Source organism: Pelagibius sp., assembly GCF_028281305.1.
Taxonomy (GTDB): Bacteria; Pseudomonadota; Alphaproteobacteria; order Kiloniellales; family Kiloniellaceae; genus Pelagibius.
Genome location: NZ_JANQKD010000012.1, coordinates 1 through 111,117 on the forward strand (window position 1 = coordinate 1; position 111,117 = coordinate 111,117).

Below are 111,117 nucleotides of genomic sequence, written 5' to 3' on the forward strand. Positions count from 1 at the left end.
CTGCGACATCGAGGGCATTGGCATGAACATGGCCGACGACATCGGCGCCTTCTTCCGCGATCCGCAGCACAAGGCAATGGTCGACGACCTGGCGGCGGAACTGGAGGTCGAGGCCGTGGCCGCGGCCACCACCGACTCACCCGTCGCCGGCAAGACCGTGGTCTTCACCGGCACCCTGGTCACCATGACCCGCAGCGAGGCAAAGGCGAAAGCCGAGGCCCTCGGCGCCAAGGTGGCCGGCTCGGTCTCCAAGAAGACCGACTACGTGGTGGTCGGTGCCGATGCCGGCTCCAAGGCCAAGAAGGCCGAACAGCTCGGCGTCGCCATGCTCAGCGAAGAGGAATGGCAGACCCTGATCGGGTGAAGTGGGCTGGCAGAGGTCGGGACTTCACCAGCCCGAAACGGCCTGTCTGTCGCCGCCCCAGGTCCGTCCCCCCGACCGGCCAGCCGGACCTCAGGGCGCAAGCACAAGCTTGATCGCATAGCCGAGGGTGCCGATGGTCAGGACACCCGCCGCCCAGAGCGCGACGAACCAGAGAAACCGGCGCAGGCGTCCCATCAGTGATAACCCTCCGAGGGATCGACCTTGCCGCGGAACACCCAGTAGGCGTAAGCCGTGTATCCGAGGATGATGGGGATCAGGAAAGCCGCGCCGGCCAACAGGAAACCCAGGCTCGCGTCGGGCGCGGCCGCCTGCCAGATGGTGACTCCGGGCGGCACCATGTAAGGGTAGAAACTGATGCCGATGCCCGTGTAGCAGAGAACGAAGAGCCCCAACGATGCGAGGAACGGCAGAGCATCGCGCTGCGTCGCCAGCCCGCGGTAGATGAGCCAGGCACAGGCCAGCACCAGAGCCGGAACAATGAGGCTGAACACCGCCGTCGGCCAGGCAAACCAGCGTTCGAGATAGACGGGATTGAGAAACGGCGTCACGAGGCTGACGACAGCAATCGCGATCAGGGTCGACACCGCCAGCACCGGGGAGAGACTCCGCGCGCGGTCTTGCAACGCGCCCTCGGTCTTCATCACCAGCCAGGTCGCGCCCAGCAGCCCGTAGCCGGCCACCAGCGCGAGGCCGGTCAGCAGCGTGAAGGGTGTCAGCCAGTCCCACCAGCCACCGGCATAGGCACGATCGACCACCTCGATGCCCTGCACCAGGGCGCCCAGTGCGATGCCTTGCGCGAAGGCGGCGAGAAGGGAGCCACCGGCAAAGCCCCAGTCCCAAAGGAACTTGCCACGCCGGGTGCGCCAGCGGAACTCGAAGGAAACGCCGCGAAAGATGAGGCCGATCAGCATGGCAATGAGCGGCGCGTAAAGCGCCGGAAGGATGGTCGCGTAGGCGAGCGGAAAGACGGCATAGAGCCCGCCGCCGCCGAGCACCAGCCAGGTCTCGTTGCCGTCCCACACGGGCGCGACGGAGTTCATGGCGAGATCGCGGTCCCCTTCGCTCTTCATCAGCGGAAAGAGAATGCCGACCCCGAGGTCGAAGCCGTCGAGGACGACATAGGCCAGCACGGCGAAGGCGATCAGTCCGGCCCAGATGAACGGAAGATCGAGTTCCATGACATGCTCCTCCTTATCGGGCCGGGCGGATGAGACGGTCCGGGTCGATGGCCGGCGCCGGGGTAATGCCGGCGGCGCGCACGGGACCGATGTCTTCGTCGATTCCGATATCCGGGCGCTTGGCCATGAGCCGCAGGATGTAAAAGGTCCCGGCTCCGAAGACCGCGAAGTAGACGAGGATGAAAGCGACGAGCGAAGCGCCGACCGCTGCGGCATCCAGCGGTGAGACGGACTCCGCCGTCCGTAACAGGCCCTGCACGGTCCAGGGCTGCCGGCCGACCTCCGTCGTCACCCATCCCGCAAGCACGGCCAGGAATCCCGAAGGCGCCAGGAGGACGGCAGCGCGCTGCAGCCAACGCGCTTGATAGAAAACACCGCGCAGCCGCGCCCAGGCGCTCCAGAGACCCAGCCCCACCATGGCAAGGCCCAGGCCGACCATCAGGCGGAAACTCCAGAAAACGATCTCGGCCGGCGGTCGTTCGTCCCGCGGCCAGGCCTTGAGGCCCTGCACCTCGCCTTCCCAGTCATGAGTCAGGATCAGCGATCCCAGGTTCGGGATTTCCACCGCATAGCGCGTTTCCGCGGCGTCGTCGTCCGGCAGGCCGAAGAGAATCAGGGGAGCGCCTTTTTGGGTCTCGTAGTGGCCTTCCATCGCCGCCACCTTCGCCGGCTGATGCTCCAGGGTGTTGAGGCCATGCAGGTCGCCGGCGACGACCTGCAGCGGAGCCACGATCAGAGCCATCCACATGGCCATCGAGAACATGATCCGCGCACCCTCGTCGCGTGGTGCACGCAACAGGTGCCAGGCGCCGACCCCGCCGACCACCAGGGCCGTCGTCAGATAGGCTGCCAGCACCATGTGCACCAGGCGATAGGGAAAGGAAGGATTGAAAACAATGGCCCACCAGTCGTCGGGAACGAACTGACCGGCAGCATTGACCGCAAAGCCGGCCGGCGTCTGCATCCAGGAGTTCACCGAGAGAATCCAGAACGCGGAGAACAGCGTGCCGGCGGCAACCATCAACGTCGAAAAGAAGTGCAGCCTGGGGCCGACACGGTTCAGTCCGAAGAGCATGACGCCGAGAAAGCCGGCTTCCAGAAAGAAAGCGCTCAGTACTTCGTAGCCCATGAGCGGCCCCAGGATGGGACCGGTCTTGTCGGCAAAGACGCTCCAGTTGGTGCCGAACTGATAGCTCATGACGATGCCCGAGACGACGCCCATGCCGAAGGCAACGGCGAAAATGGTTTTCCAGTAGTGGAAAACCTCTATGTAGCGCTTGTCCTTCGTCCAGAGCCACAACCCTTCCAGTACCGCCAGATAGCTGGCCAGGCCGATGGTGAAGGCGGGAAAGATGATGTGCGCGGAGACCGTGAAAGCGAACTGTATACGCGCCAGAAGAACGGCATCGAAATAGGCGAACATGGGACTGCGACTCTCGAAAGTTGTTAATCGAAGCGCCTAGGAGCCGAGAGCAGCCTTTTTCTACGGCGGCGGGATCGATATCCATGGTCGCTTCGACGGCGCGGCTGTCAAGCCAGGGCGGTTTCTAACCGGCGGCCGCAGCCCGCTCTGTAACTATGTCACAGGGGCGCGGCGCATCACAGTGACACAAAGAGTCGCAGGGCAAGCGCCACGCAGAGAAACCCCGGAAAGGCCCCGGGCAGACCACAGACAGCGAACGGCGGTGGGGCAGGATGTCGCAGCCGCCATGCAGCACGCAACAGCACCCGCCCCTTCGGCCGTTTCGTCGGAAGCCTCGGCGCCGACACCGGCTCTAAGGCCAAGAAGGCCGGACAGCACGGCATTGCCAAGCTCAGCGAAGAGGAATGGCAGACCCTGATCGGACGAAACGCCCTGCGAGAGGACCTGCCTCTCTTGTTGTTGAGGCCGGGCCAGCCTTTCCAGCCCGGAGTCCAAGGATGAGCTGCTTCCTGCCGTAAGAGGTCATTGCTGACAGTCAACCGCAGTGACAGGAACGAGCCCTTCAACGACCTCGGTCTTCTGCGGAAAGTACCGGGTTCAAAAGGCTTCTCTGCCTTTCGATGCGATCACTTGACGACAGTTTGAAAGAATCGATCAATCGACGCTGCGGTGTCTTGCGGCTGCTCTACCATCGGCCAGTGACCGGCGTTCTGATAGATCTCATTCGGAATACCGCTGCCAGATATCCATTCCTGCGTCTCAGGAGGAGTGCTTGCCCGGGACCAGTAGTAGAGGCTTGGATGAGAGAGAGCCTGGAAGGCTTTACCGAGTCGATTGCCTTCACTCACGAACTTAGCATCCCTTCCGAGAGTCCACATTGTCGCCGCGTCACCGACGCAAGACCCTGCATAGTAGTGCCGAAAGGCATGAGAGGATTGACCGAGCTCCCAGATCTCCATGAGAAAAGCCTCTTTGAACGACCGGGGGTCATCGAAGTCGCAGGCTCTCCCGGTGAACATCGCATCGGCGGGCGTCAGATTGCCCTCGATGGAAAAAACGCCGGAAACCCTGTCACCGAGCAAAGACGCAACCTCGACAGCCATGGAGCCGGCAATTGAGTGGCCGACCAAACCAATGGGCTGCCTTGTCCACAAGCCGCCCAGCAGATCGGCCAATGCCTTGGAGAACTGCGCGAAGGTCTGAACGTCAGGTCGGGCCGGCGAACCACCAAACCCCCAGAGATCGACGGCAATCAGCCTATAGGTCTCAGCAAGCTTGCTTGAGAGGAGATAATCATAGCAATGGCTGGAATCGCCGAAGGCATGGAGCAAAACAATTGGCGGTGACTCCTCATGCCCGACCGTCCTCAACAGGGCGCCGTGCCCAACACTGATTTCGATCATTCAGCGTCGGCCCACGGGGGATCGACGCGTTTTCCGTCAACCCGAACCTCGTCGGCCACGTTGTCCAATACGACAGGGTTGTCGAACAGGGTAAGGGTAGGCCGCGCGCCAAAGCGACTTTGCATCCAATCAGCCCAGCCGTCGTTGAACCAGGCTTCGGCGTCCTCTTTGGTGGCGAACTCATAGATGCCCCCACCTCCGGCTTCGCTGTTCAGGAAGTACTTCCGCTTGAGCCCTTTCACGTCATGGAAAATCTTGGTCGCCTCAACAGATTGCTTGACGACAAAGTCGTGATCACGTTTTGGCTCATCGAGGGGTATTTGAACGAATGCGATAATCAAAAGCTGTAGCCTTCAGGTGATTTCGGCGCAGCGTCAGCATAGCCGGCGGTGCGAATGTCCGCAATCAGACGCGCTTTGGACATCAGCGCACTGGCCGCTTTGTCCCGCACAGCGTTCGTGTTGCCCGGTAGCAGTGACCGCTTCGGCTCGCTTTCGGCTCTTCCACCTTACCGCCGGCGTTGTCACCGCACGGCACCTGACAGCGCGGGGCGACGGCGCCAGCCCCCTCACCGTGTCGCGTACTGGCGGACCATATGGCCGCCGTCGACATCGAGCACGACGCCGGTGGTGAAGCTGTTGGTCATCAGGAAGAGAACGGATTGAGCGACTTCATCCGTCTCGCCGACCCGGCCCAGCGGCAGCGACTCGCCGGTCGCTTCGTACATGCGCTCGCGCGCCTCGGCGGGCATGGCAGCATAGGCCTCGGAGCGTACCATGCCCGGCGATACGCAGTTGACGCGGATTGCGGGGCCGAGTTCCAGCGCCAGCGCCCGGGTCAGACCCTCGACGGCGCCGTTGACCGCCCCCAGGCCGGCGCAGTTGAGGCCGGGGCGCCGGCTGAGCACGCCGGAGAAGAAGGTGATGGAGCCGCCGTCGCCGATCTGCGGCAGGGCGGCCCGCGCAGTCTGGTAGGGCCCGAAGAACTTGGCCTCGAACATGCCGGTGAGCGCCGCCATCTCCATCTCGGCAAAGGAGCCGTGGGCAGCGCTGGAAGCCGAAATGACCAGGTGGTCGAGCGGCCCCAGGGCGCCGGCCCAGGCGGCAACGCCCCGCGGATCGGTCATGTCGAGCGGCACGGCGGCGGTCCCGCCGCCGATGGCCTGCGCGACCTCGGCCAGCCTGTCGCGGTTGCGGCTCGACAGTGTCACCCTTGCGCCCTGCGCTGCGGCGGCCTGCGCCGTGGCGCGGCCGATGCCGCTGCCGCCGCCGACCACCACCACGTGTTTTCCCGTGAGATCCGGCCCGCCCATGCCCGTCGTCTCTCCTTTGCTCAGCGCACCGGCTTCACTTCCGGCTGGATGAAGTTGAGGATCGTCTGCGGGTCGCGGCCGGCAAAGAGAAACTTGATGACGATCGCCGCGGCCGCCTCAAGCTGGTAGGCATGGGCGTTGCCGCCGAGCTTCAGGGGCTCGGCGCCGACGTCTCGGATCAGGTCCGCGATGGTCTCCGTCGCGCGTTCGGTCTCGGCGGTGAAGAGGGTCACCATGGGCCGCCCGTCGTAGGTCATCTCCGGGTTCGCCCAGACGGCGGCCTGGGCCATGTTGAAGGCCTTGCCGATCTCGGCGCCGGGCAGCACCGCTTCCAAAGCCTGCGTCAGCGAGCGGCCGTCCTCGCGCGTGGTCAGAAAGGTCTCGGTGCTGACCGGGTTGTTGATGTCGATCACCACCTTGCCGGCGAAGACATCGTCGCCCCCGGCCTGCGCGACGGCGTCGAGCGCATCTTCCCAGCGGGTGGCGAGCACCACCACGTCGCCGAACTCGGCTGCCTGGCGGGCGTTGCCCGCCTGGGCGCCGTAGTCGGCGGCGACCAGCGCCGCCTTCCCCAGGTCCCTGGCGCTGAACAGCAGGTCATGCTTGCCCTGCCACTTGCCGGCCAGGGCGCGGGCCATGCTGCCGCTGCCGATGAATCCGATTTTCATGTTCACGGTCCTTTTCGTATCTGCTCTTCTCGCAATTGCCTTCCGACCGCTGCGGATGAGCGGCCGTTCACCGCGGAGATGCGGTGCTGCGGGATCTTTTTGAGTCTCAGGAATTGCCATCTGGCCACTCCCATTCGATAATTCAAATCGATGACATTGATCTGATCTATCAATTCAATGGATTTAAAGACGCTCGATCTCAACCTGCTGCGGTCCCTGGATGCGCTGCTCGACGAAGGGAGCGTAACCGCCGCGGCGCGCCGCGTCGGGGTCAGCCAGCCGGCGATGTCGGCCCAGCTTGCGCGCCTGCGGGCGCTGTTCGGCGATCCGTTGCTGGTCGCCTCGGGCCGCAGGATGGTGCCGAGTCTGCGCGCCGAGGCGCTCCGCGATCCCCTGCGCCGGCTTCTGCAGGACCTGGAGGGGCTGCTGCGCACCCAGGCGGCCTTCGAGCCGGCCACGGCTGAGAACACCTTCCGGCTCGGCGGCACGGATCATGTGCATGCCATGCTGTCGGGCGGCCTGGTCAGCCACCTGCGCCGCCTCGCACCCGGGATCCGTCTGGCGATGATGCCGTTCCGGAGCGACAGGGCCTGGCTGGACCTGGAGTCCGGGCGCCTGGATGCAAGCATCGTCACCAGCTTCGTCACCCTCAACGATGCCAAGGCGCGCCCGCTGCTGCAGGAGCGCTTTGTCTTCGCGCAACGCAAGGGCCATCCGCGCGGTGCAACGCCGCCGGATCTGGGCGGCTTCTGCGCGCTGGACCACCTGCTCATTTCACCGGAGGGCGGCGGCTTCGTCGGCGCCGTCGACCGGGCGCTGGAGCAAATCGGACGGGCCCGCCGGGTGCAGGTATCCCTGCCCAGCTTCCTGCTGGCCGCGCCCGTCATCGAAACCTCGGATCTTGTCTGCGTGTTTCCCGAGCGGCTCGCCATGACCTGCGGCGCCAATCTCGACATTCTTCCCCTGCCGTTCGAGCTCGACGGCTTCGGCCTGCAGATGGTCTGGCATCCGCGCTGCCACAACGACCCGGCCCAGGTCTGGTTCAGAACCGCCGTCGTGGACTACGTGCGCCAGACGCCGGGTCTCGCGGCCTGACGTCAGACCTCCTGCGCCGCGCCCTGAGGCGCAATGTCGCGGGGCATTCCGGTGACTTTGTCACCGACCGCCCGCCAGCGGCGCTCTAGACAGGCGCGAGAGCGTCAGAGGCCGCCCGTCCCGCGGCGCGGAAACACTCTGCGCAGCATCACTCACTCACGAAGGAGCATTCCGAAGTGTCCAAGGACGACTCACAACCGCAATCCGCGATGCCACAGCTCAATGCGCCGGCGCCGGCCTTCGAGGTCAAGACCACGGCCGGCCGTCGATCGCTCGCAGACTACCGCGGGCGCTGGCTGGTGCTGTTCTCGCACCCGGCGGACTTCACCCCGGTCTGCACGACCGAGTTCATCGCCTTTGCCAGGGCATATGACGAGTTTCAGGCCCTGAACTGCGATCTGCTGGGGCTCTCCATTGACAGCCGGTTCGCGCATCTTGCCTGGATGCGAAACATCAAGGAGACCTTCGGCGTCGAGATCCCCTTCCCGATCATCGAAGACCTCTCGATGACGGTGGCGCAGGCCTACGGCATGATTCAGCCGGGCGCCAGCGACACCTCGGCGGTGCGGGCGACTTTTCTCATCGACCCCGAGGGCATGCTGCGCGCCATGGTCTATTACCCCATGAGCAACGGCCGTTCGGTACCGGAACTCCTGCGGCTGCTCGAAGCCATGCAGACCAGCGATGTCCACGGCGTCGCCACCCCGGAAGGCTGGCAGCCCGGTGACAAGGTGATCGTGCCGCCGCCGCAAACCGCCGAAGAGGCTGAGGCGCGCCGGCAAGAGGGCTACGAGTACACCGACTGGTACTTCTGCAAAAAGGAAATCGCGGCCTAAGGCCCGGAGCCTGGGACCTGGAGCCTGGGACCTGGAGCCTGGGACCTGGAGCCTGGGCGAACTCCAGTCCGCCTTTCCCGATCAACAAGGAGAAGACGTCATGAGACAGATCGCTGTTGCGGTTGTCATGATACTTGCGAACGCGTTGAGCCTCGGCCCGGCGCTGGCGAGCGAGGACAGGGAAACCCTCTTCGTCGTTGTCACCTCGCCGGAGCCCCAGACCCAGGGGATGGCCATGGTCCTGTCCACCCAGGCGGTTCGGCAGGGCGCTGCGGTGGAACTGCTGCTCTGCGGCCCCGGTGGCGACCTCGCCCTGAAGGACGCGCCGCAGACGGTGCTGAAGCCGCGCGGCGCGACGCCCCAGGGCATGCTGATGCAACTGATCGAGATGGGGGTGCAGCCCCAGGTCTGCGCGCTCTACCTGCCCAACAGCGGCAAGACCGCCGCCGATCTGATTGCCGGTGTGGGCGTCGCCAAGCCGCCGGCCATCGCCGCCGGGCTGCTGAAGGACGACACGCGGCTGTTCACCTTCTAAAGCCGTCTAGATCGACCTGGCTAGATCGAACCGGCTTCGACCATGTAGTTGTTGGCGCTGCACATGGCGGCATCGTCGGAGGCCAGGAAGACCACCATGCGGGCGACGTAGACCGGCTCGATCAGGTCTGGCAGGCATTGACGCTCCCGGTGTTTTTCGATGGCCTCCGGCGTCACCCAGAGCTGCTTCTGGCGTTCGGTCATGATCCAGCCGGGCACCACGGTGTTCACCCGGATCCGGTGGTCGCCCAGATCGCGGGCCATGGTGCGGGTCAGGCCGTGCACGGCGGCTTTGGCGGTGGCATAGACAGGGAAACCGCCCCCCGCCTCCCACCAGGAGTTGGAGCCCATGTTGATGATGGCGCCGCCGCCGGCCTCGATCATGTCCGGGGCCACCGCCTGGATGGCGAAGAACATGTGGCGCAGGTTGGTGGCGATGCGGTCGTCGAAATAATCCGCCGTGGTCTCGCGCCAGTCGTGGCGGTCGTCCCGGGCGGCGTTGTTCACCAGCACGCCGGCCGGACCCAGCGTCTCACGCAGGGCGGCAAAGGCCCTTTTCAGCGCGTCGATGTCGCGCAGGTCGCAGATCTCGAAGGCAACTGCGCCGCCGAGCTTCTCGGCCAGGGCCGCGCTCGCCGCCGCGTCCAGGTCGACGAAGCCGACCTTCGATCCCTGGGCGGCAAAGGCGGTCACGATCTCGGCGCCGATGCCCGACGCGCCGCCGGTGACGAAGACGGTCTTGCCGGCGAGGCTGGGGTAGGTCGCGAAGGTGGCGGACATGGTTTTCTCCTGTCGGTCCTCTGGCGTTGGGAAATCGGTGCGCGGCGCTGGGGAGGATCAGACGATACAATGCCCAGCGCTGGGCGCAAGCGAGCAGCCATGCCCCAGGACAGCGCGCGCTTTGCGCCCGCGGCCGTGGTCCCTACACTCGGTCGCGGAGGCTGAAACGCCATGGCATCGCAACAGCGCCCCGGGCAGGTCACGGTCTTCGGCGGCTCGGGGTTTCTCGGCCGCGAGATCGTTCGGCACCTGGTCGCAGAGTCCATTCCCGTGCGCGCCGCGGCCCGGCGTCCCGAGCGGGTCGGAGTACCGGGCGCAGAGGCGGTCCGGGCCGACCTGCGCGACGCGGACTCCGTTGCCGCGGCGCTGCAGGGGGCTGATGCGGCGGTGAACGCCGTCGGCCTCTATATCGAGCAGGGCGACGAGACCTTCGCGGCCATCCACGAGGAGGGCGCTCGCACCGTTGCACAACGCTGCGCTGCGCAAGGGGTCGCGCGTCTTGTCCAGATCTCCGGCATCGGTGCGGATCTGAACTCGCCGGCCGCCTATGTGCGCTCCCGGGCCAAAGGGGAAGCGCTGGTGCTGGATGTCTTTCCCAAGGCGACGATCCTGCGCCCTAGCGCGCTGTTCGGTCCCGGCGACAGCTTCGTCACCGCGCTGGCAGGAGTTATCAGGCGCAGCCCGGTGGTCCCGCTCTTCGGAAGCGGCGCCACCCGGCTGCAGCCGGTCTTCGTCGGCGATGTCGCCGCGGCGGTTGGCGCCGCGCTACGGCATCCGGCGGCGCCGGGGGCCGCCTACGACCTGGGCGGACCCAGGACCTACAGCTACCGCGCGCTGCTCGAACTGGTGGCGGCGCGGATCGGCAGGAGGCCCCGCCTGCTGCCCCTGCCCTTTCCTGTCTGGCAGGGCCTCGCAACGCTGGCCACCGTCCTTCCGCGCCCGCCGATCACCGCCGCGCAGGTCGCCCTGATGCGCCAGGACAACGTGGTCGCGGACGACGCGCTGACCCTGGCAGACCTGGGCGTCGAAGCGACGGCGCTGGAGGCGGTGCTGCCCTCCTATACGATCTGAATCCGCAAGGCCCCGGCCACCCGGGATGCAGCGGCGGCGCAGCGCAAACATGCGCTGGAACGGCGGGCAGACCTGTTGTCCGACTGAACCGGCAGCCCCCAAAAAGACTTGAGCCCTCCCCGGCAGCACCGGGGAGGGCTCGCGTACTTTCTATGCAGCGATCGTCAGGCGCCGGTGAGCCCGTGCAGGGACATCGGCAGCTGACGGATGCGCTGTCCGGTCGCCGAGTAGACCGCGTTGGCGACCGCCGGTCCGATCGGCGGGGTACCCGGCTCGCCGACACCGGTGGGCGCCTCGGCCGACGGCACGATGTGCACCTCTATTTCCGGCATATCATTGATGCGCAGCGGCGTGTAGTCGTGGAAGTTCGACTGCTCCACACGCCCGCCATCCAGGGTCACGGCCTCGCGGAGGATCGCGCTCAGGCCATAGCCGATGCCGCCCTCCATCTGCGCCTTGATCTGGTCCGGATTGACCGCCACGCCGCAATCGACCGCGCAGACCACCTTATCCACCTTGATCTCCCCGTCGTCGCCGACGGTGACTTCGGCGACCTCCGCGACGTAGGAGTTGAAGGATTCGTGTACCGCGATCCCGCGGGCGCGCCCCGCCGGCGCAGGTTCGCCCCAGCCGGCTTTCTCCGCCGCCAGCTTCAGCACCGCTGCGTGACGCGGGTGCTCGGCCAGCATCTCCAGACGATACTCGACCGGATCGCGCCCGACGGCCTCTGCGATTTCGTCGATGAAGGCCTCCGTCGAATAGGCGGTGTGGGTGCTGCCGACCGCTCGCCACCAGAGCACCGGCACCTTTACGTCGGTGGTGTGCAGGTCGACGGCCAGATTGGGAATGGCATAGGGCAGGGTGTTCGCGCCCTCGACCGAGGTCTTGTCGATGCCGTTTTGGATCAGCGCGGCGGCAAAGGGCGTGTCGCGGACGATGGACTGTCCGACGATGCGGTGATGCCAGGCGACGATGTTGCCGTTCTCATCCAGGCCGGCGCGCAGCCGGTGGAAGTACATGGGGCGGTAGCTGCCGCCCTGAATGTCGTCCTCGCGGGTCCACACGACCTTGACCGGTGCGCGCCCGCCGATGGCCTTGGCGACGCTGACGCCCTCGGAGACCATGTCGGCGTTTGCCGTCGCGCGACGCCCGAAGCTGCCGCCGGCCAGGAGGGTGTGCACGCGCACCTGCTCCGGCTTCAGACCCGAGATGGCCACGGCCGCGCCATGATCGACGGTCGGGATCTGGGATCCCGTCCAGACGTCGCAGGAGTCGGCCTTGAGATCGACGAGGCAGTCGAGCGGCTCCATCGGCGCATGGGAGAGGAAGGGAAACTCGTACTCCGCTTCCAACACGCGGGCGGCAGAGGCGAAGGCTTCTTCCACAGCACCGTCGTTGCGCGCGACCGTGCCGGGCTGGTCAGCCAAGCGCTTGTACTCGGCCATGATCTCGGCCGAGCCCCGGGTCTCGCCAGTGCTTTCGTCCCACTCGATGGTGAGGGCATCGCGGCCCTGGGAGGCGGCCCAGAACCCGTTTGCAACAACCGCCACGCCACGCGGCACGGCGACCACGTCGGTGACGCCCGGCACCGCGCGCGCCGCGGTGTCGTCGAAAGACTTCAGGGTCGCGCCGAAAATCGGCGGGCGGGCGATCACCGCCGTCAACATTCCCGGCAAGGTCTTGTCCATGGTGTAGATCGCCTCGCCGCGGGACTTGGCCCGGCTGTCCAGGCGCGGGGCATGCTTACCGATCAAGGTGAAGTCCGCCGGGTCCTTCAGCGTCACCTCGCCGGGCGGTTCCATCGCCGCCGCCCGCTCGGCCAGTTCGCCGAAGGTCGCGCTTTGGCCCGAGCCGGCGTGCGACACCACGCCCTTGGCCACCGTGATCTCCTCAGGCGACACGCCCCAGGCTTCGGCGGCGGCCATGACCAGCATCGCACGCGCACCCGCGCCGGCCTGGCGCATCTGCATGTAGGAATTGGCGATGCTCGAGCTGCCGCCGGTGCCCTGCACCGGTCCCCAATGAAGGTTGTTGTAGAGCGTTGCGTCGGCGGGGGCGTGTTCGGCCCGCATCTGCGACCAGTCGGCATCCAGCTCCTCGGCCACCAGGGTCGAGAGGCCGGTGTAGGTGCCCTGGCCGAATTCGATGTGCTTGATCGCCACCGTAACGGTGTTGTCCGGCGCAATGCGCACGAAGGCATTGGGGTCAACGGGCGCGGCTGCCGCCGGCGCCGCGGCCCGGGCGATCTTGCCGCCGCCCGGCAGCAGGGTCACGCCGATGACGAGGCCCGCCCCTGCGGCGGCACTGGCCTTGAGGAACTGGCGGCGGCTGGGCGCCGCAGTCGGGGCTGCGTCAGCGGTCAGGCTGACGGCACTGTCTTTCAATCCTGCGAGCATGGCATCAGGTCTCCATCATCTCAGCCGCCTCATGGATGGCGGCGCGGATCCGGACATAGGTGGCGCAGCGGCAGACGTTGCCGCTCATCGCCGCGTCGATGTCCTCGTCCGTCGGCTTCTGGTTTTCGCTCAGCAACGCGATGGCCGACATCACCTGGCCGGACTGGCAGTAACCGCACTGCACGACATCGAGCTTCTCCCATGCAGCCTGGACGGCTTGCGCCGCCTTGCCGTTCACGGCTTCGATCGTCGTGATCTCGCTGCCTTCGGCATCGGCCACGGCGGTCGAGCACGAGCGGATCGGAAAGCCGTCCATGTGCACAGTGCAGGCACCGCACATCGCAATCCCGCAGCCGAACTTGGTTCCAGTGAGGCCCAGCTCGTCACGGATTACCCAAAGCAAAGGGGTTTCGGGAGCGACATCGAGCTGACGCTCCTCGCCATTGATCAGCAGTCTTACCATTCCTGCGGCTCCAGATCTGAGTAGGTGGGTCGGCGCCGCCCAAAGCGCCTGACGTGCCGGCTCTCTTTGTTGGTGTTTTGCCGGCGCGAGAAAAACTGGGGATCGGTAGACTTAACAGTTTACTAAGTAAGGGCTTTGCCCTCTGCGGCAAGAGCAGGAGATGTGAAAGAATCCCTGGCTTGGCTGCGAAGCCTGCCGAAACACATCTCCCGGCGCAGGGCAGGGCCCCCCAGTCAACTTATGCGGTGGCGGGCGGCGGTCTTCTGGATTTCGTGCGGCAGCCGGGGAAAGCAGGAGGGAAAAAAGAATGCCCCGCCAAAAGGCGGGGCGTGAGTTACAGCAATCAAATGGGTGTATTCGCCTTTACGCGGGCGGATCCGGCTTGGATCACCCTCTGCTAAACTTTTTTCTCCGCCGCCTGAGCAGATGCGAGAAGCCCCAAGGAAATCGGCCTTTTTCCGCAATCTAAACAATCTATTTACCCGTGATCTGTAGGTTTCCTCCGGTCAATCTAGCGGGCAGGTGGGAACATGCTGACGGCCGACGACAGTCTGGAATTCATCCTCGATCGCGTCCAGGAACTGGGGCGCGGCGACAAGGCGCACGAGAAGGCCGCCTACAGGGCCCTGATCCATATGACCCAGCGCTGGGCCGAGCCCACCGACCTCTACATCAGCGAAGACCTGCAGATGGCCGAGCGGATCGGCCAGGACCTGGCGGACATCGCCCGCCACATCCAGGACATCCAGCACATCTACATGAAGGCGCTCTTCGAGACGCCCGACGAGTAGACCAGACCTGGGCTAAGCCCCCAACGGCGCCGTCGCCGCTTCGAGCCAGTCCTGCGCCGCCCCTTCAAGCTGGGATGCAAGCGTCTCCCGGACCCTCTTGTGATAGGCGTCGATCCAGGCGATCTCGTCCGCGTTCAGTAGCTCCGGCTGGATGAGACGGCGGTCGATGGGCGCCAGGGTCAAGGTCTCGAAGGCCAGCATGTCGCGCTCTTCGCCTGGGCCGCGCGGGCTTTCCACCACGGCCACAAGGTTCTCGATCCGGATTCCGTAGGCGTCGGTCTTGTAGTAGCCCGGCTCGTTGGAGACGATCATGCCCGGCTCCAGCGCCACCGAGTTCGGCACCTTGGAAATCCGCTGCGGGCCTTCGTGGACATTCAGGTAACTGCCCACCCCGTGGCCGGTGCCGTGATCGTAGTCGAGCCCGTGCTGCCAGAGCGCGTAGCGCGCCAGGCTGTCGAGCTGGCTGCCGGAGGTGCCCTTTGGGAAGCGCGCCATGGCCAGCGCGATGTGGCCCTTCAGCACCAGAGTGAAACGCTCGCACATCTCCGCGCTGGGGGTGCCGATAGCAACGGTGCGGGTGACATCGGTCGTACCGTCCGGGTACTGGGCGCCGGAATCGCAGAGGAAGAGCTCGCCCGCCTGCAGGGCCCGGTCGCTCTCCTCGCTGACCCGGTAGTGGACGATGGCGCCGTTGGGACCGGAGCCGGCGATGGTATCGAACGACAGGTCGCGCAGCTCGCCGTTCTCGCCGCGCAACGCGGCCAGGCGCCCCGCCACCGCCATCTCGGTCAGGGGACGACCGGCCTCAGCCTCCCCGTCCAGCCAGTGGAGGAAGCGGGCCAGGGCCACGCCGTCACGGCGGTGTGCGGTGCGGGTGCCTGCCAGCTCGGTCTCGTTCTTGCACGCCTTCGGCAGCAAGCAGGGGTCGGCCCCGGCAACCACCTCCGCGCCCGCGGCGCGCAGGCGCTCGAAGACCCAGCGGGCCGCCGTTGCAGGGTCGGCCAGGACCTTCGCACCTTGGGCGCCGAGACGGTCCAGCGCCTCGGCCAGGCGCTCCGGCGCCTCGATGGAGACCGCGTTGCCGAGATGGCGCACCAGGGCATCACCGACCTTCGCGCCATCGACGAACCACTCCACCCCGCCGTCGGCATGAAGCAGGGCAAAGGACAGCGGCAGCGGCGAGCGCTCGACGTCGCCGCCGCGCACGTTCAGCAGCCAGGCGATGGAATCCGGAAGGGTGATGACCGCGGCCGCCACCCCCTTGTCGGCCAGGCCCTTGCCCAGACTCTCACGCTTCTCGGCGCTCTCTACCCCCGCGTAGCGCAGGTCGTGGGGCAGGATGGCGGCCTGTGGCGGCGCTGGCTGATCGCGCCAGACGGCGTCCAGCGGATTGCCCGCCAACGCGACCAACTCCGCGCCCAGCGCGCCGACCGTCTTCTCCAGCCGGCGGATCTGGGCCTCGGTGTGCAGCCAGGGATCGAAGCCCAGGCGCTGCCCCGGCTTCAGGGTTTCGGTCAGCCAGCCCGACAGCGGCTCCTCGGTCACGTGCCGCGCCGTGAAGAGGCCGGTGTCCACCTCGGTGTGGACCTGCAGGGTGTAGCGCCCGTCGATAAAGATCGCTGCCGCCTCCGGCAGTACGGCCGCCATCCCCGCCGAGCCGTTGAAGCCGGTCAGCCAGGCAAGGCGCAGGGCGGAGGCCGGCACATACTCGCCCTGGTGCTCGTCGGCGCGGGGCACAAGAAAGCCCTCCACGCCGCGGCGGGCCAGTTCCGCGCGCAAGGCTGCAAGTCTCTCAGCCGCCGGGGACCCGGCGGCAGGCGCGGACCGCTTCGCGTCCTTTTCGGCAAGCGCTGCAGGTTCCGATGGCGTCATGTGCATTTTTTCCTATATCTATCCGGTTTTGCATTCTGTTCCATGCGGATAGCGCAATGCTGCAGTGCAAAAATCCCGGCTTCGATTTCGACCGTTTGCGCGTATCTCTCAAGTGAAAAGTCATGGCTCGCGGGCCGCTTGGCAAGACCCGTGACGCCCCGTTCGAATTCTGGAGTAAAAACAATGACCCGCCTGTACGACTTGCAAGAAGCCGCCGCAAAGGGGGCCGACGTTCGGTGGGCACCTCGATCCGTTGACGTTTTGGATGTCATTCAAACCGCCCGCCACATGAGGGCCCGCTTCGTCGCCGAAACCCTGACCCGGAGCACCGCCGCCCTTGCGCGCTGGTCCGGGGTGACCGCCCTGGTCTCCGCTCTGACCCGCGCCCAGCAGCGCCGCCACACCATCGCCGAGTTGCATGGGCTCAGCGATGCCATGTTGGCCGACATCGGTATTGAGCGCGCCGACATCGCCGCCGCCGCGACGACCGCGACGGGGCCGCAGGCCAGCCATCGCTCGATCTGGCATGTGCTGGCCCAGCGGGTTCAGCGCAGCTACCGGCTGCGCCGCACCCTGAGCGAGCTCTCGACGCTGTCGGACAAGATGCTGGACGACATCGGCCTGGACCGGGCCAACCTGCATGAGGTTGCCGAGGCCCTGGTCGACGGCAAGACGGTTGCAGCCGCCAGCCCGTCCTTCGCGTCGGCAGTGGCGAGCCGGCCCGACGTCCCGGCCAGCGTGACCCCCGCCAACGTGACGGGCACCCTGCCCGACCTGCTGGTTCCGGCGAACGCCAACCTCGGCCGCTCGACGGCCGCCTGAGCAGCGGACCTGATGCGCGGACCCTAACCGCTTTACCGCCAGGACGGCCGATCGCCAGGACGGCGAAGGATGGCGGCGTTTGTCCCAGAGGCCTTGGGGCGGACGCCGCCATTTCCTTGTCGGGCTCTGGAGGGCTACCGCCGCTCCAGAACCAGGGTCGACCACTCCGCCAGGCGGATGCGGCGCCTGAGCCGCAGGCCCGCGGCGCGGTAGCGCGCGATGACCTGGCGTTCCTGCGTGGTCAGCAAGCCGGACAGAACCGTGCTGCCGGCAGGCGCGAGGTGGCGCTTCAGATCCTCCGCCATGCGGCACAGCGGCTCGGCGAGGATGTTCGCCAGGATCAAGTCATAGGGCCCCTGGGCCGCCACCGCCGCGCTGCGGAAGCCGTCGCTGCGCAACAGACGGACACTGTCGGCCACGCCGTTGGCGCGCAGGTTCTCCTGCGCGACGACGAGAGACGGCGCATCGTTGTCCACCCCCAGCACGAAACAGGGCCAGAGCCGGGCGGCGGCCATGGCCAGCACCCCCGATCCGCAGCCCATGTCCAGCACCCTCTGGGCTGCCTGCCGCTTGGCAAGATCCTGCAGCGCCAGCAGGCAGCCGCGGGTCGTCTCGTGGCGGCCGGTGCCGAAGGCCGCATTGGCATCGATCAGCAGATCGATCGCACCCGGCGGCGCAGGCGTTGTGATGTGGGAGCCGCGGATGCGGATGCGCCCGGCCGTTACCTCCGGCAGGGCTTTCTGGGTCTCCGCCACCCAGTCCACATCCGGCACGGCTTCAATGCTGTGATCAGGGATTTCGATCCCCGCGATCTCCGCCGCGAGAGCCAGCAGGCGACCGAGCTCGCCGGCCTCCGGCGGCTCCGCAAGATAGACCTGCCAGGGCACCAGCCCCTGCCCGTCGCGCCCGCCCGTCACCACGGCCCCGCCCAGCGGCTCGAAGACCGCTTCGAAGGCGGCCAGGGCAGGTTCGGGCAGCGCCAAGCTCAGGCAGTAGGTTGCCGTCAAAGCTTCTTGCCAATACTAGCGATGCCGAACACACAGGTCGTTTTACTCATTGAATTCTATCCGCGGCTCTCGGAACTGCTCAATACGGTTGGGAAGGTCCGTAAGCTTGGGGACGATCCTGTCCGAGAGACTTATCGATCTCTTTATGAGCATGTTTGCGAAAGGCGAGTCACCTCGCCAGAGATCGCAGTGCGGGATATACGCTGCATGCAGTATATCAGCGAAATCAGACCTCCTTGACTTCATGCCAGAAGGGTCAAGGCGTTCCTTTACGTACGCAATGAAAACCTCATAAGTGTGGTGGCCTAAGATCTGCCAGAGGTCGGCATCCGGTTTGATAACTTGTTCGATTTCAAGCTTTTTCGATAGCTTAGACCTGATCTGTTTATGACCTCTTATGATGTCTAGAGGCATCTTCTCTCTGTACATGTCACGTTCGATTGCTTTCATATCCTCAATCGACTCTCTTGCTCTTTCCGCCTGGAGCCTCAAGGCAACAAACTTCTCCTCCATTGCAGCTGAAGCCGAGTGCATTTCCTTCGTAAAGGTGTTCGTCTTCCCCGCCATATCGAACCAGCTAACAATGTAAAGCACGGGATCTGTAACAATCTTAAGCAGCTCTCTGTTCGCTTCAGCTTCCGATATCTCACCAACCATAAACCTGAACAGGTACTGACCTTTCACAAACTTATCCGTAAGTGGCATTAGCCCTAGGTCAGCCTTGGTCAGATCCGCAAGCTGTGGAATTTGTCGAAGCGCCCGTCTCCTGTGTTTTACGTTCTTCAGAGCATTGCGCTGGGAGCGATTTGGGATCAGCTGTTTATTCGCTCCAATCTGCTTAATCCAAACAGCCTCCACCGTTCGGATATCGAAGGATCCTTGGATGTTTGGAAACCAGTATCCATCATAGGAGAAAACGGGCCCTTGATGAAACTCAGTCGGATGGCAAAACGCATTGGTTCCGCAAACCTCTTTCAGGACTTCAGCTCGCCTTACTCGGCTATGTCGATGCTCTTCATCAAAGTCCTGAATGAGTTCAGAAATGATAGGCCATGAGAACCCCACTTCTATTGTGCCTCGGGCACTTTGTTCTTTCAGATATTCTTTCACTCGACGGACTTCTTTGTTCAAAGGGTCACCGCAAAAAGCTGCGTAGTCCGAAGTGTCTAGATATATCCGTACCGGTTGCTGCATTGCCTCAGCTTTGTTCCAGGGTGCTTAAGCTCTCTTCCTCATAGAGATTCGAGGTTCTGATTGCTCAGCCGGCCTGATCGGCAGGGACGACGAAGCTGGCGATGACTTTCTTGTCGCCGGCCTTGTCGAAGCGGATGTTGAGGCGCTCGCCCTCCACCGAGGCGATGGAGCCGTAGCCGAACTTCTGATGGAACACCCGGTCGCCGCGCTGGAAGGCGCCGCTGCCGATGGTCTCGATGCGCGTCGGCGTCACGTCGATAAAGGGGGCGCTCTCCTGGCCCTGGCGCGCCCGCGCCCGGCTGAGCCCCGGGCTCACCCGCGCCTCGCGCCAGGCGCCCATGCCTTCTCCCATCCCGCCGCCCATACCGCCAAAAGCGGAACTCGCGGCGCCGTAAATGCCTTGGTCGCTTTCCTGGGCGACATGCTCGCCCGGCAGCTCGTCGACAAAGCGCGAGGGAATGGCCGCGGCCCAGGAGCCGTGCATGCGCCGATTGGCGGCAAAGGAGATGATCACCCGCTTGCGCGCCCGTGTGAGCCCGACATAGGCGAGGCGGCGCTCCTCCTCCAGCCCGCGCCGGCCGGTCTCGTCGAGGGCGCGCTGGTTGGGGAACAGCCCCTCCTCCCAGCCCGGCAGGAAGACGGTGTCGAACTCCAGGCCCTTGGCCGCGTGCAGGGTCATGATGGTGATGACGTCCTGGCCTTCCTGGGAGATCGCCTCCATGACCAGGGAGACGTGCTCCAGGAAGCCGGCCAGGGTCTCGAACTCGCCCATGGCGTTGACCAGTTCCTTCAGGTTCTCCAGCCGCCCGGGCGCCTCCAGGGATTTGTCGTTCAGCCACATCTCGGTATAGCCGGACTCCTCCAGCACCAGCTCCGCCAGTTCGGGGTGGGGCGTGGTCTCCGCCATCTCCCGCCAGCGGTCGAAGTCGGCCATCAGATTGCCCAGCGCGCGGCGGGCGGCGGGGCGCAGTTCGTCAGTGTCGAGCAGGCGCCGCACCGCCAGGGTGAGGGGCACGTTGCCGGCCCGCGCGGTCTGATAAAGCAGCTGCAGCGTGGCGTTGCCCAGGCCGCGCTTGGGCTTGTTCATGATGCGCTCGAAGGCGAGATCGTCGTCGAGCGACTGGATCACGCGCAGATAGGCCAAAGCGTCGCGGATCTCCATGCGCTCGTAGAAGCGCGGGCCGCCGACCACACGGTAGGGCAGGCCGAGGGTGATGAAGCGTTCCTCGAATTCCCGGGTCTGGGCGCCGGTGCGCACCAGGATGGCGATCTCCTTCAGGTCCAGGTCCTTGTCCCGGGCCTGCATGGCCTCGATCTCCTCGCCGACGAAGCGGGCCTCGGCCTCGCCGTCCCAGAGGCCGCGCAGGCGGATGAGCTCGCCCTCCTCGCCCTCGGTCCAGAGGGTCTTGCCCAGGCGGCCCTCGTTATGGGCGATGAGACCGGAGGCCGCGGCCAGGATGCGTCCGGTGGAGCGGTAGTTGCGCTCCAGGCGGACCACCTTGGCGCCGGGAAAGTCCTCCTCGAACCGCAGGATGTTGCCGACCTCGGCGCCGCGCCAGCCATAGATCGACTGGTCGTCGTCACCGACGCAGCAGATGTTCTTGTGGCCCTGGGCGAGCAGGCGCAGCCAGAGGTACTGCGCCACGTTGGTGTCCTGGTATTCGTCGACCAGGATGTAGCGGAAGCGCCGGTGGTAGTCGGCCAGCACCTCCGGCTCGTTCTGAAAGAGCGTGAGGTTGTGCAGCAGCAGGTCGCCGAAGTCGCAGGCGTTGAGGGTTCTGAGGCGCTCCTGGTAGGTGGCGTAGAGCTCCACTGCGCGGCCGCGGGCGAAGTCCCCCGCCTCCCCTGCCGAGACCTTCTCCGGCGTCAGGCCGCGGTCCTTCCAGCGCTCGAAGATCGACAGCAGGGCCCGGGCCGGCCACTTCTTCTCGTCCACCGACTCGGCCTGCAGGATCTGCTTCACCAGGCGGATCTGGTCGTCGGTGTCGAGGATGGTGAAGTTGCTGCGCAGGCCCACGGCCTCCGGATTGCGCCTGAGAATGCGCACCGCCATGGCATGGAAGGTGCCGAGCCACCAGCCCTCCACCGAGGGCCGTTCGAGCAGCGCGGCGACCCGATCCTTCATCTCCCGCGCCGCCTTGTTGGTGAAGGTGACCGCCAGGATCTCCCCCGGCGAGCGGGCGCGCCCGGTCATCAGCAGGTGCGCCAGGCGCGTGGTCAGAACGCGGGTCTTGCCGGTGCCGGCACCGGCCAGCACCAGAACCGGACCGTCCAGCGCCTCGACGGCGGCGCGCTGGCCCTCGTTAAGGGCGTCGAGATAGGGATAAGGCTGGGGGGCCATGGGGCCCGCCCCGGGTTCCGAGACTTGAGGATCTGACATGCCCTCCTTATAGCGTAAGGCGGGCGGCCGCTCACGCGCGGAAACGGCCCCCCGCCGGGCAACTGACGCGCCCCTGCCAAAGGCCGGCGGCAGGCCGGCCTTGACCGGAGCCGGCGCTGCGCCTTTCATGCCGCCGTCGCCCTCCCTCACAGGACTCCCCCGATGCCCCCCAGGACCGAGACCATCCCCCTGCTCCCCGCCAGCCCCGGTACCAGCCGCGTACTGACAGTCCATCGTTTCGGGCAGCCGGGCGCGCGGCCCAAGGCCTATCTGCAGGCTTCGCTCCACGCCGACGAGACGCCGGGGCTCCTGGTGCTGCATCACCTCCACGGCCTGCTGGCGGCGGCCGAGGCGCGTGGCGAGATCCGCGGCGAGATCGTCCTGGTGCCCTATGCCAATCCCATCGGCCTCGCCCAGTTCGCCAACGGCATGCACCTCGGGCGCTACGAGGCCGGCGGCGGCGGCAACTTCAACCGTAACTGGCCGGACCTCTATGCCCCGATCGTCGACGGCCTGGAGGACAGACTGGGGAGCGACGAAGCGGCCAACGTGGAGGCGATCCGCGCCGCGCAGCGCGCCCACCTGGAGGCCCAGGAGCCGGGCAGCGAACTGGAGTCGCTGCGGCTGGCCCTGGCCTCGCTCGCGGTCGATGCCGATCTGGTCTGGGATCTGCACTGCGACGACGAATCCCTGATGCACCTCTTCCTCATCCCGGCGCATTGGCCCCAGGCGGCAGACTTCGCCGCCGATCTCGGCTGCCGGGCAGTGCTGCTGGCCGAGGATTCCGGCGGCAACTCCTTCGACGAGACCTTCTCCACGCCCTGGACGCGGCTTGCCAAACACTATCCGCAGCACCCCATTCCCGCCGCCTGCCTCGCCGCGACCGTGGAGCTGCGCGGCTTCGCCGACGTCGACGATGCCACAGCCGCCGGTGACGCCCAGGCCCTGTTTCACAGCCTGCAGCGCTTCGGCGTTGTCGCCGGCGATCCGCCGCCGCCGCCGACCCTGCGCTGCCAGGCCACAGCCCTGGATGCGACCGATTCGGTGCGCGCGCCGGCAACCGGCGTGCTGGCCTACACCGTGCAGTTGGGCGACGAAGTGGAAGCAGGGGACGTGATCGCCTGGATCGTGGATCCGACAGCAGTGCCGGAGCATGCGCGCCTGCCCGTCACCACCCGCGCCTCGGGCCTCGTGCTGTCGCGCCGCAGCCAGCGCTACGCGCGCCCGGGCATGCCCATTGCCAAGGTGGTCGGAGAGGATGCGCTGCCGCACCGCCAGGGCGATTATCTGTTGGAGGACTGACGGCAGCCGTCCTTGCCGCGGGCATCGACGCAGGCCGCGACGACTTCCAACCACCCGGATCAGAACTCAGTAAGGAACGAAACGGCACGGCGCCACCGCACTGTGGAGGCCGCCGTCCGTTGGCGGTTCGCTTCAGGATGCCATGGCAAGGTCGTGAACCACTATGGCCGCTATCGGGGCGGCTGACAGCACGAGACCCGCAGCGCGGAGCGGGCGCAGCGACTTCCGGCTGCCGAACACGGCAATCAGCACGAAGCCAAGAGCGACGAAGGCCACGACCCAGAGATAGGCAACGGAAGCAGAGCCAGCGAAAGCCGCCAGCAGCAAAAGCAGGAGCAGATAGGCCATGAGCGAGCGAATGCCGAGATTGGGCGGTTCTGAACTGGCCGCATGAAGCAGAACCAACAGCCCTGGAACGAAACAGAGGGCAAAGGCAAAACCGGTATCGTGCGTCTTCAACTCCTCCAGGAACCGTGCTTGGGAATCGCCGACGACGATGAGCGGCACCGCCAGAAGAACAAGGCCCGCGAGCGCACTGGGAACCGACTTCTTCGCCCAGGCAAACTGCAGCACCGCCAATCCCGGCAGGAACGTTGCCACGAACCCGGCAAGCAGAAAGAGCCCCGACATGGCGGCGGCCATAACGATGCCAACGACGGCGACCAAGAAGCAGTTCCTCCCTCGGATGCGGTCTCAGACACGAGCAGAGGGGCTCAAGACGCGCCCCATAGATGCAATCCTAAGAAGAATTCGTATCAGTATATTCCTCCGATTCGGTAAACGGTGCGAAGGATTGCAGGGCTCCAGGAACCTGTTTGACCACTGACAAAAGCAACAATACCGCCACACTCCCGGTGATCCCGTGCTATGGTTAATCAAACGCAGGGGGAAACGCCGCAACCATAGGAGAGCGGCATGTGGACAGAAGCTCACGGCCTGCCGAAGGCATGCCCCCGGTCATTCGCGACCCTGCGAACTCTCGCGTTTTTCAGCCTCCTTCTGCTTCTCGGGCTGGCGACCCTGCCGGCCACCGCCAACCCGCTGAGCGCGGTCGTCACTGTGCGCGCCGAGGTCCCGCCCGATGCCCGCACCGCGAGAACGCTGGGCACCGAACGGGAAGGCGGCGGCGTCGTCATCAGCGACGACGGCCTGGTGCTGACGATCGGCTATCTGATCCTCGAGGCCGTGCAGGCAGAGATCCAGTTGCAGGACGGCGCAACGATCCCGGCAGAGATTGTCGCCTATGACTACGATACGGGCTTCGGCCTGCTGCGCCCGGCAACGCCCCTGAACGTCGCGCCGATCGAGCTCGGTGATTCCGACGACCTTCCGGCGCAGACCCAGGTCCTGGTCGCCGGCCCGGACGGGCCGAGCCCGGCGATGGTGGTCTCCCGGCGGGAGTTCGCAGGATACTGGGAGTACCTGCTGGACAGCGCCATCTTCACCGCCCCGCCCTACCGCAGCTTCGGCGGTGCAGCGCTGATCGGCGCCGACGGGCGTCTCCTGGGCATCGGCTCGCTGATTGTCGGCGATGCCCTGACCGAAGGCGGACAGTTCCCCGGCAACATGTTCGTACCGATCTCGCTTTTGGAGCCGATCATGGAAGACCTGATGCGCCAGGGACGCGCCGGTGGCCCGGCCAAACCCTGGCTCGGCCTCTTCACCGAAGAGGTCCGCGGCAGGGTCTTCATCAACCGGGTCTCCCCGGAGGGGCCCGCCGCCTCGGCCGGCATCACGGAGAACGACATCATCGTCGCCGTGCAGGGCGAGCCGGTCAGCACGCTCGCCGACTTCTATCGCAAGGTCTGGGCGCTGGGCAGTGCCGGGATCGACGTGCCCCTGACCGTCCTGAAGGGCGACAACGGCTTTCGCGAAGTCTCCATCAAGTCGGGCGACCGCTACGACTATCTGAAGCTCAACCCGACCTACTAAGCGCCCAACCCAGTAGGCGCCCAACCCAGTGGACGAAGGTTTTCGCACAACAGTCGGGACCCGCGCGACGCGGGTCCCTTCCGTTTGGGGCGAACCAAGAGTTCCGGCAGGCCTTGGCCTGACCGGACGCTCATGGGATCAGGCTTTGCGAATCACCACTTCGACGTATTCCGACGGCAGCACCAGGGTGCCGTCGGTCGCGGTGTTGAAGCGCGTCAACAGGGCGCGCAGATCGGCCTCCAGGCCGTCGCTGGCCTCGCCGAGCGCGAGATAGGCCTTATGAATGGGGCCGTAGTAGCTGCGAAAGACATCAATGAAGTGGTCAACGGAAAGATAGCGGAAGGTGAAATGGCGCGGCGTCACGTCGATGGAAACCGCGGCGTCGCCGAAGAGGTCCTGCAAGGCCTGCTCCGTGCCCCAGCGCGCGGGAGACTGCACGCCTTCGGGCGGCGGCAGGTACTTGCCGATGGTCTTGAAGACCTGGCCGATAAAGCCCTCCGGCGTCCAGTTGGCCAGTGCGATCAGCCCGCCGGAACGGCAGACCCTGGCCATCTCCGCCGCGGCCTTGGCCTGGTCCGGTGTGAACATCACGCCGTAGGTGGACAGCACCGCATCGAAGCTGGCGTCGGGATAGGGCAGCGCCTCGGCATCGGCCAGTTCGAAGGCCACCTCCAGGCGCTCCGCCGCCGCCCGGGCACGGGCCTTGTCGAGCAGCGTCTCGACGTAGTCGGTGGAGGTGACCCGGCAGAAGCGGCGCGCGGCGGCCAGGGTGGCATTGCCGTTGCCGGCGGCCACGTCCAGAACCTGGGCGCCAGGGCGCAGGTTCGCGGTCTCGCAGAGCTGCTCGCCGACGATCTGCAGGGTGGTGCCGATGATGGCGTAGTCGCCGGAGGCCCAGGCGGCCTGCTGCTTGGCCTTTACCGCATCCAATCCCGCGGCAGGTTGGGTTTGTTGCAGGGCAACAGTCATGGTGTCAGTTCCTTAAAGATGCGCCGATGACCGGGCTGGTTCCCCGGGGCGCGTAGAGCGGCGAGAGGGGAGATGTCACAGACCGTCCCGACCGCTCCAGTTCAGAAACTGAATCGACCCGGTATAGATTCTGAACCGGGGACTCGGCTAAAATCGGGGCGGGAGATGAACGCAGAACGGAAAGAGTCCGATGACCAGCGGCAGCTATCAGCAGTTCTGTCCGGTCTCCATGGCCGCGGAAATCCTTTGCACGCGCTGGACGATGGTGCTGGTGCGCGAACTCGTGGCCGGCACGACCCGCTTCAACGACCTGCGCCGCGGCATGCCGCGGATGTCGCCGGCGCTGCTGTCGAAACGCCTGAAAGAGCTGGAAGATAACGGCATTGTGAAGAAGATGCCCGTCGCGGGGGAGCCCGGCGTGATGGAGTATCACCTCACCCCCTCCGGCAAGGAACTGGGCCCGATCGTCGAAGCAATGGGGATCTGGGGACAGCGCTGGACGGAGACCCAGCCGCAACTGGAGAAGCTGGACGCCGGTCTGCTGATGTGGGACATGCGCCGCAACATCCAGGTGCCCGAACTGCCGCGCCAGCGCAGCGTGATTCAGTTCATCTACCCGGAGCGCCGTGTGACGGAGCGCAACTGGTGGCTGGTTGTGGACCCCAAGGAGGGCGTCGACCTCTGCATGGTCGAACCGGGCTTCGACGTCGACCTCTTCGTACACACCGACCTGCGCACCATGACGGCCATCTGGATGGGGCTTGAACCTATGGCCAAGGCGATCGAGGACGAACGCATGGTACTGACCGGCGACAAAGCGCTGCAGAAAAGCATGCTGAAGTGGCTCGGCCTCAACCGCCTCGCATCCGTGCCGAAACAGGTGGCTTGACCTTGCAGAGGGCTGCCCATGTTCCGCAAAGACGGACGCCGGAGGCGCCGAGCCCTCCGTTCCGGGCCGCTAACTGCGGAAAAAGGCCGTTACGGGAAGATCGAGTAGTTCCGCGAGACGGTACAGCAATCCCGCCGGCATCCGCTCGCGGTCCTCTTCGAACCGCCTGACCTGCTCCGCACTGATGCCCAGCATCCTGCCCACCTCGTCGCGGCTGAGATTGCGCTCCTCACGCGCCTGGCTGATCAGCTTTCCTAGCCGACAGTCTTCCGGTGTCACCGCCAAGCTCCCACATATCGCTAGGTGACGAAATCCAGTCGCCAGTTTGTTAAAACTCAAAGATGAATCAATTCTCTATAAATTCACCCATTACAGAGTATGTCTTTGCATGAGGTGCTGATTCATGATACTGACTGGAACAATAATGTTCCCAAGTATTTTCGGCGCGCTCGCCAAGCTGCGGCCCCGATTTGTGCGACGTTCAGCGATGTTCGAGGGTCCAGCAGCGTTTTGAATCACCCAATGATCCCCCCTGATGCCGACAGCCGTCAGCCTTCGACGTTGTTCGACATCCTCCGCTCCTTTACCACCCTAGCGCGCACTCTCAACCTTTCCGAGACGGTTGAGATCCTCGGGGTGACCCGCCAGACGGTCCGCCGGCATATCCGCAGCCTGGAGGAAATGAAAGGCATCAAGCTACTGGAACTGCGCAACCGGCGCTATTTCCTGACCGAGGCCGGAGAGCAGCACCGCCGCGAAGCCGAGCAGATCCTGGCCATGGCGGAGAACTGGTTGTCGAACCAGAGCATCCGCACACGCGGCCTGAGTTCGCTGGACCGGGTCGCCTATCGCGACAAAAAAGGCTACTCGTTTCATGCCCAGCAGCATCGCCTCAGCCGCATCTGGCGCGATGGGCCGCCGATGCTGCGGCGCGGCTTCGAGGCCTGGTCGCAGGCAGAATTGCAGCTCGAACACCCGGCCATGTCTGAAATGAAGCCCTACCGGCTGGTTTATCGCCGCCGCGAGGACGCCTGGCTGTGCGTCGAAATCGGCGAAAAGTCGTCCTATGCCACCTGGCTGGGCTGGGAGTGGGCCAAGAGCGCGATCGGCCGTTTCTCCCAGGAAGACCCGATCGGCATCGACTTCGACAACTTCATGTCGCAGGCCTATCCGAAGGTCTTCGAGGATGGCGGCGCGCGGCTCGACCACATCTGCGGCGAAATTCCCCGGACGCGTAACGGCCCCGCGATTCCGGTGCGTTTCCAGCGGCTCCTGCTGGGCTGCGTGTTTCCCGACGGCGAACCCGCCCTGACGCTGTTGGTGGCGCGGACCAACACCATCTCGATTTCCGGCCTCAACCTCAGCGAACTGCCGGAAATGGATGAGGAGCTCCTGATGGAGTACGAGATTTAGTAGGCCGGCGCCCGGATTCCACAGGCCCAAAGTGCAATCTTCACCTAGCTTCTAACCCAACGGGCATAAATACCGCTAACCTCTGTCTTCATAACCAAGCGAAGGCAAAGGAGCGTCAGAATGCCTGCAGATCGTCTTTTCTCCGAAATCCAGTTTGTCAGCGCGATCACCGAGATCGCAGCGCGTAACGCCATCGAGATCGAAATCAGCTCGGATTTCGATGAATTCCGCGATCTGCGCAAGCAGCAGAACGATCGGCCGCCGCTGTCGCCGATCTTCGATCCCGCCATCTCGGACCTGGGGTCCAGGAACGCCTTTTGGATCAAGGGCTCCAACAGCAAGGGCGAGGTCGTCCATACCCAGGCCATGCGCCTCAACGACCTGACGGGCTGCAGCCTGGAAGATCACCTCTATCAGCGCCGCTTTGCCTACGTGCCGCCGGGTGTTGCGGTCGATGCGGACCAGTCCCACTTCGGGGCCGCCCCTGCCTCTCAGGTCATCACCGGCGATGTCTGCTATCACGGCGAACTCTGGCTCAAGGGCGGCAACAACGGCCTGCGCGGCGGCGGGATGACGGCAGCGCTGCCGCGCCTGGCCCTGGCCCTGGCCCTCCTCGAGTGGTCGCCGGACTACGTTTTCGGCCTGGTCCACCCCCTGGCCGCCTGCAAGGGGCTGGCCGCCCGCGAGGGCTACATGCACCTGGCCCCGGGCGGAATCATCTGGCATCCGCAGGACGGCAAGGAGGCCTTCGAGGAGTGGCTGGTCTGGATGAGCCGCGAGGACATTCAGCACGTCATGCGGTTCTCGCCCCTCGGGCTCTACGAGAAGCTGGAGCGCAAGAGCAAGAAGCAGCAGGCCTTCGCCGAGCGCGTTGCAGTGGCCGCTTAGGAGGCGCCCAACGGGCCGGCGGCCGGGCGCTCAGGCCTTGTGACGGCGGCGGGTCGAGGTTGCCTCGCCGCGTTCCTCGGCACGTGCCATGTCCAGGGCCCGCTGGTAGGCCAGCATCACCTCGTGCTCGTGCGCCAGCCCGCGCATGACCATCGACTGCTTGTCAGCGACGATGGGCACATGCGGCTCGCCGGTGAGGTTGTAGACCTTCACCGCCGCGTCCAGGTGGTCGCCAAGCTGCAGCACCGCCGGCACGGCCCGGGCGACGTCGGCTGCGGTGAGTTCGGAATCGTGGCTGGTGTCGAAGGCTGCCTCGTGCAGGTCGGCATAGGTGATGACGCCGCAGAGCTTCTCCTCGGCGCCGATCACGAAAAGCTCGCCCCAAGGCGCCGACTGCAGCTTCAAACGCACTTCGGCGATCGGCGTGTCGAGGCCGACGGAGGAAAAGCGGCTGTCCATGACCGAGGAAACCTTGATGCGGCGCATCAGGCCGGTCTGATGCCCGCCGCGCACGGAAACGCCGCGCCGCTCGAGCTGCCAGACGAAGAAGGAGCGGCCATGGACCTGCTGGGTGACGACGGAGGCGATCACCGTCGCCAGCATGACGGCGATGGTCAACTCGTAGTCGTTGGTCAGTTCGAAGATCATCAGGATCGTGGAGATCGGCGCGCCGAGGACGGCGCCGGCAACCGCCCCCATGCCGATCATCGTATAGGCGCCGTGTCCGGACGACAGCTCCGGGAAGGCGTGGGTGGCGATGACACCGAAAGCGCCGCCCACCATGGCACCGATGAACAGCGAGGGCGAGAAGACGCCGCCGGCAAAGCCGCTGCCCAGGCAGATTGCCGTGGCCGCCGTCTTGGCGACGATCAGGGCGAAGAGCAGCCACAGCGGATAGAGGTCCGACAGCGCCGCATCGGTCGCCTCGTAACCGACCCCCACCACCTGGGGAAAGACCAGCGCAATGCAGCCCAGCAGCAGTCCTCCAAAGGCGGGGGCCGACCAACTGGGGATCGGCAGCCTGGTCACCACATCCTCGGTGAACATGATCGAGCGCATGAAGATGATCGCGGCAGCGGCGGAAACCAGGCCCAGGAGGGCAAAAGCCGGAAACTCCCAGAACGAGACGATCAGCCAGTCGTCGGGCAGGATGAAGGCCGGAAAGTCGCCGTAGTGGGCGCGGCTGATCAGGGTGCCGGTGACCGAAGCGATGACGATGGGCGCGAAGGCCGAAAGCGCGTAGTGACCGACCACCACCTCCAGGGCGAAGAAGGCGCCGGCGATCGGGGCGTTGAAGGACGCCGCAATCCCGGCGGCGACGCCGCAGCCCAGCAGGGTACGCGCGAGCACCCGGCCGAGATGCAGGCGCTTGGCCACCCAGGACCCCAGCGACGCGCCGAGATGCACCACCGGGCCCTCGCGGCCGACCGAAGCCCCGATGCCGATGGAGGCCGCGCTCGCAATTGCGGCGCGGATGCCGGTGGTCAGCGACATCCGGGCGTCCAACAACGCCGAGGCCTCGATGACATGGGCAACGCCCTGGGGCTTGCCGCCCGGCAGCGTGTAGCGGATGAAGAGGCCGATGACGAGGCCGCCCAGGGTGGGCACCACAAGCACCTGCCACCAGGGCAGTTTGCCGATCTCCGTCGCCACCGCCTCGGTACCGAAGCCGTAAGCCAGCCACTGGATACCGGCAATCGCATCGCGAAAGGCAATCGCCGCGCCTCCGGCGGCGGCGCCGATGACCACGGCGAGCACGGAAAGCACGACCTGGTCGTTGCGACCGAAGCGGCGCAGAGGAATGAGCACGCGTTTGCGCAGAACACGCGACGGCCTCATGGCGCACAAGCCCCCCTGCCCCGATGGGTACAGGCTTCCTCCTCACAGCTGCCCGGCAGGCCGGGCGCCCTCATCTTTGTGCCGCCCTCATCTCCGTCCCACGATAAGCTTCGTCAACGACATGCGCCGGCAAGCGCGCCGACTCCCGAACTATAGTCGGCAAAGCCGGACCATGTCGTTAACCTTCCCAAAAAGGCCCCCAAGCACCCACCGTCCCTATCTGCGCCTCGCAAAGACGTGACCGGTCGAGCGGGCCTCGGCACCGGCCCGGGCTTTCCTCGGGCCGCCCTCAGGACCAGATGAATGGGAGGCCTGCTCGATCCGCCGCGCCGGCGGCGCCAGGGCCGGGTGTCTTGAAGGAGCGCAACGATGAAGACTCTGCCAAGCGTGTCACGCAGGCGGGCGCTGAGAATCGGGCTGGGTACGGGGCTGGGTACGGGGCTGGCATCCACCAGGCTCGCAGCGGCCACGGTCCTGACCCCACGGCAGAGCGCCGGCCCCTTCTACCCGCTGCGTCTTCCCGCCGACTCCGACTTTGACCTCACCCGGGTGGAGGGCCGCGGCGCCCGCGCCGCGGGAACCGTGGTGGAGGTCGTCGGCCGGGTCAGCGACGAAGCCGGGCGCCCGCTGGCCGGCGGCCGGGTGGAGATCTGGCAGTGCGATGCTTTCGGCTTCTACCACCACCCGCGCGACCGCGGCGGGCGCGCCGACCCGAACTTCCAGGGCTTTGGGCGCGTGACCCTGGACGACGACGGGTCTTACCGCTTCACCACCATCCGGCCTGTCGCCTATCCCGGGCGCACGCCCCACATCCACTTTGCGGTGTCCGGACCGGGGGTCGAGCGGCTCACCACCCAGATGTATCTTGCCGGAGAGCCGCTGAATGGCCGCGACTTTCTCTACAACGCCATCCGCGACCCGGCCGCGAAGGCCAGCGTGACGGTCGCCTTCGATGCAGAAGCCGAGGGCGGGCGGCCGCGCGGCCGCTTCGACATGGTGCTGGGGGGCAGTCTCCTGCCGCGCTAGATTGGATCCGTTCTCTCTGATAGCCCCGGCGGGCGCCCTGCCGGCTAGTTGCAGCGGCCGATCGATCCCTCGGCGCAGATCCTTTCGCCATCGGTCCAGATAACGCCGCTCAGATCGGCCTGCGCCAGATCGGCGCCTTCCAGTCTGGCGTCGGTCAGGTCGGCCCCGCGCAGGTTGGCCCGGAACAGGCGGGCCCGCCGGAGATCGGCGGCCTGCAGGTTCGCATCGCTCAGATCGGCCTTGGTGAGGTCGGCCTCCTGCAGGTTTGCTTCGACGAAGCTGGCCTCGCTCAGCGTCGCATTGACGAACTTGGCGCGAAACGCGCTGACGTTGTTCAGCACGGTAGCGCTCAGGTCGGCGCGGAAGAAGCTGGCATCGCGCAGCTCTGCAGCCGTCAGATCTACGGCGTTGAGAGGCAGGCGGTCAAAGACGCAGCGGCGCCAGTTGACCTCCGGCCCCGGGGGGTCGGTGCAGGCCGCCATCGTTTCGGAAACGGGACCCAAGATGAAGAAGGCCAGGGCCAGGACAAGAGCGCGAACGGAAATCATGGGCCTAAGCTTCACCATCGCGGGGGCCAAAGGGCAACGGAAAATTTTCCGAAGACGATCACAGAGCCGGGAGGGCCGGTTTGTCGATCACCCGCCCGGCCTCCGGGGGCAGGGGAAGGTCCCGATGGGCGGCCAGGACGTCAGCCAGCCGCGCACGTTGCGTCTCCGGCAGGAGCGCCACGCGCCGGTGATTGAGATCGACGTAGAGGCTGAGGCTTTCCATGGTTGCCGCCAGAAAACCCTCCTCCGCGTGGTACATCCTGTTGAAGAAGCGCAGACGCTTGTCGTCGAAGCCCAGAAGCTGGCTGGTGATTCGCAGACCATCGCCCTCTGCCACCTCCCGCTGGTAGGTGAGGCGGATATCAGCAGCAAAGGTCGAGCCGCCGCAGGCCTCGCGGTGAGCGGCATCGAGCCCGAGGTAGTCGAGAAAAGCATCGGTCGCATGATCGAAGGCCAGCAGATAATAGGCAACGTTCATATGTCCGTTGTAATCGATCCATTCCGGCAGGACCTCGCCGCGATAGCGGTCGAAGGGCGACTCGATCATTCCCGGGTTTCTCCTCGATCATCTGGCTGATTGCCAATGGGACATCCTGCCGCAGCCTGGGAACCGGCAGGCGCCCGGGCCGTTGCCTGTTTCGGCAAAGGTCAGCGCCGCCAGCCACGGATGGCCGCGGGCCAGAACATAGATCATTGGCCCGGCGCCTCAAAGCCGCTAGCGTTCCAGCCCTCGTGGCCCCGCGGAAAGAGCAGATGGAAGAGCGCCCCCACAAGGCAGGCCCGACACAACGCCGCCAAGAGGTCAGCGGGCGAAGGTCGGAATGAGCAGAGTTCTGGCGTTTCTCGGCGGCCATGCGACCTGGGTTCTGTTTCTGGGCGTCTTTCTCGGTTTGGCGCTGCCGGGCCTCGCCGAGCTTGCCCGTCCGCTGTTGGCGCCGGCCGTAGCCGTGCTTCTGACCGCGACGCTGGTGCGGGTCGACTGGCAGGTCATGATGATGCACGCCCGCCGGCCCTGGGTAACGGGCCTGGTGACGGTCTGGCTGCTGTTGGGCTGTCCGCTCCTGATGACGGCGCTTCTGGAGTTCGCGCCCCTGCCGCCGAGCCTGTTCATGGCCCTTGTCCTCATGGCGGCAGCCCCGCCGATCCTCAGCGCCGCACCGATTGCCCTGATGCTGGGGCTGGACGGGGCCCTGGCGGTGGTCGTCGGGCTCACGGCCACCCTTCTCACGCCGCTGACCGTTCCCCCGCTGGCACTGGCCCTGCTGGGCCTGAGCCTCGACATCAGCGTGATGGATTTCATGCTGCGTCTCGCGGCGATCATCGCCGGGTCCTTTCTGGCCGCCTTCGCCATCCGCCGCGTCCTGGGCGGTGAGCGGCTGTCCCGGATTGCCGGTCACGTCGACGGCCTGGTCGTGGTCGTGATGCTGGTCTTTGCCGTGGCCATCATGGACGGCGTGACCGAGACGCTGCTGCGGGACCCGGCGACGGTCGGCCTGTGGCTCCTGGCCGCCTTCGTGGCGAACCCTGCCTTGCAGTTTCTCGGCACACTCGCCTTCTGCTGGCTGGGGCGCCGCGCCGCTCTGACCGTGGGACTGGTCTCCGGCAACTGCAACATGGGCTTGCTGCTGGCCGCCTTCCCGCCAGGGACCGACTTCGACATCGTGCTCTACTTCGCCGTGGCGCAGCTGCCGATGTACATGCTGCCGGCCTTGCTGGCGCCTTTCTACCGGCGCCTTCTGGGTCCGCCGGAGAGCGCGGAGAGCAGCTCGGTCAAGACAGGCTAAAAGTCCATCGCAGCGCCGTAAACTCCCCCCGCAGAGTGCAGAATTCCGGCGCTTCCGGCGGCCGGGCAAGGTCTGCGGCATTTCTGCAACAGTGATGCAAAGCGACGACAGTCAGCGCGGCGTAACCTCTAGTCATTGCTCGCGCTCTATGATAGGGGGATCAATGGTTTTACCGGTGTCGTTAACCGGTCAAAGTGGCGGTTTCCTAAGGGTTCGTTAACTGACATTTGTCACGTTCGACAAACCCTTCGACCGATAGGGTTCAGCGTCCTGAGGGTTCGGGCTCTGCAAAAGATTGGCATCAAGGAGCGTTTGTTTCGGTGCGCCGCCGAGCGAACTCCTGTATGACCAGACAGAGGCCTCAGGCGGCTGACAATCAGATTGTTGGGTTTGTTTTCGGGGGTACGGTGATCTCTTCGGTTCCGCAAGCTTTGCGTTCTCTTCTCGCCTGTTTCGTTTTGACCGTCGCTCTTGGAGCCTGCGCCACCGCGCCGGGCCCGGCGGCAACCGGTGCCGGCAGCGCCGCTGCGGGTGCCGAGATCGGCAGCCGCCAGGTCGTGGGCGAGACCGCCGGCGAGCAGCCGATCCCTGAGCAGGTTGCCCAGGCCGCTGCGGACGATTGGGCGCAGAGCGATGCCGACGACTTCGGCCCGGAGCCGGACGAGAACGACCCCCTGGAGATTCCCAATCGCATGTTCTTCGCCTTCAACGAGGCGCTGGACTTTGCGGTCATCCGTCCGATCGCCGTCACCTACCGCTTCATCGTGCCCAGCGGCGTGCGCAATTCGGTGCGCAACTTCCTGCGCAACCTGCGCAGCCCCGTGGTCCTGGCCAACGATCTGCTGCAGGGCGATCTGGAACGGGCCGAAACCACAGCGGCACGGTTCTTCATCAACTCGACCATCGGGCTGCTGGGGCTCTTCGACATCGCCGCTGACTCCGGCTACCCCTATCACAGCGAGGACTTCGGCCAGACCCTCGGCACCTACGGTGCCGGCGAAGGCTTCTATCTCGTGCTGCCGATCTTCGGCCCCTCGTCGCTGCGCGATGCCGGCGGCCTGGTGGTCGACACCCTGATCGATCCCTTGACCTATATCGCGCCGGAGGGCGTCGGCATAGCCCGCGGCGTGGCCACCGGCGTCGACCTGCGGTCGCGGACCATCGACGAACTGGATGAGTTGAAGCGCGACTCGCTCGACTTCTATGCACGCATCCGTTCGCTCTACCGCCAGAACCGGGAAAGCGAGATCAACAACGGCGCACCGCCCGCCGACGCACCGGAGTTCTCGGTGCTGCCCGAGGGCGAGGACTCCTCCGGTGCCGACCAGAGCAGCGCTGTGGTAGACTAGATCCATGACGGTCCGAACCTTCATACCTCTGGCGGCCGTGGTTGTGGCGATCTTCGCCCTGGCCGCGACGCCGGCCGCCGCCTTCAACAATCAGCAGGCGGCTGACTTCCTGGGCGGTCTGCAGGAACGCGCGGTCGCCGAGCTGAGCGACGCATCGATCTCCGACAGCGAAAAGGAAGATCGTTTCCGCAGGCTGTTCAATCAAAGCTTCGACGTGCCGGCCATCGGCCGTTTCGTGCTCGGCCGATACTGGCGCGGCGCCTCGCAACAGGACCGGGACGCCTTCCTCGCGGTCTTCGAGGACGTCATCGTGCAGCGCTTCCTGCCGCTGCTCACGGAAAACAGCGATGCACGTTTCGAGATCGGCACGGTCACGCCGATCAAGGACCGCAACGACGTGGCCTTCGTCAATTCACAGATCCCGCGGGCCGAAGGCGAGCCCTACAAGGTGAGCTGGCGCATCCGCGAGAGAGAAGGTCAGTACAAGATCCTGGATATCCGGGCCGAAGGGGTCAGCATGGCGCAGACTCTGCGGTCCGAGTACGGCACCGTCATTCGGCAGAACGGCGGCAAGCTGAACGCCCTGACTGCGGCCCTGCGCGAAAAGGTCTCCGGCGGCGCCTTCGCCCCCCAATAGTATCCCGGCATTAGCGGCCGGACCGCCCAGAGCGGGTCCTGCCCGAACGCTTTAGCGCGCCGCGGCCTTGATCGCCTCGATCACGCTGAGACTGCGGACAGCTTCGCGCCCCGAGACCAGCGGCTCCTCGATCCCCCGAACCACCCGGCAGAAGTGCCGCATTTGTTGGATGATCGGGTCGGCGGCGGTCACCCCAATGGCGTCCGCTGTAATGGGCTGCCACCAGCCGCGCTCCTCCCCCTGGTGCCAAAGGCGCAGGTTCGGCAGTTCCAGGGAACCGTGCGTGCCGCCGATGAGATAGCAGGCCTCATCGGTCTGCGGATAGGCCGGGTTCTCCTTGGCCGTCATCTCCCAGCTCCAGGGGCCGACGACGGTATCGGACACCAGCACGGTGCCCAGCGCACCGTTCTCGAAGGTCAGAACGACAGCCGCCGTATCCTCCACCGCGTTGCCCCTGACGGCGCGGGAGTCCCGCGCCAGGACCGAGACGATCTCGCCGCAAAGGTGGCGCAGCAGATCGATGTCGTGGATCAGGTTGATGAAGACCGGCCCGGCCCCGGCCTCGCGGCGCCACTGGGCGTCGAAGTAGTCGTCCGGCTTGTAAAGCCAGCACTGGCCGTGGACCGCGACGACGCGCCCGATCGCCCCGTCGTCGATCAGCGCCTTGGCCTTGCGGATCAGCGGATTATGACGGCGGTGATGACCGACCAGGATGGCGACGCCGGCCGCGTCCGCCGCGTCCACCAGCCGCTGCGCCGAGGCCACGGTGGTCGCGACAGGCTTTTCGATCAGCATCGGCAGGCCGGCGGCAACGCAGTCCAGGCCCTGGGCCTCGTGGAGCTGGTTGGGGGTGGCAAGGACGATCCCGTCCGGCCTCGCGTTTTCGAGAAGCCCGGCGAGGTCGGGATACCAGGGAACGCCGCGCTGGCCCGCGAAATCACGCGCCGCCGTGTCTGGATCGACCACGGCGGCCAGCCGCGCTTCGGTAACGGCTGCGATCGCGGCCGCGTGGCGCCGGCCCATCAGCCCGGCGCCGGCCAAAGCGATGCTTACGGTCTCGGTCATCCGCCCCCCGGCTGCCGCCCAACCATCGCTGCGGGGCCCGTAAGGCCCGCTAGCGGCTGAGCGGCTTGTACTTGATACGGTGCGGCTGGTCGGCGGCGGCCCCCAGGCGGCGGTGGCGGTCGGCCTCGTAGTCCTGGTAGTTGCCCTCGAACCAGACCACCTGGCTTTCGCCCTCGAAGGCCAGGATGTGGGTGGCGATGCGGTCCAGGAACCAGCGGTCGTGGGAGGTGACCAGCACGCAACCGGCAAACTCGGCGATGGCCTCTTCCAGGGAGCGCAGGGTGTCGACGTCCAGATCGTTGGTCGGTTCGTCCAGCAGCAGGACATTCGCCGCTTCCCTCAGCATCTTGGCCAGATGCACCCGGTTGCGCTCGCCGCCGGAAAGCTGGCCGACCTTCTTCTGCTGGTCGCTGCCCTTGAAGTTGAAGGCGCCGACATAGGCGCGCGACTGGGTCTCGTGCTTGCCGAGCTGAATGACGTCGAGGCCGTCCGAAATTTCCTCCCAGACCGTCTTCTCGCCGGCCAGGGAGTCGCGGCTCTGGTCGACGTAGCCGAGCTTCACCGTCTCGCCCACCTTCAAGGTTCCGCTGTCCGGCTGCTCCTGCCCGGTGATCATGCGGAACAGGGTGGTCTTGCCGGCGCCGTTGGGGCCGATGATGCCGACGATGGCGCCGGCCGGAATCTTGAAGCTGAGATCGTCGATCAGCAGCTTGTCGCCGAAGGCCTTGGAGATGTGTTCCGCCTCGATCACCAGATCGCCCAGGCGCGGGCCCGCCGGCACGGTGATGCGCCCGGGCTCCGGGGCCTTGTCGGCGGCGTCGGCCAGCAGCGTCTCGTAAGCCTGCACACGGGCCTTGGATTTGGCCTGGCGTGCGCGGGGGCTCTGGCGGATCCACTCCAGTTCCTGCTTCAGCACCCGTTGCCGCCCGGACTCCGTCTTTTCCTCCTGGGACAGCCGCTTTTCCTTCTGCTCCAACCAGGAGGTGTAGTTGCCCTCGAAGGGCAGGCCGCGGCCGCGGTCCAGTTCCAGGATCCAGCCGGCGACGTTGTCCAGGAAGTAGCGGTCGTGGGTGACCGCCACGACGGTGCCCGGATACTCTTCCAAGAAGCGCTCCAGCCAGCCCACGGACTCCGCATCCAGGTGGTTGGTCGGCTCGTCCAGCAGCAGCATGTCCGGCTTCTTCAGAAGGAGCTGACAGAGCGCCACGCGGCGGCGCTCGCCGCCGGACAGCTTGGTGACGTCGGATTCCCCCGGCGGGCAGCGGAGCGCATCCATGGCGATGTCGACCTTCCGGTCCAGGTCCCAGGCATCGGCGGCGTCGATCTTTTCCTGCAGCTCCGCCTGTTCGGAGATCAGCTTGTCCATCTCGTCAGGGTCGGCCTCGGCGAAGGCGTTGCTGACCTCCTCGAAGCGGTCCAGCAGCGCCTTGGTCTCGGCCACCCCCTCGAAAACATTGCCGGCAACGTCCTTGTCCGGGTCGAGTTGCGGTTCCTGTGGCAGATAGCCGACCTTGATACCGTCGGCGGCGCGCGCCTCGCCATTGATCTCCGTATCGATCCCGGCCATGACCTTCATCAGGGTCGACTTGCCCGCACCGTTCAGGCCGAGGACGCCGATCTTGGCGCCGGGCAGAAAGAACAGGCGGATGTCCTTCAGGACCTGCTTGCCGCCAGGATAGGTCTTGGACACGCCGTCCATCTGATAGACGTACTGATAGGAGGCCATGAATACTCCGGCGCTGAAAGGATGATGCTCGGGAGGACACGCAAACCACGGTCCGGGCGCGGGTTTTAGCCCATCGGGCGGCGGCGCGCAATCCGCCGTCGATGACAGTGCGGTCCCGGCGGCACCGGCAGCACTAGAAGTAGAAGGGCAGGAAGAGCGCCAGGTCCTGCCAGAACCACAGCAGCACCGCGGTGCAGAGCATCATCACGGCAAAGGGCCAGGCGCCCTTCACCACCTCCTCGATGCGCGCGCGGCCGACCGCCTGAATGACGAAGAGGTTGAGGCCGACCGGCGGCGTGATCAGCGCGGTTTCGATCAGCACGACGAAGAAAATGCCGAACCAGATCGGGCTGATGCCCATGGCCTCCAGCGAGGGAAAGAGCACCGGGACCATGATCAGCAGCATCGAGAGCGCTTCCAGGAAGAAGCCGATAAGCAGCAGCACCCCGCCCACGGCCAGCATGAAGAGGCCGGCATCGGCAAAGGTGTTGGTCAGGACCTGGCTGATGGTCTGCGGGATCAGGTAGAGCGTGATGGCGTAGGAGAAGACCTTGGCGCCGGCGATGATGAGGAAGATCATCACCGTGGTGCGCATCGCGCTGTAGGTCGCCTCGCGCAGCTTCTCCCAGGTCATGCGGCGCATCGCAAAGGTGATGAGAAGCGCCAGCACGAAGCCGACCCCGGCGCTTTCCGACGGGGTGGCGATACCGGCGTAGATGGAGCCGATGATGACGACGGCGAGAAGGATCGTGGGCAGAGCCAGCAGGCTGGCGGCCCGGCGCTCCGCCCAGCCCGCCTTCTCCAGCGGCGTGTAGCCGCCGCCCAACTTGGCATAGAGCACGCCGTAGACGAGGAAGATCCCGGCCAGGAAGAGGCCCGGGCCGACCCCCGCCAGAAAGAGGGTCGGGATCGACTCCTCGGTGATCACACCGTAGATGATCAGGGGAATGGACGGCGGGATCAGGATGCCCAGGGTGCCCCCGGCGGCCAGCATGCCGAGCACGAAGGGCCGGTCGTAGCCGCGCCGCGTCATCTCCGGAATGGCCACCGTGCCGATGGTCGCCGCCGTGGCGACCGACGACCCGGAGATCGCCGAGAACAGCGCGCAGGAGATCACCGTCGCCGCCCCCAGGCCGCCGGGCCAGTGGCCGACCCAGGACTGTACGGCGGCGAAGAGGTCTTTCCCCACGCCGCCGCGCAGCAGCACGTTGGACATCAGCAGGAACAGCGGCACGGCCAGCAGTTCGAAGCTGTCCATGGTGCCGTAGAGCCGCTGGGGCACGCCGATCATCGGCAGCCCCTTCAGAAAGAGCAGCACGATGCCCAGGCTGCCCACGGCAAAGGCCACCGGAACGCGCAGCACCAGCAGGACGACCAGCGCCAGCAGAATGAGGAAGGCTTCCACCTAGTGCACGCCCCCCGGCTGGTCGTCCGCCGCGCCGTGCCCGGCACTCGGCGGTATCCCCACTGTCCAGACCCGCAGGATCTCGACGAGACCTTGAATGAACAGCAGCCCCAGCCCGACCCAGATGGAGCCGTGGGTGATCCACTTCGGCGTCGCCAGGAAGGTGTCGGTGGTGTGGCCGGCGCGCGCGGCCTTCAGCCAGAGCTCGAAGCCGTACCAGCAGGCGACGCCGCAAAACAGCAGGATCGCCAGCAGGCCGAAGGTCTCCACGATCTTGCGGGCCAGGGTCGTCGGATCCTTGAAAGCGACCTCGATCAGGATCATGTCGCGGTGCTTCAGCACAAAGGCCGCCGCCAGGAAGGTCGCCCAGATCTGGAAGATGCGCGAGACCTCGTCGACCCAGATGGTCGGCAGAGTGAAGACGTAGCGCATCACCACTTCAAAGGTGACGAAGAGGCCGATGGCAAAGAACATCCAGGCTGCGAGCTTGCCCGCGACCTCGGACAGGGTATCGATCAGCTTGATCACGGCGGGCGGCCTGGTGTGAATCCGGTCGTGGGAAAGCCCAATTGCCGAGGGGCCTGCGATAGCGGTGCAGCCCCTCGGCCTGGGATCTTGCTCAGAACTTCTGCGCCTCTTCGACGACCTTGGCCGCCGTCTCACCGCCTTCGCTGACGAAGCGGTCGACGACGGCGGCGGTGGCCTCGCGCCACTGCGCGCGCTCTTCGTCGGTGAGCTCGATCACAGTGATCTTGTCGCGCAGATAGGCGAGCGCCTCCGCTTCGATCTCGAAGACGCTGTCGCGCAGCTCCTTTTCCACCTTGGCGCCGCAGTCGTCGACGACCTTGCGGTTGGCATCGGAAAGGCCCTGGTAGACCTCGTCGTTCATCACGGCAACGAACTCGATATCCGAGTCATAGGTCAGGGTCATGTAGTCCATGACTTCGTAGAGCTTGCGCGACTTGGCGCCGGTGAGGCCGGTGATGCCGGCATCCACCGCGCCCTGCTGGTAGGCCAGGAACTGCTTGGACCCGGACATCAGCGTCGGCGCCGCGCCCAGGGCCTCGGCGGTCCAGCCCAGGAGCTTGCCGAAGGTACGCACCTTCTTGCCCTTGATGTCGTCGGGTACGCGGATCGGGTCCTTGGAGAGATAGATGGTCCGCCCGAAGGCCTGCCACCAGAGAATGCGCGCGCCGGTTTCCCGCAGCACCGCGTCGTCGATGGCCGCCCGCGCCGGCGAACCGGGGGCGGTGAACTTCGCCACCTTCTCCGGCGTGTCCAGCAGGAAGGGCACGTAGACGGCGTCGACCGCGGGGACCGAGCCGGCAAAGCGGGTGAGCGAGGCCGTTCCCATCTCGATGGCGCCGGAGCCGACAGCCTCCGGCACCTGGTTGTCCTTGTAGAGCTGGGCCGAGGGGAAGATCTGGATATCCAGCTCGTCAGTCTGCGCTTCCACGCAGCCCTTCCACGCGTTCAGGTTCACGCCCAGAGGATGGGTCTCCGGAAGCTGCAGTGTCACTCGGATGGCGGTATCCGCCTGGGCGGCGGCGCCCGCCGCCAGAAAGGCCGCGACGGCCGCGGCGCCCAGAAGGGCGGTCTTCTTCCCCAAGGTCTTCATGGTGTCCTCCCGTTGGCGCGCGGGCTTTCGGCGCCCGCGCCTGTCGTGTCTTTTCGAGTTGGGGATTTTTCCCTGATCGGCGGTTAATGTCCAGCGGTGGTATGCCAGGATTGACGCCCCTCCGCGCGCCCCTATCATCGCCTGGCCGGCGGAACACGGCGCCAACACGAAAGAGCGCCTGCAATCATGAAGGGAGAGACGGAAGCCATGACATCCTCTGAGGTCTACAGCGGGGTCTGGCCCGTCGCCCCCACCCCCTTCGACGAGGCCGGCGGCCTGGATCTAGACGGGCAGAAGCGGGTGCTGGACTGCATGATCGATCAGGGGGTCGACGGCATCTGCATCCTCGCGAACTACTCCGAGCAGTTCCTGCTGTCGGACGCGGAGCGCGAAACCCTGACCCGGCTCTGCCTGGAGCATGTCGGCGGCCGGGTGCCCGTCATCGTCACCTGCTCTCACTTCTCAACCGGGATCGTCGAGGCGCGCTGCCGGCAGGCCGCCGCCCTGGGCGCGGCCATGGTGATGCTGATGCCGCCCTATCACGGGGCGGCCCTGCGCGCCGACGAGACGGGTATCTATGAGCACTTCGCCCGCGCGGCCGAAGCTGGCGGCCTGCCGGTGATGGTTCAGGACGCACCCTTGTCCGGGGTGACCCTCTCCATCGACCTGCTGGTGCGCATGGCCCGGGGCATTCCCCTGCTGCAGTACTTCAAGATCGAGACGCCGCAGACCGCCGCCAAGCTGCGCGCGCTCATCGCGGCCGGCGGCGAGGCCATCGTAGGACCCTTCGACGGCGAGGAGTCCATCACCCTGATGGCCGACCTCAACGCCGGCGCCACCGGCACGATGTCGTCCGCCACCCTGCCCGATCTCATCCGGCCGGTGGTGGTCGACCACCACGAGGGCCGCGGCGCCGAGGCCGCCGCCGGCTACGCCCGCATCCTGCCCCTCATCAACTTCGAGAACCGCCAGTGCGGCTGGCGCGCCGCCAAGACGGTGATGATGGAAGGCGGCGTCATCAGGTCGGACTTCGTGCGCCATCCGACCTTCCCCCTGCACCCGGCGACCCGCGCCGAGTTGCTGGAGATCGCCCGCAGCCTGAACCCCCTTGCACTGACCTGGGGCCGCTGACCTGGGGCCGCTGACCTGGGGCCGCTAGGGCGAAGTGCCGATCAGTCGTCGCGTTGTTCGTTGCGTTCCCAGAAGGGCTTGCGATTGGGATCGCGCGGCCGGCTCTGCACGCCGGAACAGGCGGCAAGGCCCAGGGTCATCAGCCCGATGCCCATACCCGCCATGACCCGCCCGAAGGCGCGGCGGTCGCTGGGCTGTTCTAGAACCGGAGTACGGCTGCGTTCCATGTCGTCCATCCTGTCTGATAGTCAGCCCGCCCCGACCCGGCGGTGCATTGGTGTCAGCGGGACGTGGGGACGGCGACATCGCCAATCAAGACGCAGAAAAAGCTAATATCTACAAAAGGTTGTGATATCCAGGGGACCGCTGCCGGGCAGGCAGCGGATCAGCCGTCCTGGCGGCTGTGGACCGGATCGCCGGCAATGTAGGTGGCGCGCACGGCGCGGTCGTCGCCGAGGGTCATGAGCAGGAAGAGTTCCTCTTCCAAGGTCTCCACCCGCGCATAGCGGTGCGCCATGGCCGCGGTCGCTTTCGCATCCAGCACCACGATGTCGGCTTCGCCGCCTTTGGCCAGGCGCCCGATCTTGTCCTCCAGTCCCAGGGCGCGGGCGTTGCCCAGGGTGATCCTGTAGAAGCCCTGCAGCGCCGGCAGGTTCTGGTGCTGCAGTTGCAGCACCTTGTAGGCCTCCGCCAGGGTGGACAGCATGGAGTAGCTGGTGCCGCCGCCGACATCGGTGGCCAGGCCGACACGCAGCGGCATGGCGGGGTCCTGCGCCCGTGCCAGATCGAAAAGACCGGAGCCGATGAAGAGATTGGAGGTCGGACAGAAGGCCGCCACCGAGCGGCTTTCGCTGAGCAGGGGCCGCTCGCTGTCCTCCAGGTGGATGCAGTGGCCGAAGACCGAGCGCGGCCCCAGCAGGCCGAAACGCTCGTAAACGCCGGTGTAGCTCTCCGCCCAGGGAAAGAGCGCGCGAACCGTCTCGATCTCGCGATGGTTTTCGCTCAGATGGGTCTGCAGGTAGCAGTCCGGAAACTCCTTCAGCAGCGTGCCGGCGGCTTCGAGCTGCGCCTCCGTCGAGGTGACGGCGAAGCGCGGCGTGACGGCATAGAGCTGACGGCCCTCTCCGTGCCAGCGTTCGATCAGGGCCTTCGAGTCCGCGTAGCCTTGTTCCGCCGTATCGCTGAGGTCGGGCGGCGCGTTGCGGTCCATCAGCACCTTGCCGGCCAGCATGCGCGCGTTGCGGCGATGGGCCTCTGCAAAGAAGGCCTCCGCCGACTGCGGATGCACGGTGCAATAGACCATGGCCGTCGTCGTGCCGTTGCGCGCCAGTTCGTCGAGGAAGAAGGCGGCGACCTGCGCGCAGTGCTCCGGCTCGGCGAAGCGCTGTTCCTCCACCAGGGCGTAGCGTTCCAGCCAGTCCAGAAGCTGCGCCCCGTAGGAGGCGATGACCTGGGTCTGGGGATAGTGGATGTGGATGTCGATGAAGCCCGGCAAGATCAGCGCATCGGGATAATGGTCGATGGGCGTGGCCGCATCGAGGCGCGGCATCACCTCCTCCGCCGCGCCGACGTCGGCAATCCGGCCCTCGACCATGAGCACCAGGCCGTCCTCTATGAAGTCGTAGCCTTCGGCCCCGACCACTGCGGGATCGTCGCGGAAACTGAGCAGACGGCCACGGACGGCGCGTGAGGAAGCAGTCATAGCCGCGGCACCGTAGGCGCATTGCGACCGAAAGATATTGGCGGCAAGGGTGTCACCCCCACCCCAACCCTCCCCCATCGAAGGGGGAGGGAGAGTGTTTCAGGGCTGCTGTGAACACCCCCTCCCCCCTTGCGGGGGAGGGTTGGGGTGGGGGGTGAAGCGGCGAGATCTTGCGTGGCAATCATGGAAGCTTGCCTACCAGGCCGGGGCGCCGGCGGCGATCCAGGCGGCGAGCAGTTGGCGTTCCTCCGCCTCGATCTCGGTGATGTTGCCCGGCGGCATGGCGCCGCTCAGCAGCACCTGGGTCTCGATCCCCCGTACGTGCTTGCGGATCTGCTCCGGCGTTTCCAGCAGAACGCCCTTGGGCGCCACGGCGATGCCCTCCCACAGGGGTTCGGCGGCGTGGCACATGGAACAGCGTGCGAGCACCACGTTTTCAACATCAGCAAGTTCGTAGCCCTGCGGCACCGTCGCCTCCCCCACCGGCGTCGCCGGCTGGGCGCTCAGCCAGACGATGGCGACCAGCCCCAGGGCGGCGACACCCCAGGTCCACCAGGGTTCCTTCCCGCCCTTGTGCTTGGTGTTGAAGAAATGTCGGATCACCGCCCCCATCACCAGAACGATAGCAAGGATCACCCAGTTCCAGCGGCTGGCGAAGGTCAGCGGGTAGTGGTTGGAGATCATCACGAAGATGACCGGCAGGGTGAGGTAGTTGTTGTGCAGCGAGCGCTGCTTGGCCTGCAGGCCCAGCTTCGGGTCCGGCTCTTTCCCGGCGATCAGGTCGGCCACCACCTTGCGCTGGTTCGGGATGATCACCAGGAAGACGTTGGCCACCATCATGGTGCCGATCAGGGCGCCCATCTGCATGTAGACGCCGCGCCCGCTGAAGACCAGCGTGAAGAGATAGCTGAGCGCCACCAGAAAGACGAAGCCGACGAGGGCGAGGCGGTTGTCGTCGCGCCCCAGGGGCGAGCGGCAGAGCAGATCGTAGACCACCCAGCCCAGCGCCAGGCCGATGACGGAAACGGCCACCGCCATCCAGGGCGTGAGGTCCAGCACCGAGCGGTCGATCATGTAGAGCTCGGCCTGCAGGTAATAGACCAGGATCAGCAGGGCGAAGCCGGAAAGCCAGGTGGTATAGGCCTCCCACTTGAACCAGGTGAGCTGGTCCGGCATGCGCGCCGGCGCCACCATGTACTTCACCATGTTGTAGAAGCCCCCGCCGTGGACCTGCCAGGCCTCGCCGCCGGCGCCCTCCGGCAGGCCCTCGCGCTTCTTCAGACTGAGGTCGAGGGCGATGAAGTAGAACGAGCTGCCGATCCAGGCGATGCCGGCGATGACGTGCAGCCAGCGCACCGCCAGATCCAGCCATTCCCAGGCCACCGTCACCATTCCAGAACCCCCTGCTCGGTTTTCAGCCGCTCAAAGCCGCCTCGCTATGCTAGCGAAGGCGCAGCCTTCAAGGAATTGAAAGGCTTGCCCTATCACTTTCAAAAAATCCCGAATAAAATAGCCGCATAAGTGTGAGGCGGCCATGTCCCTGCTGGAAAACATCCGGGTCTTCGTGAGCGTGGTGGAGCAGGACTCCATGTCAGCGGCCGGGCGGCAGCTCCGTCTTTCCCCGGCCGTCGTCAGCCATCGGATCCAATCCCTGGAATCGCATCTCGGGGTACGCCTGCTGAACCGCACGACACGGCGGGTGCAGCCCACCGAACAGGGCCTTGCCTTCTACCAGGCCTGCCAGGACGTGATGGCAGCGGTGGAGCGGGCGGAGAACGTCGCCGCCGGTGCCGGCGGCGCACCACAGGGAACGCTGCGCGTGACTGCGCCGCTCGGCTTTGCCCGCCGCATCCTCGCGCCCCTGGTCCCGGTCTTCCAGGCGGCCCACCCGCAGGTGACCCTGCAACTGAGGCTCTCGGAACACATCATCGATCTGCTGACGGAGTCGGTGGATGTCGCCGTGCGCATGGCGATCCTCTCCGACTCCTCGCTGATCGCCCGCAAGGTGGTGGACTGCGAGCGGCTGCTCTGTGCCGCGCCGGCCTACCTCTCCGATGCCGGCAGGCCGGCGACGCCGGAAGACCTCCTGGACCACAACTGCCTGCTGCTGCGGTTCGCCGGCTCCCAGCAATACCGCTGGACTCTGCAGTCGGACGGCGGCCCGCGCACGCTGTCGGTCCAGGGCCGCTTCGATGCCGATGACGGCGACGTGCTCACCGATTGGGCCTTGGAGGGCCGGGGCATCGTGCTGAAGCCGCTCTGGGAGGTGGCCCACCATCTGCGCAGCGAGCGGCTGGTGCCTGTGCTGCTCGACCATCCGCCGGACCCGGTTGCCCTCAGCATCCTCTATCCCCACCGCCGCCTGCTGCCCGCGCGGGTGAAAGCCTTCGCCGATTTCGCCGTGCCGCACTTCACCGCTGCCATCAAGACACAGCTCGACGGCCTGAGCCTGAAGGCGCTGGCCCAGCAGGCGGCAAAACCGGCGAAGAAGAGGAACCGCCGCAGCCGCACCTAACCTGCCGAGGCGATGCGCTGCTGAACGAAGGCTTTCGCGGCTTCGCAGGCCGCCGCCGGCGGCTGACCGGCGGCCAGGCCCGCGGCAAGGGCGCTGGCCAGTGTGCAGCCGGTGCCGCGCAGGCTGACCGGCGCGCGCGGCGCGGCGAAGCAGCGGAGGCTGCCATCGGCGGCGAACAAGCGGTCAACCGCCTCCGCCCCCTCGGCGTGGCCGCCCTTCATCAGCACCGCGCGCGGCCCGCAGGCGAGCAGCGCTTCGGCCTGGGCCGCAATCTCCGCCGCCGTGGAGGCCGCCGGAAGGCCGGCGAGCAGTGCCGCCTCCGGCAGATTGGGGGTGAGGATCTCGACGATCGGCAACAGCTCCTGCTTCATGGCGTCACGGCCCGCAGTGTCCAGGAGTTCGACGCCGGAGGACGACGCCAGCACCGGGTCCAGCACCACGGGCAGCCGGGGCCAGGCGGACAACACGGCGGCGACCGCCTCCACCGCCTGCGCAGCGCCCAGCATGCCGATCTTGACGGCGCCGGTCGGTCCGGTCTCGAGCGCGGCCTCAAGCTGGGCGGCGACCAGGGACGCCGGCATCTGCTCAACCGCCGTCACGCGGCCGTCGGTCTGCGCGGTCACCGCCGTGACCACCGGGCGGGCCGACCCGCCCAGCGCCGTGATGGTAGCAACGTCGCGCGCGAGGCCGGCGCCGCCGCTGGAATCGCTGCCGGCAATGACGATGACGGGCAGCGCCATGACCTAGGCGGGCACGCGGGTCGCCGCCAGCCATTCGGCGGTCCGCGCTTCCGGGTCCGGATTGAGGGTGATGTCGGTGACGACCGCAGCAGAGTCCGCGCCGGCGTCGAAGACCCCCGGCAGGCGCTCCGGGTTCAGCCCGCCGATGGCGACCAGCGGCCTTGCGCCGATCATCTCCTTCCACTCCCCGATCCGCTCCAGGCCCTGGGGCGCCCAGGGCATCTTCTTCAGGACGGTCGGATAGACCGGGCCCAGCGCCACGTAGTCCGGATCGTGCAGCAGGGCACGGTAGAGCTCGGCATGATCGTGGGTGGAGACACCCAGGCGCAGACCGGCGCGGCGGATCGCCGCCACGTCCGCGTTCGCAAGATCGCCCTGGCCGAGGTGGACGAAGTCGCAGCCGGTATCGATAGCGACCTGCCAGTGATCGTTGACCACGAGCTGGCAACCGTGACGCCGGCAAAGTGCTTTGGCGGCAGCCACCTCGTGGCGCAGAACATTCTCCGGCGGGTCCTTGATGCGCAACTGCACCAGCTTCACGCCCAGGGGAACGAGGCGCCGGATCCAGGCCGCGCTGTCGACGATCAGGTAGAAGCGGTCGAGGGCAACGGTCATCCCAGCACCGCCTTTCCGAGAACAGGGGTGGAGGGCGCGGCCATGTCGCGCGGCTCCATCGGATCGGCTTCGTAGGCCTGCCGCCCTGCCGCAACCGCCTGTCCGAAGGCCCGCGCCATGGCGACCGGATCGCCGGCCTTGGCGACCGCGGTGTTCAGCAGAACGGCGTCGTAGCCCAGCTCCATCGCCCGCGCCGCCTGGGACGGCAGGCCGAGACCGGCGTCGACAATCAGGGGCACGTCGGGAAAGTGGGCGCGCAGGCTGCGCAGGCCGTAAGGATTGTTGAGGCCGCGCGCGGTGCCGATGGGCGCGCCCCAGGGCATCAGCACCCGGCAGCCTGCGGCGAGCAGACGCTCCGCGACCACCAGGTCCTCGGTGGTGTAGGGGAAGACGGCAAACCCTTCCTCCGTCAGAATGCGTGCCGCTTCCACCAGCCCGAAAACATCCGGGCAGAGCGTATCGTTCTCGCCGATGACCTCCAGCTTGATCCAGGGGGTTCCGAAGACCTCCCGCGCCATCTGGGCGGTGGTCACCGCCTCGGCCACGCTGTGGCAGCCGGCGGTGTTGGGCAGCACGCGGACGCCGAGGGAGCGGATCAGCGACCAGAAGGCCTCGCCCTGACGTTCGCCCGCGGCCTCCCTGCGCAGGCAGACGGTGACGACCTGCGTTTCCGAGACGCGCACCGCCTCCGCCAGAATAGCGGGCGACGGGTACTGCGCCGTCCCCAGCAGCAGACGCGCGGTAAGATCGACGCCATAGAGATTCATCGCCCTCACCCTCCCTGCATGGGGACGAGCACTTCCAGGCTGTCTCCCTCCCGCAGGACCACGGTGGCCCGCGCGGTGCGCGGCACAAAGGCACCGTTGACCGCCGTGGCAACGCTCTTGTTCTTGAAGCTGAGCTCGCCCAGCAAGGCCTCCAGCGAGGCGCTGGTCACCTCACGCGGGCGACCGTTCACGATGATCTTCATCCATGATCTCCGGTATGAAGCTTGGATCGGCGACAACCTCCGCCAGCATGCGTGCGCAGGCCGGGGCCAGCAGGAAGCCGTGCCGGAACAGCCCGTTCACGTAGAGCCGCCGGCCGCGCCGGCGAAGGCGCGGCAGGTTGTCGGGAAAGGCCGGACGCAGATCGGCGCCGGTCTCGACGATCTCCGCCTCGGCAAAGGCGGGATGCAGGGCATAGGCGGCATTCAGCAGATCGACGACGCCGCGCGCGGTGACGCCGCCGCGGTCCTCCGACTCGATCTGGGTGGCGCCCAGCATGTAGAGGCCTTCAAATTGGTTCGGGGGGTCGCGCGGGACGAGATAGAGCGGGTGGCGGGGATGCAGCAGGCGTAGCGGCCGGGTGATCCGAACGTCGCGGGCGCGGATCATCAGCATCTCGCCCCGCACGCCGCGCAGATCCGTCAGCGCATCGCGGGCCGCAAAACCACGGGCATCGACGACGAGGCCGCGCGGCAGATGGTCGGCTTCCGTGCGGTAGCGGATGATCCCGCCCAGGCCGCAGAAGCGGCGGCTGAGCGCAGCCATGGCCGCCCGCGGATCGAGATGCGCTTCCTGTGGGAAGTAGAGGGCGCGCGTGAAGCGCCCGGCCAGCGCCGGCTCCAGGGCGGCAATGCCGCCGTCGTTCAGCAGGTGGTGCACGCCGGGCTGCGCGGCCGTACGCCGGGCGAAGCGGTCCAGTTCGGGACCGTCGCGCGCCGCAGCCAGCACCAGGGAGCCACGCCGCTCCACCCCCGGCACCCGGTCGGCCCACCAGCCGATCGCCTCCTGCCCCAGGCGCACGACGGGCTCCTCCGCCGTCTCGCCTTCGCACCAGGGCGCCAGCATGCCCCCGGCATACCAGGAACAGGACTGGCGTCCCGGACCGAGCCCGCGTTCGACCACCGTCACCGGATGGCCGCGCTCGCGCAGCGCCACGGCGGCGCAGAGGCCGGCAACACCGCCCCCGACCACCGTGATCACTTGCCTTTCCGCCATGGCGGTCACTCCGCCGCGTCGCCTGCCCGCTCCGCCGGGACATAGAGATCGCCGCCGTCGCGGTAGCGCGCCGCCATCTCGGCCATGCCCTGCTTGCGGGCATCGGCACGGATGTCGTGAGAGATGCGCATGGAGCAGAACTTCGGCCCGCACATGGAACAGAAGTGGGCCACCTTGTGCGCCTCCTTGGGCAGGGTCTGGTCGTGGAAGGAGCGTGCGGTGTCAGGATCGAGGGAGAGGTTGAACTGATCCTCCCAGCGGAACTCGAAGCGCGCCCGCGACAGCGCGTCGTCGCGCACCTGCGCCGCCGGATGGCCCTTGGCGAGATCGGCCGAATGCGCGGCGATCTTGTAGGTGATGACGCCGGTCTTCACATCGTCGCGGTCGGGCAGGCCCAGATGCTCCTTGGGCGTCACGTAGCACAGCATCGCGGTGCCGAACCAGCCGATCATCGCCGCCCCGATGCCGGAGGTGATGTGGTCGTAGCCCGGCGCGATGTCGGTGGCCAGCGGCCCCAGGGTGTAGAAGGGCGCCTCGCCGCAGGCGTCGAGCTGCTTGTCGACGTTCTCCTTGACCTTGTGCATCGGCACATGGCCGGGCCCTTCGATCATCACCTGGCAGTCCCGGTCCCAGGCGATCTTCGTCAGTTCGCCCAGGGTCTCCAGCTCGGCGAACTGCGCCGCGTCGTTGGCATCGGCGATGGAGCCGGGGCGCAGGCCGTCCCCCAGGGAAAACGACACGTCGTAGGCGCGGCAGATGTCGCAGATCTCCTCGAAGTGCTCGTAGAGGAAGCTTTCCTGGTGATGGTGCAGGCACCACTTGGCCATGATGGAACCGCCGCGCGATACGATCCCGGTGGTGCGCTCCACCGTCAGCGGGATGTAATGCAGGCGCACGCCGGCGTGGATGGTGAAGTAGTCCACGCCCTGCTCGGCCTGTTCGATCAGGGTGTCGCGGAACACCTCCCAGGTCAGGTCTTCGGCAATGCCCTTCACCTTCTCCAGCGCCTGATAGATCGGCACCGTGCCGATGGGCACCGGGCTGTTGCGGATGATCCATTCGCGGATGTTGTGAATGTTGCGGCCGGTGGAAAGGTCCATCACCGTGTCGGCGCCCCAGCGGATCGCCCAGACCATCTTGTCCACCTCCTCGGCCATCGAGGAAGTGACCGCGGAGTTGCCGATGTTGGCGTTGATCTTCACCAGGAAGTTCCGGCCGATGATCATCGGTTCGATTTCCGGATGGTTCACATTGGCGGGGATGATGGCGCGCCCGCGGGCCACCTCGTCGCGCACGAATTCCGGCGTGACATGGTCGGGGATGCTGGCACCCCAGCTCTCGCCGTCGCGCGCCATCTTCTCCTTCAGTTCGGCGCGGCCCAGGTTCTCGCGGATGGCGATGAACTCCATCTCCGGCGTCACGATGCCGGCGCGGGCATAGGCAAGCTGCGTCACGGCGCCATTGCCCTGCGCCCGCAGAGGCTGGTGACGCACAGGAAAGGCCGGCGTCTCCTTGTCGGCGCCGACGAAGCCGTTGTCCTCCGGCTTCACATGACGGCCGTCGTAGCGCTCGACGTCGCCGCGCGCCTCGATCCAGGACTGGCGCAGACGGGGCAGGCCGCCGGCAATATCGGTCGTCACCGCGGGGTCGGTATAGGGACCGGAGCTGTCGTAGACCACCACCGGCGGCTCCTCGGCCGTCGGATGCAGGTCGATGGCGCGCAAGGGCACCCGGAGGTCCGGGTGCAGCGCCCCAGGCTCGTAGACCTTGCGGGACGACGGCAGCGGCCCGGTGGTGATGCTGGGCGCACGATCCGTCTTGATGTCGGATTTGTTCTGGGTATCAGGGGAAACGGCGTTCATTTGGCTCTCCCTCGTTGGTCGTCGAGAGACCCAATTCACGCATCGGCTGTGAGGATTTCTTGGGGCCGGACTCGCTTTCTGGAGTCTTCGGTCTTGAGACCTTCTGCGGGCCTGGAGACCTTTGGCGGGTGCCGGCTTCCAGCCATCCCTACGCCAGCGTTAACTGGATCAGGTTCGAAGGGTCGCCGCGCCGGTGCCTCTCAGCACCCTATCGGCCTCTCAACTCCTTGCCGGAGCTCCCCTGGCTACTGCGTTAATCATTGGTTGCCGGGCGCCGGCTGTCAACCCGCCGTCATGTGTTTAGTCGGAACGCTCAAGAACAAGGCTGCAAACGGCCCGGCGTGGCACGGCGAGCTTTGTCAGGCGCCGCCGCTATGGCTTCGGTTCCCTGATCATCGGGTAGAGGATGGGCGACGAGCCGGCCTGGATCTTGCCGATCACCCTGAAATCGAACCGCTGATAGAGGGCGACGTTGCGCAGGCTGGTGCCTTCAAGATAGGCGATACAGCCCTCAGCATCGCACCGTGCGAGACCCTGAGTCAGGATAGCGGACCCGAGGCCGGTGTTCCAATGGGTCGGGTCGGCCGCGATCAGCGGCAGGTACCAGCAGGGCCGGTCCCGGGGGTGATAGTCGTCCATCAAGGCGAAGACGGCAGCGACGTCGCCGGCGATTCTCTGCGCCACGGTCTCCGCAAAGATCTCCTCGATGGCCGCACCGTCCGGCATCGCATCGGGCGGCAGCCAGAGCGCCGCCGCCTTGCCACCCTCTGCGATGCAGGCCGAGCCGGCAGAGAAGGCCGCGCCGCCGAACGCCGCCGCGAAGCGCGGCATGGTCTTGAGATAAACCTCCGGGTCGGGCCAGGACCAGCGCGCCATCGGGTCGGCGGCAAACCCGAGTGTCAGCGTGTCGAGCGTCCTCTGTCGATCTCTGCCGGAGGCAACCTCAATTCTTGGTGCTGGCCCCGGTGCTGACCCTGGTGCCGCCATAAAAATCCCTCCTCGTGGTGCGGGTCGGCGGCGCTGAAGCATGCTCTAGCCGAACCCTGCCTTTCGACGAAGGTCAATCGCCCCTCCTTTCCGGCCAGAACAGGGCGTATCGGTGGTATGGCGGCAGCACGCCACCCATGGCAGACTGCTCAAGCCGCGCCACGCGCTCATCGCTATGACTTCCCGACACAAGCCTGTCTCCCAGAGAACCGTTCCCATCGTCGTCTTCGACGGCGTGAACCTGCTGGATGTCGCCGGTCCGATGCAGGTTTTTGCCGATGCCCTCCTGCCGGACGGCGGCCCTGCCTATGACTGCTTCCTGATCGCGGCGCGCGCCCGCGGTGTCTTGGCAGACACCGGCGTGGCGCTGCCGGCCCGTCCCTTCGCGAGCCTCAAACGGCAGCCCATCGACACGCTGCTGGTGATGGGCGGCGACGATGCGGAAAGCCCGGCGCAGGACCGCAAGCTGGTGAATGGCGTCACCCGCCTTGCCGGCCGCAGCCGGCGCGTCGGTGCTGTCTGCACCGGAACCTTCATTCTCGCCGCTACCGGCCTGCTGGCCGGTCGCCGTGCCGTCACCCACTGGAGTGCCTGCGCGCGGCTGCGCAGCCTTTATTCCGATATCGCTGTAGAGGTCGATCCGATCTTCATAAAGGACGGCCACCTTTGGACCTCTGGCGGTGTTACCGCCGGGATCGACCTGGCGCTGGCCATGGTCGCGGAGGATCTGGGCCGGCCGGCGGCGCTGCGGACCGCCAAGCGCCTGGTGATGCCGATGCTGCGGCCCGGCGGCCAGGCGCAGTTCAGCAGCCTGCTGACCATTCAGTGTGCCGACGCCACGGGCCGCTTCGAGGCGTTGCATGCCTGGATGGCCGATAACCTCGCGGCCGACCTGAGAGTCGAGCGCCTGGCCGAGCGCGTGCACATGAGCCCTCGCAGCTTCGCCCGCCATTACAGGGAGGTGACCCGCCGCACCCCGGCCAAGGCGGTGGAGGCCATGCGCATCGACGCGGCCAAGGCGCTGCTGGAAGGCACCGCCCAATCGGTCACCGCGGTGGCCCGGGCCTGCGGCTTCGGCAACGAAGAGCGGATGCGCCGCGCCTTCCTGCGCAGCGTGAAAGTCGCCCCCAGCGCCTACCGTGCCGCCTTCGGCGCCCCGGCCGCGAGTTCGGCCAGCAGGGTGTCTGTCGTCGCCAGCCGGCAGTAGCCCTGCAGCGTCCCCAGCGCGGTCCGGTGGACGTCTTCGCTGAAAGACGTGCTGGCGTCGCGCACCAGGGTCACCAGGTAGCCGAGGTCGCAGGCGTCGCGCACCGCGCTCTGCACGCAGTGATCGCTTCGAATGCCGCAGATGACGAGCTGGCGGACACCGAGGTTGCGCAGGACGTAGTCGATGTTGGTCGAGATGAAGACCGACGAGGAGGACTTCGGCAGCACGATCTCGTCCGCGCCGGGCGTCAGTTCGTCGACCACCCGCCCCTCCCAGGCGCCCTTGGGGATGTTGAAGCCGCTGATCTTGTAGTCGAGGCTGCGGTCGCGCCCGTCCAGGGTCAGGCTTTCGATGGTGGTGTAGAGCACCTCCGCCCCCGCGGCGCGGCAGGCCGCCTGCAGCCGCTGGATGTTCGGGACCGTGGTTTCCTCCAGGCGCCGGAAGTAGGCGCCGTAGTCGATCTCGTCCGTCTCAGGCGACAGCAGCGCCATTTCGCCGCCATCGGGACGCACGCAAAAGTTCTGCATGTCGACGACCAGCAAGCCCGTCTGCAGCGGGTCGAGAGGAAGATCGCGGGTCGGCGGTTGGGTCTCGGACATGGGCGCAGTGGACATGAGTGTGGCGTCAGCCCCGGTCGAACTTGTCGGCCCAGTCCTTGTGCCAGCGCGACAGCGGCGGGCGGTTTTCGATGATGTCGCCGGCGGCCCAGAGCATGCGCTTGTGGTCCATCTCCGCCGTCACCTCGTCGTCCGGGCAGATTATGTAGAAGTCGCCGCGGTCCAACGCCTCCAGCATGACATCGATCACCTGTTCCGGCAGCCAGGCGCCGGGCTTGTGCTCGCGCTTACCCGTGGTGGTCCAGCCGGGCACCAGCAGGTGGGCCGAGACCTGGCAGCCCTCGGTGTTGCGCAGGCGGTGCTGCAGTTGCTCGGTGTAGGTTTTCAAGGCCGACTTGGTGACGTTGTAGATCGTGTTGCCCGGCGGATTGGTGATGCCCTGCTTGGAGCCGGTGTTGACGATGGCCGCCGGCTCCCCCTGCGCCATCATGCGCGGCAGGAAGGCGCGCTCGGCCACCACCGCGGCCCAGAAGTTCACCGCCATGGTCTGGCGCCAGTCGCCCAGATCCTCGCGCGCCCCGCCGGAGACCCGAACGGCAGCGTTGTTCATCAGGATGTCGCAGCGCCCGAAGCGCTGGTCGGTGGCCTCCGCCAGCGCGGCGATGGCGTCTTCGGAGGCGACGTCGGTGGGAACCGCCAGAACGTCCTCCGCGCCGCCCGCGGCCAGCGCCGCCACCGCAGCCGCCGCGTCTTCCAGCGCCGCCGCCTCGACGTCGGCCAGCACGGTCTTCAGGCCCATCTCGGCGAAGCGCTTGCAGGCGGCCAGGCCGATGCCGGAGGCCGCGCCGGTCACCACCGCGACACGGCCGGGTTGAAGAAAAGATGCAGTCATCGCACGCGCTCCCCCTGCTGCGGCGGACGGAAAGAACCAGGTCCGATCCTAAGTCTGGCAAAAAACCGCGCCGCCTCAAAGCCAAAGCACCCCTCGATCGGCCATCCCCCGAAAGAACCGCCGGCCATGGCGGCTCGCCCGTTGACCCAGGTTTGCCACAGGCGCAAGCTGACGCTCGGACGTTTTGGCTAGGAGGGGCTGGCCAGGAAGGCACCACGGTTCAATTAGTCGAGCCGCAGAAGAGCCTGTCCGGAGGGGGGAAAGACATCATGGGCGAGCGGATTACCGCCGTCACCATCGTGGGTGGCGGCACGGCCGGCTGGTTGACGGCGCTGATTTTGACCACGGCCTTCAGGACCCAGGCAAAGGACGGTGGCGGAAACAGCGAGGCGCGGAAGGTCACGCTGATCGAGTCGCCCAACGTCTCCACCGTTGGCGTCGGCGAGGCGACGGTGCCGGCCATGCCCCGGCTGCTTCAGCAGATGGGCATCCCGGAGCAGGACTTCTTCAAGCACTGCAACGCCTCCTTCAAGCTGGGCGTGCTGTTCGACAACTGGAACGTCGACAAGAACGGCAAGCGCATCGCCTACATCAATTCCTTCAACGAGGCGCCGGTGATCGGCGGCGTCGATGCCGCCCACTACTTCCTGAAGTACGGCGCCGGCGGGCAGGACTTCTCCCGCGTCGTCTCCCCGGCGCTCGACCTGGGCCTGGCCCTCAAGGGGCCGCGCCCGTTGGACGCCAAGCCCTTCACCCAGGGCGCCGGCTTCGCCTATCACCTGGACGCCGGGCGTTTCGCCGAGCTGCTGAGCGAGGTCTGCGTCGCGCGCGGGGTGGAGCACATCCGCGACGACGTCGAGGACATCGAAACCGACGAGCGCGGCTTCATCACCGCCCTCACCCTGAAGCAGCGCGGCGCCCACCCGGTGGAGCTGGTGATCGACTGCACCGGCTTCCGCGGCTTCCTCATCAACAAGGCGCTGGGCGAACCCTTCGTCGACTATTCCCGGTACCTCGCCAACGACCGCGCGGCGGCGGTGCAGATCCCCCACCCGGACCCGGAGAGGATCGAGCCGTTGACCCGCTCGACGGCGCTGGGCGCCGGCTGGGTCTGGCGGGTGCCGCTCTACAGCCGGGTCGGCACCGGCTACGTCTTCTCCAGCGCCCACCGCAGCGACGACGAGGCGGGCGCCGAGCTGCTGGAGCATCTGGCCCCGCAGCTGGGCGCGGCGGCCAAGGACGCAACGCCGCGCTTCATCCCCATGCGGGTCGGGCGCACGCGCCGGCCCTGGGTGAAGAACTGCGTCGCCATCGGGTTGTCGTCGGGCTTCATCGAGCCGCTGGAATCGACCGCCATCTACATGATCGAGATGAGCGCGCGCTGGCTGCTCGCCTACTTCCCGGACAAGGACTTCGCCGAGCCCACCCGTGCGCGCTACAACACCATCGCCACCCAGCTCTACGACGAGGTGCGCGACTTCATCTGCCTGCACTATGCGCTGGGCAACCGCACGGACAGCCAATACTGGATCGACGCCCGCGAAGACCTCGAGGTGCCCGACTCCCTCGCCGCCAACCTGGACCTTTGGAAGCACGCCGTCCCGACGCGCTACGACCTCACGTTTTCGTCGCTGTTCTCCTACCGCGTCTATCACGCGGTGATGCTGGGCAAGCAGGTCTACGAGACCGGCTACGCCGCCCCGCCGCGCGACGGCGGCGTCGTGCTGCGCCCGGCCCCCTGGCGCGACTACGTGAAGCAGACCCGCCGCGCCATCGACGCCGCCGTGAAGGCCCTGCCCGACCACCGCACCCTGCTCGCCACCATCCGCGGCGAGGGCGCAGCGGTGTCAGGCAAGACCGCCAGCGGCCCCAAGCTCCCGGCGAAACCGCACCTGCCAAGCGCCCAATTCCAAATGCCCACCGTCCCCCTCCCCGGCCAGGCCGCCCCGCTGACGCCGGTGATCACCACGAAAACGAAGAAGACGGGGCGTGGGGGGTAAGCTATGCGGCTGGCGCGGCGGCTACAGCCCCGGCCCCCTTCGCCCCCATCGGCATCAACTGTCCCCTCTGCCCGAGCCAGGCCTGTTCCCAACGCGCCCACCAGCCGCTCTTCACCGACCTGACGCTGGACCCGACAGATCTCAACACTCCGCTGACTCTAGTTCGAGTCCGATCTAAAGCAGCGCTCAACAAGAGCGCTTTCCGAGCAGTGTTCTACATCTTGCGCTCAAGCTCATATGCCTCCGATACGCCAAGGACGACGAGTCGGTCTAATATCTGCTCGATCTTGCTCTTGAGAGGATGGCCATCGGACAATAAGGCCGTATCATCTGCAGCCGCTGCTTCCAGCCATTCTACGACGCGTCGCCCAATGCCAATGTCAATCCAAAGGGATTTGTCTGTCGGGAGACGCTCAAGCCAGGCGTCGACGGCTGTGAGAAGAAAGTCGGCATGACGCGCACATGGCGAAACCATCAGAGTATTCATGGTGCAAAGAGCGATGAACGTCGTAGGACCGCCAGTAAGTAAAGGTCGCAGTGTGTCCAACATGGTATCGACCCGCTCAAAGACTGCAGGCACAAGGTACGTTCTTGTAACGGCGAACGGATTGTGACTGTTAAAGAACAGTGTCCCGACCAGCGGGCCAAAATGGGATTCGATCGAATGATCTCCCCTACGCGGCCGATATGACCATTCCCGCATCGCCATGGTGCGGCCGACCACCGCGCTGCGCACGCGCTCCGCTCTGTTATCGGACCGGGGGGAGAAGTTAAAGAACAACAAATCGAGGCTACGGAGCAGTATCACTGCGACGTCACAAAAAGACTGATCCGGCAGCCTCTCAAGCTCACTAAGGAATTGGCTGAAACGATTCTCCGGGGCGTCGAGAATGACGCGGACGGCGATGTCGTAGAACTTGAGATTCCACTCTGTTGGTTCGTGGTCGATCTCGGCCTCCGCAGGCAATCCGTGGCCATTGGCCCGCACAGTCCAACCGGCATAAGTCTCGACGATGTCAGGCAACCAGCTTTCGATCTCCGCTTTATGCTCTCCTGTAATCGCGCCAAGCCACACCGCTGCCGCGTTCGCGTCGACATACATCTCTATTTCGGGTTCCGCCTCTATGTCACCGTGCGGTGCCTCATTGGTATCCTCGTCGAGAGCGTTGGCCCTGTCCGGGGGAATAGTGATGCCGCGTCGGACAAGCGGTTGGCGGTCCACGAACTCTGGCCACGCGGGCTCGACACCGCCATTCAGCCAAGCAACTTCGGCGTCGATCATTCGTTTCTGAAGATCAGCATACTCCTGCTCCAGCTCCTCAATGCGTGCTTTATCCACGTCCCAGCGATGCCAGTGCGCGCGCCTTGTACCGAGCGCTACGCGTAGCACTGCTTTGGGGAAGCGAGGGTCAGTTGCAATAAGTTCATCCAGAGCCTCAGCGAATGCCGGTGCCGCTGACGGGTTTTTCCGAGCAGCAATGGCTAGCAAGGTACCGCGATCAGGGTCGTTACGCTGCCTATGCCACAGGTGGATTAGCGCGCTGGTCGCAAGTCCAAGCCGATTGTGATCGAGGCGCTCATGCCGATAGTGACTGGGTTCGATCGCCTCATCTAGCGTGCGTTCGATTACTGCACGGATCCATCTGTGATGGGCGCCAAGGAGTGCCTCATCGCCGTCACGTGCCGCGATCATCGCAATCGCGGCAAGCTGCGTCGAGCGAGACTTAAGATAATCAGTGTCGGTGTCTTCGGGGAGGTTGCCGGCTGCAAACTCTACTAACTGCCGTGCAACATCGGCAGAACTCTGCGCGCGATCCAAGGTCGCGAGGTTCACTATTGAACTGATATTGGCTTCGCGGACCACCGCGGCGCGCGCTTTGTCCAACTTCGTAATGTGGTCAACCTCCGACTGTGGCGGATTGTAGCGTCGCTCGCTACCAACTGTGACCCAATTCGTGGGATCGGTCATGTTGGCGGCATGGAAACCCATAAAGGCGGCGTCGCCAAAATCGGCATGGTCGCTGAACGGGCCCAGTCGTTTGACAGCCTCAATCAAATACGCATGCACCGTCTGTGATTCTTCATCGTCGACAGCGAAGTATGGCAAAGCGTCCTCTAACGTCGTCGTTCGGGAAGGTCGCTTGCGAAGGTCTTCGAGGCGCACCCGGCCATAAGGCTCTTGGTTCAGGTCAATTGCGCTCATATTGAGTCTTTCACGTGCTTGGCGTCCGCGCTCCGCCGCGAGCAGAGCGGGGCACGAAACGAACGGGACCATGGCTTTGCGCGTCTTTGGCCAGTGCGACAGCAGCAAGTCGATTGCGGTTAGTAGGTAGGCCGCACAGCTGCCCTCTGGCCCCAATACATCGGCTAGGACGTTATCGACATCCTCGCCCGCGTCGAGTCGCGCATGGCCCCAGGCTTCTAGAGCCATAAGCCCAGAGGCGACGGAATAGTTCTGGGCTTCGCCGCGCGACCAGTAGTAGCTCTCCTCACAGGGAAAGAATCGCGAATTGGTCTCGAACTTGAGCGTGAAGCCATTGTCGCTTGGCTCGCAGTTACCTGTGTGGAAGCTCAATGCGTGGCTCGTCAACCGCCGGATCAACCTGAGCCCAACGTCGGGACTCTTTTCCAGCAAATCCAGAAACGGACCTTGGGCAGGTGAGGGCGGCAGGTAGGAGGTATCGGACAGGTTGAAGGCGCGTTCACGTCCGTTGCGGAGGTCTTCCTTGCGGTCGGTGCCCTGAAGCAGCGAATTCTCGACCAATACGGCCAACTCCTTGGGTGCGGCCGAGGCGAACGTCTGACTAAAGCGCCTTATCTCATTGACCTTACGGTATTCACGGTCGGGATCGATGGCCGCCAAGTAGGTTCGCAACTCGCCGGGCGCATGCGCAGCGATCGATAGGAAGAGTTGTCGCAAGTTCTCAGTGAGCCGGTTAACCTCGCGATGAGAGAGAGGCTCAGCGTTGGGATCGGAGCTGATCACGTCCTGGACATCACGACAGTCCAGCCGCATGAGCCAGTGATGCAGCATCTTTGCGACCGGACCAATAAGAGTAGGCATGGTCGCTGGGAAGTACAGGAAGACCTCGACGAGCTTGACTACCCCGACCAGGGCTTGCAATGGGATCTCATCGATGTGGGAGACACACCAGCTTAGGACGAGAGGAGCCGCCAGCGTAACTGCCCCGCGTAGTGACTCGGGAAGCCCAGGCGTGTCTTGGCCGCTTTCCAAGGGGACAGTGTCAATCAGATCTTTGAGCGGCAGGGTGTCGATCGCTACTATCGCGCCCGTGATCTCCACAAGGAGTGCGCCGCCGTTGATGAGAAGCGAAAACGAGAGCTTGTTGAGCAGGTTTAGCGATAGCTCTGAGCGGACGATTGCTAACAACGCATTACGCCGCCATGACCCATGTGAGCCTTCCGGCGAGAGCCGTTCGAGCAGAGACAGCCATTCGGCGCCGTCCTCGCTGCGCTCAAGTGCCAACCTGCCCGCCATCTCAATGCCGCGCGCAAGATTGGGCGGCGCAGGCCTTGATAGGTTGATGCTGTCGCAAAGATCGGGTGCTTCGTGGATACGCATGCCCACTGCCCAGTCGCGCAGCACGTCATGATAGAACGTGAATTGATCGCGCCTGGGCTCACTAAGGCTGAGCGAGGCCAGAAGCTGGGTTCTCGCATCCGAGTCCTCACTTAGTTCGATACGATCCTGGCCTGCCAGCGCCGTATCGGCGAGGGAGGCCAGAATACGTTGGCGGGCGCGAACGTCCCCGTCTATCTCGCCGTCGCCCGTGCGCCACCAGTGTTCGGCGAGCGCGGCTTCAGTGCGAACGCCTGCAGCATCCTTGACCATAAGGAGGCGCGACAGCCGATAAAGGTTGCGCGCTACGGCTGCTGCTGGATGACCCGTCCAGAGCAGAGTTCGCAGCTCGGGCGCTTGTTCCTTGAGATAGGCGATCTCGTCCTCGGAGAGATCGCCGACGTTGACGGGTTCGCCATAGCCAAGCACCGACCTTGCGTCATCGTCAAGCCAGTTGGCCTCGTCGCGATCAAACTCGGTCCGCGCCGTCACGATCACCGAAAAGCCATCGATCTTAGCGACTTCACGAAGAATGTCGTTCACCGTAATCCTCTGGCTCGGATCGATGAACATCTCGAGGCTATCAATGAAGAGGACGCCGCCACCGCTCGAGGCCAAATCGTTCAAAAATTCGCGGGCGGTGCTTGTAACTCCCAGGACCAGTGCCACCTGGGCCCAACCCCCCGCTGGTGTTCTGAGCGGATCGAGCACGATCGCGCGGGCCTCGCGGAGCACTTGGTCCGCAACATGACGGAGGACAGCGGACTTGCCGACACCTGGTCCGCCGCGGATCTCTAAATAACGATGTTTGTCGCGGGCTTCGGTGACGGCCGCGACCGCAGTAGTGCGCGGCACATGGATGTGCGCGACAGTCTCGCCGATCTCGGCGAGTGCGTGGCGGGCCATCTCGTCGACTTTTGTGCGCGCGACGGCGAATTCAAGATCGCCGGCAAAACGAAGACCTTTGTCGACGATCTTCTTGCGAAGCGTCTCGCGATCAAGCGAGCCACCTGCCTTGGCAGTTTCGAGTGCGATCTCGATCAGCGTGCTCCAGAGCACATCAGCTTTTGCGTTGTCTTGCTGCGCCAAAACGAGGCGCGCCCGGTCAAGTACGTAGGTACGTACCAGCGGCGCGCTCGACTCGAAATCGAACTCGAGAATTTGGAAACGACGAATGATGCGCCAGATCACGTCATCATCGTCGTCAATGCCTGCAGCGACCAGATTGGTCCGGAAGCTGTTCACGAACTCGCGCATGTCAGGGCTTGCGACGCCTTTGGCATTTAGCCGGTTGAAGAACGCCGCGCTTGTGTTGACCGCGCGTGACCAGGAGAGTACGTCCTGATAGGGGCCAGATATCTTGTAGCTGGTACGCTGGGTAGCAACTGCCAGCTGGTGACGATCATCGCTCAGTTCGGAGCTTACTGCGGCCGTGGCAATCTGCTGGCAGACCTCCTCAAATACGCTGTCCTTAGGCGAGAATCTGACCGTGCGCTTCGACTGGATTTCAAGGAGTGAGGGACCCGCTTCTGTGTTGCCATGAATGACGATGTCGTCGAGGGCGAAGCCTTCTTCGACGCCTTGGAAGCGAACGCACTCGAATTGGTTCCCGGGTAGGCCGCGAGGCTCTGCGCGCGCCAACATCGCCAGCAGATAGAAGGCACCTAGCTCGCCTTCAATATAGACGCCTGCACCGCCGCGACCGACCGGACTTGAACCACTATCATTCTTATCTTGGGTGTTCTCGGTCATTGCTCCAAGATGCGCAGGAATGAGAAGCATGTCTAGAGAGCGGTGGACTACCCGGAGCCGCCTGCTTTCCAAGGTCCTCGATCAAAATCAGCTATCTGAGCCTCGGCAAAACCCAGTCGCTCCGTGCCTGGTGCAGAATTGACGGTATTTGGCCCACCGAAGACAACAGATACCCAATCACACTATCAGGATTACTGCCAAGAGTGGACAAACCGTAAGACCATTGTCCAGATTCATCTGGACGCAAAAAACGGCGGGAAAACTCCCCGCCGCTTTCATTTCGTCCCTGCCGCTTGCGGCTCAGACCGTTACGCCCTCGACGGACCAGTCCATGGCGGGCAGGGTCTCGTCGGTCATGGTTACGCCGGCGGCGATGCGTTCCTTGCCGTCCTGGTCCTTGATCGGGCCGGTGAAAGATCGCTTTCGCGATTCCATCAAAACCCGATCTGCTCTGGGACCGGACCTGCTCTAAGCAACATCAGCCGTCCCTCCCAAACGCGTGCAGCAACCACGCCTGCACGGCCGATGTCGCCTTGGTCGGCGGGCTGCTGTCGGGACGCACAAACCAATAGGCATGGCTGGCTGCGAGCGACGTCTCGAAGGGCGTGACCAGACGGCCAGCGGCGATATCGTCGGCCACGAGGAGGGAGCGGCCCAGCGCCACGCCTTGATGGTCCAGCACGGCTTGCAGGATGGCGCCGTCATCGCCCAGTCGCGGTCCCGGCTGCGGGTCCTGCGCGCAGCCCGCCGCGGCAAACCAGGCGTCCCAGTTTTCCGGAATGTCGCCGTAGAGCAGGACCGCGCGGCCAAGGTCGTCCGGCGCGGACAGGCCGAGCTTGCGCGCATAGTCAGGGGTGCAGACGGGCCGCACCGTCTCATCCGCGAGCTTGGTCGCCGCCAAATCGGGGGAGGGCGCCGGGCTGTAGCGGATCGCGGCATCAATGCCCTCCGCGGCAAAGTCCACCAGGTGGCGCGAGGCCGTGATCCGCAGGTCGATCCCGGGGTGCGCCGCCATAAAGCGCCCGAGGCGCGGCGCGAACCAGCGGGTCGCAACGGAGGGCAGCATCGAGAGGATCACCACCTGATCCGAGCGCGTGGCCTCGGCAACCGCTGCCCATGTCCGGGCGAAGGCATCGGCAAGCTGGTCGGCCAGCCGCTGTCCGGCTGATGTCACCGTCAAGCGGGCGCCGTTCCGGGTGAAGAGCGCGACACCCAGGACCGCTTCGAGATCCGCAACCTGCCGGGACACCCCGCTTTGGGTGATCCCAAGCTCTGTCCCGGCGGCGGTGAAACTGCCGCAACGGGCCGCAGCCTCGAAGACCTGGAGCGATCGGAGCGGGATTTTAGCATGAGTCTGGCGCATGGTAATGCCGGGTTTTCTCATTTCTACGAGCAACTATCGCAGCTTATCATGAGCCATATTCATCTTACAGGCCTTCCGACATGGCAGAGACCACGACCTCCACCGCTCATCCCGCCGCCCGTTCGCAATGGCTTCCGGACCTTCCCCTGGTCGTCTGGATGGTGCTGCTGACGCTTCTGCTCGGCCTTGCCAGCGGTCTCGGTGCGGCGGAGATGATCTCCACCTTCAACACCGGGTTTGGCTGGGCCTTGGGCGAGTTCGCCCTGATCCTGCTGCCATCCTTCACGATGGCGGCGGCCCTGTCCTGCCGGAACGTGGCGTCGGAGGCGGCCGGGCGCAGCGCCGCCCTGGCATCGCCTGTTGCGGGTGCCGCCATGATCTGCCCCGACACGGCCTATGCCGCGCTCGCCCCGGCGGCCGGGCGCTACAAGCTCGATCTGGCGTTCGGGGCCTATGCCGGGTTCAAACTGCTCTATCCCGCAGGGCCATTGATTGTGGCAGTGGGCCTGGGCGCGGCCAGCACGGCTGGTGCACAGCCCGCCATGCTGCTCCTGTTCGGTGTCCTGCTGACGCTGCCGGTCTGGGCCGCCGGGGCGATCTGGGGACGCTTCGCCGTCGGCAGGACCGCGGATGGGACCGAAGAAGAGACGGATCACCACGAAGGACGGCTGTGGATCGCCGCCGCGCCCTTTGCTGTCCTGACCGCCCTGCTCGTTTTGGGCGGCCTGGTCGGACAGAGCGGTATCGGCGCTCTTGATTTCCTGTTCACACCGAAAGGGGCATTGATCGCCGCGGCGGTCCTTGCTCTGTTGCAAACGCCCGCTGCCGAGCGCCGCGCCTGCCTCGACAGCGCCGTGCGGCGCACCGGCTCGCTCTTGCTGGTGATCGGCGCGGCCAGCGCCTTCGGGGCCGTGGTGACGGGGCTGGTGCCGCTGAACCAACTGGCGCCGACAGGAAGCGGGCTGCTGACGCTGGTGGCGCTTTTCGGCCTGACGGTGATCTTCAAACTGGCGCAGGGGTCCTCGATGGCGACCTTCGCCGCCGTCGCCCCGGTGGCCGCCCCTGTCGTGGCGGCAAGCGGGGCCGATCCCATCGCCGCCGTCTTTGCGATCTGCCTCGGCTCCTTCATCGCGATTCTGCCGAATGACAGTTACTACTGGCTGGTGCGCCGCGATGCCTTCGAACACGAGGCAAGCGAGGCGCGGGTGATCCGCATTCTGGCCGGCGGTGCGGTCATGCAGGCGCTGGTCGGCATGGCCCTGTTGCTGACAGTGGTCGGTCTGTGGCCGTGACCCCCTTTCGCACGCCAATCGACAGGGACGCAAAGGCCATCACCGCAATCGACACAGCCGGCCTTGCAACCGGACATGCAGCGGAGCCGGGGTGCGTCGGCTAAAGGCGCAGAGCGTCCCGCAACATAACGACATCCTCGTCCAGCTCACGCACAAGATCCCAACAACTTCGCTGGCTGCCTTCCGGAAAGCGTAGATCGATGCAGATACGCTCGCGCTCCGGCACGTCGAGGAAGATGTGAAGCTCTTCAACAGTGCACTCGGCCCGACGGGGCGGATCACGATGTTGGTCATAGCGGAAGTCCGCCTCCAGCTGGACATCCCGACCCTCGACCCTATGGAGTACTTCGGCATCTTCAGGGAGCAGCGGCGCCGCTTTGCCGGGGCCGGCACAGAGCGCAAACCAGAAGGGCGGGCCGGTTCGTTTGACGATATTCAACAAGGTAAACTGGTGGGACGCACGCGCCTCCAGCACGACTGACCGGTCCCGATCAGACCTCTCAGCCGCCACTTCATAAGGTTCGATGTAATCAAACTCCGTCCGGAAGCCGACGATATCCGCCAAGGCGTAGCCAATGCCGATCTGGGCGATGCTTACGGCAATCCCGAAAAGGATGAGGACCATCCCTTGCCCGAGCTTGGCTGCAAAGCCGCCTGAACGCCCCTTGGCGGCGGCATGCCTTGAAGACAGTGAGTAGTAGAGCGCAACGAGTGAGATAAGAAAAACGCCAAGAACCGCGGTCGCCGTAGAGAGATCGAAGATCATCGGTTCTGGACCAAGGGCGCGCGCCATCCAAGCCGCACCCAGGGCAATGGCCACCGCGGCGGCCGTCCAGAAATACACCTTTCGCGAATACTGCGGAATGGCCACAGTTCGTTGACTCCGAAGCACCTTGAGCAGATCCGGGTTTGATGGAATCGCGAAGGCGATCCATCCAACACGGTGAATCTGCTCTAATTCTTAAGTGTAGAGCGGATTCACATGCTCAGACGCAAACACGAAAGTGTTTCCGTCTGAACATGATCCGCTCTAAGCAAACAGCGGGGAAAAATCCCCGCTGTTTTCGTACCCTTACCGCCGATAGGCGTTACGCCGTCACGCCCTCGACGTACCAGTCCATGGTGAGCAGGGCCTCGTCGGTCATGGTCACGCCGGCGGGGACGCGCTCCTTGCCGGTCTGGTCGTTGATGGGGCCGGTGAAGGCGTGGTGGCTGCCGTCGAGGATGCCCTTGCGCACGGTCTCCGCCGCTTCCACCACCTCGGCCGGCAGGCGCTCGTTGTAGGGGGACATCTCCACCATGCCCTCCTTCATGCCCTGCCAGACGTTGGTGGTCTGCCAGGTGCCGTCCAGCACCGCGGCGGTGCGCGCGATGTAGTAGGGCGCCCAGACGTCGAGGATGGCCGTCGCATGATGCTCCGGCGCGAAGGACGACATGTCGGAGGCCTGGCCGAAGCACCAGACGCCGCGGGCGCCGGCGGTCTGGATCGGCGCTGCGCTGTCGGTGTGCTGGGTGATGACGTCGCAGCCCTGGTCGATCAGCACCTTGGCGGCATCGGCCTCCTTGCCCGGATCGAACCAGGAGTTCACCCAGACCACGGAGATCTCCGCATCCGGCCTCACCTTGCGGGCGGCGAGGATGAAGGCGTTGGTGCCCATCACCACCTCCGGAATGGGGAAGGAGGCGATGTAGCCGAACTTGCCGGTCTCGGTCAGGTGCCCGGCGATGGTGCCGATGACCGCGCGCCCTTCGTAGAAGCGCGCGTTGTAGGCGGAGACATTCGGCGCGGTCTTGAAGCCCGTCGCATGCTCGAACTTCACGTCCGGGAACTGCTTGGCGACCTTGATGGTCGGGTTCATGTAGCCGAAGGACGTGGTGAAGATCAGCTTGTTGCCGGCGGCGGCGAGCTGGCGGATGACGCGCTCGCTGTCCGCCTCCGGCACGCTTTCGACATAGGTGGTCTCCACCTTGTCGCCGAACTCCTTCTCCACGGCCTTGCGGCCGACGTCGTGGCCGTGGGTCCAGCCGAAGTCGCCGATGGGCCCGACGTAGACGAAGCCAACCTTCAGCGGATCGGCGGCGAAGGCGGCACGGCTTCCCAGGCCGAGCGCACCCGCCGCAGCGGTACTGCCCGCCAGGAAATGGCGGCGTGACAGGGTCTTGAACATTCTTCTGAGCCTCCTAGTGATGGGGTTCTTTCCCGGTGTCCCCTAGTGCAAATCCTTGCTCTATGTTGATGGCCTAAAAGGCTTGCCGAGGCAAGCCGGAGCATCGAGACGGCCCTTCCAAGGGCCGGCGGCGATGATCGTCAGTACAAGAATGGTCGCGAGATAAGGCAGCATGGACATCACCTGGGCCGGAATGTCGAAGCCGCCCGCGCCCTGCATGTAGAGCTGCAGGATGGTGACGCCGCCGAAAAGGTAGGCACCGGCCAAGAGGCGCCAGGGCCGCCAGGAAGCGAAGACCACCAGGGCCAGCGCGATCCAGCCGCGCCCGGCCGTCATCCCTTCGTTCCACAGCGGCGTGTAGACGAGGGAGAGGAAGGCGCCGCCAAGGCCCGCCATGGCGCCGCCGAAGAGGACGGCGCGGTAACGCACGGCGATGACATCGTATCCGATGGAGTGTGCCGAGATGTCGGACTCGCCCACCGCGCGCAGGATCATGCCGGCCCGCGACTTCTTCAGGAACCAGGCGACCGCGGCGACGGCGAAGATCGAGAGGTAGATCAGGGCGTCGTGGCCGAAGAGCAGCGGTCCGATCAGCGGCAGGTCGCTGACGCCGGGCAGCATCAGCTTGGGCAGCGGCTCCACCGGGATGCCGATGAAGCCGACGCCGAGCAGCGCGGAAAGGCCGAGCCCGAAGATGGTGAGGGCCAAGCCCGTGGCCACCTGGTTGGCGGCCAGGGTGAGGGTCAGCACGCCGAAGATGAAGGCCATGGCCATGCCCGCCGCGGCGCCGGCCAGCACGCCCAGGGTGCCGGAGCCGGTGGTGACGGCGACGCCGAAGGCGGCGACGGCGCCCAGGATCATCATGCCCTCGACACCGAGGTTAAGGACGCCGGATTTTTCGACCACCAGTTCGCCCAGGGCCGCGAAGAGCAACGGCGTCGCCGAGCCGATGACGGTAAGGAGCACGAGGGCGACGGCATCGATGGGCATGGGCGTCTACTCCGCCGGTTGCGCCTGGGGCGCGTGCCGCAGGGCTGCGGGATTGCGGCGGACGCGGTAGCGCACCAGGAAGTCGGAGGCGAGAAGGAAGAACAGCAGCAGGCCCTGGAAGACGCCGGTCACCGCCTGGGGCAGGCCGACCTGCACCTGGGCGTTCTCGCCGCCGATGTAGGAGAGCGCCATCACCAGCCCGGAAAGGATGATCCCCAGGGGGTGCAGGCGCCCGAGAAAGGCGACGATGATGGCGGTGAAGCCGTAGCCGGGGGAGATCACCGGCACGAGCTGGCCGATGGGCCCGGCCACCTCGAAAGTGCCGGCGAGCCCGGCGAGGCCGCCGCTCAGCAGCAGGCAGAACCACACGATGCGCCTGCCGCTGAAGCCGGCATAGCGCGCCGCCGCCGGCGCCTGGCCCAGCACGCGCACCTGGAAGCCGACGATGGTGAAGGTCATCAGCACCCAGACCGCCACCGCAATCATCAAGGCCACTACGCCGCCCAGGTGCAGGCGCGTGCCCTCCAGCAGGATCGGCAGCAGGGCGGCATCGCCGAACATGCGCGACTGCGGGAAGTTGAAGCCCATGGGGTCCTTCAGCGGCCCGTAGACCAGGGTCGACAGAAACAGCGTCGCCACGTAGGTCAGCATCAGGCTGGTGAGGATCTCGTTGACGTTGAAGCGGGTGCGCAGGAAGGCCGGGATCGCCGCATAGGCCGCGCCGCCGCCGACCGCGCAGAGGCACATCAGCGGCAGGGTCCACCAGGTCTCCTCGTTCCAGAAGGCCAGCGCGATCACGCCGCCGGTGATGGCGCCCAGAGTGAGCTGCCCCTCGGCACCGATGTTCCAGACGTTGGCGCGGAAGCCGACGGCGAGGCCGACGCCGATCATGATCAGCGGCCCCGCCTTCACCAGCAGTTCGCTGAGACCGTAGAGCGTCAGCAGCGGCGAAACGAAGAAGTGATAGAGCGCCAGGAAGGGGTTGTAGCCCATGGAGAGGAAGATGAAGAAGCCGGCCACCACCGTCAGCACCACCGCCAGCAGCGGCGTGGCGTAGAGCAGGCCCTGCGGGATCTCCCGCCGCGGCTCGATCTTCCAGGACGCCGGGTTGAACACGCTGTAGACGACCAGCCGGTTGCCGGCTGCTCCCGGGTTATGCGACATGAGCGGCCTCCGGATGCACCACGGCGGCATCGGTGCTGACGCCGTGGACGCCGCCCATGAGGAGGCCGATCTCCTCCACCGAGGCCTCGCGGGTCAGCATGGCGCTGGAGAGGACGCCGACGTTGATGACGGCGAGACGGTCGGTGATGGCGAGCAGTTCGTCGAGATCCTGGGAGACCACGACCACCGCCACGCCTTCCGCCGCCAGGTCGGCCAGCGCCTGGTGGATGGCCGCGGCGGCGCCGGCGTCGACGCCCCAGGTCGGCTGGGAGACCACCAGCACCTTGGGCTTCTGCAGGATCTCCCGCCCGACGATGAACTTTTGCAGGTTGCCGCCGGACAGGCTGCCGGCGGAGGCGGTGACGCCGGGCGTGCGCACGTCGAAGGCGGTGACGATCTGCTGCGCGAAGCGGGCCGCCGCCGCGGCGCGGATGAAGAGCGAGGACAGCAGGCCCATGCGGTGGTGGCCGCTCAGCACCGCGTTCTCCACCAAGGTCATGCCGGGCACGGCGCCGTGGCCGTTGCGTTCCTCCGGCACCGCGCAGAGGCCCAGCTTGCGGCGCGCGCCGGCGTTGCTGCGGCCGGCCGGCGCACCGTCGATGCGCAGCACGGATTCATGATCCGCCAGACGCTCGCCGGAGAGGCCCAGCAGCAGTTCGTTCTGGCCGTTGCCGGCGACGCCGGCGATGCCGAAGATCTCCCCCGCGCGCACGGCAAAGGAGACGTTCTTGAGATCGACGCCGTGGATCTCTTCGGAGGCCAGGGTCAGCCCCTCGACCACCAGCCGCGCCTCGCCCGCCACCCCCTCGGCGCGCCGCTCCACGGTCTTCAGTTCCGTACCGATCATCATCTGGGCCATGGACTTGGCGGTCTCCTGGGCCGGATCGCATTCCGCCACCACCCGGCCGCCGCGCAGGATCGTCGCGCGGTCGCAGAGCTGTTTGATCTCCTCCAGCTTGTGGGAGATGTAGAGGATCGACACGCCCTCGGCGGCCAGCTTGCGCAGCGTCTCGAACAGCCGCTCCACCTCCTGCGGCGTCAGCACGGAGGTCGGTTCATCCATGATCAGCAGCTTGGGGTTCTGCAGCAGGCAGCGCACGATCTCGATGCGCTGGCGCTCGCCGACCGAAAGCGTGTAGACGTCGCGGTCCGGGTCCAGCGGCAGGCCGTAAGCCTCGGAGACGTCGCGCACCCGCTCCGACAGCAACGCCATGTCGCCGGGCTTGTCCATGCCGAGCGCGATGTTTTCCAGCACCGTCATCGCCTCGAAGAGGGAGAAGTGCTGGAACACCATGCCGATACCCAGCGCGCGGGCGGCGTGCGGGTCGGCGATCTGCATCACCGCACCGTTCCAGGCGAGCGTGCCCTCGTCGGGGTGGAGGACGCCGTAGATCATCTTCACCAGGGTCGACTTGCCGGCACCGTTCTCCCCCAGCAGCGCGTGCACCTCCCCGGGCGCGACGGCGAAGTCGACGTGGTCGTTGGCGAGCACGCCGGGGAAGCGCTTGGTGACGCCCTTCACTTCGAGGCGGGGCACCGGCCGCGCCGCGCTGCTGTCGCTTCCCGGTGCCGTCATGATGCCGCCTCCGCTGAGGCCATGACCTCTTTGCGCAGACGCTCGACGGTCATCAGCACCCGCTCGGGCGTTGCCGGAGCATCGAGCCGCGGACAGAGACGATAGTCGCCGACAGCGGCAATGGCGTCGGAGAGCGCATGGAGCACGGAGATCGCCAGCATCAGCGGCGGCTCGCCGACGGCCTTGGAGCGAAAGATGGTTTCCTCCCGATTGGGACTGTCCTTCAGCAGTTCAACATTGAAGACCGGGGGACGGTCGCCGCAGGCCGGAATCTTGTAGGTCGAGGGCGCATGGGTGCGCAAGCGGCCGGCCTCGTCCCACCACAGTTCCTCGGTGGTGAGCCAGCCCATGCCCTGCACGAAGCCGCCTTCGATCTGGCCGAGATCGATGGCCGGATTCAAGGACTCGCCAACGTCGTGCAGGATGTCGACGCGCTCGACGCGGTACTCGCCGGTGAGCGTATCGACAGCCACCTCGCTGACCGCAGCCCCGTAGGAGAAGTAGTAGAACGGGCGGCCCCTGCCCGCTTCCCGGTCCCAGTGGATCTTCGGTGTCTTATAGAAGCCGGTCGAGGACAGCGAGACCCGGGCCAGATAGGCCGCATTCACAACCTCGGCAAAAGCGATCTTCTGATTGCCGACCCGCAGACAGCCGGGCAGGAATTCGATCTGGTCTTCCGGCACGCCCCAGTTTTCCATGACGAAGTCGACCAGCCGCGCCTTGATGGTGTTGCAGGCGTTGAGCGCGGCCATGCCGTTGATGTCCGAACCGGAGGAGGCCGCCGTGGCCGAGGTGTTGGGCACCTTGCCGGTGGAGGTGGCGGTGATGCGCACCCGGTCGATGTCGACCTGAAAGGCCTCCGCGACGACCTGCGCCACCTTGGTGTAGAGCCCCTGGCCCATCTCGGTGCCGCCGTGGTTCAGATGAATGGAGCCGTCGCGGTAGATGTGCACCAGGGCGCCGGCCTGGTTGTAGGCCGTCAGGGTGAAGGAGATGCCGAACTTCACCGGCGTCAGCGCGATCCCGCGCTTGATCACCGGCGAGGTCTTGTTGAAGTCCCGGAGCGCAGCCCGCCTGCCGTGATAGCCGCTGTCCGCTTCCAGCCTTTCGATGATCTCAGGCGCGATGTTGTCTTCGACCTGCTGGTGATAGGGCGTGATGTCTCGACCGCCGGGGCCGTAGAGGTTCAGCTTGCGGACCTCCAGCGGATCCTTGCCGAGGGCGAAGGCGATCTCCTCGATCACCCGCTCGCCGCCGATCATGCCCTGGGGGCCGCCGAAACCGCGGAAGGCTGTATGGGAACAGGTGTTGGTCTTGAGGGGTTGAGAGGTCAGCCGCACGTCGGGAAAGTAGTAGCAGTTGTCGGCGTGAAAGAGAGTGCGGTCGGTCACCGGGCCGGAGAGGTCCGCCGACCAGCCGCAGCGCGCCGCGTAGGTCATGTCCAGCGCCAGGATGCGCCCCTCCCCGTCGAAGCCGACGTCATAGTCGATCTCGAAGTCGTGACGCTTGCCGGTGACGGCGAAGTCGTCGTCGCGGTCGGGCCGGATCTTGGCCGCGCGTCCGCTCTTCTTGGCGACCAGGGCCGCCACCACGGCGAAGAGGTTGCCTTGGGTTTCCTTGCCGCCGAAGGCGCCGCCCATGCGCCGCACCTCGACGGTGACGGCATTGGCGGGCGCCCCCAGCGCGCCGGCCACCATGGTCTGGATCTCGGTGGGATGCTGCGTGGACGACAGCACCCGGACCTCATCGTCCTCGCCGGGCAGGGCCATGGCGATCTGGCTTTCCAGATAGAAGTGCTCCTGCCCGCCGACGGCCATGCGGCCCTGCAGCCGACGCGGCGCCGTCTTCAGGGCGGCGGCGGCATCGCCCCGGGCGAGGGTCATCGGCTCGGTCACCATCTCCCCGCCGGCGCGGGCCTCCACAAAACTCAGCACCGCCGGCAGCGCATCGTAGTCGATTTCCGCCAGCCGCGCCGCCCGCCGCGCCTGATCGCGCGTGCGTGCCGCCACGGCGAAGATCGGCTGCCCGACATACGCCACCGTTTCTTCAGCCAGGATCGGCTCGTCATGGCGGTGGGTCGGGCTGATGTCGTTGACGCCCGGAACGTCGGAAGCTGTGAGCACCAGGACGACCCCCTCCGCCGCCCGCACCGGCGCCAGATCCAGCTTGCGGATGCGGCCGTGGGCGACCGTGGAGAGGCCGAGCGCGACATGCAGCAACCCCTGCGGTTCCGGCAGGTCGTCGATGTAGGCGGCTGCGCCGGAGACGTGCTTGTGTCCGCTGTCGTGGCGCAGCGGCTGCTGCACGCCGCCTTTGATCGCCGGCTCAGGCATGGGCATAACCCGGGGCCCTGATGGCGCCGGGCCCCACCAGCCGCGTCGCGCTGTCCGGCGCCGTCGTTTCGAGGAAGCAGCGCCGCAGCAGGTTCTTCGCAACGGTCATCCGATAGTCCGCCGAGGCGCGCCAGTCGCTGATCGGGGAGAAGTCGCGCTCCAGCGCGGTCATGGCGCGCTCCAGCGTCGATTCGTCCCAGGCCGCGCCGGTCAGTGCGGCCTCGGCTGCCGGCGCGCGCTTGGGCGTCGCCGCCAGGCCGCCGTAGGCAAGGCGCGCTTCGGCAATCCGCCCGTTCTCGATCGTGAGACGGAAGGCCCCCAGCAGGGCGGAGATGTCCTGGTCGAAGCGCTTGGAGATCTTGTAGGCGCGGAACACTTGGCCCGGCTGCGGCAGGGGCAGGGTCATGCCTGCGACGAACTCGCCCGCCGCGCGGTCCTGCCTGCCGTAGTCGATGAAGAAATCCTCCAAAGGCAACGAACGGCATTCCGTCCCTTTGCGCAGGTGCAGGGTCGCCCCTGCGGCGATCAGCAGCGGCGGTGAATCGCCGATGGGCGAGCCGTTGGCGATGTTGCCGCCGATGGTGCCGGCATTGCGGATCTGCACCGAGCCGAGGCGCCGCATCACCTCGCCCATGTCGGGATAGTGCGCGGCAATCTGGGCCATGGCGTCGCTGTAGGTCACGCCGGCACCGATCTCCAGCGTGTCGCCGGCTTCTTCGATCTCTGCGAGGCCGGCAACGCGGCCGAGGGCAATCACCGTCTGCGGACGGAATAGATCCTTGGTGACCCAGAGCCCCACGTCGGTGGAGCCGGCCACCAGGGTCGCCTCCGGATGCTCCTCGTAGAGTTCCGCCAGAACTTCGACTGTAGCCGGCGCGAAGAACTGCCGTGTGCCGCTTTCGTCCGCGACCGCGAGGGTCTTGTCGTCCTGCAGGGCGGCAAGGGCCTCCAGGGTCGCCGCCTCCTGCGCCGCGAAGCGGTCGTCGCGCGGCGCCCTCTCGTAAGCCTGCTTGGCAGCCTGGGCGATGGGGGCGTAGCCGGTGCAGCGGCAGAGATTGCCGGCGAGCACGTCGTTCACGGTCGCATCGTCGGGCGCCGCTGCGAGATGGCGCGTCATGGCGAAGAGCGACATGACGAACCCCGGCGTGCAGAAGCCGCACTGTGAGCCGTGGCAGTCCACCATGGCCTGCTGCACGGGATGCAGGGTGCCGTTCTCCGCCAGGTGTTCGACGGTGATGAGCTGGCAGCCGTCGAGGGTGCCGACGAACTGGATGCAGGCGTTCACCGCTTCATAGGCAAGACCGCCGTCGCGCGGGCGCGCCAGCACCACGGTGCAGGCGCCGCAATCGCCCTCGTTGCAACCTTCCTTGGTCCCCACCAGGCCCTCGACCTGCCGCAGGTAGTCGAGCACGGTCATGGTGGGATCGACCTGGGTCAGGCGCCGCGGGGCATCGTTCAGCAGGAAGCGGAGTTCGCGGCGCATGGGCTCAACTGCCCCGGTAGGTCGAGTAGCCGTAGGGCGAGATCAGCAGCGGGACGTGATAATGCTCCCCCGGCGCGGCGATCCCGAAGCGGATCGGCACGACGTCCAGGAAGGGCTGATCGGGCAAAGCCGTGCCCAGCCCGCGAAAGTAATCCGCGGCCTGGAAGACAAGCTCGTAGATGCCGGCGGCAAAGGCCGCGCCCTCCAGCAGCGGCCCGTTGCAGCGCCCGTCGGCATTGGTCTCGGTGGTCACCAGATGCTCGCGCGTTTCGCCCGAAAGCCGGTAAAGCGCGATGCGAATGCCCGCCGCCGGTCGGCCGTTGGCCGTATCCAGCACATGGGTGGTCAGCCTGCCGGGCTCACTGCCGGGCCCGCTATCAGACACACTGGCGTTGCTGCCAGCCATACTTTCCCCCTCCTGATCAGCCTGTCCCTGTTCCGGCCTTTGGCCGCTGCCCGCGCCCCTGATCGGTCATACCACGGGCGCGATCCACCGGCCTTGCAGCTTTTACCCTTTACGGGCGGACCCTGATTGTTTTAGAGGGGCCCTCGCCTTGTCGCTGGCCTTATGAGACGCTCTATCTTCCAAGGCAGCGACAGAAAACAGAAGATTACTCCCTCCATAAGCAGTTTCAAAAAAAACCTGCAAGTGAGGGCGCAATAATCTGCACTACAATAGTTCGTGCGCGTGCGGAACTGGGCCCTCAAGAGGACGCAGCAAAGGGACGCCGAAAGGGGACAGGGGATGGCGGGCGAATATCCGCGCGATCTGATCGGTTATGGCGCCTCGCCGCCCGACCCGGGCTGGCCCGGCGGTGCAGTGATCGCCGTTCAGTTCGTGATCAACTACGAGGAGGGCGGCGAAAACTCCATCCTCCACGGCGATGCGGCCTCAGAGGCCTTTCTGTCGGAGATCGTCGGTGCCCAGCCCTGGCCCGGCCAGCGCCACATGAACATGGAGTCGATCTACGAATACGGCAGCCGCGCAGGCTTCTGGCGGCTGCACAGGCTGTTCACCCAGGCCGGGATCCCGGTCACCGTCTACGGCGTCGCCACCGCTCTGGAACGCAATCCCGCCGCCGTCCGGGGCATGCAGGCGGCGGACTGGGAGATCGCCTCCCACGGCCTCAAGTGGATCGAGTACAAGGACTTCTCGCAGGACGAAGAACGCGCCCATATGGCCGAGGCGATCCGCATCCACGAGAGCGTCACCGGCGAACGCCCGCTCGGCTGGTACACCGGGCGCACCTCCGTCAACACCCTGGATCTGGTGATGGAGGACGGCGGCTTTCTCTATTCTTCGGATTCCTACGCCGACGACCTGCCCTACTGGGTCGAGGGCCCCAAGGGCCCGCACCTCATCATCCCCTACACCCTGGATGCCAACGACATGCGCTTCGCCACGCCCCAGGGCTTCAACGCGGGCGACCAGTTCTTCACCTACCTGAAAGACTCCTTCGACCTGCTCTATGCGGAGGGCAAGGCGGGGGCGCCCAAGATGCTCTCGGTAGGCCTGCACTGCCGCCTCGCCGGGCGGCCCGGACGGGCGGCGGCGCTGGCCCGTTTCCTCGACTACGTGACGTCGCACGAGGCCGTCTGGACGCCGCGGCGTATCGACATCGCCCGCCACTGGCACGAGAGACACAGGCCGTGACCGGGCCCGCCGACCTGGGCCGGGAGGCCTTCGTCGCCCGCTTCGGCGGCGTCTTCGAGCATTCGCCCTGGATCGCCGAGGCGGCCTACGACGCCGGTATCCCGGCAGACGCCGAAAGCGCCGAGGCGCTGCACGCACTCCTGGTTGCAGCCATGCAGGCGGGCAGCGAGGACCAGAAGCGCGCGCTCATCACCGCGCACCCCGACCTCGCCGGCCGCCTGGCCCGGGCCGGGCGGCTGACCGCCGACTCCGCGAGGGAGCAGGCTTCGGCGGGTCTCGACCTGCTGAGCGACGCCGAGCGGGAGACTTTCACGGCCCTCAACGAGGCCTACAAGGACCGCTTCCGGATGCCCTTCATCATGGCGGTCAAGGGGCGCTCCAAGGACGAGATCCTGGCCGCCTTCCGCGCGCGCCTGGACAACGACGCGGAGGCGGAATTCGCCACCGCCCTGGCGCAGATCGAGCGCATCGCGCTTCTCAGACTGAAGGACATGCTGCCATGACCCTGGCTGCGGAAAAGCCGCTCACGCTCAGCGGCCATGAAATCAAGGCCCTGGTGGATACCTGGGCCCGCTTCAGCGAGGCGCCGGACAAGCTGACCCGGGTGTTCCTCAGCCCGGAGCACAAGGCCTGCGCCACGGCGGTGATCGACGCCATGGAAGCCGCCGGCATGACCGCACGCATCGATGCCATCGGCAATGTCGTGGGCCGCTACGAGGCCGCGCAGCCGGGCGCGAAGACGCTCATCACCGGCTCCCACATCGACACCGTGCGCGATGCCGGCGCCTACGACGGCAACCTGGGCGTCGCTCTGCCCATCGCCTGCATCGCCGATCTGCATGCCCGCGGCAAGCGCCTGCCCTTTGCCGTCGAGGTCATCGCCTTCGGCGACGAGGAGGGCGTGCGCTTCCCCACCACCCTCTCCGGCTCGCGCACCGTGGCCGGCAGCGTCGACCCGGCGATCCTCGCGTTGCAGGACTCCGAGGGCACCACCCTGGAAGAGGCCTTGCGCCACTTCGGCTGCGAGCCGGCGGAGATCGCCGCCGAGGCGCGCGACCCCAAGGACATCTTGGCCTTCGTCGAACTGCACATCGAACAGGGCCCGGTCCTGGAGTCCGAAGGCCTGCCGGTGGGCGTGGTCACCGCGATCAACGGGGCCAGCCGCTTCGCCATCACGCTCGGGGGCATGGCCGGCCACGCCGGCACGGTGCCCATGGGCCTGCGCCAGGATGCCCTGGCCGGGGCGGCGGCGATGATCCTGGCAATCGAGGCCCGCGGGCAGGGCGAGGATGGCCTGGTCGCCACCGTCGGGCGCATCGAGGCGGCGCCCGGCGCCATCAACGTGATCCCCGGCGCCGTCACCTTCACCCTCGACATCCGTGCCCCGGCGGACGAGCAGCGCGACCGCGCCGTCGCTGCGCTGAAGGCCGAGATGACCACCATCGCCGAACGCCGCGGTCTCGATTTTGCCGTCGAGTGTCTCTACACCGAAGCCGCCGTCGCCTGCGACCCGGCGCTCATGGCCGAACTCGACCAGGCCATCCTGCGCCAGGGCATCAGCCCCCTGCGGCTGCCGAGCGGGGCCGGCCACGATGCCATGGCGCTGGCAAGCCTCTGCCCCATCGCCATGATCTTCCTGCGCTGCGGCGGGGGGATCAGCCACAACCCGCTGGAAAGCATCACCGGCGAGGACGCCGAGGTGGGCGCGCGGGTCTTCCTCGACTTCCTCGAACACCTCGACCCCGGGTCCCTCACCCGTTAAATCCGGCGCGCCCATTCAAGACCTCAAACAAGAAGACTCCGCATGAGCAATCCAGAAGACGTCATCCGCGCCACCCTGCAAGCCGAGCGCGACGCGCAGGTCCGTTTCCTGGCCGAGCTGGTGAAGGTGCCCTCCGACAACCCGGCGGGCGACTGCGCTGCCCATGGGGAGCGCGCCGCCGCGCTGCTGGAAGAGCTCGGCTTCACGGTGGAGCGCCATCCGGTGCCCGAGGAAACGGTGAAGGCGGCGGGCATGATCACCGCCACCAACCTGATCGTGCGCAAGAAGTTCGGAGCCCAGGGAGAGGACGGACCTGTCATCGCCCTCAACGCCCACGGCGACGTGGTGCCGCCGGGCGAGGGCTGGACCAAGGACCCCTACGGCGCCGAGATCGAGGACGGCTGGATGTACGGGCGCGGCGTCGCCGTCTCCAAGTCCGACTTCGCCACCTACACCTATGCGCTGATCGCGCTGGAGCGCGCGGCGGCGGCGGGCGTCGCCCTGAACGGCACGGTGGAACTGCACTTCACCTACGACGAGGAGGCCGGCGGCGAGATCGGCCCGCGCTGGCTGATCGACCAGGGCCTCACCAAGCCGGACCTCTCCATCGGCGCCGGCTTCTCCTACAACGTGGTGACCGCCCACAACGGCTGCCTGCACCTGGAGGTGACGGTGGACGGCAAGTCGGCCCACGCCGCCATGCCCTACACCGGCCACGACGCCCTGGAGGCCGCCAACGCCATCCTCACCGCGCTCTACGCCTGGCGCAGGGGCCTCAGCGAAACCGTCTCGGAGATCGAGGGCATCGGCAGCCCGCAGATGACCGTCGGCCTGATCGATGGCGGCATCAACACCAACGTGGTGCCCGACCGCGTCACCTTCCGCCTCGACCGCCGCATGATCCCGGAGGAGAACCCGGAGCAGGCCGAGGCGGAATTGCGGGCGCTCATCGAGTCTGCAGCGGCACCTTTCGAAGGGATCACCGTCACCATCCGCCGTATCCTGCTGGCCGCGCCGCTGATGCCGCTCGAGGGCGGCGAGCGCCTGACCGAAAGCCTGGCTGCGCGGGCGACGGACGTGATGGGCGAGCCCGTGGCACCGAAGGGCGTGCCGCTCTACACCGACGCCCGGCACTACACCGCCGCCGGCGTTCCCACCGTGCTCTACGGCGCCGGCCCCCATACCATCGAGGAGGCCAATGCCCACCGCGCCGACGAACGCCTGCCGTTGGAGGACCTCCACAAGGCAACCGAGGTGGTGGCGCTGACGTTGTTGGATCTGCTAAAGGAGGCTTAGGCGCGCCGCCCCACCCGATCACGGGGTCCAAGTGACATGCCGAACAAACTCCGCGTTCTGGTCTGGAACGAGAACGTCGAAGAGACGCGCAAGCCGGAGGTGCTGGAGATCTATCCGCAGGGCATCCACGGCGCCCTGGCCGATGCTCTCAAAGAAGCGGACGACATCGCGGTTTCCGTCGCCACCATGGACCAGCCGGACTGCGGCCTGACGGAGGCGGTGCTGGACCGGACCGACGTCATCGTCTGGTGGAGCCACCACGCCTACGACGACGTGCCGCAGGCGATCGTCGACCGTGTCAAGGCGCGGGTGCTCGACGGCATGGGCCTGATCGTCCTGCACTCCGCCCACTTCGCCCGCGTCTTCAAGGACCTCATGGGCACGAGCTGCGATCTGAAGTGGCGCAATGCGGGGGAGAACGAGCGGCTCTGGGTGGTGGCGCCGGGCCATCCCATTGCCGAAGGCCTTGGCGACCATATCGACCTGCCGCAGGAGGAGATGTACGGCGAGCCCTTCGACGTGCCGCCCCCCGACGAACTGGTCTTCATAAGCTGGTTCAAAGGCGGGGAGGTGTTCCGTTCCGGCTGCTGCTACCGCCACGGCAAGGGCCGCATCTTCTACTTCCGCCCGGGCCACGAGACCTACCCCACCTTCCTGCAGCCCGAGATCCGGCAGGTGCTGCGCAATGCCGCGCGCTGGGCCGCGCCGACAGCAGGCGGACCGCAGCGCTTCGGGCACCACGACCCGCTGGAAAAGCTCTAGCTGACCAACAAAGAAGCGTCCGGACGGTCATGCCTCGCCCTTCGAGACAGCCCTTCGGGCTTCCTCAGGGTGAGGCAACACGTTGCATTGATTGACCTCATGCTGAGGAGCCCTCCAGCTGTTTAGGGGGCGTCTCGAAGCACGAGGTCAATCATCGGATCGACTGTATCGGCAGCTTGCGGGCGCCTAGCTTACTGTCTGAAATGGCTGTCGGCGATCAGGCTCAGCATTTCGAACATCACGGCCATGGTCACCATCGCGGTGATCTTGTTGGGGCTGTCCTTGGTCGGCATCAGGCAGGCGACGTCGCCGCCGATGATGTTGAAGCCGCGCACCGCGCGCAACAAGGCCATGGCCTCGTCGATCATGAAGCCGTTGCAGCCCGCCTCGATATTGGCGCAGCCGGGCGCCACGGTGGGATCGAGGCAGTCGAGATCGAAGGTGATGTAGACCGGATGGTCGCCGATGCGCTTGCGGATGATCTCGATGGAACGTGCCGCTCCGATCTCCTTGTAGCGGTCCATGGTGATGACCTCGTAGCCCAGGTCGTAGCTGGGCTTCAGCCAGTCCAGGGTGCGGGCGTTGCCGCGGATGCCGACCTGGACACTGCGCTCGGCGTCCACATGGCCGTCGGTCACCAGATAGGCGGCCCAGTGGGCGGCGGATTTCTCGGCCCCCAGAAAGTGCTTCATGTTCGAGAAAGCATCGGTATGGGCGTCGAAGTGCAGGATCGCCGCCTTCTTCCCGTCGGTCAGCCGTGACGTGGAACCGCCCAGCGCCTGCAGAATGCCGCCGGTGATGGAGTGGTCGCCACCGACGGAGACCGGCCGCGTGCCGGCGGCGTCGATGGCGCGGTAGAACTCGGTGATGCGCTCGATACAGCGTTCGTTGTTGTTGGCCTCCGGCAGCGGGACGTCGCCCAGATCGTGAATGCGGCAGGCATTCCAGGGGTCCAGTTCGAAGTGCATGTGGACGCGCCGGCCATTGGCCGAGATGTCGCGGACCGCCCGCGGCCCCAGGTGCTGGTCACGCTCCGTGGTGCCGTTGCCGGTGGAATGAGGCACGCCGACCAAGGCGATGTCGCAGGCCGCCGGGTTCGGGTCGTGCGGCGCACGGAATAGCGTCGGCACCCCCCACCAATAAAGCGCATCCATGAAGGCCTTGTGGTCGCGCGCCGCCCGCGGCGCATCGTCGTCTGGGGCCATCGCCCATCCTCCCTCTGCGTTCGGTTTCACTGGTGGCCGTGCCATCCGCGAAGACCGAGTCTAGGGCCTTCACCCCCTAGGTCGCCACCTGAAGATCGGCTGACCGGCTGCTCTCGTAGACCAGGCGGGCATTGGGCAGGTCGTTGTCGTCCAGCTTGGCGGCGATGCCGGCCGCGTCGAGGCCGTGATCGACCCAGCGCCGGCGCAGGCGTTCGGCCAGAACAGCCTCTTCGGCGCGGATCATGACAGTGAGATCGAAAACGGGCGCCAGCGCATCCCAGGGCGCTTCGTCCAGCAGCAGGTAGTTGCCTTCGACCAGCACCAGCCGCACCGTGCGGTCGATCAGGGCGGCCCCGGCGCGGGCGATCTCCAGCGTGCGGTCGAAGCGCGGCACAGCGACGGCGGCTTCGTCGTTGCGCTTCAGGCGCGCCAGCATGGCGGCAAGGCCGCCGACGTCGAAGGTATGCGGCGCCCCCTTGCGGGCCCGCCAGCCGCGCGGCACCAGCACCTGATCGTCGTAGTGGAAACCGTCCATGGGCAGCACGGCGGCGGAGCCCGGCATCGCAGCGTTCAGGCGGCGTTCCGCCTCGGCGGCCAGGGTCGTCTTGCCGGAGGCCGGGGCCCCGGCGATGGCAACCAGCCGGCGACCGCCCTCCGGGATGTCCGACAGCAGGTCTTCCAGAGCCGCCAGGAAGTCTTCCGGATCCAGCGGCCCCTCCCCCGCCGTCCGCCCGGCAGGAGTCATCAGACCAACCCGTACTGGCGGGCCATGTTGCGCAGGAAGGGCAGGCCTTCCTGCATCACCTGGTCGGCACTGTCGGCGACCGGCCGCCAGACCGAGAGGGCCGAGGCGATCTGCGGCGGCAGGTTGATGAAGCTCTCCAGCGCCAGGCCGCCGTCGAAGCCGATAGCCGCCAGGGTGCCGCAGATCTCGTTCCAGTCGCAGGTGCCGCTGCCGGGCACGCCGCGGTGACTCTCCGACATGTGCATGTAGCGCAGGTGCTCGCGGGCGGCGAGGATGCCGTTGGCGACGCCATGCTCCTCGATGTTGGTGTGATAGGTGTCGAGATGGATGAAGATGTTGTCGGCGCCCACCTTGGCGATCATCTCCGCCGCCTGGCGCCCGGTGTTGATGATGTGGTTCTCGTAGCGGTTCACCGGCTCGATGCCCAGGTCGATGCCCTTGGTCCTGGCGTACTTGGCCGCCCCCTCCAGCGCGCGGGCGACGTTGTCGACCTCCGCCTGGGTCGGCGGCACGCCGGTGCGCTCGCCGATGCCGCCGTAGGTGACGCCGGAGAGCGCGAGGCCGCCGATCTCCACCGTCTTGTCGACGGCGAGGGAGAGGAATTCCACGGCCTTCTCCGGGTCCCGCGAGGCATAGGCGCTCTCCGGCAGGCCGAGGGAGCAGACCGCCGTCATCTCCGCTGTTTCCAGCAGCGCGCGGGTGTGGGCGGTGTCCACCGCCGGCGGATCCAGAAGCGCAATCTCGATGAAGTCGACGCCGTAGCGCTTGGCCTCGGCCACCGAGGTTTCCGCCCCCTGCCGGGTCCATTCCATGGCCCAGAGGCTCGTGTGTACGCCCAGACCCTTCATGTCTTGCCTCTCTTTCTTTCGAACCATCGCTTCCAGCCAAAGCGCAGGACCATGACCGCGATGAGAAACAGCCCCCAGACAGCGGTGCTGAGATGCTGGTTGGCCCCCAGCAGGTTCAGGCCGGAGGACAGGATTTGCAGGATCACCAGGGCCAGCAGGACGGAGGCGACCCGCCCGAAGCCGCCGAAGGGGTCGACGCCGCCCAGGAAGCAGGCCAGCACGGTGATCAGGAGATAGGCTTCGCCGTGGCCGACACGCACCGAGTTGAAGCGCGCCATCATGACGATGCCGGCAATCGCGCACATCACCCCGGAGAGGGTGTAGATCAGCATCAGCGCGCGCTTGGTGTCGACGCCGGAGTAACGCGTCGCCTCGATGTTGGAGCCGACCATGTAGGTGAAGAAGCCGAGGCGCGTGCGCCCCAACAGAATCTGCCAGACGGCCACGCAGGCAAGAAAGACGATCAGCGGCGCGGGAATGCCGAACAGGCTGCCGTGGCCGATGGCGGCGACGAAGTCGGGAAAGCCGGAGATGTCGCCGCCGCGCGTCAGGTATTCGCCGAGCCCGCGCAGGAAGATCATCATCGCCAGACTGACCAGGATGGGGTGGGCACCGGAGATGGCGGTCACCGCGCCCATGAGGAAGCCGGCGGCACCGCCCACCGCAAGCGCCAGGGCGGCGCCCAGCAGAAAGGCACCCATGCCCGCCTCCGGCCCGCCGTTGACCTGCAGCACCCAGGCCACCGTGAGCGCGGAGATATTAGCGGTGGAAATGATGGCGAGATTCAGGCCGCCGGAGAGAATGGGCAGCAGCATGGCAAGCGTAAGAATGCCGAGCTCCGGCAGCTGCACGGCGACGGAGCCGAAGTTGGCCGCGGTCAGGAAGCGGTCGCTGAGGAAGGAGAAGACCAGCATGACCGCCAGCAGGAAGACCGTCAGGCCCAGCACCTCCGGCCCCAGCCGCGCTTTCAGTTCCTCCATCATGGCCGCCGCCCCGCCAGGCTTTCGAGGGAAAGATTGGAGAGCGTGATGGCCGCCAGGATGATGCCGCCCACCACCATCTTGAAGGCATAGGGCGAGACCCCCAGCAAGTTGAGGCCGTTCTCGGTGATGGCGATGAGCAGCACGCCCAGCACGCAGCCCAGCACGGTGCCGCGCCCGCCGCCCAGGCGCGCGCCGCCCAGGACGACGGCGGCCAGCACGTCCAGCTCCCGCCCGAAGAGAGCGTTGGGAACCACCTCCTGCGCGTAGTTCACCTGCATCAGTCCGGCGATGCCGAGCATCAGACCGAGCCAGCCGAAGGCGATGTACTGCACCGCGCCAGGCGAAATGCCGATGCGCCGCGCCGCCTCCGGATTGTCGCCGTAAGCATAGAGCTGGCGCCCGGTGGAACTGTGGCTGATCAGCAGCCAGGTGGCGATCACGGCGAAGACCATCACCAGCACCGGCAGGGTGATCTCCGCCCAGGCGCCGCTGGCGGTCTCGTACTCCCAGAGAATGATGCGGTCGCTCCACCAGCCCGGCAGGTTGTAGATGGAGACGCCGCGGGTGAAGAACATCAGGAGGCCGAAAAAGACGTTGAAGGTGGCGATGGTGACGACGATGGAGATGATCCGGAAGTGATGGATCAACGCCGCGTTCACCGCGCCCAGGAGCACGCCGCAGGCCCCGGCAATGAAGAAGCCGAGCACCCAGTTGCCGCCGCCCAGCGCCATCAGCGCCAGGGCGGCCACGTACTGCACCACCGAAGCCGCCACCGCAAAGGAGATGTCGATGGCCCCTGCGATCAGCACCACCACCAGCCCCATGGCGAAAATCAGATTGACGGCGGAGGTGTTCAGCAGGTCGGTGAAGTTCACCAGGGTGAAGAACTGCTCGGTGGTCAAGGAGAGGAAGAGCCCGAGCGCGAAGATCACCAGGATCAGCCAGAACTCGGTGGCATTGGCGTTGATCAGTCTACGCATAGACCGCCTGTTCCAGCTCGGCGAGGCTCGTGGCGCGGGGATCGTAGTGGCCAATAATGCGCCCGCCGGCCATGTGCAGCACGCGGTCGGCGTTGAAGTAGACTTCCGGCGCCTCGTCGGAGATCAGCAGGATCGCCAGCCCCTGCTCCGCGAGGCGGCGGATGATGGCGAAGATGCCCGCCCGGGCCCCGACGTCGACCCCCACTGTCGGAGCATCGAGCACCAACAGGCGGGGCTCCGTCGCCAGCCACTTGGCCAGCACGATGCGCTGCTGATTGCCGCCGGAAAGCGTGGCCACGGCATCGGCGGGCGTGCCGATCTTCACCGCAAGCTCGCGGATCCAGTGGTCGACGAGGCTGGACTTGCGCGCCGGCGAGATGAGGCCGGCCGTGAGCAGCCGGTCCAGCACCGTCAGGCTCAGGTTGTCGGCAATGGACTGCGGCTGGATGAGGCCGAGGGACAGACGGTCCTCGGAGACATAGGAGACGCCGGCGCGGATCGCCTGGCCGTTGGAGCGAAAGCGGACCGGCTTGCCGTCCAGGCGGATCTCGCCGCGGTCCGGCCGGGTCATGCCGAAGAGGGTATGGCCCAGTTCCGTGCGCCCGGCGCCGATCAGCCCGGTGATGCCCAGGATCTCGCCCTTGCGGATGGTGAGCTCGATGTCGGCGTACTCGCCCTCGCGGGTCAGCCCCTTCAACTCCAGCACCGGCGGAGCCGCGCTGCGGTCGCGCGCGGCCACGGCGCTGTCGAAGGTCTGGCCGGTCATCAGTTCCGTCAGCTTGGACTGGGTCATGCCCTCGGTCGGGAAGACCCCGACCAGCCGCCCATCGCGCAATACGGTGACGGCGCTGGAGACCTCCAGCACTTCGGCGAGGCGATGGCTGACGAAGACCACCGCCACGCCCGAAGCCGAAAGGCTGCGCACGATCTCCAACAGGTGGTCGGTCTCGGCCTGGGTAAGAGACGCCGTAGGCTCGTCCATGAAGATCAGCCGCGCCTCGCCGACCAGGGCGCGGGCGATGGCGACGATCTGGCGCTTGGCGATGGGCAGGCTGCGCAGCGGCGCATCCGGGTCGAGTGCGACGCCCAGCCGGGCCAGCACACGTGCCGCCGTCTCGCGCATGCGCTTGCGTGCCACAGGCTTCGGCCGCGCGCCCAGCAGCGCCTCGAAACCGATGTTCTCGGCAACCGTCATTTCCGGGAACAGCGCCAGGTCCTGCCAGATCACGGCGATGCCCAGGCGCCGCGCCAGACCCGGTGTCGGCGCCGCGACGCTCTGCCCTGCGATCTCGATATCGGCGCCGGGATCGGCCGTGTAGACGCCGGTGGCGATCTTGATCACCGTGCTCTTGCCGGAGCCGTTCTCCCCGGCCAGGCAGTGGACCTCGCCCGGACGCACCGTGAAGGACACATCGTTGAGGGCCTTGACGCCGCCGAAGGTCTTGGAGACCCCGCGCATCGCCAGCACCGCCCCCCGCGCGGCCTGCTCAGCCATAAGCGGTCAATCCTCTGTTAAAGGACGCGCCTGTAAAGAAACGAGCCTCGCAAAAAGAATGGGGCGGCGCCAGCAGGCACCGCCCCAAGGTCACAGCAGTCAGAGGCCCATGGCCGCAAGCTCGTCGACCGTATCCTTGTTGATGGTCACCAACTGGTCGACGATGATGTTGGTCGAACCCGGCTCCGGGTTGACCGTACCCAGTCCTTCGATCTCCATGCCCGCGGTAATCTCTTCGCCCTTCACCAGAAGGTCGGCCATAGTGACGAAGACACGGCCCGCCTCCATGGGATTCCACATGAAGCCGCCGGAGATCGCGTCGGACTTGATGAGTTTCTGTCCCTGGCCCGGCGAGAAGGGGCCGAGGACATGGATGTCGCCGACCTTGCGGCGCTCCTCGATGGCACGCCCGGCCCCGATGGGACCCTGGCTGCCGAAGGCGAGGAAGCCCTTGAGGTCGGGATTGGCGGAGATCAGGTCGAGCGCGGTCTTGCGGCTGTCGTCGGCGCTCTCGGCCACGCCGTGACGCTCGCCGATCAGGTTCATGTCCGGATAGTTGGCCTTGATGTGGGCGATCGCCGCATCGGCCCAGGCGTTATGCAGCGGCACGGTCAGCGAGCCGACGAAAACCGCGTAGTCGCCCGCACCGCCCATCTTTTCCGCCAGCAGGTCGGCGTGGGCCTCGCCGAAGCCGTTGGCCGAGGCCAGCTCGAAGTTCCAGTCGACGTTCTGCTGGTCCGGGCTTTCGTGGGTGATGACCTTGATACCCTGGGCACGGGCCTTGGCCAGCACCGGCTCCAGCACCTCTGCATCGTTGGGGACGACGCCGATGGCATCGACACCCTGGGCGATCAGATCCTCGATGGCGCGCACCTGCAGCGCGGGATCGGCGCTGGTCGGGCCGATCATGAAGGCGTCCATGCCAAGCTCTTCGGCGCGCTGCTTGATGCCGACTTCCATGGCATTGAACCAGGGGATTCCGCCGATCTTGACCACGACGCCCATTTTCGGCTTGTCCGCCGCCGCCACGCTGCCCGCTGCGGCCATCCCGGCCATGGCAAACGCGACTGCGGCCGCCTGCAAAACTCTCGCGAACATCCCATCCTCCCTATGATTCTCGTTATGGACGATTGTCTGTTTTGGTGTTTCTCCTACCTTCTTTGAGGCAAGCCTGCTTGCACAATCGATAGAGCAAAGGGTATTAGACTCCCGTTGGGAGTCAAGTGTGTTCGGAGTCTGATGTGAAGGTCGCGGGGAAAAACCGGCCGGGAGCGGCGAAAAAGACCACGATCTACGACCTGGCGCAGCTGACCGGCGCCTCGCCGTCGACGGTCAGTGCGGCACTCAACGGCACCTGGCGGCAGCGGCGCATCAAGGAAAGCACGGTGCGCCAGATCCAGCAGACCGCGCTGAAGGAGGGCTACCGCACCAACCTGCAGGCGCGCGGCCTCCGCCAGTCGCGCTCCGGCCTCGCGGGTCTCATCATGCCGATGTACGACAACCGCTTCTTCGCCTCCCTCGCCCAGTCCTTCGAGGTCGAGGCGCGCGAGCGCGGGCTCTGCCCGATCACCGTCAGCACCCACCGCGATCCGGAGGAGGAGCAGCGCACCGTCGACACGCTGATCTCCTATGCGGTCGACTCGCTTTTCGTCGCCGGCGCCACCGACCCGGACGCAGTCAGCCGTCTCTGCGCCGATGCCGGCGTGCGCCACGTCAACGTCGACCTGCCGGGCAAGCTCGCCGCCTCGGTGATCTCCGACAACCGGGCCGGCGCGATGACCCTGACGGACGCCATGTTCGACGCGCGTCCGGATTCCGATGCCCACCTGAAGGGCCGCATCTTCTTTCTCGGCGGTCGCGAGAAGGACTTCGCCACCAGCGAGCGCATCGCCGGCTTCCGCAGCGTGGTCGAGCGGCGCACCGGCAGCTGCGCCGCCGAGCAGGTCGTGGCCACCGGCTACAACCCGGAGATCGTCGCCAAGGAAGCACAGAAGCTGTTCCGCGATCCGGCGACGGCACCCCGCGCCCTGCTGGTGAATTCGACCATCGCCTTCGAGGGCGGCCTCAGCTTCCTCGCCTCCCTGCCGCCGGAGACGGTCGAGCGGCTTGTCGTGGGCTGTTACGACTATGACCCCTTCGTGCGCTACCTGCGCTTCCCGGTGATCATGATGCGCCAGGACGTCGAGGGTCTGATCCGCGAGGCCTTCCGCCTTCTGGAGTCCGACACCACGACGCCGGAGGTCGTGCGCGTCACCCCCACCCTCGTCACGCCCGGCTGACGCGGCCTCAGGGGTCCCGATCGGACGCAGCCGGTCCGGAGGGGGCGCGGATCGCGTCGACATGCTTTCGCACGACTGCCCAGTCCCTGCGGAGGGACCGCGCCACGGGATCGAGCCACCAGGGCAGCCGCCAGCGCCGGCGTTGGCGTTGCAGCACGCGCTCCTTCACGAAGGTCTCGTCCCAGCCGGCCCATTCGCCGGCAACCGACAAGAGATTGACGCCGAAGGCGGGCCAGACCTCGGCGAACATGATCCGGTCGAGATCACCGCCGCTGTAGGGCGAGGCCGCACAGACCCGCGCGATCCGCTGAAAGTCCGGCGCGGCAAGCTCGGTATCCAGGCAGAGTTCGCTGCAGGCCACCCACACAGGCAGTCGATTGTCGATGTCGCTTTCAGGAGGCAGGAGTGTCATGGCTGTCGATGCCTGCAGTCTAAAGCAGTTCCGGGCGTGACCGCGACCGCTTTCCCCGCTAGAGCGGATTCACCGGCTTTGATGGATCGCTTCCGTGATTCCATCAAAGCCGGATCTGCTCTAGGCTTTGCGCCTCTATGCCGCGCCGACACCGGGTTGTGAAAGACTGATCATGCAGAGCTGCGACTTTCTTGTCGTCGGGGCCGGCATCGCCGGCGCCTCCGCGGCCTACGAGCTGGCGGCTGGCGGCAGTGCCATCGTGCTGGAGCGCGAAGAAGCGCCCGGCTACCACACCACCGGACGGTCGGCGGCCCAGTTCCTGGAGAGCTACGGCAACGACGTCATCCGCGCCATCACGCGGGCCAGCCGGGCGTTCTACGACGCGCCGCCGGAGGGTTTTGCCGGGCATGCCCTGCTCTCGCCGCGGCCCTCGGTCTATCTGGCGCGGGAGGATCAGCTCGACGATCTCGCCGACTTCCAGAAGGACGCCGGGGCCGATACGGCCGCCCTGACCGCCGCCGAGGTGGCCGAGCTGGTGCCCGTTGTCCGCCCGGGCTATGCCGCCGCCGGGCTGATCGAAGAGAGCGCCAGCGATATCGACGTGCACGCCCTTCACCAGGGCTATCTGAAGGGCCTGCGGCGGCGCGGCGGCCAAGTGGTGACCCGCGCGGAGGTGACCGCCGCCCGGCGGACCGGCGGGCTCTGGCAGGTGGAAACCGCCCAGGGAACCTTTGCCGCCCCCGTGCTGGTGAACGCCGCCGGTGCCTGGGCGGACACTTTGGGCCGCCTGGCCGGGGCGGAGCCCATCGGGCTGCAGCCCAAGCGGCGCACCGCCATCACCTTCGACGGACCGGAGGGCTCGGACTGTCGCGCATGGCCGCTGGTGGCCGACATCGCCGAGAGCTTTTACTTCAAACCGGAGTCCGGGCGCCTCCTGGCCTCCCCGGGCGACGAAACGCCCATGGAGCCCTGCGACGTGCAGCCGGAAGAACTGGACATCGCCGTCACCGTCGACCGCATCGAGCGCGCGACGACCCTGAAGGTGCGGCGCATCGCCCACAAGTGGGCCGGGCTGCGCAGCTTCGTCGCCGACAAGTCCCTGGTCATCGGCTTCGACGAGGCGGTGGAGGGCCTGTTCTGGCTGGCCGGCCAGGGCGGCTACGGCATTCAGACGGCACCGGCAGCCGCCCGCTGCGCGGCGGCGCTCGCGACCGGCACGGACCTGCCGGACGACGTCGCAAAGCTCGGCCTTACGGCGGAGGCCATTGCCCCGGCGCGCCTAAGACCGAGAGTTCTCGCCTGAGGCGGCAGCGGCTACTCGCCGGCCAGACCGAAGGCTGCGCCGCGCTCGTCCTCCAGGAAGGCGAGCCAGGCCTCCATCCCCGCGCCGGTGCGCGCCGAAAGCGTAAAGAGGCGGGCGTCCGGGTTCACGCTTTTGATGTTGGCGGTGCAGAGCGCCTGATCGAAGTCCACATGCGGCGCCAGGTCGATCTTGTTGATCACCACCACCTCGGCGGCGCGGAACATGTGCGGGTACTTCAGCGGCTTGTCCTCGCCCTCGGTGGTCGAGATCACGGCGATCTTCATGCGTTCGCCGAGATCGAACATGGCCGGGCAGACCAGGTTGCCGACGTTCTCGATCATCAGGAGCGAGCCGGCCTGCGGGTCCAGCGTCTTCACCGCCTCCGCCACCATGTCCGCCTCCAGATGGCAGCCGGCACCGGTGTTGATTTGCACGGCCCGCGCGCCGGCAGAGCGAATGCGCTCGGCGTCGTTGACGGTCATCTGGTCGCCCTCGATGACGGCGATCTCAACGCGGTCCTGCAGCGCCTCGATGGTGCGCTCCAGGAGAGTCGTCTTGCCGGCGCCGGGAGAGCTGACGAGGTTCAGGGCCAGGACGCCGCGTCCCTCGAACCAGCCGCGGTTGCGGTCGGCGATGCGGTCGTTCTTGGCCAGCACCGCCTGCTCCAGCGCGATCACCTCGCCGTGCGGCCCATGGACGTGGTCATGATGGCCATGATCGTGATGGTGATGGTCATGATCGTGGTCGTGATCATGGTGGTGATGATGGGGGAGCGCTTCGACGGCTGCACCCTGGCGCAGCAGCGCCTCCTCGCCCTTGTCCAGATCGGTCAGGGTCACGGCGTTGGCCGGGTCAGAGCATCCGCAGGTTCCGCACATCAGGCAGCCTCCTCCACTTCGAAGTTCTTGATCATGAAGACATCGCCCTCGGCGTCGAGAAACTCAAGCGCGGCGCCCTCCAGCGCCGTCCCCTCGGCGACGATGTCGAAACAGAAACTGAGGGCCTCGCGCTCCACGCAGGCCAGCGGGCCGACCGCCAGGCACACGCGCCGCACCCGCCGGGACCCGGCGTGCTCGCCGACGATGGCGACGATGTTGCGCGTGAGGCCCAGTTCGTGCATCAGAGGCTTCCCCAGGCGGTCTCCGCCGTGCCGGCCATGACGTCGACGCCCAGCACGATCGCCAGGGCCGCGGCACCCAGCGTCAGCCCCGTGTGAATCCACCGCGCCCGTTGCTCCGCCGCGCCCAGCGGCCAGGCGGCCACAAAAGACAGCGCCGCCATGCCGAGGATGGAGCCGAGGCCGAAGACGAGCACGTAACCCAGCGCCGTCCAGGCATCCTGGGTTGCCGCCACGGCCAGGGCCAGCAGGCCCGCCGAACCCGCCGCACCGTGGATCAGCCCCACCGCCAGCGCCCGCAGGGGAAACCCTGTCGGATGGCGGTGGTCGTGCGGGTCGTCGCGGTGCGCCGCGGTCGCGCCCGCGTGGCTGTGGGCATGGAGGTGCGGACGCCCCGCGTCATGGCTGTGAACGTGAAAGTGGATCCGCTGGGCCCGAAAACGGCGCAGCACGTCCAGGCCCAGCAGGACGAGCATGACGCCGACGCCGAACTCCAGCGCCGCCGAGGTCTGCTCCGTCAGGGTCAGACCCATCAGAATGACAGCCGCGCAGATTGCAAAGAGCGTGATGGTATGACCGAGCCCCCAGGCCGCCCCCCGAAGCGCGAGCCCGCGCTTTGACGACTTGCCGCTCACCGCCATGGCGCCGACCGCCGCCAGGTGGTCGGCCTCCAGCGCGTGCTGCATGCCGATCAGAAACCCCAATGCTAAAAACCCTTCCAAAACCTCATCCCCTCGAAAACAAGTCCTAACAGATCCGCGGCAACTGCTCGCCGACCAGCATGTCGACGATGCGCTGCCCGCCGAACAGCGTTTGCATGACGACAGTGCCGCTGTGCCCCTCCACCGCGCGGCCGATGATCTTGGCCTCCCGCCCGGCCGGATGGCCTTGCATGGCAGCGAGGGCCGCCTGCGACTCCGCCGCCGGTACGAAGAGCACGAGGGTGCCCTCGTTGGCAAGATAGAGCGGATCGAGGCCGAGGATTTCGCAGACGCCCTTGACCTCGTCGCGCAGCGGCAGCGCCGTCTCCTCGATCTCGATGCCGACGCCGGCGGCTTCGGCCATCTCGTTGAGGGCCGAAGCGAGCCCGCCGCGGGTCGCATCCCGGGCGGCACGCAGATTGGGCGCGGCGGCGATCACCGCTTCCATCAGACCGTTCAGCGACCGGCAGTCGGAGGGAATGTCCGTCGTCAGCGCCATGTCGCCCCGCGCCGCCAGGATCGCCGCGCCGTGGTCGCCCAGCACGCCGTTCACGATGGCGACGTCGCCGGCCCGGATGCGGCTGGCCGCCAGGCTGCGGCCCGGCGGAATGACGCCGACGCCGGCGGTGGTGACAAAGAGCTTGTCCGCCGAACCCTTGCCGACGACCTTGGTGTCGCCGGTGACGATGGCCGTGCCGGCCTCTTCTGCCGCCCGACGCATGGAGGCGGCGATGCGCCGCAGCAGCGCCACTTCCACCCCCTCCTCGATGATGAAGGAGGCGGAGAGCCAGAGCGGCCGCGCGCCGCCGACCGCCAGGTCGTTCACCGTGCCGCAGACGGCGATGGTGCCGATATCGCCGCCGGGAAACTCGACGGGATCGACCACGAAGCTGTCGGTGGTGAAGGCAAGCTGGGCGCCGGGCTCTGCGAAGGCCGCCGAGGTCAGGCGCGCCTGATCCTCCATCTCACCCATCTCCGGATTGCGGAAGGCGGCGACGAAGACGTCTTCGATGAGATCGCGCATGGCCTTGCCGCCGCCACCGTGGGCCAAGGTGACCCGCTCGGCACGCAAGCGCCCCGCCGGCGGATTGGCAGGAGTGATCACGTTCATTCCGCCGCCTCCACCGGAGCCCGCTGCCGCGCGCCCCCGCCGTACTGATAATAGGCCGCGCAGGCGCCCTCGCTGGAAACCATCAGCGCGCCCATCGGCGTTTCCGGCGTACAGGCCTTACCAAAGACCTTGCACTGCCAGGGTTTGATGACGCCCTTCAGAACCTCGCCGCACTGGCAGGACTTGGGATCGGCGATCTTCACCTGCGGCAGCGGGAAGCGGCGCTCCGCATCGAAGCGCGCATAGGCCTCGCGGATACGCATGCCCGAATGATCGATGGAGCCGAGGCCGCGCCACTCGAAGAACTCGCGCAGTTCGAAAACGCGGGCGACGGCCTCCAGCGCCTGGCGATTGCCGTCGCTGGGCACGATGCGGTCGTACTGGTTCTCCACTGCGCAGCGCCCCTCGGCGAACTGCTTCAACAGCATCCAGAGCGCATGAAGGATGTCCAGCGGCTCGAAGCCGGCGATCACCACCGGGCGCTTGTAGTGGCGGGCGATGAAGTCGTAGGGCTGGTTGCCGATCACCATGGACACGTGGCCCGGCCCCAGGAAACCGTCGATCCGCAGATCCGGCGAATCGAGGATCGCCTTGATGGTGGGGATGATGGTGATGTGGTTGCAGAAGAGGGAGAAGTTCTCGATGCCCTCCGCCTCGGCCTGCAGCACGGTGAGCGCGGTGCTGGGCATGGTGGTCTCGAAACCGAGGGCGAAGAACACCACCTCGCGCTCCGGGTTGTCGCGGGCCAGCGCCAGCGCATCCAGCGGCGAATAGACCATGCGCACGTCGGCGCCCTCGGCCTTGGCCTGGAGCAGGCTTTTCTTGGAGCCCGGCACCCGCATGGCATCGCCGAAGGTGGTGAAGATCACCTCCGGCCGTTCGGCCAGCGCCACGCAGTCGTCGACCCGGCCCATGGGCAGCACGCAGACCGGGCAGCCGGGACCGTGCACCAGCTCGATCTTTTCCGGCAGCATGGCTTCCAGGCCGTAGCGGAAGATCGAGTGCGTATGGCCGCCGCAGACCTCCATCACCTGGAGGGGTTTGCCGTCGCGGGTCTCGATCCGCGCGGCCAGGGCCTCGATCTCGCGGAACAGCGCCTTGGCCTTCTCCGGGTCGCGGAACTCGTCGACATACTTCATGGCATCAGCCTTTCGCCTCGGACGCGCCCGCATCCGCAAGGCCGCCGCGGCTGTCGGCCAGCAGGGTGTGCACGAGGTCCCAGAGAATGTGATAGATGGCGACGTGGCATTCCTGGATGCGGTGGATGCTGTCGGTCTCGACGACCAGACAGTGATCCAGGGCGCCGCCGCGCGCCATGGCGCCGCCCTCCATCCCGGCCAGTCCGATGGTGGTGATGCCCATGTCCCTTGCCTTCTCGAAGGCGGCCATGAGGTTGGCCGAGTTGCCGCTGGTGGAGACGCCGATCAGGCCGTCGCCGGCCCGGCCGTGGGCGACGATCTGGCGCAGGTAGATGTGCTCGAAGCCGACGTCGTTGCCGACGGCGGTCATCATCGCAATGTCTGCAGTCAGGTTCTTCGCCGGCAGCGCGGGACGGCCGGCGGTCACCGGATGCTGAAACTCCACGGCGATGTGGGCGGCATCGCAGGCAGAGCCACCGTTGCCCATGGTGAACAGCCGCCCGCCGTTGCGGTAGACCGCGGCGATGGCCTGGGCGACGGCGACGATCTTTTCGGCGTTCTGCGCGAAGAACTGCCGCTTGGTCTCCACCGAGTGATCGGCCTTCTGGCGCAGCGATTCGACAAGCCCGGCTTCGACCGCCGCCGCGTCCTGCCCGGCGCCGTAGAGGAAAGGATAGAGGCCTTCCAGCGCGCTCTTGCCGCTCATGCTCCTGCCCTCCGTCTCGTTCTTCGGGACAAAGGCTTCATGCCTTGCCGGAGGCGCGCATCGCCGCCAGCTCTTCCTGCACCTCGCCCAGTTCGGCAAGGATCGCCAGGGTCTCGGCCGCCTGGTCCTCGTCGATGCGGCTCATGGCAAAGCCCACGTGCACCAGCACCCAATCGCCGACGCAGGCCTCCAGCGGATGCTCCTCGTCGACGATGCAGGCCAAGTTGACCTGCCGCCCGACGCCGGCGACCTCCACGAGGCCGAGCTTGCGCTCGGCGTCGGTGATCTCGACGATCCTACCGGGGATCCCCAAGCACATGTCTCTCTCCTGCTTCGTGGCGCGGATCGCCTTGTTCTTGTGCCAGCGCCACGACCGCCTGGCCAAGCGCCAGGCCGCCGTCGTTGGCCGGCACCTTCTCATGACTGAGCACGGTGAAGCCTCGCTGCTCCAGCCCCTCGTGGACCAGTTTGAAAAGCGTGGCATTCTGGAAACAGCCGCCGCTCAGCGCGACGGTGGAAAAGCGGTTTGCGTCTCCCGCCAAACCACCGGATAGCCGCGCGGCCATGGCGACGATGGCCCTCGCCAGGCCGCGATGAAAGCGTGCCGCGATCACGCCCACCGGCGTCTTCAGGTGCAGATCGCCCAGCAACGCGCGCCAGACGGCGAGAGGCTCGATATAGGGCTTGCCCTTGCCGCCGAGCAATGGAATCGCGAAGGGATAGGCGAGATCCTCCGCCTCCTCCAGCGCCGCCGGGTCGATGGCCGCCTCGAAGCGCATCGCCGCCTCGCCCTCGTAGGCCTGGGCCTCCCACGCCAAGCCGCAGAGCGCCGCCGCGGCGTCGAAGAGCCGCCCGCAGGAGGACGACAGAGGGGAATTCAGACCCTTGGCGATCATGGCATCGAGGGTCGCACGGGGGGCGGCCTCCAGCCGTTGATGGAGATCAAGCCGGGCGAAGTTCATGGCGAACTCGGCCCAACCCATCTCCGCCATCAGGTGGGCATAGGCATTGCGCCAGGGCTCGCGCACCGCGGCGCTGCCGCCCGGCAGGGCGACCGGCTTCAGGAACCCGAGGCGCTCGTAGCCGCGGTAGTCGCAGGCCAGGAACTCGCCGCCCCAGACCGTCCCGTCGGCACCGTAACCGAGGCCGTCCATGGCGATGCCCAGAACCGGGCCCCTCCCCTTTTGGCCGCCCTCCAGCGGCCAGCCGTTTTCGGCCAGGCAGGCGGCGATATGGGCATGGTGGTGCTGCACCTCGACCAGCGGCAGCCGCTTCTCTTCCGCCAGCGCCTGACCACGCTTGGTCGAGAGGTAGTCCGGGTGACAGTCGACGGCGATCATCTCCGGCGCCGGTTCGAAGAGCTCTTCGTAAAGACGCAGATTGTGGCTGACGTCCGCGGCGGTCGCGGCGTCCTCCAGGTCGCCCATGTGCTGGCTGAGGATCGCCTGGCCGTCCTTCACCAGACAGAAGGTGTTCTTCAGTTCACCGCCGAGCGCCAGCACCTGCCGGTCGCGGGCGAAGCCTTCCGGCAGGGCGATGGGGGCCGGCGCATAGCCGCGGGCGCGGCGCAGCAGGCGCGGACGGCCGAGGTCGAGACGGACGACGGAATCGTCGATTCGATTGGCGATCCCACGGTCGTGCATCAGGGCGAAGTCGGCGACCGCCGCCAGCTCCGCCCGCGCTTCGTCGTTGTCCGTGCACTGCGGCCGGCCGGAGAGGTTGCCGCTGGTCATGACCACCGGGCGCGTCATGCGGCGCAGCAGCAGGTGATGCAGCGGCGTGTAGGGCAGCATGAAGCCGACCCGGTCGAGGCCCGGGGCCACGGCCTCCGGCAACGCTTCGCCCGTCGCTTTCAGCAACACGATGGGGGCTGCCGGGCTGTTCAGCAGCGCTTCCTCGGCCGCCGTCACTGTGCAGTAGCGGCGGATGACCTCGACATCGCGGGCCATCAGCGCGAAGGCCTTGCCGCGGCGGCGCTTGCGCGCCCTGAGACGCTCGACCACCGCGGCCTTGGTGGCATCGCAGGCCAGGTGGAAGCCGCCGATGCCCTTCACCGCGACGATGTGGCCCATCATCAGCATGCCGCCGGCGGCATCGACATCGTCGAGCATGGAAAAGGCTTCGTGGTTCACGGCGCCGCCGCCCAGGTGTTCGATCCAGGCGCGCGGCCCGCAGCGGTGGCAGGCCACGGGCTGGGCGTGAAAGCGCCGGTCCACCGGGTCTTCGTACTCGCCCCGGCAGTCCGGGCAGAGCGCGAAGGCGGCCATGGTGGTCTTTTCGCGGTCGTAGGGCGCCCCCTCGACGATGGAAAAGCGCGGCCCGCAGTTGGTGCAGTTGGCAAAGGCATAGCGGTAGCGGCGGTCGAAGGGGTCGCGGATCTCCGCCAGGCAGTCCGGGCAGGTTGCCGCATCGGGTGTGACGGCGGCGCGCATCATACCGGCTGAGGAGGCGGCGATCCGAAAGGCCTCGGGGGCCGGAACGTCCGCCGGCACATCCAGGGGCCGGCGCTCCAGCCCATCGATGCGGGCCAGGGCCGGCGCCTCCGCGCGCAGCCGCTCGGCGAAGCGGTCGAGCGCCGCGCCCCAGAGGCGGATCTCGACGCCCTCGCCCGTGTTGCGGACATCGCCGGTCAGACCCAGCTCGGTGGCGATGCGCCAGACCGTCGGCCGGAAGCCGACGCCCTGGACCTGGCCGCGCACCGTGATGGCCTCGCCCTTCACGACGCGAGGTCCCAGAGCAGTACGCGGTTGTTGCCGCTGTCCGCAATGGCGACCTGCCGCCCCAGGGCGGAGAGCCCGTAAGGCCAGCAGAGCGTGTCGCGGGCCGGCAAGCCCCAGGCGTTGTCGCCTTTGGAGGCAAAGTCCGGCTGCCCGGTGAGGCGCTCGGCAGGCGCCGTCATCGCCGGCCGGCTCCAGCCGAGCAGGCGCGAATTCGCGGTATCGGCGGCGATCAGCAGGCCGCCGGCCACGGTCACCGCATAGGGCATGTTCACAGCCGCAGCATCGGGATAATAGGCGCCCATGTTGTGGTCACAAGCGGTGAAGTCTGCCTGCCCCAGCAGCCGCCCGCAAGGTTCGGCGGAGCGCGGCGGCAGGCCGTCCCAGAGCATGATGCGGTTGTTGCCGGCATCGGAAACCGCAAGGTGGCCCTGCCAGAAGGCGATGCCGTGAGGCCAGCGCATGCCCATGGCGCCGACCGGGCCGCCCGCGTTCTCGTCCCGCGTCACAAAGTCGCGCTGTCCAAGAACCCGGTCGGCCGGCTGGCCGCTGTGCTCCGGGTTCTCCCAGATCAGGACCCGCCGGTTGCCTGAATCGGCGACCAGCAGCCGCCCGTCGAGGTCCGCCACGCCATAGGGCCAGTGCAGGGTAGCGGCGTCCGGCTGGTCGGCGCCGCGGTTGGCCAGCATGCCGGCCGGACCGTCCTGGCCGAGTACGATGTCGGCGGGCTGATGGGAGTCCCGCGGCGTCTCGCGCCACAGCAGCACGCGATGGTTCCAGGCATCGGCGACCGCCAGGCCCGCCCCCCAGGCGCAGAGGCCGGTGGGCACGTTCAGGGTATCGGCGCCGGCGGCCCCCTTGGCATTGCGCCCCTCGCGACCGAAGTCCGGCTGGCCGATCACGAAGTCGGCCGGCGCGTTGTCCGCTCTGGGGGCCCGCCGCCAGCCGAGCAGACGGTGATGGCCGGTATCGGCAACCCACAGCGATCCGTCCGGATGCAGGCAGACCCCGCGGGGGCCGAAGAGCACGCTGGGCGAGGGTTCGATCGGCGCCGCCAGAGCCTCGGCAGTCCAGCCGAGGACCACCCGCGGGCCGGCCGGGTCCAGCAGCGGCGCCCCTGCGGTCACGCTCCCCGGTGCCTTCACCGGCTCGAAAGAGGGGGAGATCGCGACCCGCATCGCCTCACTCCGCCAGATGGACTTCGATGCGCTCGCCCACCACCCGCACGCCCTGCGGCTGGAGCTGCACTTCCGGCGCCGTCAGGCACTCGCCGCTTTCCAGCGAATACTGAAAGGCATGATAGGGACAGGTGATCAGGCCATCGGCAATCTCGCCGCCGTCCAGCGGCATGCCCATATGCGCGCAGGCGTTCTCGAAGCAGGTCACCTTATCGCCGAAGCGCGAGAGCAGCAGGGAATGGCCGGCGACCTCGACCACCTTGGTCGCGCCGTCCGGCAATTCGGTCAGAACCGCCGCCGCCCGCCAGCCGTCGGTCTGCTGCGCCGCAAAGGGCGAGGTGAAGTGCACCGCCTCGGCGCTGCCGCCGCCCAGGCCCTTGGCCTGCTTCACCTCGGCGATCTCCGGCACGTTGTCCTGGATGGCCTTCTTGACCCCGGCATAGAAGGTCAGCATGGAGGCCGGACAGCCATCGCAGGCACCGAGGAAACGCACCTCGGCCAGGGGCGGCTCGACACGCACCAGTTCGACATCGCCGCCGTGGCCGGCGAGGGTCGGGCGGATGGTGTCGAGGGCGGCGTCGACCCGCTCGAACAGCGACGGCTTCAGAATCCCGTGACGCCGCAAGACGGCATAGACGACCTCGTCCGCCGCCGCATCGCGCAGCGCCGCCGCCATGCCGGGGACCGCTTTCAGGGCACGGATGAGCCGGCGGAAGGCTTCGGCATTCAGGTCGTCGATGGCCCGCGACCGCGCCAGCGCGGCATTGCGATGCGCCTCCGGCCAGTCTGCGGCCAGCGTCTCCAACGCCGCGATGTCCTGAAGCATGGCTTCCAGGCTGCGCTCGGCGCCTTCCTCGGCACTCTGTTCGGCGGTCCGGGCCATGGTCTCCTACGCGTACTTCAGGTCTTTGAAGAGGATCGGCTGCAGCACGCCGGAGACCGCGCCCCCGGCAACCGCGGCCACCCACATGGGCGCGAAGAGACCGACCACAACCACCACTGCGGCGCCGCTGCCGGCACCGATGGCGATCTGGCGCATGACCTTCGCATTGTCCTTGAACAGCTTGCCGGCGAAGAGAAGCTTCGCGGAATCGATTGCCGTGCTCAGCATGGTCTCCTCCTCACAGCAGCAGCAGAATGATCAAGCCCAGCAGCACGCCGACCGAGCCTGAGAGGAATCCGTAGAGCGAGCCCATATAGGCGGCGAGTTCGTTGCCGATCGCTTCCCCGCCGACGCGCACGCCGGAAAGCGCGCCCGCCACCATGGCCGCCGCGATGCCGGCGACCAGCGAAACGATCAGAAATGCGATGACCATGTCTTATCCTCTTTTCTGAATGGGCCTCTTGTCCGAATGGGCCTCTGGTTCGAATGGGCTGGACGGGACCGCGCGGGCACCCGGCTAGGCGCCGTTGGCCCGCAGGCTTTCGGGCTCCGTTTCGCCGGCAAGTTCGGCAATGGCGAGCTGCAGGGTCGTCGATTTCTCGCCCTCGCCGAGGTCCTGGAAGATGGCCATGGCCTCGCGGTAGAGCGCGATGGCGGCGGCGCAGTTGTGCGCATTGCCGGCCGCTGGATCAGCCGGATCATCCGGCAGGTTGGCCAGGCAGTTGGCTTTGTTGGCGATGGTGTTTGCATACTCACCCGGCGCGGTGCGTGCGCTGCGCACCTTCAGAGCCTCGTCGTAAGCCTCCAGCGCGCGCAGGCCGTTCTCGACGCGGTGGCTGGAAGACACGTACTGCAGCGCATTGCCGAGGTTGTTCTGCAGCATCGCGTATTCGGACGGATGGTCGATGAGGCTCACGACCGAAAGACCCTCTTCAAAGGCTTGGACGGCCAGGGCCTCGCGCATCTTGCCCCGCTCGTCGGTGAAGGGAATGGAGAGAAAGGCCGTCGCCAGGTTGTTCTGCAGAATGGCGAATTCCTTGGGGAAGCGCTGACGGTCGAAGGTGCGCAGGGCGCGCTGATAGGCGCCGATCGCATCCTGGATGCGCGCCATCTGCGCGCCCGCCAGGTTCTGCAGCGCGAGGCCCAGGTTCATCTCCGCTTCGGCCACCTCTTCCGCCGCGCCCTCGGCCCGCAAGGTCTCGAGCGCGGCCTCGAAAGTATCGCGCGCCGCGGCGATGGTCTCCGCCCCCTCGGCCGGAAAGGCCAGCAGCGCGGTGCCTCGGCGTGCGCGGATCCGCGCCGCCAGCAGCGCCTGCTCGGGCGGGCAGAGGTCCAGGGCCAGGGCATAGAGCTGTAGCGCCGCTTCCAGGTCTTCGGCCGCCTGCGGCTTCTGCTGCAGACCCATGGCGACCTCCATGAGCATCTCGGCCTTCTCTTCGGGTGTCGCCTCCGCCTCTTCGACAACCCGCAAGGCGGCTTTCACCTGATCTTCCGTGCGGCTGCGTGCGGTCATGCCCCGTTTCCTCCCGGTTTTCTTGGATGGCGCAGCCGGGTCAAGGCCGCAAAACCATCTTTTCAGATAGTAAAGCTGCCTTGCAAAAAACTGTCTACTTCTTTTTTGGTTTGCAAACTTAGTTTGCAGTTGCCATCGACGGCAGGTCGACAACCAAGGCGCCGTGGCTCGCCGACCAGCGGGCGGCCAGACCCTCCGCAGACCAGTCACCCAGGCCGTTGGCGTGGAAGACATCGGGCGCCGTGGCGACCCGATCGCCGGCGGCATTGCGGACCTTCAGCAGGCAGCCGCCGGCGGCCATGCGATGGACCGGCAGGACCTGCAGCCCGCCCTCGCGGATCAGGACGATCACCGCGTCGATGCCGGGGAAGTAACGCTCGACGACCGCCGCCGAAAGGTAGACGGCACCGGCACGGACATCGACGGTGGCGCCCATGGCCGGCGTCATCCCGCCTCAGGGGTGCGGGCGAGACTAGAACCGGCGAGCCGGGCAATCCGGTCGGCGACGCGGCGCGCCGCCGCCTCGACCGCCGGGCTGAGTTCCAGACCCAGGTCCAGGCGCTCCGCCTCCACCAGGAAGACCGTCACATCGGATGGAAAGGCCTCGCCGTAGATCCTGCGCCCGGCGTAGAGGGCATGATCCCAGCGGAAGTCGTGCAGGTTCAGGCTTTGCGGCGGCGGCGCCATGAGCGCGTCGCCGGGGACCTCATAGACCGCACCGGGCGCGGCCTCCGGCGCCCGCGCGTCCACGATAATCAGCCGCTTGGCACCCCGGGCGCTGTACATCACGCCCATGCCGTCGGTGCCCGCATCCAGGACCGCCACGCCGCGCGGCAGAGGCGCCTCCCGCAACAGCGCGATCACCCTGGGGCCAACGCCGTCGTCGCTGCGGTTGGTATTGCCGCAGCCGATCACCGCCAGCTCGAGCGCTGTCTTCTCGGGCAGGGCTTCCGGGGACACGCTCATATCCGCCACAACCGGCAGGACCACTGCGGCTCCACCGGGATCATCAGCTCGGGCAGTTCGCAGAAACGCCGGTGCACCAGGTAGTACATGCAGGTCTCGCAGGGCTGCTCGATCTCGTCGGCCTCGATCGTGTGGTCGGTCACGCCGGCAATGGTGAGCTTGGCGTCGAGGTCCTCCGGCGTTGCGTGCTGCAGACGGGCGACGATCTCGTTCACCATCTCCGAGGTCTCGGCCCGCGGCCAGGCTTCGGTTTCGAGGCCCGCTTTCAGCCGCGCCGCGATTTCCGCACGCAGGCGCTCGTCGGCGGCGGCATCGACCGGCGGCGCGGATGCAGTCTCGCTCATCGCGGCCTCCGCGCCCGCTTCACGATCAGATCCGCCACAGCCGGCACCACCAGTCGGGTTCAGCCGGCAGGCTGAGCTCCGGCAGGTCGCACCAGCGCTTGTGGACGAGGTAGTACATGCATTCCTGACAGCGCATTTCCTCTTCGCCGTAAGGCTTCAGCAACCAGCCGCTGATCACCAGTTTTTCGCGCAGCTGGTCGGCGCTCAGCGGCCGCAGCTCGTCGAGAAGGGCTGCGAACTCCTTGTCGGTCTCCGGAAAGGGCTCGACCTTGGTCTTCAGCCCTTCGTTCATCTGGTCTTCGATCATCCGCAACAGGGTGGCGTGATCGGCTTCGCCCGGCGCGACGCCGTAGCGTGCGATATAGGCCTCCCGTTCGGCGGTCTCCTGATCCTTTGTGGCAGCCTGCGTCATCCGCCCCTTCCCCAGTTTGCCATTTTTTATCGTTGTTTCTTGTTATCGTTATTGTTGACGGAAAGGGGGTGGCAAGCCACCCCCCAATCGCCGTCTTGGGCTTAGGCAGTGCGGAAGCGTGCCAGTTCGTCTCCTGTTTTGGCGTCGTGGGCGTGCACGGTGCAGACAAGGCAGGAGTCGTAGGACCGGCAGACATGGCCGACCTCCACCGGGTCCGCCGCGCTCTTGATCGGCGTGCCGATCAGCGCCTCCTCGATCGGCCCGCGCTCGCCGTCCGAGGCACGGGGCCCGACATTCCAGGTGGTCGGGGCGATGATCTGGTAGTTCCGGATCTTGCCGTCGCGCACGTCGATCCAATGACAGAGCGCGCCGCGGATCGCCTCGGTGGCACCCCAGCCCTGGCCATCCTTCTCGGTCGGCTTGATGTACCACTCGTCGTTCAACTTGAACTCGCGCAGGATGCGTTCGGCCTCCCGATAGAGCTTGCAGAGCTCGTGCATGCGCGCGAAGTGCCGCAGCTGGATCGAGGCACCGCCCATCTTGCGGTACATGTCGAGGATCAGCGGATCGCTGTGCTGCCAGTCCTCGCCGTGGGAGCCGCCGGCGATGAGCTGGCGGGCCAGGGGTCCGGCCTCCAGGCGGCCGTTCTCGGCATGGCGCACGGCGGTGCACCAAGAGTACTTGCCCTCCGGATCCACCGGGTTCTTGCCGACCGGGTTGGTCACGCGGTCGAAGGGATGGGTCTCGCCCGTCTCGTCGTACCAGGCATGGGTCATATCCTCGCGGGCATGGATCTGGTCCATCGCCTTGAAGCTGTCGCTGGCGCCGTCGTAGACGCCCGACTTCATGATGACGGCCCCGTTGCGCCCCTCGATGGTCGGGTTCTGGTACCTGTCCTCATGCGGCAGATAGCCCCAGGAGATGAACTTGCCGTGCCCCTTGCCATAGTTCTGCAGGCCGATCTCCATCCCCATGCGCCAATAGAGGCCGAGGTCGGAGTTGGCATGCTCCGGGCGCTCGTCCAACCAGGCCATGAAGTCGTCGTAGGACCTGATTTCCTCGTAGCGCTCCATGGAGCAGCCGAACCACAGCGGCTCGATCCAGTTGCGCCGGAAGTGCTCCAGGATCGACCAGGCGCGGGTGACGTCGGTCAGTGTCGGCGAACACATCACGCCGCCCGGCACCATGTAGGACGAATGCGGCCACTGGCCGCCCATCAGCGCGTAGATCTCTACCGGTCGGCCGGAGATCGTCACACCCGCCTCGTAGGAGGTTCCGGTGAAGGGCGAGTAGCGTTTCACCGCCTCTTCGAAGAACTGGCTAGAAGCATAGTTCTTGTTGGTGAAGTCGATCATGAAGAGGCCGTAGTGATGGCGCGGCAGCGACTGGAGCGATTCAACCAACTGGCCGAGGTTGCGGGCCAGGATGGCGTTGCGCGGCACCGTCGTGCCCCAGGCGGTATCGAGGGCCCAGGCGGCGCAGGTGAGGTGCGAGGCGCCGCAGATGCCGCAGGCGCGCGGCGTCACCACGAGACCCGCCTGCGGGTCCTTGTCGCGCAGAATGACCTCAAAACCGCGGAACAGCTCGGCATGGGTCCAGGCGTTGGTGACGACGCCGTTTTCGATGTCGACTCGGACATCCAGGTCGCCTTCGACCCGCCCGACCGGCGAGATGTCCAGGGTTTGAACGGCTGCAGACATAGTAAGTCCTCCCAGATGTCGTTCTTCAGACGACGAAGATGTCTTCTTCGGCCCAGGCGGGGGCGGCGCCCTTCGCTGCGGCAGTGAGTTTCACGTAGCCCTTCTTGTCGACGCCGGCGGGCAGGTCCTTGGGAACGCCCATGACTGTCTGGGTCTTGAAGACCGTGCCGGGGGCAAGATCGAAGAAGGGGAACTCCGGCTCCGTACAGCCGAGGCAGGGCATGCCCGCCCGGGTCTTGGACGACACCCGGTTCCAGAGAATGCGGTTGCAGGGACTGTGGGTCATCGGGCCGCGGCAGCCGAGGTCATAGAACAGGCAGCCCTTGCGCTGGCCGAAGGCGGTGGCCGAGACCTTGTAGGCGAAGTGCATATTCCGGGTGCAGCCGGTCTGGGTGAAGCTGGAGAAGAAGGTCTTCGGCCGCTGGAACTCGTCGAGCGAGAGGTCGCCGGCCCGCCCGGTGGCAACGGCCACCAGGATCTGCGTGACCCAGTCGGGATGGGCCGGGCAGCCGGGAATGTTGATGACGGGCAGGCCGGCCTTGGAAGTGAAGCTGGCCCCGAGAGCGCCGCCGTGTTCGCGTTTGAGAAACTGCAGGCCCTGGCTTTCGGAAGGGTTCGGCGCGGTGGCCGGAATGCCGCCCCAGGTCGCGCAGTCGCCGATGGCGACGACGAACTGGGCGGCGGCGGAAAGCTCTTTCACCCACTCCTTCATCGCGCGGCCGCAGAAGCGGTTCCACTCGCCGGTGCCGTCCGGGGCGTTCACCACCGTGCCTTCGAAGACGAAGATGTCGAGCTGGATCTCGCCGGAGATGCACTTCTCCAGGATGGCCTTCACGTCGTCGCCGAGTTCCAGACCCAGCGAGGGCTGCCAGAGAACGTTGATGCCGAAGTCGGTCACCAGATCGCAGGCGCTGGGTTCCTCGGCGTTGAGAAACGACATGGTATTGCCGGAACAGGCCCCGCCCTGGAGCCACAACAGATTGGCCATTCTTTTCCTCCCGTGCTTCGCCGTACCGCCGCACGCCGACCTTTGCGCGCGGCGTTTTTCACTGCGGGCCGTCGCAGACCCTTAAGGCCTCGTTAAGCAAGGGATATGCCAAGCTGTTCTTCCCGATGCTTTGCGCGGAAAATCAAACCGCTACCGCGGCGCACCAACAAGCGGGCGCTGATGCATGGCAGGCCAGTGCAAAGAAACTTTGCTGGCAGCGCTGAAAAGCTGCTTTGCAGTCGGGAGGGTCTTTTTTGGCTGCGCGGCGCTTCAGGAGTCAGCCGTGGCGGTTGCCGCAGACCGGACACTCGGACTCCAGGAAGTAGCTCCACCAGATCCCCTTGCAACGGCTGCACCAGTGGCCCTTGGCGCTGCGGCCGGTGGCGTCGATCTGCCGCGACAGCGGCGTGAGGCCCAGGTCCTTCGGCGGCTCGTTCCCGCCGGCGCGCAGGCGGGAGAAGGGAAAGCGCACGACACGTGGATCATCCTCGCTCACCGGCTGCCCCCCTTCTCACCCAGCCCCTGGTTTGCCCTGGCCTCAGGCGTTCTGCAGACCGTAGCGCTTGATCTTGTTGGCAAGGCCGACACGCGACAGCCCCAGTTCGTCGGCCGCGCGGCTCTGGTTCCAGTGATGGCGCTGCAGCGAGGCGGTGACCGCCCGCTTCTCCAGCGTCTCGACCATCTGCTTCAGGCTGCTGCCGTCGGCCGGCAGGTCGAAGGCGTCGTCCCTGCGCACCGTCACCCGGTCAAACACCGGCGAGAGATGACGGGCGGCGATGTAGCCGCCCTGTTCGGCCACCGCCACCATGCGCCGGATCTCCGTCTCAAGCTCCCGCACGTTGCCGGGAAAGGCGTAGGCCTCGAGCTTGGCCAGCACGTCCTTGGTGACGCCGACAACGCGGCGCCCGACGACGCCGGCGTACTTCTCGACAAAGAACTCGGTGAGCACCGGGATGTCCTCCGGCCGTTCGCGCAGCGCCGGAATGTGCAGCTCGAAGCCCTTCAGCCGGTAATAGAGATCGCGGCGGAACTCCCCCTTCTCCACCAGCTTCTCCAGCGGCCGGTTGCTGGCGGCGATAACCCGGACATCGGCATGGTAGAGGCGGTCGGCGCCCAGCGGCTTGACCTCGCCTTCCTGCAAAAAGCGCAGCAGGCTGACCTGGAAGCTCGGCGAGATTTCGGAAATCTCGTCCAGGAAGATCGTGCCGCCGTCGGCAGCCCGGAACAGGCCGAGGCGATCCGAGACGGCGCCGGTAAAGGCGCCGCGAAGATGACCGAAGAGCTCGGAGTGCAGGGTGTCGTCGGACATGCCGCCGCAGTTCTGCACATGCATCGGCGAGTTCATGCGCTTGGAATTGAAGTGAATGGCCCGGGCCAGCAGCTCCTTGCCGGTTCCGGTCTCCCCCTGGATCAGCACCGGCAGTTCGGTCTGGGCGGCCTGCTTGGCTTCGGCACAGAGCTCGGCCATTTTGGCGCTGACATAAACCAGCTTCTCGAACTGGGACCAGCCGCCCTTCACGGAGAACTCCTCGCGCTGGGCAAAGATGTCGTCGTCCATGGAAATCTTCAGTTCGCGCGACAGCACGCGGTGGCGGCGGGACAGCTCGCTCAGTTCCAGCGCCCGCTTGGCCAGGAGGCGAATGAGGTCGCGGGGCGCCGGCTTCATGACATAGAGATAGCTGGCCGCGCGCCGGGCAATCTCGGCACAGCGCTCCGCCGCGTCGGTGGAGCCGAACAGCAGGCGCGCCACGTGAGGATGGGAAATCCGCGCACTGACCAGCACATTGGCGGACTCGTCGCCGATCAGTTCGGCGTCGCAGATGATCAGGTGAGCCTGCAGTTCGTTCAGCCGGGCCGCCGCTTCCTGTTCGCTGCGGCAGTGGATCAGCCGGTAGTCCTGATCCGCGCCCAGGGCCTCCGTCGCCGTATCCAGAAAGTCGGCATCCGCGGAGACCAGGAGAACCGTGTGCTCTGTCTGCACTGCTAAGCTTCTTATCAATATGAAAAGGATGAATGCAGTCTACCCGGTGGGCGTTCGAGGTCAAGCCGGTCGGGAGCGAAGCGGGGCGGGGCGGATGCCGGCAACCGCTTGCACCGCCCCAGACGCTGTCAGGACGCGGCGGCGCCCGTCTTCATGGCCCCGGTCTTGATCCAGACGATCTCCGGCGAGGGCGCGAGGCGCGCGTGCAGCGGCAGCGCCGCCGCGCCGAGGACCGTGGCATCCCCGGCCAGGCGCGACTTCACCAGCCGCGGCGGGTTGGGCTGGCCGTTGAACCAGCCCTCCAGGTGCCAGCGGGTTCTGGCCAGAAGCTCGTCGAGCAGGACGTCCGGCAGACGCCCGCCGAGAACGATGGCGTCCGGGTCGAGAAGGAACTGCACCGAGGTCAGGGCAAAGCCGAGGGCTTCCGCCCCCTCGTCCAGCCAGTTGATCAGCTCCGGTTCACCCTGGCGGAACAGCGCCGTCAGGGACTCCGGGCCCTCGACGGAAAGGCCGGCGGCCTGCAGACGGCGGGTCAGGTTGTACATCGAGACCACGTGGGTCAGCCGCCCGCCGGCGGAAAACTCCTTGGTGCCCGTGGGCAGGGGCAGACGGCTCGCCTCGGCGACGTTGCGCGAGGCGCCGCGAAAGGGCTGGCCGTTTACGATCAGCCCGCCGCCGACCCCGGCGCCGATGTAGAGCAGGAAGAACGAGTTCCAGCCGCGCCCGGCGCCATAGAGCAGCTCGCCGAGGGCCGCGGCGTTGCCGTCGTTCTCGACCCAGGTTTCCAGCCCCGTCACCTCCGACAACAGGGCGCTGACATCCAGCCCGTGCCAGGCGGTGAAGTTAGCCGGCGCATGGATCCCTTCCTCGCCGCGGCGGAAACGGCCGGGAAAAGCGACGCCCATCCCCAGGATCCGCTCGCGCAGCGGCCCTAAGGGCGCCAGCAGCCGGTCGAGTTCGCCGCGGACAAGGTCGCAAGCCTGGTCCGGGGTCGGATAGTCCAGTTTCCGGGTCAGGCGCTCGCGCACGGTGCCGGAGAGGTCGACCAGGGCCATGGTCATGCTGTCGCGGTCCAGGTTCAGCCCGACCGCGCAGGCGCCGTCGGGGTCGACCTCGATCTCGACGGCCGGCTGGCCGCGGAACCCCTTGCGCCGCTCGCCGAGGCGGATGAGCCCCTGTTCGCGCAGGGCCGCCGTAATGGAGGAGATGGTCTGGGCCGTGAGGCCGGTCATGCGCGCCAGTTCCGCCCGTGTCGTGGGCCCATGCTGGCGCACCGCGTTGAAGATGACCCGCCGGTTGTAGTCCTTCGCCTGTTCGAGATTGGTGCCGACGTTCACGAAACAGGCATCCCAGTGCAACAAGTCCTTGATAAAGCGATCAAGAATCGAAGGCAGGAATCTAGTGGAAGGCCTCAAGGCGATCAAGTATATTAATTAATTCAAAATGAAATAATAAAAGGTTCATACGCAGGGATGCCTTCACCCGTAGAGTGACCTCATGGAGAGGTAAATGACCGTTGCTGCCCTCGGCTGCCGCATCAGGCGCCGTACGGCAGAGGCCGGGCATCCCTCGAGCCATTGTGTGCCGCAGGAACGACCCACGAGAGGGGGGTGTGAAGGATGAAACTCATCAAGTCGACCAAGATCGCGTTGCTTGCCGCCGCCGTGGCGCTGCCGACGGGCTTTTCTGCCGTCGAGGCCATGGCCGAAGAGGTCACCATCAAGCTGTGGTCCCGCGCCGACCGCTCCGGGCCGATGCGCGCGGGCAACATCGTCGGGGCCGCCCAGACCCTGAACAACATGCTGGCCGCCGCCGGCAGCGACATCAAAGTGACCGTCGAGGTTCACGAGAACAACGCCAAGGGCTTCGACGCCGACGCCCTGGACGTGATGAAAGCCTTCGCCGCCGACAAGGGCCCGGACATCTACGTCGCCGCGCACGAATGGATCGGCGCCTTCGTTGAGGCCGGCTATGCGATGAACATGGAACAGCACATCGCGGCCAACCCGGACTTCTACAGCGACATGATCCCGGTACTTTGGGAAT

Annotated in this window: 107 protein-coding genes and 1 riboswitch (1 of these 108 only partly in view); of the genes, 29 read left to right on the top strand and 78 right to left on the bottom strand. The window is 66.5% G+C overall.

Annotated elements, in window-relative coordinates; translation table 11 throughout:
• A partial coding sequence (locus Q0982_RS02205; RefSeq protein ID WP_322096933.1) for a BRCT domain-containing protein occupies positions 1 to 364 on the top strand: 364 nt, incomplete at its 5' end.
• 90 nt (positions 365 to 454) lie between these two features.
• Here the strand turns inward: Q0982_RS02205 and Q0982_RS23780 are convergent.
• The 7 genes from Q0982_RS23780 to Q0982_RS02235 all read right to left on the bottom strand — a co-directional run bounded on the left by Q0982_RS23780 (position 455) and on the right by Q0982_RS02235 (position 6,369).
• Positions 455 to 559 carry a DUF2474 domain-containing protein gene (locus tag Q0982_RS23780; protein WP_322096934.1) on the bottom strand — a complete coding sequence of 35 codons (105 nt, stop codon included), beginning with the start codon at positions 557 to 559 and terminating at the stop codon, positions 455 to 457.
• Positions 559 to 1,563, bottom strand: coding sequence for a cytochrome d ubiquinol oxidase subunit II (cydB, locus tag Q0982_RS02210; protein ID WP_299391325.1), 1,005 nt, complete (start codon positions 1,561 to 1,563; stop codon positions 559 to 561). The genes Q0982_RS23780 and cydB overlap by 1 nt, the downstream gene beginning before the upstream one ends.
• A 13-nt stretch (positions 1,564 to 1,576) precedes the next feature.
• Positions 1,577 to 2,986 (bottom strand): cytochrome ubiquinol oxidase subunit I, encoded by a 1,410-nt coding sequence (locus Q0982_RS02215; RefSeq protein WP_299391327.1) that lies wholly within the window; start codon positions 2,984 to 2,986, stop codon positions 1,577 to 1,579.
• A gap of 626 nt (positions 2,987 to 3,612) precedes the next feature.
• Positions 3,613 to 4,389: an alpha/beta fold hydrolase gene (locus tag Q0982_RS02220; RefSeq protein ID WP_299391328.1), complete on the bottom strand. Its 777-nt coding sequence runs from the start codon at positions 4,387 to 4,389 to the stop codon at positions 3,613 to 3,615.
• Positions 4,386 to 4,730, bottom strand: coding sequence for a hypothetical protein (locus Q0982_RS02225; RefSeq protein ID WP_299391330.1), 345 nt, complete (start codon positions 4,728 to 4,730; stop codon positions 4,386 to 4,388). Before Q0982_RS02225 ends, Q0982_RS02220 begins: the two co-directional genes overlap by 4 nt.
• A gap of 227 nt (positions 4,731 to 4,957) precedes the next feature.
• Positions 4,958 to 5,701, bottom strand: a complete 744-nt coding sequence (locus Q0982_RS02230; RefSeq protein WP_299391331.1) for an SDR family oxidoreductase — start codon at positions 5,699 to 5,701, stop codon at positions 4,958 to 4,960.
• A gap of 20 nt (positions 5,702 to 5,721) precedes the next feature.
• On the bottom strand, positions 5,722 to 6,369 hold the full coding sequence (locus tag Q0982_RS02235; protein WP_299391333.1) for an NADPH-dependent F420 reductase: 648 nt from the start codon (positions 6,367 to 6,369) through the stop codon (positions 5,722 to 5,724).
• Between the two features lie 177 nt (positions 6,370 to 6,546).
• Here Q0982_RS02235 and Q0982_RS02240 point away from each other — a divergent pair, with 177 nt between their 5' ends.
• The 3 genes from Q0982_RS02240 (at position 6,547) to Q0982_RS02250 (ending at position 8,835) form a co-directional block, all read left to right on the top strand.
• The gene (locus tag Q0982_RS02240) at positions 6,547 to 7,464 is read left to right on the top strand and encodes a LysR family transcriptional regulator (protein WP_299391334.1); all 918 of its coding nucleotides are present in this window, start codon (positions 6,547 to 6,549) and stop codon (positions 7,462 to 7,464) included.
• Between the two features lie 176 nt (positions 7,465 to 7,640).
• Positions 7,641 to 8,300 (top strand): peroxiredoxin, encoded by a 660-nt coding sequence (locus Q0982_RS02245; protein WP_299391336.1) that lies wholly within the window; start codon positions 7,641 to 7,643, stop codon positions 8,298 to 8,300.
• 100 nt (positions 8,301 to 8,400) lie between these two features.
• Complete coding sequence (locus Q0982_RS02250) at positions 8,401 to 8,835, top strand: hypothetical protein (protein ID WP_299391337.1); 435 nt, start codon at positions 8,401 to 8,403, stop codon at positions 8,833 to 8,835.
• A 20-nt stretch (positions 8,836 to 8,855) separates the two neighbouring features.
• On the opposite strand, the gene Q0982_RS02255 is transcribed toward Q0982_RS02250, so the two are convergent.
• Positions 8,856 to 9,614, bottom strand: coding sequence for an SDR family NAD(P)-dependent oxidoreductase (locus Q0982_RS02255; protein ID WP_299391339.1), 759 nt, complete (start codon positions 9,612 to 9,614; stop codon positions 8,856 to 8,858).
• A 171-nt stretch (positions 9,615 to 9,785) separates the two neighbouring features.
• Here Q0982_RS02255 and Q0982_RS02260 point away from each other — a divergent pair, with 171 nt between their 5' ends.
• On the top strand, positions 9,786 to 10,685 hold the full coding sequence (locus tag Q0982_RS02260) for a complex I NDUFA9 subunit family protein (RefSeq protein ID WP_299391340.1): 900 nt from the start codon (positions 9,786 to 9,788) through the stop codon (positions 10,683 to 10,685).
• Between the two features lie 164 nt (positions 10,686 to 10,849).
• Here the strand turns inward: Q0982_RS02260 and Q0982_RS02265 are convergent, their stop codons facing one another.
• Entirely contained in the window at positions 10,850 to 13,081 is a 2,232-nt protein-coding gene (locus Q0982_RS02265; protein ID WP_299391342.1) for a molybdopterin cofactor-binding domain-containing protein, read from the bottom strand.
• Positions 13,082 to 13,085: 4 nt separating this feature from the next.
• Positions 13,086 to 13,544 (bottom strand): (2Fe-2S)-binding protein, encoded by a 459-nt coding sequence (locus Q0982_RS02270; RefSeq protein ID WP_299391343.1) that lies wholly within the window; start codon positions 13,542 to 13,544, stop codon positions 13,086 to 13,088.
• 530 nt (positions 13,545 to 14,074) lie between these two features.
• Here Q0982_RS02270 and Q0982_RS02275 point away from each other — a divergent pair.
• A complete protein-coding gene (locus Q0982_RS02275; protein WP_299391345.1) occupies positions 14,075 to 14,335 on the top strand; it encodes a hypothetical protein in 261 nt (86 codons plus the stop codon).
• A 12-nt stretch (positions 14,336 to 14,347) separates the two neighbouring features.
• On the opposite strand, the gene Q0982_RS02280 is transcribed toward Q0982_RS02275, so the two are convergent.
• Positions 14,348 to 16,207, bottom strand: a complete 1,860-nt coding sequence (locus Q0982_RS02280) for an aminopeptidase P family protein (protein WP_299391346.1) — start codon at positions 16,205 to 16,207, stop codon at positions 14,348 to 14,350.
• Between the two features lie 288 nt (positions 16,208 to 16,495).
• On the opposite strand from Q0982_RS02280, the gene Q0982_RS02285 reads away from it, so the two are divergent.
• Positions 16,496 to 17,029, top strand: a complete 534-nt coding sequence (locus tag Q0982_RS02285) for a DUF1127 domain-containing protein (protein ID WP_299391348.1) — start codon at positions 16,496 to 16,498, stop codon at positions 17,027 to 17,029.
• 134 nt (positions 17,030 to 17,163) lie between these two features.
• Here Q0982_RS02285 and Q0982_RS02290 read toward each other — a convergent pair whose 3' ends face one another.
• The 3 genes from Q0982_RS02290 to Q0982_RS02300 all read right to left on the bottom strand — a co-directional run bounded on the left by Q0982_RS02290 (position 17,164) and on the right by Q0982_RS02300 (position 21,610).
• The gene (locus Q0982_RS02290) at positions 17,164 to 18,036 is read right to left on the bottom strand and encodes a 50S ribosomal protein L11 methyltransferase (RefSeq protein WP_299391349.1); all 873 of its coding nucleotides are present in this window, start codon (positions 18,034 to 18,036) and stop codon (positions 17,164 to 17,166) included.
• A gap of 42 nt (positions 18,037 to 18,078) precedes the next feature.
• Entirely contained in the window at positions 18,079 to 19,146 is a 1,068-nt protein-coding gene (locus Q0982_RS02295) for a hypothetical protein (RefSeq protein WP_299391351.1), read from the bottom strand.
• Positions 19,147 to 19,294: 148 nt separating this feature from the next.
• Positions 19,295 to 21,610: an ATP-dependent helicase gene (locus Q0982_RS02300; RefSeq protein ID WP_299391353.1), complete on the bottom strand. Its 2,316-nt coding sequence runs from the start codon at positions 21,608 to 21,610 to the stop codon at positions 19,295 to 19,297.
• 162 nt (positions 21,611 to 21,772) lie between these two features.
• On the opposite strand from Q0982_RS02300, the gene Q0982_RS02305 reads away from it, so the two are divergent.
• The gene (locus Q0982_RS02305) at positions 21,773 to 22,912 is read left to right on the top strand and encodes a succinylglutamate desuccinylase/aspartoacylase family protein (RefSeq protein ID WP_299391354.1); all 1,140 of its coding nucleotides are present in this window, start codon (positions 21,773 to 21,775) and stop codon (positions 22,910 to 22,912) included.
• Between the two features lie 132 nt (positions 22,913 to 23,044).
• Here the strand turns inward: Q0982_RS02305 and Q0982_RS02310 are convergent, their stop codons facing one another.
• Positions 23,045 to 23,578 (bottom strand): hypothetical protein, encoded by a 534-nt coding sequence (locus Q0982_RS02310; RefSeq protein WP_299391356.1) that lies wholly within the window; start codon positions 23,576 to 23,578, stop codon positions 23,045 to 23,047.
• A gap of 249 nt (positions 23,579 to 23,827) precedes the next feature.
• Here Q0982_RS02310 and Q0982_RS02315 point away from each other — a divergent pair, with 249 nt between their 5' ends.
• The gene (locus Q0982_RS02315) at positions 23,828 to 24,844 is read left to right on the top strand and encodes a S1C family serine protease (protein ID WP_299391357.1); all 1,017 of its coding nucleotides are present in this window, start codon (positions 23,828 to 23,830) and stop codon (positions 24,842 to 24,844) included.
• A 138-nt stretch (positions 24,845 to 24,982) separates the two neighbouring features.
• Here the strand turns inward: Q0982_RS02315 and Q0982_RS02320 are convergent, their stop codons facing one another.
• Entirely contained in the window at positions 24,983 to 25,813 is an 831-nt protein-coding gene (locus Q0982_RS02320) for a class I SAM-dependent methyltransferase (RefSeq protein ID WP_299391359.1), read from the bottom strand.
• Between the two features lie 190 nt (positions 25,814 to 26,003).
• Between Q0982_RS02320 and Q0982_RS02325 the strand changes: the two genes are divergently transcribed.
• Positions 26,004 to 26,702 (top strand): helix-turn-helix domain-containing protein, encoded by a 699-nt coding sequence (locus Q0982_RS02325; RefSeq protein ID WP_299391361.1) that lies wholly within the window; start codon positions 26,004 to 26,006, stop codon positions 26,700 to 26,702.
• A gap of 69 nt (positions 26,703 to 26,771) precedes the next feature.
• Here the strand turns inward: Q0982_RS02325 and Q0982_RS02330 are convergent, their stop codons facing one another.
• The gene (locus Q0982_RS02330; RefSeq protein ID WP_299391362.1) at positions 26,772 to 26,981 is read right to left on the bottom strand and encodes a helix-turn-helix transcriptional regulator; all 210 of its coding nucleotides are present in this window, start codon (positions 26,979 to 26,981) and stop codon (positions 26,772 to 26,774) included.
• Between the two features lie 114 nt (positions 26,982 to 27,095).
• Between Q0982_RS02330 and Q0982_RS02335 the strand changes: the two genes are divergently transcribed.
• Together Q0982_RS02335 and Q0982_RS02340 are read left to right on the top strand one after the other, a co-directional pair.
• Positions 27,096 to 28,115: a LysR family transcriptional regulator gene (locus tag Q0982_RS02335; protein ID WP_299391510.1), complete on the top strand. Its 1,020-nt coding sequence runs from the start codon at positions 27,096 to 27,098 to the stop codon at positions 28,113 to 28,115.
• Positions 28,116 to 28,235: 120 nt separating this feature from the next.
• Entirely contained in the window at positions 28,236 to 29,003 is a 768-nt protein-coding gene (locus Q0982_RS02340) for a hypothetical protein (protein ID WP_299391364.1), read from the top strand.
• A gap of 30 nt (positions 29,004 to 29,033) precedes the next feature.
• Here Q0982_RS02340 and Q0982_RS02345 read toward each other — a convergent pair whose 3' ends face one another.
• The gene (locus Q0982_RS02345; RefSeq protein WP_299391366.1) at positions 29,034 to 30,842 is read right to left on the bottom strand and encodes a chloride channel protein; all 1,809 of its coding nucleotides are present in this window, start codon (positions 30,840 to 30,842) and stop codon (positions 29,034 to 29,036) included.
• Positions 30,843 to 31,211: 369 nt separating this feature from the next.
• Between Q0982_RS02345 and Q0982_RS02350 the strand changes: the two genes are divergently transcribed.
• On the top strand, positions 31,212 to 31,868 hold the full coding sequence (locus Q0982_RS02350) for a protocatechuate 3,4-dioxygenase (RefSeq protein WP_299391367.1): 657 nt from the start codon (positions 31,212 to 31,214) through the stop codon (positions 31,866 to 31,868).
• 44 nt (positions 31,869 to 31,912) lie between these two features.
• On the opposite strand, the gene Q0982_RS02355 is transcribed toward Q0982_RS02350, so the two are convergent.
• Together Q0982_RS02355 and Q0982_RS02360 are read right to left on the bottom strand one after the other, a co-directional pair.
• Positions 31,913 to 32,416: a pentapeptide repeat-containing protein gene (locus Q0982_RS02355; RefSeq protein ID WP_299391369.1), complete on the bottom strand. Its 504-nt coding sequence runs from the start codon at positions 32,414 to 32,416 to the stop codon at positions 31,913 to 31,915.
• A gap of 58 nt (positions 32,417 to 32,474) precedes the next feature.
• A complete protein-coding gene (locus Q0982_RS02360) occupies positions 32,475 to 32,963 on the bottom strand; it encodes a thioesterase family protein (RefSeq protein ID WP_299391371.1) in 489 nt (162 codons plus the stop codon).
• A 274-nt stretch (positions 32,964 to 33,237) separates the two neighbouring features.
• Here Q0982_RS02360 and Q0982_RS02365 point away from each other — a divergent pair, with 274 nt between their 5' ends.
• The 3 genes from Q0982_RS02365 (at position 33,238) to Q0982_RS02375 (ending at position 36,186) form a co-directional block, all read left to right on the top strand.
• Entirely contained in the window at positions 33,238 to 34,200 is a 963-nt protein-coding gene (locus tag Q0982_RS02365) for a hypothetical protein (RefSeq protein WP_299391373.1), read from the top strand.
• Positions 34,201 to 34,631: 431 nt separating this feature from the next.
• A complete protein-coding gene (locus Q0982_RS02370; protein ID WP_299391375.1) occupies positions 34,632 to 35,549 on the top strand; it encodes a VacJ family lipoprotein in 918 nt (305 codons plus the stop codon).
• A gap of 4 nt (positions 35,550 to 35,553) precedes the next feature.
• Complete coding sequence (locus Q0982_RS02375; RefSeq protein ID WP_299391376.1) at positions 35,554 to 36,186, top strand: phospholipid-binding protein MlaC; 633 nt, start codon at positions 35,554 to 35,556, stop codon at positions 36,184 to 36,186.
• 51 nt (positions 36,187 to 36,237) lie between these two features.
• Here Q0982_RS02375 and Q0982_RS02380 read toward each other — a convergent pair whose 3' ends face one another.
• The 5 genes from Q0982_RS02380 to dctP form a co-directional block, all read right to left on the bottom strand.
• Entirely contained in the window at positions 36,238 to 37,251 is a 1,014-nt protein-coding gene (locus Q0982_RS02380; protein ID WP_299391378.1) for a Gfo/Idh/MocA family protein, read from the bottom strand.
• Between the two features lie 49 nt (positions 37,252 to 37,300).
• Complete coding sequence (gene ettA / locus Q0982_RS02385; protein ID WP_299391380.1) at positions 37,301 to 38,977, bottom strand: energy-dependent translational throttle protein EttA; 1,677 nt, start codon at positions 38,975 to 38,977, stop codon at positions 37,301 to 37,303.
• Between the two features lie 133 nt (positions 38,978 to 39,110).
• Entirely contained in the window at positions 39,111 to 40,382 is a 1,272-nt protein-coding gene (locus Q0982_RS02390; RefSeq protein ID WP_299391381.1) for a TRAP transporter large permease, read from the bottom strand.
• Positions 40,383 to 40,910, bottom strand: coding sequence for a TRAP transporter small permease (locus Q0982_RS02395; RefSeq protein ID WP_299391383.1), 528 nt, complete (start codon positions 40,908 to 40,910; stop codon positions 40,383 to 40,385).
• A 91-nt stretch (positions 40,911 to 41,001) separates the two neighbouring features.
• Entirely contained in the window at positions 41,002 to 42,000 is a 999-nt protein-coding gene (dctP, locus tag Q0982_RS02400; protein ID WP_299391385.1) for a TRAP transporter substrate-binding protein DctP, read from the bottom strand.
• Positions 42,001 to 42,207: 207 nt separating this feature from the next.
• Between dctP and Q0982_RS02405 the strand changes: the two genes are divergently transcribed.
• A complete protein-coding gene (locus Q0982_RS02405; RefSeq protein ID WP_299391387.1) occupies positions 42,208 to 43,131 on the top strand; it encodes a dihydrodipicolinate synthase family protein in 924 nt (307 codons plus the stop codon).
• A gap of 41 nt (positions 43,132 to 43,172) precedes the next feature.
• Here the strand turns inward: Q0982_RS02405 and Q0982_RS02410 are convergent, their stop codons facing one another.
• The 3 genes from Q0982_RS02410 to Q0982_RS02420 form a co-directional block, all read right to left on the bottom strand.
• Positions 43,173 to 43,358, bottom strand: coding sequence for a hypothetical protein (locus tag Q0982_RS02410; protein ID WP_299391388.1), 186 nt, complete (start codon positions 43,356 to 43,358; stop codon positions 43,173 to 43,175).
• 158 nt (positions 43,359 to 43,516) lie between these two features.
• Positions 43,517 to 44,833, bottom strand: coding sequence for a guanine deaminase (gene guaD, locus Q0982_RS02415; RefSeq protein WP_299391390.1), 1,317 nt, complete (start codon positions 44,831 to 44,833; stop codon positions 43,517 to 43,519).
• A 195-nt stretch (positions 44,834 to 45,028) separates the two neighbouring features.
• On the bottom strand, positions 45,029 to 46,225 hold the full coding sequence (locus tag Q0982_RS02420; RefSeq protein ID WP_299391391.1) for a urate hydroxylase PuuD: 1,197 nt from the start codon (positions 46,223 to 46,225) through the stop codon (positions 45,029 to 45,031).
• 142 nt (positions 46,226 to 46,367) lie between these two features.
• Between Q0982_RS02420 and Q0982_RS02425 the strand changes: the two genes are divergently transcribed.
• Complete coding sequence (locus Q0982_RS02425; RefSeq protein ID WP_299391393.1) at positions 46,368 to 47,348, top strand: LysR family transcriptional regulator; 981 nt, start codon at positions 46,368 to 46,370, stop codon at positions 47,346 to 47,348.
• Here Q0982_RS02425 and Q0982_RS02430 read toward each other — a convergent pair.
• From Q0982_RS02430 to Q0982_RS02460, 7 genes are all read right to left on the bottom strand, one after another.
• Positions 47,345 to 48,088, bottom strand: a complete 744-nt coding sequence (locus Q0982_RS02430; protein WP_299391394.1) for a hydroxymethylpyrimidine/phosphomethylpyrimidine kinase — start codon at positions 48,086 to 48,088, stop codon at positions 47,345 to 47,347. The two genes, Q0982_RS02425 and Q0982_RS02430, sit on opposite strands and share 4 nt — an antisense overlap.
• A gap of 3 nt (positions 48,089 to 48,091) precedes the next feature.
• Positions 48,092 to 48,703, bottom strand: a complete 612-nt coding sequence (locus Q0982_RS02435) for a thiamine phosphate synthase (RefSeq protein WP_299391396.1) — start codon at positions 48,701 to 48,703, stop codon at positions 48,092 to 48,094.
• Positions 48,700 to 49,470, bottom strand: coding sequence for a thiazole synthase (locus Q0982_RS02440; protein ID WP_299391397.1), 771 nt, complete (start codon positions 49,468 to 49,470; stop codon positions 48,700 to 48,702). The genes Q0982_RS02435 and Q0982_RS02440 overlap by 4 nt, the downstream gene beginning before the upstream one ends.
• A 5-nt stretch (positions 49,471 to 49,475) precedes the next feature.
• Positions 49,476 to 49,673 (bottom strand): sulfur carrier protein ThiS, encoded by a 198-nt coding sequence (gene thiS, locus Q0982_RS02445; RefSeq protein ID WP_299391399.1) that lies wholly within the window; start codon positions 49,671 to 49,673, stop codon positions 49,476 to 49,478.
• Positions 49,642 to 50,685: an FAD-dependent oxidoreductase gene (locus tag Q0982_RS02450; RefSeq protein WP_299391401.1), complete on the bottom strand. Its 1,044-nt coding sequence runs from the start codon at positions 50,683 to 50,685 to the stop codon at positions 49,642 to 49,644. Before Q0982_RS02450 ends, thiS begins: the two co-directional genes overlap by 32 nt.
• A gap of 5 nt (positions 50,686 to 50,690) precedes the next feature.
• Positions 50,691 to 52,547 carry a phosphomethylpyrimidine synthase ThiC gene (gene thiC, locus Q0982_RS02455; protein WP_299391403.1) on the bottom strand — a complete coding sequence of 619 codons (1,857 nt, stop codon included), beginning with the start codon at positions 52,545 to 52,547 and terminating at the stop codon, positions 50,691 to 50,693.
• A 127-nt stretch (positions 52,548 to 52,674) separates the two neighbouring features.
• Positions 52,675 to 52,800: riboswitch (TPP riboswitch) on the bottom strand.
• A gap of 119 nt (positions 52,801 to 52,919) precedes the next feature.
• Entirely contained in the window at positions 52,920 to 53,423 is a 504-nt protein-coding gene (locus Q0982_RS02460) for a GNAT family N-acetyltransferase (protein WP_299391404.1), read from the bottom strand.
• A 286-nt stretch (positions 53,424 to 53,709) separates the two neighbouring features.
• On the opposite strand from Q0982_RS02460, the gene Q0982_RS02465 reads away from it, so the two are divergent.
• Entirely contained in the window at positions 53,710 to 54,741 is a 1,032-nt protein-coding gene (locus tag Q0982_RS02465) for a GlxA family transcriptional regulator (RefSeq protein WP_299391406.1), read from the top strand.
• Here Q0982_RS02465 and Q0982_RS02470 read toward each other — a convergent pair.
• Both Q0982_RS02470 and Q0982_RS02475 read right to left on the bottom strand, forming a co-directional pair.
• Positions 54,669 to 55,355, bottom strand: a complete 687-nt coding sequence (locus tag Q0982_RS02470; protein ID WP_299391408.1) for a cysteine hydrolase family protein — start codon at positions 55,353 to 55,355, stop codon at positions 54,669 to 54,671. The genes Q0982_RS02465 and Q0982_RS02470 overlap by 73 nt on opposite strands.
• Positions 55,356 to 55,365: 10 nt before the next feature.
• Positions 55,366 to 56,190: an SDR family oxidoreductase gene (locus tag Q0982_RS02475; RefSeq protein ID WP_299391409.1), complete on the bottom strand. Its 825-nt coding sequence runs from the start codon at positions 56,188 to 56,190 to the stop codon at positions 55,366 to 55,368.
• 269 nt (positions 56,191 to 56,459) lie between these two features.
• On the opposite strand from Q0982_RS02475, the gene Q0982_RS02480 reads away from it, so the two are divergent.
• Positions 56,460 to 58,190, top strand: a complete 1,731-nt coding sequence (locus tag Q0982_RS02480; protein ID WP_299391411.1) for a tryptophan halogenase family protein — start codon at positions 56,460 to 56,462, stop codon at positions 58,188 to 58,190.
• A gap of 214 nt (positions 58,191 to 58,404) precedes the next feature.
• On the opposite strand, the gene Q0982_RS02485 is transcribed toward Q0982_RS02480, so the two are convergent.
• The 3 genes from Q0982_RS02485 to Q0982_RS02495 all read right to left on the bottom strand — a co-directional run bounded on the left by Q0982_RS02485 (position 58,405) and on the right by Q0982_RS02495 (position 64,885).
• Positions 58,405 to 63,522: a hypothetical protein gene (locus Q0982_RS02485; RefSeq protein WP_299391413.1), complete on the bottom strand. Its 5,118-nt coding sequence runs from the start codon at positions 63,520 to 63,522 to the stop codon at positions 58,405 to 58,407.
• A 300-nt stretch (positions 63,523 to 63,822) separates the two neighbouring features.
• Positions 63,823 to 63,957 (bottom strand): hypothetical protein, encoded by a 135-nt coding sequence (locus Q0982_RS02490; RefSeq protein WP_299391414.1) that lies wholly within the window; start codon positions 63,955 to 63,957, stop codon positions 63,823 to 63,825.
• A 43-nt stretch (positions 63,958 to 64,000) separates the two neighbouring features.
• A complete protein-coding gene (locus tag Q0982_RS02495) occupies positions 64,001 to 64,885 on the bottom strand; it encodes a LysR substrate-binding domain-containing protein (protein WP_299391416.1) in 885 nt (294 codons plus the stop codon).
• A gap of 80 nt (positions 64,886 to 64,965) precedes the next feature.
• Here Q0982_RS02495 and Q0982_RS02500 point away from each other — a divergent pair, with 80 nt between their 5' ends.
• Entirely contained in the window at positions 64,966 to 66,177 is a 1,212-nt protein-coding gene (locus Q0982_RS02500; protein ID WP_299391418.1) for a hypothetical protein, read from the top strand.
• Between the two features lie 100 nt (positions 66,178 to 66,277).
• On the opposite strand, the gene Q0982_RS02505 is transcribed toward Q0982_RS02500, so the two are convergent.
• The 8 genes from Q0982_RS02505 to uraH form a co-directional block, all read right to left on the bottom strand.
• Positions 66,278 to 67,048 (bottom strand): hypothetical protein, encoded by a 771-nt coding sequence (locus Q0982_RS02505; protein WP_299391419.1) that lies wholly within the window; start codon positions 67,046 to 67,048, stop codon positions 66,278 to 66,280.
• 217 nt (positions 67,049 to 67,265) lie between these two features.
• Positions 67,266 to 68,345, bottom strand: a complete 1,080-nt coding sequence (locus Q0982_RS02510) for a BMP family ABC transporter substrate-binding protein (RefSeq protein WP_299391421.1) — start codon at positions 68,343 to 68,345, stop codon at positions 67,266 to 67,268.
• Positions 68,346 to 68,405: 60 nt separating this feature from the next.
• Positions 68,406 to 69,335 (bottom strand): ABC transporter permease, encoded by a 930-nt coding sequence (locus Q0982_RS02515; protein WP_299391423.1) that lies wholly within the window; start codon positions 69,333 to 69,335, stop codon positions 68,406 to 68,408.
• Between the two features lie 6 nt (positions 69,336 to 69,341).
• Positions 69,342 to 70,499, bottom strand: coding sequence for an ABC transporter permease (locus tag Q0982_RS02520; RefSeq protein ID WP_299391425.1), 1,158 nt, complete (start codon positions 70,497 to 70,499; stop codon positions 69,342 to 69,344).
• Positions 70,489 to 72,075, bottom strand: coding sequence for an ABC transporter ATP-binding protein (locus Q0982_RS02525; protein ID WP_299391426.1), 1,587 nt, complete (start codon positions 72,073 to 72,075; stop codon positions 70,489 to 70,491). The genes Q0982_RS02520 and Q0982_RS02525 overlap by 11 nt, the downstream gene beginning before the upstream one ends.
• Positions 72,072 to 74,408, bottom strand: coding sequence for a xanthine dehydrogenase molybdopterin binding subunit (gene xdhB, locus Q0982_RS02530; RefSeq protein WP_299391428.1), 2,337 nt, complete (start codon positions 74,406 to 74,408; stop codon positions 72,072 to 72,074). Before xdhB ends, Q0982_RS02525 begins: the two co-directional genes overlap by 4 nt.
• Positions 74,401 to 75,891: a xanthine dehydrogenase small subunit gene (gene xdhA / locus Q0982_RS02535; protein ID WP_299391430.1), complete on the bottom strand. Its 1,491-nt coding sequence runs from the start codon at positions 75,889 to 75,891 to the stop codon at positions 74,401 to 74,403. The genes xdhB and xdhA overlap by 8 nt, the downstream gene beginning before the upstream one ends.
• A 4-nt stretch (positions 75,892 to 75,895) precedes the next feature.
• Positions 75,896 to 76,297 (bottom strand): hydroxyisourate hydrolase, encoded by a 402-nt coding sequence (uraH, locus tag Q0982_RS02540; protein WP_322096935.1) that lies wholly within the window; start codon positions 76,295 to 76,297, stop codon positions 75,896 to 75,898.
• A 339-nt stretch (positions 76,298 to 76,636) separates the two neighbouring features.
• On the opposite strand from uraH, the gene puuE reads away from it, so the two are divergent.
• The 5 genes from puuE to Q0982_RS02565 are packed head-to-tail and all read left to right on the top strand — an operon-like array spanning position 76,637 to position 81,365.
• Positions 76,637 to 77,545 carry an allantoinase PuuE gene (gene puuE / locus Q0982_RS02545; RefSeq protein WP_299391431.1) on the top strand — a complete coding sequence of 303 codons (909 nt, stop codon included), beginning with the start codon at positions 76,637 to 76,639 and terminating at the stop codon, positions 77,543 to 77,545.
• The gene (uraD, locus tag Q0982_RS02550) at positions 77,542 to 78,048 is read left to right on the top strand and encodes a 2-oxo-4-hydroxy-4-carboxy-5-ureidoimidazoline decarboxylase (protein WP_299391433.1); all 507 of its coding nucleotides are present in this window, start codon (positions 77,542 to 77,544) and stop codon (positions 78,046 to 78,048) included. Before puuE ends, uraD begins: the two co-directional genes overlap by 4 nt.
• Positions 78,045 to 79,307 carry an allantoate amidohydrolase gene (locus tag Q0982_RS02555; protein WP_299391435.1) on the top strand — a complete coding sequence of 421 codons (1,263 nt, stop codon included), beginning with the start codon at positions 78,045 to 78,047 and terminating at the stop codon, positions 79,305 to 79,307. Before uraD ends, Q0982_RS02555 begins: the two co-directional genes overlap by 4 nt.
• A gap of 42 nt (positions 79,308 to 79,349) precedes the next feature.
• Positions 79,350 to 80,603 carry an ArgE/DapE family deacylase gene (locus Q0982_RS02560; RefSeq protein ID WP_299391437.1) on the top strand — a complete coding sequence of 418 codons (1,254 nt, stop codon included), beginning with the start codon at positions 79,350 to 79,352 and terminating at the stop codon, positions 80,601 to 80,603.
• A 36-nt stretch (positions 80,604 to 80,639) separates the two neighbouring features.
• Positions 80,640 to 81,365 carry a ThuA domain-containing protein gene (locus tag Q0982_RS02565; protein ID WP_299391439.1) on the top strand — a complete coding sequence of 242 codons (726 nt, stop codon included), beginning with the start codon at positions 80,640 to 80,642 and terminating at the stop codon, positions 81,363 to 81,365.
• A 191-nt stretch (positions 81,366 to 81,556) separates the two neighbouring features.
• Here the strand turns inward: Q0982_RS02565 and Q0982_RS02570 are convergent, their stop codons facing one another.
• From Q0982_RS02570 to Q0982_RS02600, 7 genes are all read right to left on the bottom strand, one after another.
• A complete protein-coding gene (locus Q0982_RS02570) occupies positions 81,557 to 82,570 on the bottom strand; it encodes an arginase family protein (protein ID WP_299391440.1) in 1,014 nt (337 codons plus the stop codon).
• A 76-nt stretch (positions 82,571 to 82,646) separates the two neighbouring features.
• Entirely contained in the window at positions 82,647 to 83,315 is a 669-nt protein-coding gene (locus Q0982_RS02575) for a nucleoside/nucleotide kinase family protein (RefSeq protein ID WP_299391442.1), read from the bottom strand.
• Entirely contained in the window at positions 83,315 to 84,163 is an 849-nt protein-coding gene (locus Q0982_RS02580; protein ID WP_299391443.1) for a sugar phosphate isomerase/epimerase, read from the bottom strand. The genes Q0982_RS02575 and Q0982_RS02580 overlap by 1 nt, the downstream gene beginning before the upstream one ends.
• Entirely contained in the window at positions 84,160 to 85,146 is a 987-nt protein-coding gene (locus Q0982_RS02585) for an ABC transporter permease (protein ID WP_299391445.1), read from the bottom strand. Before Q0982_RS02585 ends, Q0982_RS02580 begins: the two co-directional genes overlap by 4 nt.
• Positions 85,143 to 86,126, bottom strand: a complete 984-nt coding sequence (locus tag Q0982_RS02590) for an ABC transporter permease (protein ID WP_299391447.1) — start codon at positions 86,124 to 86,126, stop codon at positions 85,143 to 85,145. Before Q0982_RS02590 ends, Q0982_RS02585 begins: the two co-directional genes overlap by 4 nt.
• Positions 86,119 to 87,621 carry a sugar ABC transporter ATP-binding protein gene (locus Q0982_RS02595; protein ID WP_299391448.1) on the bottom strand — a complete coding sequence of 501 codons (1,503 nt, stop codon included), beginning with the start codon at positions 87,619 to 87,621 and terminating at the stop codon, positions 86,119 to 86,121. Before Q0982_RS02595 ends, Q0982_RS02590 begins: the two co-directional genes overlap by 8 nt.
• A gap of 99 nt (positions 87,622 to 87,720) precedes the next feature.
• The gene (locus tag Q0982_RS02600) at positions 87,721 to 88,719 is read right to left on the bottom strand and encodes a substrate-binding domain-containing protein (RefSeq protein ID WP_299391450.1); all 999 of its coding nucleotides are present in this window, start codon (positions 88,717 to 88,719) and stop codon (positions 87,721 to 87,723) included.
• Between the two features lie 143 nt (positions 88,720 to 88,862).
• Here Q0982_RS02600 and Q0982_RS02605 point away from each other — a divergent pair, with 143 nt between their 5' ends.
• Positions 88,863 to 89,900, top strand: coding sequence for a LacI family DNA-binding transcriptional regulator (locus Q0982_RS02605; protein WP_299391452.1), 1,038 nt, complete (start codon positions 88,863 to 88,865; stop codon positions 89,898 to 89,900).
• A 7-nt stretch (positions 89,901 to 89,907) separates the two neighbouring features.
• On the opposite strand, the gene Q0982_RS02610 is transcribed toward Q0982_RS02605, so the two are convergent.
• Positions 89,908 to 90,312 carry a hypothetical protein gene (locus Q0982_RS02610; RefSeq protein ID WP_299391453.1) on the bottom strand — a complete coding sequence of 135 codons (405 nt, stop codon included), beginning with the start codon at positions 90,310 to 90,312 and terminating at the stop codon, positions 89,908 to 89,910.
• Between the two features lie 172 nt (positions 90,313 to 90,484).
• On the opposite strand from Q0982_RS02610, the gene Q0982_RS02615 reads away from it, so the two are divergent.
• Entirely contained in the window at positions 90,485 to 91,615 is a 1,131-nt protein-coding gene (locus tag Q0982_RS02615; protein ID WP_299391455.1) for an FAD-binding oxidoreductase, read from the top strand.
• An 11-nt stretch (positions 91,616 to 91,626) separates the two neighbouring features.
• On the opposite strand, the gene hypB is transcribed toward Q0982_RS02615, so the two are convergent.
• From hypB to Q0982_RS02725, 22 genes are all read right to left on the bottom strand, one after another.
• Positions 91,627 to 92,493, bottom strand: coding sequence for a hydrogenase nickel incorporation protein HypB (gene hypB, locus Q0982_RS02620; RefSeq protein ID WP_299391457.1), 867 nt, complete (start codon positions 92,491 to 92,493; stop codon positions 91,627 to 91,629).
• Positions 92,493 to 92,735, bottom strand: a complete 243-nt coding sequence (locus Q0982_RS02625; RefSeq protein WP_299391459.1) for a hydrogenase maturation nickel metallochaperone HypA — start codon at positions 92,733 to 92,735, stop codon at positions 92,493 to 92,495. Before Q0982_RS02625 ends, hypB begins: the two co-directional genes overlap by 1 nt.
• Complete coding sequence (locus tag Q0982_RS02630; RefSeq protein ID WP_299391460.1) at positions 92,735 to 93,454, bottom strand: urease accessory protein; 720 nt, start codon at positions 93,452 to 93,454, stop codon at positions 92,735 to 92,737. The genes Q0982_RS02625 and Q0982_RS02630 overlap by 1 nt, the downstream gene beginning before the upstream one ends.
• 25 nt (positions 93,455 to 93,479) lie before the next feature.
• Positions 93,480 to 94,544 (bottom strand): hydrogenase expression/formation protein HypE, encoded by a 1,065-nt coding sequence (hypE, locus tag Q0982_RS02635; protein WP_299391462.1) that lies wholly within the window; start codon positions 94,542 to 94,544, stop codon positions 93,480 to 93,482.
• Entirely contained in the window at positions 94,541 to 95,683 is a 1,143-nt protein-coding gene (gene hypD, locus Q0982_RS02640; protein WP_299391464.1) for a hydrogenase formation protein HypD, read from the bottom strand. The genes hypE and hypD overlap by 4 nt, the downstream gene beginning before the upstream one ends.
• 4 nt (positions 95,684 to 95,687) lie before the next feature.
• On the bottom strand, positions 95,688 to 96,389 hold the full coding sequence (locus tag Q0982_RS02645) for an SIS domain-containing protein (protein WP_299391466.1): 702 nt from the start codon (positions 96,387 to 96,389) through the stop codon (positions 95,688 to 95,690).
• 37 nt (positions 96,390 to 96,426) lie between these two features.
• Positions 96,427 to 96,708: a HypC/HybG/HupF family hydrogenase formation chaperone gene (locus Q0982_RS02650; RefSeq protein WP_299391467.1), complete on the bottom strand. Its 282-nt coding sequence runs from the start codon at positions 96,706 to 96,708 to the stop codon at positions 96,427 to 96,429.
• Positions 96,686 to 99,109, bottom strand: coding sequence for a carbamoyltransferase HypF (hypF, locus tag Q0982_RS02655; protein ID WP_299391469.1), 2,424 nt, complete (start codon positions 99,107 to 99,109; stop codon positions 96,686 to 96,688). The genes Q0982_RS02650 and hypF overlap by 23 nt, the downstream gene beginning before the upstream one ends.
• Positions 99,106 to 100,284: a hypothetical protein gene (locus Q0982_RS02660; protein WP_299391471.1), complete on the bottom strand. Its 1,179-nt coding sequence runs from the start codon at positions 100,282 to 100,284 to the stop codon at positions 99,106 to 99,108. The genes hypF and Q0982_RS02660 overlap by 4 nt, the downstream gene beginning before the upstream one ends.
• Positions 100,285 to 100,288: 4 nt before the next feature.
• Positions 100,289 to 101,167: a NifU family protein gene (locus Q0982_RS02665; protein ID WP_299391472.1), complete on the bottom strand. Its 879-nt coding sequence runs from the start codon at positions 101,165 to 101,167 to the stop codon at positions 100,289 to 100,291.
• 6 nt (positions 101,168 to 101,173) lie between these two features.
• Complete coding sequence (locus tag Q0982_RS02670) at positions 101,174 to 101,395, bottom strand: hypothetical protein (RefSeq protein ID WP_299391474.1); 222 nt, start codon at positions 101,393 to 101,395, stop codon at positions 101,174 to 101,176.
• Between the two features lie 10 nt (positions 101,396 to 101,405).
• Positions 101,406 to 101,600, bottom strand: coding sequence for a hypothetical protein (locus tag Q0982_RS02675; RefSeq protein WP_299391476.1), 195 nt, complete (start codon positions 101,598 to 101,600; stop codon positions 101,406 to 101,408).
• An 84-nt stretch (positions 101,601 to 101,684) separates the two neighbouring features.
• A complete protein-coding gene (locus Q0982_RS02680) occupies positions 101,685 to 102,680 on the bottom strand; it encodes a hypothetical protein (RefSeq protein ID WP_299391477.1) in 996 nt (331 codons plus the stop codon).
• Positions 102,681 to 102,798: 118 nt separating this feature from the next.
• The gene (locus Q0982_RS02685; protein WP_299391479.1) at positions 102,799 to 103,128 is read right to left on the bottom strand and encodes a hypothetical protein; all 330 of its coding nucleotides are present in this window, start codon (positions 103,126 to 103,128) and stop codon (positions 102,799 to 102,801) included.
• Positions 103,125 to 103,640, bottom strand: a complete 516-nt coding sequence (locus tag Q0982_RS02690) for a hydrogenase maturation protease (RefSeq protein ID WP_299391481.1) — start codon at positions 103,638 to 103,640, stop codon at positions 103,125 to 103,127. The genes Q0982_RS02685 and Q0982_RS02690 overlap by 4 nt, the downstream gene beginning before the upstream one ends.
• 2 nt (positions 103,641 to 103,642) lie before the next feature.
• Positions 103,643 to 103,990 carry a hypothetical protein gene (locus Q0982_RS02695; RefSeq protein WP_299391482.1) on the bottom strand — a complete coding sequence of 116 codons (348 nt, stop codon included), beginning with the start codon at positions 103,988 to 103,990 and terminating at the stop codon, positions 103,643 to 103,645.
• 25 nt (positions 103,991 to 104,015) lie between these two features.
• Positions 104,016 to 104,402 (bottom strand): hypothetical protein, encoded by a 387-nt coding sequence (locus Q0982_RS02700; RefSeq protein ID WP_299391484.1) that lies wholly within the window; start codon positions 104,400 to 104,402, stop codon positions 104,016 to 104,018.
• A 101-nt stretch (positions 104,403 to 104,503) separates the two neighbouring features.
• Positions 104,504 to 106,102, bottom strand: a complete 1,599-nt coding sequence (locus Q0982_RS02705; RefSeq protein ID WP_299391486.1) for a nickel-dependent hydrogenase large subunit — start codon at positions 106,100 to 106,102, stop codon at positions 104,504 to 104,506.
• A gap of 25 nt (positions 106,103 to 106,127) precedes the next feature.
• On the bottom strand, positions 106,128 to 107,090 hold the full coding sequence (locus tag Q0982_RS02710) for a hydrogenase (protein WP_299391487.1): 963 nt from the start codon (positions 107,088 to 107,090) through the stop codon (positions 106,128 to 106,130).
• 277 nt (positions 107,091 to 107,367) lie between these two features.
• Entirely contained in the window at positions 107,368 to 107,586 is a 219-nt protein-coding gene (locus tag Q0982_RS02715; protein WP_299391489.1) for a hypothetical protein, read from the bottom strand.
• A 42-nt stretch (positions 107,587 to 107,628) separates the two neighbouring features.
• Positions 107,629 to 109,071, bottom strand: a complete 1,443-nt coding sequence (locus Q0982_RS02720) for a sigma-54 dependent transcriptional regulator (protein ID WP_299391490.1) — start codon at positions 109,069 to 109,071, stop codon at positions 107,629 to 107,631.
• A gap of 128 nt (positions 109,072 to 109,199) precedes the next feature.
• Positions 109,200 to 110,408, bottom strand: coding sequence for an ROK family transcriptional regulator (locus Q0982_RS02725; protein WP_299391492.1), 1,209 nt, complete (start codon positions 110,406 to 110,408; stop codon positions 109,200 to 109,202).
• A gap of 282 nt (positions 110,409 to 110,690) precedes the next feature.
• Here Q0982_RS02725 and Q0982_RS02730 point away from each other — a divergent pair, with 282 nt between their 5' ends.
• Positions 110,691 to 111,117, top strand: partial view of an ABC transporter substrate-binding protein gene (locus Q0982_RS02730; RefSeq protein ID WP_299391493.1) — the start only. Its footprint extends 944 nt past the window's final position; the window shows 427 of its 1,371 coding nt (coding positions 1–427); the start codon lies at positions 110,691 to 110,693; the stop codon falls past the right edge of the window.

Excerpts from the sequence above, each read along its gene's own strand:
- Q0982_RS23780 (WP_322096934.1), bottom strand. The coding sequence starts at position 559 with ATGGGACGCCTGCGCCGGTTTCTCTGGTTCGTCGCGCTCTGGGCGGCG.
- cydB (WP_299391325.1), bottom strand. The coding sequence starts at position 1,563 with ATGGAACTCGATCTTCCGTTCATCTGGGCCGGACTGATCGCCTTCGCC.
- Q0982_RS02215 (WP_299391327.1), bottom strand. The coding sequence starts at position 2,986 with ATGTTCGCCTATTTCGATGCCGTTCTTCTGGCGCGTATACAGTTCGCT.
- Q0982_RS02220 (WP_299391328.1), bottom strand. The coding sequence starts at position 4,389 with ATGATCGAAATCAGTGTTGGGCACGGCGCCCTGTTGAGGACGGTCGGG.
- Q0982_RS02230 (WP_299391331.1), bottom strand. The coding sequence starts at position 5,701 with ATGGGCGGGCCGGATCTCACGGGAAAACACGTGGTGGTGGTCGGCGGC.
- Q0982_RS02235 (WP_299391333.1), bottom strand. The coding sequence starts at position 6,369 with ATGAAAATCGGATTCATCGGCAGCGGCAGCATGGCCCGCGCCCTGGCC.
- Q0982_RS02240 (WP_299391334.1), top strand. The coding sequence starts at position 6,547 with ATGGATTTAAAGACGCTCGATCTCAACCTGCTGCGGTCCCTGGATGCG.
- Q0982_RS02250 (WP_299391337.1), top strand. The coding sequence starts at position 8,401 with ATGAGACAGATCGCTGTTGCGGTTGTCATGATACTTGCGAACGCGTTG.
- Q0982_RS02255 (WP_299391339.1), bottom strand. The coding sequence starts at position 9,614 with ATGTCCGCCACCTTCGCGACCTACCCCAGCCTCGCCGGCAAGACCGTC.
- Q0982_RS02260 (WP_299391340.1), top strand. The coding sequence starts at position 9,786 with ATGGCATCGCAACAGCGCCCCGGGCAGGTCACGGTCTTCGGCGGCTCG.
- Q0982_RS02265 (WP_299391342.1), bottom strand. The coding sequence starts at position 13,081 with ATGCTCGCAGGATTGAAAGACAGTGCCGTCAGCCTGACCGCTGACGCA.
- Q0982_RS02270 (WP_299391343.1), bottom strand. The coding sequence starts at position 13,544 with ATGGTAAGACTGCTGATCAATGGCGAGGAGCGTCAGCTCGATGTCGCT.
- Q0982_RS02275 (WP_299391345.1), top strand. The coding sequence starts at position 14,075 with ATGCTGACGGCCGACGACAGTCTGGAATTCATCCTCGATCGCGTCCAG.
- Q0982_RS02280 (WP_299391346.1), bottom strand. The coding sequence starts at position 16,207 with ATGACGCCATCGGAACCTGCAGCGCTTGCCGAAAAGGACGCGAAGCGG.
- Q0982_RS02285 (WP_299391348.1), top strand. The coding sequence starts at position 16,496 with ATGAGGGCCCGCTTCGTCGCCGAAACCCTGACCCGGAGCACCGCCGCC.
- Q0982_RS02300 (WP_299391353.1), bottom strand. The coding sequence starts at position 21,610 with ATGTCAGATCCTCAAGTCTCGGAACCCGGGGCGGGCCCCATGGCCCCC.
- Q0982_RS02305 (WP_299391354.1), top strand. The coding sequence starts at position 21,773 with ATGCCCCCCAGGACCGAGACCATCCCCCTGCTCCCCGCCAGCCCCGGT.
- Q0982_RS02315 (WP_299391357.1), top strand. The coding sequence starts at position 23,828 with ATGTGGACAGAAGCTCACGGCCTGCCGAAGGCATGCCCCCGGTCATTC.
- Q0982_RS02320 (WP_299391359.1), bottom strand. The coding sequence starts at position 25,813 with ATGACTGTTGCCCTGCAACAAACCCAACCTGCCGCGGGATTGGATGCG.
- Q0982_RS02325 (WP_299391361.1), top strand. The coding sequence starts at position 26,004 with ATGACCAGCGGCAGCTATCAGCAGTTCTGTCCGGTCTCCATGGCCGCG.
- Q0982_RS02340 (WP_299391364.1), top strand. The coding sequence starts at position 28,236 with ATGCCTGCAGATCGTCTTTTCTCCGAAATCCAGTTTGTCAGCGCGATC.
- Q0982_RS02345 (WP_299391366.1), bottom strand. The coding sequence starts at position 30,842 with ATGAGGCCGTCGCGTGTTCTGCGCAAACGCGTGCTCATTCCTCTGCGC.
- Q0982_RS02350 (WP_299391367.1), top strand. The coding sequence starts at position 31,212 with ATGAAGACTCTGCCAAGCGTGTCACGCAGGCGGGCGCTGAGAATCGGG.
- Q0982_RS02355 (WP_299391369.1), bottom strand. The coding sequence starts at position 32,416 with ATGATTTCCGTTCGCGCTCTTGTCCTGGCCCTGGCCTTCTTCATCTTG.
- Q0982_RS02360 (WP_299391371.1), bottom strand. The coding sequence starts at position 32,963 with ATGATCGAGTCGCCCTTCGACCGCTATCGCGGCGAGGTCCTGCCGGAA.
- Q0982_RS02365 (WP_299391373.1), top strand. The coding sequence starts at position 33,238 with ATGAGCAGAGTTCTGGCGTTTCTCGGCGGCCATGCGACCTGGGTTCTG.
- Q0982_RS02375 (WP_299391376.1), top strand. The coding sequence starts at position 35,554 with ATGACGGTCCGAACCTTCATACCTCTGGCGGCCGTGGTTGTGGCGATC.
- Q0982_RS02380 (WP_299391378.1), bottom strand. The coding sequence starts at position 37,251 with ATGACCGAGACCGTAAGCATCGCTTTGGCCGGCGCCGGGCTGATGGGC.
- ettA (WP_299391380.1), bottom strand. The coding sequence starts at position 38,977 with ATGGCCTCCTATCAGTACGTCTATCAGATGGACGGCGTGTCCAAGACC.
- dctP (WP_299391385.1), bottom strand. The coding sequence starts at position 42,000 with ATGAAGACCTTGGGGAAGAAGACCGCCCTTCTGGGCGCCGCGGCCGTC.
- Q0982_RS02405 (WP_299391387.1), top strand. The coding sequence starts at position 42,208 with ATGACATCCTCTGAGGTCTACAGCGGGGTCTGGCCCGTCGCCCCCACC.
- Q0982_RS02410 (WP_299391388.1), bottom strand. The coding sequence starts at position 43,358 with ATGGAACGCAGCCGTACTCCGGTTCTAGAACAGCCCAGCGACCGCCGC.
- guaD (WP_299391390.1), bottom strand. The coding sequence starts at position 44,833 with ATGACTGCTTCCTCACGCGCCGTCCGTGGCCGTCTGCTCAGTTTCCGC.
- Q0982_RS02420 (WP_299391391.1), bottom strand. The coding sequence starts at position 46,225 with ATGGTGACGGTGGCCTGGGAATGGCTGGATCTGGCGGTGCGCTGGCTG.
- Q0982_RS02425 (WP_299391393.1), top strand. The coding sequence starts at position 46,368 with ATGTCCCTGCTGGAAAACATCCGGGTCTTCGTGAGCGTGGTGGAGCAG.
- Q0982_RS02430 (WP_299391394.1), bottom strand. The coding sequence starts at position 48,088 with ATGGCGCTGCCCGTCATCGTCATTGCCGGCAGCGATTCCAGCGGCGGC.
- Q0982_RS02435 (WP_299391396.1), bottom strand. The coding sequence starts at position 48,703 with ATGACCGTTGCCCTCGACCGCTTCTACCTGATCGTCGACAGCGCGGCC.
- Q0982_RS02440 (WP_299391397.1), bottom strand. The coding sequence starts at position 49,470 with ATGAATCTCTATGGCGTCGATCTTACCGCGCGTCTGCTGCTGGGGACG.
- thiS (WP_299391399.1), bottom strand. The coding sequence starts at position 49,673 with ATGAAGATCATCGTGAACGGTCGCCCGCGTGAGGTGACCAGCGCCTCG.
- Q0982_RS02450 (WP_299391401.1), bottom strand. The coding sequence starts at position 50,685 with ATGGCGGAAAGGCAAGTGATCACGGTGGTCGGGGGCGGTGTTGCCGGC.
- thiC (WP_299391403.1), bottom strand. The coding sequence starts at position 52,547 with ATGAACGCCGTTTCCCCTGATACCCAGAACAAATCCGACATCAAGACG.
- Q0982_RS02460 (WP_299391404.1), bottom strand. The coding sequence starts at position 53,423 with ATGGCGCGCTGGTCCTGGCCCGACCCGGAGGTTTATCTCAAGACCATG.
- Q0982_RS02465 (WP_299391406.1), top strand. The coding sequence starts at position 53,710 with ATGACTTCCCGACACAAGCCTGTCTCCCAGAGAACCGTTCCCATCGTC.
- Q0982_RS02470 (WP_299391408.1), bottom strand. The coding sequence starts at position 55,355 with ATGTCCACTGCGCCCATGTCCGAGACCCAACCGCCGACCCGCGATCTT.
- Q0982_RS02475 (WP_299391409.1), bottom strand. The coding sequence starts at position 56,190 with ATGACTGCATCTTTTCTTCAACCCGGCCGTGTCGCGGTGGTGACCGGC.
- Q0982_RS02480 (WP_299391411.1), top strand. The coding sequence starts at position 56,460 with ATGGGCGAGCGGATTACCGCCGTCACCATCGTGGGTGGCGGCACGGCC.
- Q0982_RS02485 (WP_299391413.1), bottom strand. The coding sequence starts at position 63,522 with ATGACCGAGAACACCCAAGATAAGAATGATAGTGGTTCAAGTCCGGTC.
- Q0982_RS02490 (WP_299391414.1), bottom strand. The coding sequence starts at position 63,957 with ATGGAATCGCGAAAGCGATCTTTCACCGGCCCGATCAAGGACCAGGAC.
- Q0982_RS02495 (WP_299391416.1), bottom strand. The coding sequence starts at position 64,885 with ATGCGCCAGACTCATGCTAAAATCCCGCTCCGATCGCTCCAGGTCTTC.
- Q0982_RS02500 (WP_299391418.1), top strand. The coding sequence starts at position 64,966 with ATGGCAGAGACCACGACCTCCACCGCTCATCCCGCCGCCCGTTCGCAA.
- Q0982_RS02510 (WP_299391421.1), bottom strand. The coding sequence starts at position 68,345 with ATGTTCAAGACCCTGTCACGCCGCCATTTCCTGGCGGGCAGTACCGCT.
- Q0982_RS02515 (WP_299391423.1), bottom strand. The coding sequence starts at position 69,335 with ATGCCCATCGATGCCGTCGCCCTCGTGCTCCTTACCGTCATCGGCTCG.
- Q0982_RS02520 (WP_299391425.1), bottom strand. The coding sequence starts at position 70,499 with ATGTCGCATAACCCGGGAGCAGCCGGCAACCGGCTGGTCGTCTACAGC.
- Q0982_RS02525 (WP_299391426.1), bottom strand. The coding sequence starts at position 72,075 with ATGACGGCACCGGGAAGCGACAGCAGCGCGGCGCGGCCGGTGCCCCGC.
- xdhB (WP_299391428.1), bottom strand. The coding sequence starts at position 74,408 with ATGCCTGAGCCGGCGATCAAAGGCGGCGTGCAGCAGCCGCTGCGCCAC.
- xdhA (WP_299391430.1), bottom strand. The coding sequence starts at position 75,891 with ATGCGCCGCGAACTCCGCTTCCTGCTGAACGATGCCCCGCGGCGCCTG.
- uraH (WP_322096935.1), bottom strand. The coding sequence starts at position 76,297 with ATGGCTGGCAGCAACGCCAGTGTGTCTGATAGCGGGCCCGGCAGTGAG.
- puuE (WP_299391431.1), top strand. The coding sequence starts at position 76,637 with ATGGCGGGCGAATATCCGCGCGATCTGATCGGTTATGGCGCCTCGCCG.
- Q0982_RS02555 (WP_299391435.1), top strand. The coding sequence starts at position 78,045 with ATGACCCTGGCTGCGGAAAAGCCGCTCACGCTCAGCGGCCATGAAATC.
- Q0982_RS02560 (WP_299391437.1), top strand. The coding sequence starts at position 79,350 with ATGAGCAATCCAGAAGACGTCATCCGCGCCACCCTGCAAGCCGAGCGC.
- Q0982_RS02565 (WP_299391439.1), top strand. The coding sequence starts at position 80,640 with ATGCCGAACAAACTCCGCGTTCTGGTCTGGAACGAGAACGTCGAAGAG.
- Q0982_RS02570 (WP_299391440.1), bottom strand. The coding sequence starts at position 82,570 with ATGGCCCCAGACGACGATGCGCCGCGGGCGGCGCGCGACCACAAGGCC.
- Q0982_RS02575 (WP_299391442.1), bottom strand. The coding sequence starts at position 83,315 with ATGACTCCTGCCGGGCGGACGGCGGGGGAGGGGCCGCTGGATCCGGAA.
- Q0982_RS02580 (WP_299391443.1), bottom strand. The coding sequence starts at position 84,163 with ATGAAGGGTCTGGGCGTACACACGAGCCTCTGGGCCATGGAATGGACC.
- Q0982_RS02585 (WP_299391445.1), bottom strand. The coding sequence starts at position 85,146 with ATGATGGAGGAACTGAAAGCGCGGCTGGGGCCGGAGGTGCTGGGCCTG.
- Q0982_RS02590 (WP_299391447.1), bottom strand. The coding sequence starts at position 86,126 with ATGCGTAGACTGATCAACGCCAATGCCACCGAGTTCTGGCTGATCCTG.
- Q0982_RS02595 (WP_299391448.1), bottom strand. The coding sequence starts at position 87,621 with ATGGCTGAGCAGGCCGCGCGGGGGGCGGTGCTGGCGATGCGCGGGGTC.
- Q0982_RS02600 (WP_299391450.1), bottom strand. The coding sequence starts at position 88,719 with ATGTTCGCGAGAGTTTTGCAGGCGGCCGCAGTCGCGTTTGCCATGGCC.
- Q0982_RS02610 (WP_299391453.1), bottom strand. The coding sequence starts at position 90,312 with ATGACACTCCTGCCTCCTGAAAGCGACATCGACAATCGACTGCCTGTG.
- Q0982_RS02615 (WP_299391455.1), top strand. The coding sequence starts at position 90,485 with ATGCAGAGCTGCGACTTTCTTGTCGTCGGGGCCGGCATCGCCGGCGCC.
- hypB (WP_299391457.1), bottom strand. The coding sequence starts at position 92,493 with ATGTGCGGAACCTGCGGATGCTCTGACCCGGCCAACGCCGTGACCCTG.
- Q0982_RS02625 (WP_299391459.1), bottom strand. The coding sequence starts at position 92,735 with ATGCACGAACTGGGCCTCACGCGCAACATCGTCGCCATCGTCGGCGAG.
- hypE (WP_299391462.1), bottom strand. The coding sequence starts at position 94,544 with ATGAACGTGATCACTCCTGCCAATCCGCCGGCGGGGCGCTTGCGTGCC.
- hypD (WP_299391464.1), bottom strand. The coding sequence starts at position 95,683 with ATGAAGTATGTCGACGAGTTCCGCGACCCGGAGAAGGCCAAGGCGCTG.
- Q0982_RS02645 (WP_299391466.1), bottom strand. The coding sequence starts at position 96,389 with ATGAGCGGCAAGAGCGCGCTGGAAGGCCTCTATCCTTTCCTCTACGGC.
- Q0982_RS02650 (WP_299391467.1), bottom strand. The coding sequence starts at position 96,708 with ATGTGCTTGGGGATCCCCGGTAGGATCGTCGAGATCACCGACGCCGAG.
- Q0982_RS02660 (WP_299391471.1), bottom strand. The coding sequence starts at position 100,284 with ATGCGGGTCGCGATCTCCCCCTCTTTCGAGCCGGTGAAGGCACCGGGG.
- Q0982_RS02665 (WP_299391472.1), bottom strand. The coding sequence starts at position 101,167 with ATGGCCCGGACCGCCGAACAGAGTGCCGAGGAAGGCGCCGAGCGCAGC.
- Q0982_RS02670 (WP_299391474.1), bottom strand. The coding sequence starts at position 101,395 with ATGCTGAGCACGGCAATCGATTCCGCGAAGCTTCTCTTCGCCGGCAAG.
- Q0982_RS02675 (WP_299391476.1), bottom strand. The coding sequence starts at position 101,600 with ATGGTCATCGCATTTCTGATCGTTTCGCTGGTCGCCGGCATCGCGGCG.
- Q0982_RS02680 (WP_299391477.1), bottom strand. The coding sequence starts at position 102,680 with ATGACCGCACGCAGCCGCACGGAAGATCAGGTGAAAGCCGCCTTGCGG.
- Q0982_RS02685 (WP_299391479.1), bottom strand. The coding sequence starts at position 103,128 with ATGACGCCGGCCATGGGCGCCACCGTCGATGTCCGTGCCGGTGCCGTC.
- Q0982_RS02695 (WP_299391482.1), bottom strand. The coding sequence starts at position 103,990 with ATGAGCGAGACTGCATCCGCGCCGCCGGTCGATGCCGCCGCCGACGAG.
- Q0982_RS02700 (WP_299391484.1), bottom strand. The coding sequence starts at position 104,402 with ATGACGCAGGCTGCCACAAAGGATCAGGAGACCGCCGAACGGGAGGCC.
- Q0982_RS02705 (WP_299391486.1), bottom strand. The coding sequence starts at position 106,102 with ATGTCTGCAGCCGTTCAAACCCTGGACATCTCGCCGGTCGGGCGGGTC.
- Q0982_RS02710 (WP_299391487.1), bottom strand. The coding sequence starts at position 107,090 with ATGGCCAATCTGTTGTGGCTCCAGGGCGGGGCCTGTTCCGGCAATACC.